Origin of the sequence: Streptomyces paradoxus, assembly GCF_014202475.1 — a bacterium.
GTDB lineage: Bacteria > Actinomycetota > Actinomycetes > Streptomycetales > Streptomycetaceae > Streptomyces > Streptomyces paradoxus.
Window position 1 is genome coordinate 854,577 of sequence record NZ_JACHGV010000003.1, and the last position, 113,172, is coordinate 967,748.

Consider the following 113,172-nt stretch of genomic DNA (forward strand, 5'->3'; position numbering starts at 1 on the left):
GCGTCACGCGGGCGGTCGATGAAGGCGTACGTCCAGCTGATCCTCATGGGCGCGATCGTAGAGGGAGGCGCCACCGCCACCTGCGTGAACCTTGACCAGCCTTTGCCGCACCGTTCCCCGTCCATTGGCCCGCGCTTGTTTGCATTCAGGAATGGACCACATCACGTTCCTCGTGGCGGTCGTCATCGTCACCGCACTGGCCTTCGACTTCACCAACGGATTCCACGACACGGCGAACGCGATGGCCACGTCCATCGCCACCGGCGCGCTCCCTCCCCGTACGGCGGTCCTGATCAGCGGTGTCCTCAACGTCGTCGGTGCCTTTCTGTCCACGGAGGTCGCCAGGACCATCTCCGGCGGCATCGTGGACGACACCCTCGTCTCCCCGGGCATGATCTTCGCGGGGCTGATCGGCGCGATCCTGTGGAATCTGCTGACCTGGCTGGTCGGTCTCCCGTCGAGCTCCTCGCACGCGCTGTTCGGCGGGCTGATCGGGGCCGTCTGGGTCGGGGCGGGCAGTCACGGCGTCAACTTCGGCAAGGTCGTGGAGAAGGTGCTGGTACCGGCGGTGGCCTCGCCGGTCGTGGCCGGAGTCGCCGCGCTGCTCGCGACCTACCTCGCCTACCGGCTCACCGACCGGGCCCGCAAGGACTCCGTCACCCAGGGCTTCCGCATCGGCCAGGTCGCCTCCGCCTCGCTCGTCTCGCTCGCCCACGGCACGAACGACGCGCAGAAGACCATGGGCGTCATCACCCTCACCCTGATCTCGGCCGGCGCGCTCGGCCACGACGCCGGCCCGCCCCTGTGGGTCATCGTGTCCGCGGGCCTCGCCATCGGCCTCGGCACGTATCTCGGGGGCTGGCGGATCATCCGCACGATGGGCAAGGGCCTGACCGAGATCCAGTCGCCGCAGGGGTTCGCCGCCGAGACCGCCTCCACGACCGTCATCCTGACCTCCGCCCACCTCGGATTCGCCCTGTCCACCACGCAGGTGGCCTCCGGCAGCATCCTCGGCGCGGGGCTCGGCCGCCGGCTCGCGGAGGTCCGCTGGGGCGTCGCGGGCCGGATGGCGGTCGCCTGGGTGATCACCCTGCCCGCCGCCGCACTGGTCGGCGGGCTGGCGGCCGCGGTCGTGCAGCACGGCGGGGACCCCGGTACGGCGGTCGTCGCGCTGGTCGGCGCGGCCCTCGCCACGGGCATCGTGGTCGTCTCGCGCCGCAACCCGGTGCACGCACACAACGTCAACGACGCACACGGCGTCAGCATTCGCACCGAGCCGCCGGCCAAGGTCGGCGCGGCCGCCTGAACGACGGGGAACGGACATGCATCTGGACTGGAACGCACTCGGACAGGTCGCCGCGGTGAGCCTCGGCGCGACCGTCGCCGTGGTCGTCGTCTTCGCCCTCGGCGTCCTCGGCCTCGCCCGCCCGGAGGACACCCGCGCCCAGCACGCCCTCGGCCTCACCCAGGCCACCCTGTGCTTCCTCGCCTGCGCGGCCGTGGTGGCGTACGGGATCTACCTGATCGTCCCTCAGTTTCACTAGGCCGACCGGTTCCACCGGCAGCGCGTACGACGAAGGGGCCCGGCCGGTTCTCGGTCGGGCCCCTTCGCCGTGCGAAGGCGATCAGGCCTTCTTGGTCTCCCAGAAGATCTTGTCGATCTGGGCGATGTAGTCCAGCGCCTTCTGGCCGGTGGCCGGGTCGGTCGAGCCCTTGGCGGCCGAGAGGGCCTTCAGAGCGTCGTTGACCAGCTGGTGCAGCTCCGGGTACTTCTCGAAGTGCGGGGGCTTGAAGTAGTCGCTCCAGAGCACCGAGACGTGGTGCTTGGCGAGCTCGGCGCGCTGTTCCTTGATGACGGTGGCGCGCGCCTGGAAGTGCGGGTCGTCGTTGGCGGCCATCTTCTCCTGTACGGCCTTCACCGACTCCGCCTCGATGCGGGCCTGGGCGGGGTCGTACACACCGCAGGGAAGGTCGCAGTGGGCACTGACCTTGACCTTGGGGGCAAACAGGCGGGAAAGCATGGAGCATTCCTTCCTCGTGATCGTCTTCTCACAGGGGACATTACTCCGTGAGGGACGGCTTTTCGCGGGTGCCCCCATGGGCTTAGGACAAAAGTCCGGGGTGAGACTGAGACTGGTGGAGGAAGAACCGGGGAGGTGCCGGGTGATGCCGGAGCTGTCGCAGGAGTCCGAGCGGGGGAGGTCCGCCCCGCCCTTCGGGGTGGCCGAGGTGACCGGGCCCTCCATGGTGCCCACGCTGTACCACGGGGACCGGCTCCTGGTGCACTACGGGGGCCGGGTCAGGCCCGGGGACGTCGTCGTACTGCGGCATCCCTTCCAGCAGGACCTGCTGGTCGTCAAGCGGGTGGTCCAACGGCGCGAGAGCGGCTGGTGGGTGCTCGGGGACAACGCGTACGCCGGGGGCGACAGCACCGACTACGGCGTCGTCCCCGACGAGCTGGTGCTGGGGCGGGTCCGGTTCCGCTACCGGCCGCGCAGGTCCGGCCGGCGCTCGCCCTGGGCGCTGCTCGGCTGGGCGCTGTCGGCCGCGAGGCCGGTCCTCTCCGACCGGTCGGCCTCCAGGCGTTTGCGGGCACGGTAGGCCGCCACGTTGGCGCGGGTCGCACAGCGGTCGGAGCAGTAGCGCCGGGAGCGGTTGGTGGAGGTGTCGAGGTAGGCGTTGCGGCAGGGCGCGGCCTCGCACAGGCCGAGGCGGTCCACGCCGTACTCGGTCAGGTGGAACGCCAGGCCCATCGCCGCGATCGCCGCGTAGCCCGCCGTGGCGTTCGACGGGTGGTCCGCCAGGTGCATGTGCCACAGGGGGCGGCCGTCGTCGTCCCGGAAGTCGTGCCCGGAGACCTGCGGACTCACCGGGAACTCCAGCAGCAGTGAGTTCAGCAGGTCGACGGCGAGCCTCTCCTCGCCCGTGTCGGCCGCCTCGAAGACCGCGCGCAGCCGGGCCCGGACCGAGCGGAACCGGGTCACGTCCGCGTCGGTGGCACGACGGGCCGCCGACCGGCTGGGCCCGAACAGATCGCGGACGGCCTCGACCGACGTCAGGGCGTCCTTGCCCCGGGCCGGTTCCTCGGTGTTGACGAGGCGCACGGCATAGTCCGAGTAATAGGCCAATTCCACTTGTAGTCCTTACGGAGGGGCTTTATGGTCGTGAGCGCGCACTTGTAACAGCTGATGGTGCTTACAGGGTATTACGAGGGAGGGGCTCGATGACGGACGCGGACATCACGACCACCACCGACCGGCAGGCCTGGCAGAGGAGCTGGGACCGGCAGCAGGAGTGGTACCTGCCCGACCGCGAGGAGCGGTTCCGGATCATGCTCGGTGGGGGTCCCCCCATGCCTTTCGGGCTATGGGGGAGGTCGAGGCCGTCGTGGGCACCGCCCCGCGCGTCCTCGACCTCGCCTGCGGCACGGGCACCATCACGACCCGGCTGCTGGCCCGCTTCCCCGACGCCACCAGCACCGGCGTCGACCTCGACCCGGCACTCCTCGCCATCGCCGAGGGCACCTTCGCGGGCGACGACCGGGTCACCCTGGTCACCGCAGACCTGAAGGACCCCGACTGGCCGGCGCGGCTGCCGCACGACTCGTACGACGCCGTCCTGACCGCGACGGCCCTGCACTGGCTGCACCGGGAACCCCTCGCGGACCTCTACGGCCAGGTCGCGGGACTCGTCCGCGCCGGCGGTGTCTTCATGAACGCGGACCACATGATCGACGAGTCGACGCCGCGGATCAACCAGCTCGCCGCCGAGGACCCGGTCCTGGCCGAACCCACGGCCCGGCGCTACGAGATCTACGGCGATCACGCCGACGGTGACATGCCGTCGGTCCAGTGGCACGCGCGCGTGCCGCGCGAGAAGGGCTTCGGCGAGGCCAGGCCGGTGTGTTGCTCGCCCTCCGACACCCTGCTGCTCGCCATGAAGTAGGCCGCGCAACGGACTGCGAAGGGGGCGGTACGGAGATTCCGTACCGCCCCCTCGCCGTGCGTACCGTCAGAGCACCTTGGACAGGAACGCCTTCGTCCGCTCGTGCTGCGGGTTCGTCAGCACCTCGCGCGGGTGGCCGGATTCGACCACCACACCGCCGTCCATGAAGACCAGGCTGTCGCCCACCTCGCGGGCGAAGCCCATCTCGTGGGTGACGACGATCATCGTCATGCCGGACTCGGCCAGGTCGCGCATGACGTCCAGGACGTCACCGACCAGCTCCGGGTCGAGCGCCGAGGTCGGCTCGTCGAACAGCATCAGCTTCGGGTCCATGGCCAGGGCCCGGGCGATGGCGACGCGCTGCTGCTGGCCGCCGGAGAGCTGCGAGGGGTAGTTGCCCGCCTTGTCGGCCAGGCCCACCCGGTCCAGGAGCTCCTGGGCACGCGCCCGGGCCTGGCTCCTGCTCACGCCCTTGACCTGGACCGGCGCCTCCATGACGTTCTCCACGGCCGTCATGTGCGGGAACAGGTTGAAGCGCTGGAAGACCATGCCGATGTCCCGGCGCTTGACCGCGACCTCGCTGTCCTTCAGCTCGTAGAGCTTGTCGCCCTTCTGGCGGTAGCCGACCAGCTCGCCGTCGACGTACAGACGGCCGGCGTTGATCTTCTCCAGGTGGTTGATGCACCTGAGGAAGGTCGACTTGCCGGAGCCGGAGGGGCCGATGAGGCAGAACACCTCGCCGGACTTCACCTCCAGGTCGATGCCCGTGAGGACCTCTACGGGACCGAAGGACTTGTGGACGCCCTCGGCCTTCACCATGGCGGTCATGCCTTGCCTCCCGTCGGCTTGGAGCGGCTGGACAGGGAGAGCACGTTCGCCCTGATCTTCTGGAACGGGGTGGCCGGCAGGGACCGGCTGGAACCACGCGCGTAGTACCGCTCCAGGTAGTACTGGCCGATGCTGAAGATCGACGTCATGAGCAGGTACCAGGCCGCCGCGAGGAACAGCATCTCGGCGGGGGCGCCGGAGGTCTGGCCGATGTCCTGGGCCGCGCGGAGCAGCTCGGGATACTGGACGACCGAGACCAGCGAGGTCGTCTTCAGCATGTTGATGACCTCGTTGCCCGTCGGCGGCACGATCACGCGCATCGCCTGCGGGATGACGATCCGGCGCAGCGTCTTGGAGTGGCTCATGCCCAGCGCGTGCGACGCCTCGGTCTGGCCCTCGTCGACCGAGAGCAGACCGGCGCGGCAGATCTCCGCCATGTACGCGGCCTCGTTGAGGCCGAGGCCCAGCAGCGCCGTCAGGAACGGGGTCATGAAGTCCGACCACTCGTCCTTGTAGAACGGCCCGAGGTTGATGTACTCGAAGACCAGGCCCAGGTTGAACCAGACGATCAGCTGCACCAGGACCGGGGTGCCGCGGAAGAACCAGATGTAGAACCACGCGATCGACGAGGTCACCGGGTTCTTCGACAGGCGCATCACGGCGAGCAGGACGCCGCCGACGATGCCGATCACCATGGACAGCACGGTCAGCAGGAGCGTTTTGCCCACGCCGTCCAGGATGCGGTCGTCGAAGAAGTAGTCCGGGATGGCGTCCCAGTTGATCTTGCCCTGGGAGAACGCGTAGACGACCCCGACCAGCAGGGCGATGGCGACGACGGCGGAGACATACCGCCCGTAGTGCCGGACCGGGATGGCCTTGATGGCCTCCGGTCCGGCCGGGGGCGTGTCAGCCGGCGTCTTGTCGATGTCAACAGTCACGGGTGTTGCCTTTCAGTGCCGCTGCGCTGCGGTCACTTGCCGCCGTTGATCGTGGCTTCGTCGATGGAGCCGTCGGTGACGCCCCACTTCTTCATGATCTTCTCGTACTCGCCGTTCTCGATGACGGCGTCGAGCGCGGCCTTGAGCGCGTCCCGCAGCTGCGTCTGGTTCTTGGCGACCGCGATGCCGTACGGGGCTGCCTCGACCTGCTCGCCGACCAGCTGGAAGTCCTTGCCGCCACCGGACGTCTTCACGGCGTACGCGGCGACCGGGAAGTCGGACGAGCCGGCGTCGGCGCCGCCCGCGCGCAGGCGGGTCTGGGCCTGCTGGTCGTTGTCGAAGGGCTCGATGGCGATCTTCTTGCCGGCCGGGCACTTCTTCGACTCCGCCTTGGCGAGGTCCTCCGAGACCGTGCCGCGCTGCAGCACGATCTTCTTGCCGCACAGGTCGGACCAGGTCTTGATGCCCTGGTCGTCACCCTTCTTGGTGTAGATCGAGACACCGGCGGTGAAGTAGTCCACGAAGTCGACGCCCTCGCCGACCTTCTTGCCGGTGTCGGAGTCGATGCCCTCCTGGCGGTCCTTGGTGTCGGTCATCGCGGACATGGCGATGTCGTACCGCTTGGAGCGCAGACCCGTGATCAGCGTGTCGAACGTGCCGTTCTCGAACTGGAAGTCGACCCCGAGCTGCTTGCCCATGGCAGCGGCGAGGTCCGGGTCGATGCCGACCGTCTTGCCCGAGCTGTCCTTGAACTCGACCGGGGCGTAGGCGATGTCGGAGCCGACCTTGATGACACCCTTGTCGCGGATGGCCTGAGGCAGCTTGTCGGCGAGCGGGGCCGAGGCCGCCGTGTCGCTGGAGCCGGTGTCCTTGGTCTGGTCACCGCAGCCGGTGAGCATCAGCGCGCCTGCGACCGCGATCGCACCGACCGCTGCTAGCCGGGAGTGCGCGGCGGTCGTACGACGGGTGGAGCTTGCGGTCATGGTGGGTTCCTCCGGCGGATGGGTGGAGTTGCCGATGGGGCGGGCCGCTGCCGAGGGGTTCGGCAACGCCGTGGCACGCCGAAGGTTTCGGCTGTGCCGTGGGGTCGACGAGAGCACACCTCTTCGAGTGTCGCGACCTCGTGTGATTACGGCATCTTGCCATTCGGACTGCGCGATTCTGGGGGCCAGCCATGTCAAAATCGGATAACGGGCCACCCCCGAACCGCATCACTCCGGTACATCACGGCCGGACCTTCTATGGGAATCGCCCCTTCCGGCCGGAAGAACTTCGGTATATCCCGGGATTTCGAGACGGGGACTGCGAGCTTCGCCGATGGTTGAGTGGTTATAGCTGCTTTGTCCAGTGCTTGTCCCGATTTTGGACGAAGAGTCAGGGCGCCGTCATGTGACCTTCGCGTTATGGACTCGTCGTCGATGCCGTCCGTCCGGTAAGAAGGGTCTTTACACCCCTCATCCGGGGCTCAGGGCGCGTGTGCGGCGCGCCCGTCGCGTACGCGCCCGTACGGATCACGTACAAGCACGACAGGGGCCTACGCGGTGCCCGCCCACCCCTCACCAGGAGTGGCCACCCTCAAAACAATGAAGATTTAAGGGGTAAAACGAAGTGGCAGCGGAGATCGTCAATCCTCGCAGCGAGAGCAAGACCGGCGATACGGACCACGAGGGCGGTGCGGAGCCCCTCGACTCCTTCGACCCGGCGTTCGCGTTGCACCGCGGCGGCAAGATGGCTGTGCAGGCCACCGTGCCGGTCCGCGACAAGGACGACCTGTCCCTGGCGTACACGCCCGGCGTCGCGAAGGTGTGCAGCGCGATCGCGGAGCAGCCGGAGCTCGTGCACGACTACACGTGGAAGTCGTCGGTCGTGGCCGTCGTGACGGACGGTACGGCCGTGCTGGGGCTCGGTGACATCGGGCCCGAGGCCTCCCTCCCGGTGATGGAGGGCAAGGCGATTCTGTTCAAGCAGTTCGGTGGCGTGGACGCGGTTCCGATCGCCCTGAACTGCACGGACGTCGACGAGATCGTCGAGACCGTGGTGCGGCTCGCGCCGTCGTTCGGCGGGGTCAACCTGGAGGACATCTCGGCACCCCGGTGCTTCGAGGTCGAGCGGAAGCTGCAGGAGCGGCTGGACATTCCGGTCTTCCACGACGACCAGCACGGCACGGCCGTGGTGACGCTGGCGGCCCTGCGGAACGCCGCGCGGCTGAGCGGGCGGGCGCTGGGCGAGCTGCGGGCCGTCATCTCCGGCGCCGGCGCGGCCGGTGTCGCCATCGCGAAGATGCTGGTCGAGGCCGGGATCGGGGATGTCGCGGTGGCCGACCGCAAGGGTGTCGTGTCGGCGGACCGGGACGACCTCACCCCGGTGAAGCAGGACCTGGCCGGGTTCACGAACAAGGCCGGGATCACCGGGTCGCTGGAGGCGGCGCTGGACGGCGCCGACGTGTTCATCGGCGTGTCCGGCGGGACGGTGCCGGAGTCCGCGGTGGCGACGATGGCCGAGGGCGCATTCGTCTTCGCCATGGCCAACCCGAATCCCGAGGTGCACCCCGAGGTCGCGCACAAGTACGCGGCCGTCGTCGCGACCGGGCGGTCGGACTTCCCGAACCAGATCAACAACGTGCTGGCGTTCCCGGGGATCTTCGCGGGGGCGCTTCAGGTGCGGGCCTCCCGGATCACCGAGGGGATGAAGCTGGCCGCCGCGGAGGCGCTGGCCGCTGTGGTCGGGGACGATCTCGCCGCCGACTACGTCATTCCGTCGCCGTTCGACGAGCGGGTCGCTCCGGCGGTCACGGCCGCGGTGGCGGCTGCGGCCCGGGCCGAGGGTGTGGCCCGGCGCTGACGTGACGCCGGCGTTTTGTGTGATGTGGCCCCGCCCGGGATCGGGCGGGGCCAATTCTTTGCGTTCGGGTTGAGCCGTTCGGGTGGTGCGGCGGTGGTGGGGTGCGCGTCTTCGCCTGGCGGTGGGTGGTGGGCCGGGGCCGCGCCGGGGGTGTCGGTCCCCGGTACGGCGCGATGGGGTTGCGTGCCGACTGACTGTCCGTTGACGCGCCAACCGCTGCGGGCGGACACCCCCCCGGCACGGCCCCTTCTCGCCGTGCGCGGGTGCGGGCCGCTCGTACCGGCGGCACCGACCCCCGGGCGTTGGCAAGAGGGTGTGTCTCACAGGGGGCGGTGGTTCCACTCGGCGGGTGGTGGAACCTATCGTCAAGGTCATGTTCGCTGTCTACGCCGCCCGAATCGACCGCGACCAGCCGCTGTCCGGCCTGGAGTTGGGAGAGCGTCCGGCTCCCGAGGCCCGTCCCGGCTGGAGTGCCGTCACGGTCAAGGCCGCCTCCCTCAACCACCACGACCTCTGGTCCCTGCGTGGCGTGGGCCTCGCAGAGGACAAGCTGCCGATGATCCTCGGCTGTGATGCCGCAGGCGTCGACGAGGACGGCAACGAGGTCGTCCTGCACTCCGTCATCGGACAGAGCGGGCACGGGGTCGGCCCGAAGGAGCCCCGTTCCATCCTCACCGAGCGCTACCAGGGCACCTTCGCCGAGCAGGTCGCCGTGCCGACCTGGAACATCCTGCCCAAGCCGAAGGAGCTCTCCTTCGAGGAGGCCGCCTGCCTGCCCACGGCGTGGCTGACCGCCTACCGGATGCTGTTCACCAACGCGGGTGTCCGCCCCGGTGACTCCGTGCTGGTGCAGGGCGCCGGCGGTGGTGTCGCCACCGCCGCCATCGTGCTGGGCAAGGCCGCGGGGCTGCGGGTCTTCGCCACCAGCCGGGACGAGGCCAAGCGGAACCGGGCCCTGGAGCTCGGGGCCGTGGAGGCGCTGGAGGCCGGGGCGCGCCTGCCGCAGCGGGTCGACGCGGTGATCGAGACCGTCGGGGCCGCGACGTGGTCGCACTCGGTGAAGTCGCTGAAGCCCGGCGGCACGCTGGTCATCTCCGGTGCCACCAGTGGCGACCGGCCCTCGCACGCCGAGCTGACCCGGATCTTCTTCCTCGAGCTCAAGGTCGTGGGATCCACGATGGGCACCAAGGACGAGCTGGAGGACCTGCTCGCGTTCTGTGCCGCCACCGGTGTCCGGCCCGTCATCGACGAGGTACTGCCCATGGACCGCGCGCGTGAGGGCTTCGAGCGGCTGGCTTCGGGAGAGCAGTTCGGGAAGGTCGTGCTGACGAATCCCTGAGTCCTCCTGACGGTGCGTCGACGGCCGGTCCCGTGTGGGCCGGCCGTTTTCGTGTGTCAACTGTGGTTGACGCAGGGTCCCTGTCAACGTAGGTTGACGGTATGACCGAAGCAACCGACCTGGCCGAACGGGCCGGTGACCGTGATCCACGGGTCGGCCTGCGGGCCGTCGCCGCGCTGCGCCGGCTGCTGGAGCAGCTGGAAGGCGTACAGGTGCGCAACGCGCGCAATCAGGGCTGGTCGTGGCAGGAGATCGCCACCGAACTCGGTGTGAGCAGGCAGGCCGTGCACAAGAAGTACGGGAGGCATTGATGTTCGAGCGGTTCACGAAGGACGCCCGCGATGTGGTGAAGGGCGCGTACACGCACGTGGACGGGGGTGATGAGGGCGGACGTGTCGTGGAGCCGGAGCATCTGCTGCTGGCGCTGCTCGACCGGGAGGGCAGCCGTGGCTCCTTCGCGCTCGTGGCTCTCGGACTCGGTGAGCGGCGGGAGTCCGTGCGGGAGGCGTTGCGTGAGGCGCGGCGGCGGGCCGGGCTCACGCAGGCCGAGACCGACGCGCTCGCCGGGCTGGGGATCGACGTGGAGGAGATCGTCGCCCGCGTGGAGGAGACTCATGGGGTCGGCGCCCTGGCCGGCGACCGGAAGGACAAGCGGTGGTGGGCGGGGCGTACTTCCTTCGGCCGAGGGGCCAAGGACGTGCTGGAGCGATCCCTGCGGGTCGCCCTCGCCCAGCGGGACCGGCACATCGGGGACGAGCACATCCTGCTGGCCCTGACCCTGCGCCCCGGTGTGCCGGCCGAGGTCCTCGCCGACCACGGGGTGATGTACGAGCACCTGGTGCGGGTGCTGTACGGCGGTGGTGGCGAGGCCAAGGCCGGCTGACGGGATGAGCCCCGGACGCGCTACTTGCTCTGTGTGCGCAGGAGGGCTCCTATATGGGCCGCCGCCGTCGACAGATGGCGGCGGGCGTCGCGCAGCTGGTCGGGGGTGACGCCGTGGTCGCGGGCCGCGTCACGGATGTCGTCCCGGAAGCGGTCGAGCAGGCGGTCCAGGTCGCGGGCCGGGTCGCCCGTGGAGTCCGCGGCGTCCTCGTGGGCCCAGGCCGGTTCGTAGGCGGCGGGGAAGTCCTCCGGGGCCGGCGAGGACATCGGTTCCGTGGCCGGCCTGCCGGTGCCGGGCCAGTCGAATCCGAGGTCCTTGCCGAAGTCCTTGCCGTAGTCCTTTCCGAACTCGCCCACTTCCCTGACCAGCTCGCTCAGGCCCTCGCGCAGACCCGTCGGCCAGTCACCGCGGGCGAAGTGGTCCTGCACCTGCTCCTGGACGCGGCGGGTGATGCGCTGCACCTGCTCCTGGGCCTGGGCCCGGGCCTGTTCCTGGGCCTCCTTCGCCTGGCGGCGGGCGCGCTGGGCGTCCTCGCGGGCACGGCGGCTCTCGTCCTTCGCCCGCCGGGCCTGCTCCTTCCACTCCTGCCGGGCGCGGCGCATCTCCTCCTTGGCGATGCGCCAGGTCTCCTTGTCGCCGTACTGCGAGAAGTCGCCGTAGGGGGCCCCGGCCGTGCCGTCGTCCCTGGTGCCGGTGTCCCGGCGTGCCTCGGTCGCCGCCGCGCGCATCTCCCGCCGCAGGTCGCCGGCGGCTCCGCGCACATCGGCCTGGATCTCCGCGGCCAGTTCCGCGACGGACTCCCGGATCTCCAGTTCCAGGTCGGCCAGCTCGCCGCTGCGGTCGGCCAGTTCGGCGCGGCCTGCGTCGGTGATCGAGTAGACCTTGCGGCCGCCCTCGGTGGTGTGGGTGACCAGGCCCTCGGCCTCCAGCTTGGCCAGGCGCGGGTACACCGTGCCCGCCGACGGCGCGTACAGCCCCTGGAAGCGCTCCTCCAGCAGGCGGATCACCTCGTAGCCGTGTCGGGGGGCCTCGTCCAGCAGCTTCAGCAGGTAGAGGCGGAGGCGGCCGTGGGCGAAGACGGGGGGCATGTCAGAGCACCTTCTTGTCGGTCGTGCCTTCGGCCGGGACGGTGGTGGAGGCGTCGCCCGGGCCGGAGACGGAATTGTCTCCCGAGCCGCCCCCGGGGCCGCTCGCCGGGGCTGCCGCCGCGCTGCCGCTGCCGGGCGGGGTGTCCCACGGCTCGTCGTGCTCGTCCTCTCCGGCCGGCCGGCGCAGCAGGGCGATCGAGCCGGAGACGGTGGTGGCCCGCAGTCTGCCGGTGCCCGCGCCGAGGCGGCCGGTGATCTTGTGGGCGCCCCACTGGCCGTGCACCCGGAGGCCTTCGAAGGCGTTGGAGACGGAGCCGCTCGCGGTGTTCGCCTCGACCTCCGTGTCCGCCGGGTAGGGCAGCCGGATCGCGATCTCGCCCGAGACGCTGGTCAGCCGCACGTCCGTCGGGCCGTCCGGGTCGAGGTCGACGATCATCGAGCCGCTCACCGAATCCGCCCGGACGGAGGGGCCGGAGCCCTCGACCACCGTGAGGTCGCCGGAGACCGAGTTGAACCGGAGGTCGCCGGTCACGTCCTGGGCCTCCAGACTGCCGGAGACCGTGTCGGCGCGGACCGGGCCGGAGAGGCCCACGAGCGTCGTGTCGCCGGTGACGCCCTTCACCACCGACGGGCCCTGGATGCCGGAGATCACGGCTGCCGCGCCGACCACACCCACCTCCACGCGGGTGCCGGCCGGGACGGCCAGGGAGACCACCGCGCTGCGGCGCCAGCCCTTGCGGTCCAGCCACTTGAGGAAGCCCTTCCAGGGCAGGTCCTCGTAGGCCACCGTGAGGACGCCGTCCTGCTGGGTCACCACCAGGGGCGGTCCCTCGATCTCGGAGATCTCCAGGCGGGCGGAACCTTCGTCCGTGCCCACCACGTTCACCGTTCCGTTGACGAGACGCACGTGCAGATCGCTCACGGGCTCGTCGAAGGTGAGCTTCCTCGGTTCCGTGACGGACCACTCGGACATGGTGCAGACCTCCCCGTCCCGACGCGCCATATCGCGTCCTCTCGTATTCACGATATATCGCGGTCGGGGAAAGTCAAGACACCCGTTCTGGGGAGGAGGAGGCGGGCATAAGCGCTCACAAGCTGACAATTCACCCTAGCGTGTGACCATGTCGACGGAAGCCGCCCGGGCGACGGATGGAGCGTGCTCGTCCCCGATGGCCGGCCCTGGCGGGACGGCGCCGAACCCGTCGACCGCGTGGCCACCGGCTGGGCCACGGCTCTCGCCGTGGGCGCTCCCTGGCCCGGCCTGGCCCTGTGGTGGGACACCGACCACGCGGGCTTCACGCTCGCGTCCGGCTTCCGCCGCCCGGTCGGGTTCGTCTGGCTCGCGAGCGGTGTCCCGGCGGGGGAGGACGAGGCGATGCGCACCTTCGCCGCACGCCTGGGCCTCGACCCCGTCCTGGACGTCCAGGATCTCGACCGGCCGGCCGCACCCGATCAGGCGGCCGACGCGCGCACCCGCCTGCGCGGACTGCTCGCCGTCCTCGCGCGCGTGCTCGCCGTCCTCGCGCGCGTGGGCGTCTCCCTGCCCGCCGAACTGGCCCCCGGGAGCCCGCAGGCCGCCTCCGGGAAGCCGCCGCCCGACGGCCGGACAGCCTGCCCGTCGAGTGGCCCGGCCATCGCGAGGCGGGCGCGGCACCGGACACCGTCGACCACACCCGCCTCGGCCCCTGGATGCCCTGGACGGGCGGCCCCAGGGGCCGCGCCCTGGCCCTGGCGCAGATGGCGGCGGGCCTGCCGCTCCTGGTCCGAGGCCTGCGAGGCAAGGGCGGCGGCCGGGCCACGACCGGGGCACTGCTCCTCGCGCACGGCGCGCTGGGCCTGACCTACGACCTCACACGCCCACGCGACTGACGCCCCGGGAGTGGCCGGAGCCGGTTCCTACTCGTCGTCCTCGTCGTCCAGCCGCGCCAGCCACGTCGCCAGCCGCTCCACCGGGACCTCGAAGTCGGGATTGAGATCGACGAACGTCCGCAGCTGCTCGGCGAGCCACTCGAAGGTGACTTCCTCCTCGCCGCGCCGCTTCTCCAGTTCCTCGATGCCACGGTCCGTGAAGTACATGCCCTCAAGGATATGTGCGCGCAAACGGCCGGGCCGCACCCCCCGATCGGGGGATGCGGCCCGGCCACGCACGAGCTGTGCGAAGGCGCTTACGCCTCGAACACCTCACGCACCAGCTGCTCCTGCTCGGCCTGGTGCCGCTTCGCGGAACCCACCGCCGGCGACGAGCCGTGCGGGCGCGAGATGCGCCGCAGCCGCTCGCCGTGCGGGACGTCCGCGCCGACCGCGAGGTCCAGGTGGTCGATCAGGTTGAGCGCGATGAACGGCCAGGCACCCTGGTTCGCCGGCTCCTCCTGGGCCCACAGGTACTTCTCGGCGTTCGGGTACTTCTTGATCTCCGCCTGGAGCTCGGTACCCGCCAGCGGGTACAGGCGCTCGATGCGGATGATCGCCGTGTCCGTGACACCGCGCTTCTGACGCTCGGCCTCCAGGTCGTAGTAGACCTTGCCGGCGCAGAAGACGACCTTCTTGACCGCGGCCGGGTCGACCGAGGAGTCGCCGATGACGGGCTGGAACTGCCCGGTCGTGAACTCGTCCGCCTTCGCCGCCGCCGCCTTCAGGCGCAGCATCGACTTCGGCGTGAAGACCACCAGCGGCTTGTGGTGCGGGTTGTGCACCTGCCACCGCAGGAGGTGGAAGTAGTTCGACGGCGACGTCGGCATGGCGACCGTCATGTTGTTCTGGGCGCAGAGCTGCAGGAACCGCTCCGGGCGGGCCGAGGAGTGGTCCGGGCCCTGGCCCTCGTAGCCGTGCGGCAGGAGCAGGACGACGCCGGACGTCTGGGCCCACTTCTGCTCGGCCGAGGAGATGAACTCGTCCACGACCGTCTGCGCGCCGTTGACGAAGTCGCCGAACTGCGCCTCCCACATCACGAGCGCGTTCGGGCGGGCCAGCGAGTAGCCGTACTCGAAGCCCATCGCCGCGTACTCGGAGAGGAGGGAGTTGTAGACGTTGAGCCGCGCCTGGTCCTCGGAGAGGTACTGCAGCGGCGTGTACTCGTCGCCCGTGGTGCGGTCGATGATGACCGCGTGGCGCTGGCCGAACGTGCCGCGCTGCGAGTCCTGGCCGGCCAGGCGGACCGGGACGCCCTCCAGCAGGAGGGAGCCGATCGCCAGGGTCTCGCCCATGCCCCAGTCGATGGTGCCGTCCTCGACCATCGACGCCCGGCGCTGCAGCTGCGGCAGCAGACGCGGGTGGACGGTGATGTTGTCGGGGATGTTGACCTGGGACTCGGCGATCCGCTTGACGACCTCCGTGGTCACCGCGGTGTTCACGGCGACCGGGAACTCGGCCTGCGGGTCCGAGGGCTCGACCGTCGCCGGCTGGGACGTGGCCTCACGGACCTCCGTGAAGACCTTCTCCAGCTGGCCCTGGTAGTCCTGCAGCGCCTGCTCGGCCTCTTCCAGGGTGATGTCGCCGCGACCGATGAGGGACTCGGTGTACAGCTTGCGCACCGAGCGCTTCTTGTCGATCAGGTCGTACATCAGCGGCTGGGTGAAGGCCGGGTTGTCCGACTCGTTGTGACCGCGGCGGCGGTAGCAGATGAGGTCGATCACCACGTCCTTGTTGAACGCCTGGCGGAACTCGAAGGCGAGCCGCGCGACGCGGACCACGGCCTCCGGGTCGTCGCCGTTCACGTGGAAGATCGGGGCCTCGATCATGCGGGCCACGTCCGTCGCGTACATGGAGGAACGCGAGGACTCGGGGGCCGCGGTGAAGCCGACCTGGTTGTTGATGACGATGTGGACCGTGCCGCCGGTGCGGTAGCCGCGCAGCTGCGACATGTTCAGGGTCTCGGCCACCACGCCCTGGCCCGCGAAGGCCGCGTCGCCGTGGATCGCCACCGGCAGGACGGTGAAGTCCGTGCCGCCCTTGTTGATGATGTCCTGCTTGGCGCGCGAGACGCCCTCCAGGACCGGGTCCACCGCCTCCAGGTGCGAGGGGTTCGCGACCAGGGAGACCGCGATCTGCTCGCCGTCGAGACCGGTGAAGGTGCCTTCGGCGCCCAGGTGGTACTTCACGTCACCGGAGCCGTGCATCGACTTCGGGTCGAGGTTGCCCTCGAACTCGCGGAAGATCTGCGCGTACGACTTGCCGACGATGTTGGCGAGGACGTTCAGGCGGCCGCGGTGGGCCATGCCGATGACGACCTCGTCCAGGCGGGACTCGGCGGCCGAGTCCAGCACCGCGTCCAGCAGCGGGATGACGGACTCGCCGCCCTCCAGGGAGAAGCGCTTCTGGCCGACGTACTTCGTCTGCAGGAAGGTCTCGAAGGCCTCGGCCGCGTTCAGCCGGCGCAGGATGCGCAGCTGCTCCTCGCGCTCCGGCTTGGTGTGCGGGCGCTCGACGCGGTCCTGGATCCACTTGCGCTGCTTGGGGTCCTGGATGTGCATGAACTCGATGCCGGTGGTGCGGCAGTACGAGTCGCGCAGGACACCGAGGATGTCGCGCAGCTTCATCATCGACTTGCCGGCGAAGCCGCCGACGGCGAACTCGCGCTCCAGGTCCCAGAGCGTGAGGCCGTGCTCGGTGATGTCCAGGTCGGGGTGCTTGCGCTGCTGGTACTCCAGCGGGTCGGTGTCGGCCATGACGTGGCCGCGGACCCGGTAGGAGTGGATCAGCTCGAAGACGCGGGCGGCCTTCGTGACGTCGTCGTCGTGGCTGGCGTCGATGTCCTTGAGCCAGCGGACCGGCTCGTAGGGGATGCGCAGCGCCTCGAAGACGTCGTCGTAGAAGCCGTTCTCACCGAGGAGGAGGTTCGCGACGATCCGGAGGAACTCGCCGGAGGCGGCGCCCTGGATGACCCGGTGGTCGTAGGTCGACGTGAGCGTCATGACCTTCGAGATGCCGAGCTTGTTCAGGGTGTCCTGGGAGGTGCCCTGGAACTCCGCCGGGTAGTCCATGGAGCCGACGCCCATGATCACGGACTGGCCGGGCATCAGACGCGGCACGGAGTGCACGGTGCCGAGGCCGCCGGGGTTGGTCAGGGAGACCGTCACGCCGGTGAAGTCGTCCATGCCCAGCTTGCCGTCGCGGGCGCGGCGGACGATGTCCTCGTAGGCCTGCCAGAACTCGAAGAAGTTCAGCGTCTCGGCCTTCTTGATGCCCGCGACCACGAGCTGGCGGTCGCCGTTGGGCTTGACCAGGTCGATGGCGAGGCCGAAGTTGACGTGCTCCGGCTTGACCAGGGTCGGCTTGCCGTCCTTCTCCGCGAAGGAGTAGTTCATCGACGGCATGGCCTTGATGGCCTGCACCATCGCGTAGCCGATCAGGTGCGTGAAGGAGATCTTCCCGCCCCGGGCGCGCTTCAGGTGGTTGTTGATGACGATGCGGTTGTCGAACAGCAGCTTCACCGGGACCGCGCGCACGGACGTGGCCGTGGGCACCTCCAGCGAGGCGTTCATGTTCTTCGCGACCGCGGCGGCGGGGCCGCGCAGCACGACCTGCTCGGGGCCCGAGGGGGCCTCACCGGCGGGCTCGGCCTTCTTCGGGGCCGCGGCCGGCTTGGCGGCGGGCTTCGCGGCCGGGGCGGCCTGCGCCGGGGCCGGAGCCTGCGCGGCGGGCTTCGCCGGAGCCGGAGCCGGAGCCGGGGCGGCGGCGGGCTTCTCTGCGGCCGGGGCGGGGGCCTGCGCGGGAGCGGCCGGAGCGGCCGCGGGTGCGGTGGTGGTCCCCGCGGCCCCCGCGGCCGCGGTACCCGCCGGAGCCGAGGCGGCAGCCGCCCCCGGCTTGTAGTCGGCGAAGAAGTCCCACCAGGCTCGGTCTACGGAATTCGGGTCCTGGAGGTACTGCTGATAGATCTCGTCGACGAGCCACTCGTTGGCACCGAACGACGCGGCAGGGTTCTTCCCCGCTTGGTCGGTGTCGGTCGAGATGCTCGAGTTACTGGGGGACTGTGGCGACACGGCGGCAACCGCCCTCTTCCGCTTCACAAGATGATGGACAGCGGGAATCAAGGCTACGCCCCTCTGACGGGGAAGGTCAGGTCGGGCCGGTGCAACGTCGTGCAAGTCACATCTGGAACCGTGTTTCGGGGCTTGAAATGGCGGGAAACAAGCGTGGTTCCGCTTAACGAGGGAAGGGCTCGCCAGGGCCCAGGGCGCCGATGGCGCGGGCCTGTGCCTGATCACACGTGTCCGTCAGCGCGGACGCCCGTGGATCTTGTGGCTCCGCTTCGAACTTTACGTCAACTTGGCACAGATGACAGTCCCGGAAGAGTGACAAGAATCCGGCAACCCCGCTCGGATTCGGCCACTCCGATCCGGCCCCCGTGCAGGTCCACCGCCCAGCGGGCGATCGCAAGGCCGAGCCCCGTGCCGCCGTCGCTGCCCGGCCCCTGCGGCCGCTTGGCGCTGCCGCGGTTGAACCGCTCGAAGACGCGGTGCCACTCGGACTTGGGGATGCCGGGGCCCTCGTCCAGGACCTCCAGCTCCAGCGACTCCGGCAGGGAGCCGCGTCGCGCCTTGACCGTCACCCGTCCGTGCGGCGGGCTGTGCTTGACCGCGTTGTCGATGAGGTTGGCGACGACCTGGTGGATGCGCTCCGGGTCCGCGTGCGCGGTCAACTCCGGTGGGTGGACGTCGAGATGCAGATGGACGTCCGTACGGGTGTGGCTGCCCGAGCCGGTGGCGATCCCCGCGCGCACCGAGGCGACCATGTTGGCCTCCTTCAGCACGCCCGACAGGTACGGCCACACCTCGAACCGCCGCTGTTTCAGCGGGACGACGCCGTTGTCCAGGCGCGACAGGTCCAGCAGCGTCTCCACCAGCCGGCCGAGGCGCTCGGTCTGCTTCAGCGCCGTGCGCATGGTCTCCGGGTCGGCCTGCGTGACCCCGTCGACGATGTTCTCCAGCACCGCGCGCAGCCCGGCGATGGGGGTGCGCAGCTCGTGCGAGACGTTCGCCACCAGCTCCTTGCGCTGGCTGTCCTGGGCCTCCAGCTCGTCGGCCATGGCGTTGATCGTCACGGCCAGGTCGCCCAGCTCGTCACGGCGGTTCTCGCGTGTACGGCGGGTGTAGTCGCCCTGCGAGATGGAACGGGCGACAGCGGTCATCTCGTCCAGCGGTGCCGTGAGCGAATGGGCCACGAACTGCGTAATGAGAAGCGTGGCGATCATCGAGAAGACCGTGATGAAGCGCAGCTCCGTCTTGGTGTGCACCGCGATCACCGACAGGCCCGTGGTGATCAGCACCGAGATGACGACCAGCGCGCCCAGCTTGGTCTTGATCGAGAACGGGCTCACCCCGCCCCAGGGGCTGTCCCCGGGGTTTCTCCGTGCGGCCGGCCCGCCGCTCATGGCGTCGGGGTCTCCAGGGCGTAACCCACGCCGTGCACCGTGCGGATCCGCTCGGCGCCGATCTTCCGGCGCAGCGCCTTGATGTGGCTGTCGACCGTGCGGGTGCCGGAGGCGTCCGCCCAGTCCCAGACCTCGGCGAGCAGCTGCTCACGGGAGAGCACCGCGCGCGGGGTGTTGGCCAGGCACACCAGCAGATCGAACTCGGTGGGTGTGAGGTGGACGTCCTCGCTGCGCACCCGGACCCGGCGCTGCGCGTGGTCGATCTCCAGCTCGCCGAGGCGCAGGATGCCGGAGCGGGGAGTGGCCGCCGCGATGGCGGCCCGCTCCACGCGCCGCAACAGCACGTGCACACGCGCCGCCAGCTCGCGCATGGAGAACGGCTTGGTCATGTAGTCGTCGGCGCCGACCCCGAGGCCGACCAGCATGTCGGTCTCGTCGTCGCGCGCGGTGAGCATCATCACCGGCACCGGGCGGGCGGCCTGCACGCGCCGGCAGACCTCCAGACCGTCGAAGCCGGGCAGCATGATGTCGAGGATCAGCAGGTCGGGCTGCCACGCCTCGGCCGTGTCGACAGCTGCCGGGCCGTCACCCGCCGTTTGCACGAGGAACCCCTCGGCGCGCAGGCGGGTCGCGATGGCGTCCACGATCGTCGCGTCGTCCTCGACCACCAGGACCCGGCGCTGTGCGCCCGGAGTAGCCGTCGCTGAACCGTTGTGGGAGGTCTGTGTCTGCTCCATCGCCCGCCCCTGGGGTGTGCTTTCCGGAATCAGTGGGGTGATTCCTTCTGACTGGCTATGCCTGCGCATGGTTGCGATTGACGCTTGAATGATCGGCGTCAGGGGAGCAGCGTACGGGGAGTCAGTACGCCTTTGCTATCCAGGGCTGATGGCGAGGTGCACGACGTCCGGAACGCCCCGGGCAACCGGGATCTCTTCGGTACGCACCTGTTGGAACCCGGCATTCCGCAAGGTTTCCTCGAACTCCTCGGACGGCTGGGCGGACCAGACGGCGAGAACCCCGCCTGGTCTCAACACCCTTGCGCAGCTTGCCAGTCCGGCTTCCCGGTAGAGATTTCCGTTGCCGTCCGTGACGGTCCAGCCCGGTCCGTTGTCGATGTCGAGGCACAGGGCGTCGTACGTGTCGGATGTCTCATTGACGTGAGTGACGAGATCGGCCTCGACGATTTCCGTGCGGGGGTCGCTCAGGGCCCGGGCGGAGAGCGCGCAGAGCGGGCCGTCGCGATGCCATTCGACGATCGCGTGCTCGCGTTCCACCACCGTGATCCGTCCCCAGCGCGGGTCCGCCGCCGCATGGGCGAGGGAGAAGCCGACGCCGAGTCCGCCGATCAGGACGTCGGGACGGTCCCGGCCGGCCAGGGCGTCCAGTGCCGCGTCGACCAGCCGCCGCTCCGAGCGGCCGTCGGAGGTGTCCATCAGGAAACAGCCGTTGGCGATGATCTCCAGCCGGTCGCCGTGCCGGCGCAGCACCACCTCACCGTGCGGCCCCTCGCGGCGGTCCAGGACATCGGGAATGTCGTGCGGGGTAGGCATGGGGGCATCCTGGCAGGGGCGTGGGGCGCCGCGCCCGGCATTTCTCCGGGCCGGGCGGGACGCGGGGCGAAGCTTTCGGGTCGCTGTGAATCCGCTTGCGCGTGGCGCGGATCACAGACGGCGGGGTGCCCGGGACGAAGGCTGGGACCTGACGGAAGGAGGCCCGCCGTGGAACGCACCGCGCCGCCCGGCGAGACGGCCGCACCGGCACCGGCGGGCCCGCCCGCCCCCGACGTGTCGGGACTGCTGGACGGGATGCCGCGGCAGCGGGGCCCCAGCGGGACTGCGGGCGCGGGAGTACGGGAGCCCGTCCCGGCGGCCGTGCCCCGGCTGCGGGCGCTCCGCCCCTGGCGGCTGCTGCCCACCCCCGCGGGAACGCCGTTCACCTTCGGATACGCCGCCCTCCTCTGCCTCACCTCGCTGATCGCCGCCCACGCGAACCCGGCCCTGGTGCACGCGCTGCTCCAAGGGTCCAGCACGGACGTGGCGCACCTGGTGCGCTCGCCGGAACCGGTGCTGATCGGCAGCGCCCTGTGGGTGGCGGGCGGGGTGACCTCGCCCTTCGCCATCGCCTTCGTGCTGGTGCTGACCGCGCTGGAACGGCGGATCGGGGGTCTGCGCACGGCTGGTGTCTTCCTGCTCGGGCACGTCCTCGCCACCCTCGCGACCGAGGTGCCCGTGGGGCTCGCGGTGCTGGCCGGGCACCTCCCCGGCAGCTCCCTGCACCGCCTCGACTACGGCGTCAGCTTCGGTGTCGCCGCCGGCATCGGTGCCCTGGCCGGTCTGCTGCCGCTCTGGCTGCGCCTGCCGCTGCTGACCGGCTTCGGCTGGATACTCCTCCAGGACCTGCTCGCCTTCACCGACCCGATGACGAACTGGGGGCACCTCATCGCCCTGGGCATCGGCATCGCGACCTGGCCGGTGGTCCGGCGGTGGTATGCGGCGCGGCTCGCTCCGGCCGGGAGCTGAGCACGAGGCCCTCAGGTCCGGGTGGCGGCCGACGGCTCGTACTTGGCGCTGGTCAGCGGGGCCACGACCGTCCAGCCCAGCGCCTCGTAGAGCCCCCGGCCCGCGGGCGTCCCGGCCAGGACGCCGGTCCGGGCCCCCTGCCGGACCGCGATGTCCTGCAACGTCCGCACGACGAGGCTGCCCATGCCCTTGCGGCGGTGTCGGGGAGCCGTCTCGATCTGGTCGACGACGGCGGTCTCGCCCGTCGGGGTGATCTGCCCGCGCGCCGCCAGGGACCCGTCCGGCGCGGCCACCATCACCCGGGTCACCCCGCCGCGCGACCAGCTGCGCAGCCGGTAACCCTCGGGGGCGGCCGGAGCGATGCCCGCCGCCAGCGGGACCGTCATCAGACAGCCCGGCTCGGGGTCGATCCACCAGTCGTCGCCCAGCCAGCCGGAGACCACCGACGGGTCCCGGAAGGCCTTCAGCCACACGCCGTGCCCGGTCACGGCACCGGCCACCTTGCGCACGGTCGTCTCGTCGAGGCCGTCGCCCGTCGCGCCGAACACGTGCCGCGTGACGTGCTCCCGCATCCCCATGTCGATGGTCCAGCCCCACGGCTCCGGCATGGGCGGAGCGGCCCCGCGGGACACGACCCATCCGGTCACCCACGCCTGTACGGTCTCGTTCACGCCATCCCCCTGTAATGATCGTAAGGCTAGATCGTCTATTACTCACCGGACCTTACGCGCCCTCCCGTTCCCGGCGTCACGGGTGATCGCTGACAGCGAACGGCGAGTGGGGAACATCCGGGCTCGCCCAAGCATTGAGTCGGCATAGCTCAACTTGACTGCCGAAGGGGAGATCATGGCTTCGACGTCCACACCGCTCACCCTGCCCGTGCTGCCACTCGACGGCGAGGTCGTGCTGCCCGGCATGGTGGTCCCGCTGGACCTGAGCGATTCCGAGGTCCGTGCCGCGGTGGAAGCCGCTCAGGCCGCTGCCCGGTCAACACCCGGAAAGCCCCGGGTACTCCTGGTGCCACGCATCGACGGGACCTACGCGAACACCGGTGTCCTCGGCACCGTCGAGCAGGTCGGCCGGCTCGCCGACGGTGACCCGGGCGCCCTGATCCGCGGCCGGAGCCGGGTGCGCATCGGCGCGGGAACGACCGGCCCCGGCGCCGCGCTCTGGGTCGAGGGAACCCGCGTCGACGAGACCGTGCCGGAGCCGCTGCCCGGTCATCTCCTCGAACTGGTCAAGGAGTACAAGGCCCTCGCCACCGCCTGGCTGCGCAAGCGCGGAGCCTGGCAGGTCGTCGACCGGGTGCAGGCCATCGACGACGTCTCGGCGCTCGCCGACAACTCCGGCTACTCGCCGTTCCTGACCACCGAACAGAAGGTCGAACTGCTGGAGACCACCGACCCGGTGGCCCGGCTCAGGCTCGCCACCCAGCAGCTGCGCGACCACCTCGCCGAGCAGGACGTGGCCGAGACCATCGCCAAGGACGTCCAGGAGGGCGTCGACAAGCAGCAGCGCGAGTTCCTGCTGCGGCGTCAGCTGGAAGCCGTCCGCAAGGAGCTGCGCGAGCTGAACGGCGAGCAGGACGGCGAGGAGTCCGACGACTACCGCGCCCGGGTGGAGGCCGCCGACCTGCCCGAGAAGGTCCGCGAGGCCGCCCTCAAGGAGGTCGACAAGCTGGAGCGGTCCTCCGACCAGTCGCCCGAGGGCTCCTGGATCCGCACCTGGCTCGACACGGTCCTGGAGATGCCGTGGAACGAGCGCACCGAGGACGCCTACGACATCCGGGGCGCCCAGGCCGTCCTGGACGCCGAGCACTCGGGTCTTGAGGACGTGAAGGAGCGGATCACCGAGTACCTGGCCGTGCGCAAGCGGCGTGACGACCGGGGCCTCGGTGTGGTCGGCGGGCGGCGCGGCGGCGCCGTGCTCGCACTGGTCGGGCCGCCCGGCGTCGGCAAGACCAGCCTGGGCGAGTCCGTCGCCCACGCCATGGGCCGCAAGTTCGTGCGCGTCGCCCTCGGCGGTGTGCGCGACGAGGCCGAGATCCGAGGCCACCGGCGCACCTACGTCGGCGCGCTGCCGGGCCGGGTCGTGCGGGCCATCAAGGAGGCCGGGTCGATGAACCCGGTCGTGCTCCTCGACGAGATCGACAAGGTCGGCTCGGACTTCCGGGGCGACCCGGCCGCCGCCCTGCTGGAGGTCCTCGACCCGGCGCAGAACCACACCTTCCGGGACCACTACCTGGAGGTCGAGCTGGACCTGTCGGACGTCGTCTTCCTCGCGACCGCCAACGTGCTGGAGGCGATCCCGGAGGCGCTGGCCGACCGGATGGAGATCGTCCGCCTGGACGGCTACACCGAGGACGAGAAGGTCGTCATCGCCCGAGACCACCTGCTCCCGCGCCAGCTGGAGCGGGCCGGGCTCGACAAGGACGAGGTGACCATCGACGAGAGCGCCCTGCGCAAGCTCGCCGGTGAGTACACGCGCGAGGCGGGCGTGCGCACCCTGGAGCGGTCCGTGGCACGGCTGCTGCGCAAGGTCGCCGCCCAGCACGAACTGGGCGAGCGGAAGCTGCCGTTCACCGTCCGGGACGAGGACCTGCGCGACCTGATCGGCCGGCCGCACCACGTGCCCGAGTCCGCCCAGGACCCGGCCGAGCGGCGGACGTCCGTGCCGGGCGTGGCGACCGGGCTCGCGGTGACCGGAGCGGGGGGTGACGTGCTGTTCGTCGAGGCGTCGCTGGCCGACCCGGAGACGGGAGCGGCCGGACTGACCCTGACCGGTCAGCTGGGCGACGTGATGAAGGAGTCCGCGCAGATCGCGCTGAGCTTCCTGCGCTCCCACGGCGCCGAGCTCGAACTGCCGGTGGCCGACCTGAAGGACCGGGGCGTGCACATCCACTTCCCGGCGGGCGCGGTCCCCAAGGACGGCCCGAGCGCCGGCATCACCATGACGACGGCCCTCGCGTCCCTGCTGTCCGGCCGGCTGGTCCGCACCGACGTGGCGATGACCGGCGAGGTCTCGCTGACCGGGCGGGTCCTGCCGATCGGCGGTGTGAAGCAGAAGCTGCTCGCGGCGCACCGGGCCGGAGTCACCACGGTGATCATCCCCAAGCGCAACGAGCCCGACCTGGACGACGTCCCGGCGGAGGTGCTGGACAAGCTCGACGTCCACGCCGTCACCGACGTCCGCCAGGTCCTGGAGCTGGCGCTCGCGCCCGCCACCGCGGGTGCCGCGCCGGAGGTTCCGGTGGCCGCGTGACGGAGGTCATCGGATGAGGGAGGCCCGGGTTCTCGTGAGGGAGGCCCGGGCCTTCACCCTGTGGTGAGCCTGTGTACGCGTATGCCGTTGACCTGCGGAATACTTGCCGGACTGCGGCGAGGGCGGCAGGTGGCGGAAAATTCCAGTACCGGACTCCCAGAGCCGGGCGACGACCGAGGCAGGGGCTGACGTGCGCGAGGAAGGCAACGACGGACACCGCGACGCCGGTGTGGCCGCGAGCGGTGTGGACCAGCCCGCCTTCCTGGCACTGGAACGCGAGCTGACCGTGTTGCTGCGGCGCGCCCGGGCCAGCCAGGGCGAGATGGCCCGCGAGGTCCACCCCGACCTGGAGTCCTCCGCGTACGGCCTGCTGGTCCGGCTGGACGAGTGCGGGAAGCAGCGGGCCACCGAGCTCGCCGCCTACATCGGGGTCGGCAAGGCGACGATGTCCCGCCAGCTGCGCGCCCTGGAGGAACTCGGACTGGTCGCGCGCGAGCCCGACCCCGCCGACGGACGCGCGTGGCTGGTCGCCCTCACCCAGGAGGGCCACGACCGCGTCCGCCGGGTCCGGGAAGCCCGCCGCGCCCGGTACGCGGGCCGCCTGGCCGACTGGGACTCCCGCGAGGTCACGGAACTGGCCCGGCTGCTGAACCAGCTCAACCGGGGCATGGAGAAGTAGGCCGGGGCAGCCGCTCAGAACTGGACGTAGACCGCCGTCGCGTCGTCGTGCCGCTTGCTCCGGCCCAGGGACGTCGCGGCGGTGTCCGACCGCTCCAGCGTCCGGACGCGGTCCACCAGGGCCTGCGGGCCCTCCTTGCGGATCAGCCGGAAGCAGTCCGTCCAGTCGCCCTCCCCGAACCGATCCACCCAGCGGGAGGCGCCGTCCGTCAGCGCGGCCAGGGCGCGGACCCCGTCCCGGGGCACGGTTCCGGTCACCGCCCGGGCCGCCACCGAGGGGTCGGCCGCCGCCGTGAAGAAGCCGCCCTCCCGGTTGCGGAGCGTGGAGTCCACCAGCGCGTCCGTCGCCAGCGCCGAGCGGGGGAGCAGGGCCAGCCGGTCGTCGAGGACCGGTGTCACCACGCCGTCCGGGGACTCCAGGAGAAGGGCCGAGTCGGACAGGACCAGGTACTCCACGGTGTCCGGATTCCATCGGGTCACGACCACCGTGGCCTGAGGGGTTCGAGGGTGAGAAAGGTCACAGGTTGCTGCGTGCGCCTCGGAGGTACGCGCGATGGCGCGGGACAGGGCGTCGACGAGGGGAACATCCGGGAGTGAAACGGTCAGTTCGGTCAGTGCGCCGCCGAGGCGCGCCGTGAACCAGGGGACGGAATGCAGACAGCCCGTCCCGGTCCTCGGCGGCGTGACCCCGTCCAGGACGACGACCGAACCGCCTTGTCCCGAGGCCGGTAGCCCGACGCCGGCGAAGTCCTCGTTGGGGCGGTCGGCGTCTCCCGGCTCCGAGGCGAGTTCAGTACGCATCCAGCCAGTCTGCACGAGCCCTTCACAAGGTCCGCGAAAGGCCGCCAATGGTCGCCGTATCGGCGCAGCCGCGCAGGTCAGACGCCGGGTTTGGGCTGGAATGATTTGTTCCGGGAAGGCGTGGTGGCGAATACTGCCACCGGCCGTCGCCGTCGTCCAACCGGCGTGCCGCGCAAGGTCGCTGCATGGGCCTGCGGAACTTGCCCCTCAACTCCGGTCCGAGGTTCACTCCTTCGGGTGGCGGGTCAGGTGATGCGCGTGCGCTGCCCACCGGCGCTGGGAGGGTCGGGAAGTGTACCGGGAAGTACGCACCAGTTGACGGAGCGTCATCCGGGCCCAAGGGTTCACGAGTCAGGAATGCGAGCACCGGTGCAGAAGACGCGGCCTCGTCGCACAGGCAAGCAGACGGCCCCCGTTCAGGGCGCTGAGCCGACGACCCCCACCGGCAAGGGACGCCCCACCCACGTACGCAACCGGCTGATCGTGGCCGTGGCCGTGGTCGCCGCGGCCATCGCCGGGGCCGGCGCGCCCTCCGTCCTCGCCGCCTCCGGGCAACTCCACGACTCCCAGGAGCTGGTGACGCTCGCGGAGCAGACGCAGGACGCCCTCGCCCTCGCGCACTCCCTCGCCGACGAGCGGGACGACGTCACCTCCTACATCGCCGCCGGGCGCCCCAAGTCCAAGGCTCCCACCGAGCAGCACAGCGCCCGGGTGGACCGGCAGGTCGAGGAGCTGCGCTCCGACACCGACACGCCCGCCTCGCTGCGCTCCGACCTCGACGACATAGCGGCCGTGCGCAGGGCGGCGCTCACCGGCAAGAGCAGCGCCCTCGAAGCGCACCAGGCGTACTCCGCCGCCATCACCGAACTCCACCGGCTCGCCGAGCAGCTGGCGCAGCAGACACCGCCGCGCGCCGGCTCCGGCTCCTACGCGCTGGCCGAGCTGGACTCCGCCGTCCAGCAGGCCGCCTCGGCCCGCGGGCTGCTGCTCGCCGCGCTGAGCGTGCCGCGCAGCACCGAGACGGTCATCGACCCCGTCACCGGCCTGCCGACCGAGACCTCCGCCTCCTCGGACGAGGACACCCGCCAGCGCGACGCCCTGAGCGCCGCCGCCCAGCAGGCCCGGCTGCGCTCCGACGCCGCCCTGGCCGATTTCCGCGGCACCGCGCCCAAGCCGGCCCGCGCCTCCTTCGACTCCACGGTCACCGGCACCGAGGTCAACTCCGCCGACAAGTACCTCGCCACCCTGACCGACCAGCCGACGCTCTCCCGCAGCGACCTCGTCACCAGCACCAAGAGGCTGGACGCGGCCCTTTCCGCCCGCGTCGACCTGATGCGGGGAGTCGAGTCGGCCCTCTACGACCGCCGCACCAAGGACCTCGAGGCGCTGCGCGACGACGACGTCACCGCGCTGGAGATCCGCGTCGCCGTCCTCGGTGCCCTCATGCTGCTCGCCGTGGGCGTCGCCACGGGCATGGCCCGCAGCCTCACCCGGCCGCTCGCGGTCCTGCGCCTGGGGTCGAAGCGCCTCGCCGAGGCCGAGGACCCGGCGGCCGAGGAGCCGGTGAAGTTCACCGGCCGCAACGACGAGTTCGCCCAGGCCGTCCGCTCCGTCAACGCCCTGCACGCGCACGCCGCCGCCCTCACCGAGCGGATCACCACGCTGGAGTCCGACCGCAAGCACCTGGTCGGCCAGCGCCAGAAGATGGCCGACGCGCGCGAGGAACTGCGCGGCGAACTCGCCGAGTCCGCCGCCCAGCTGGAGCGGCTGCGCACGGCCATCGGCGGCACGTTCGTCAACCTCGCACTGCGCACCCTCGGACTGGTCGAGCGGCAACTGGCCGTCATCGAGAACCTGGAGGAGCGCGAGCAGGACCCGGACCGGCTCGCCACGCTGTTCAAGCTCGACCACTTCGCCACGGTCATGCGTCGGCACAGCGAGAACCTGCTGGTCCTCGCCGGTACCGAGCACGTCCAGCACGCCGCCGGGCCCGTGCCGCTGGTGGACGTCGTCCGCGCCGCGGTCAGCGAGATCGAGCGGTACGAGCGGGTCAGGATCGCCGCGCTGCCGCCGCACGCGCACATCGCCGGGTTCGCCGCGGACGACCTCTCCCACCTGCTGGCCGAACTCATGGAGAACGCCACCTCGTTCTCCCCGCCCGACCTGCCCGTCGAGATCTCCGGCTGGCTGCTGGAGAACGGCGAGGTCATGCTCTCCGTCCAGGACGAGGGCATCGGCATGGCCGAGGACCGGCTGGAGCGCCTCAACTCCCGCCTCACCGACTTCGACCCCGAGGCGCCCTACGACCAGGAGGGCGAGGACGGCCTCGGCCTCGGCCTGTACGTCGTGGCCCGCCTCGCCCACCGCCACGGCGTGCGCGTCCAGTTGCGGGAGCAGAAGCAGGGCGGTGTCGCGGCCGTCGTCGTCCTGCCGCGCACGCTCCTCGCCGCCGCCCCGGCCGTGGCCGTCCCGGCCTCCGGCCCCCTCTCCGGCACGGCGCACTCCGTCTCCTTCCCGGGCGCCGATGCCGAGGCCAACTCCAACGTCCTGCCCGGCCGCACGGCCGGCGACGACCCGCTGGTGGCCTTGGCGGAGAAGGCGGTACGCCAGGACGAAGCCGCGGAGTCCGTGGCGACGCCCGACTCGGAACCGACCGCGGCGACGGGGGCGACGGGGGCAGCCGAGGCGGCACCCGCCGACCCGGCCGCGCCGGCCGAACCGGCGACCTCCGTCGACCCGTCCGCGCACGACAGCCTGGCCGCCCCCGCGGACCCGGCGGCGCCAACTGACGCGGTCGCGGCCCCGATCGACCCCGCCGAACGGCCGGCGTCCGCCGAGCTGCCCGCCGAACCGGCGACGCCGACCAGGCCGTCGGCCCCCACCGACCTGGCTGCGCCCGCCGAGCCGGAGTCGCCCGCCGAACCGCCCGTGCCCGCCAAATCGGCCGTACACGCCGACCCGCCCACGCCCGCCGACCCGCCGGTATCCGCCGAGCCGGACGGCATCGCGGCGGCACCCGTGGAATCCCCCGCGGAGACCACGATGGAGCTGCTGATCCCCGTGCAGCCGGGGGAGTCGGACCCGGTCGGGCGGGAACCCGTGGCCGGTGACGGCGAGTCCCGCCCGCACGGGCCGCCCGTGCCCGACGCGGACGACAGCCCCGAGCACGAACGCGCGCCCGACGAGGAGGAGGACCGCGTCACCGACAAGGGCCTCCCCAAGCGCACCCCGAAGATCACCGCACAGACCACCGCCCCGCGCCAGCGCAGCGGCTCCGTCGACGCCGACGCCCTGCGCCGCCGTCTCGGCGGGTTCCGCCAGGGCGCCCAGGCCGGCTACCGCGAGGTGGAGGCGGAGATCGCCGAGCGGACGGCCTCGCACCAGAGGCCGGCCACCGGCGCTGCAGGACCAGCTGGATCCGGAGAATCCACGGGGGGCACAGTCGAGGAGGCAAGCAGTTGACCGCGCCCAGTACCTTCGGACTGATCGGACTGAGCAGTGAGGCCCGCAACCTGCACTGGCTGCTCACCAACCTCGTCGAGGAGGTACCCGGCATCCTCTCCGTCGCGGTCGTCTCCTCCGACGGACTACTCCTGCTCTCCTCCGACGACCACCGCAACAAGGAGGCGAGGGAGGCCCTGCAGGCCCGCGGGACCAAGCGGACCGGCCCACGCGGCTCCGCCGCCGACCTGGCCACCATCGTCTCCGGCATCGGCAGCCTCACCATCGGCGCCGCCCGGCTGATGGACTTCGGCGGGGTCCGGCACACGATGGTCGCGATGGACGAGGGCAGCCTGTTCGTGATGTCGATCAGCGACGGCTCGCTGCTCGGCGTCCACGGCTCCGCGGACTGCGACATGAGCGTCGTGGCGTACCACATGGCCCTGTTCGTCGGCCGCGCCGGCCACGTGCTGACGCCCGAACTCCGCAGCGAGCTCCGTAAATCCCTGGAGGATTCCCAGACGGCGGGGAGTGCCCGATGAGCAGTAAACCGAAGCAGCACCTGCCCGTCCGCGGCGGCGACCGCAAACCCGCCCGGGTCCGCCCCTACTCGCTCACCGGCGGCCGCACCCGCTTCGGCCACGTCCTCCTCGTGGAGACGTTCGTGGCGAGCACGGCCGCGCTCGACGCCCCCGAGGAGCGCAAGGAACTGACGAACGGCCACCTCTCCACCCGCGTGATGCCGGAGCTGCGGGCCATCGTCGAACTGTGCCGCCGGATGCGTACGGTGGCCGAGATCGCCGCGCTGCTGAAGATGCCGCTCGGCGTGGTCCGCGTGCTCCTCAGCGACCTCGCGGACCAGGGAAAGATCCGTGTGTACGGAACGGGCACCGGCCACGGCACGGGCCGCCCGGACCGGGCTCTGCTGGAAAGGGTGCTGAGTGGACTCCGTCGTCTCTGACGCCGCTCACGGCGTCGCTGGTTCATCTCAGTTCGTCCAGCCGGACGACAGCATGCACGCCTGGGAGACGGACCGCACCCGTGCCCCCATAGCCACGAAGATCGTGGTGGCGGGCGGCTTCGGCGTGGGCAAGACCACGCTGGTCACCGCCGTCTCGGAGATCACGCCCCTGCAGACCGAGGCGCTGATGACAGAGGCGAGCGAGGCGACCGACGACCTCACCGCCACCCCGGGCAAGACCACCACCACCGTCGCCATGGACTTCGGGCGCATCACGCTCGACGACGACCTGGTGCTCTACCTGTTCGGCACGCCGGGCCAGCAGCGGTTCTGGTTCATGTGGGACGACATCGTGCGCGGCGCGATCGGCGCCGTCGTGCTGGCCGACACCCGCCGCCTGAAGGACTGCTTCCCGGTCCTGGACTACTTCGAGAGCTCCGGGCTGCCGTACGTGGTCGCGGTCAACCACTTCGACGGCAGCGAGCTGTTCGAGCCGGAGGACGTGCGGGAGGCCCTGACCATCCCGCGGCACATACCTGTCATGATCATGGACGCGCGTCGCCGGATCTCCGTGATCGAGACCCTCCTGGCCCTCGTGGGCCACGCGCTCGACGAAACCCCCGAGTAGAGGAAAGCCCGCATGCGGAAGATACTCGTCGTCGGAGCCGGTCAGTCCGGGCTCCAGATCGCCCTCGGCCTCCAGTCACAGGGGTACGAGGTCACCCTGATGTCCAACCGGACGGCGGACGAGATCCGCACCGGCCGGGTCATGTCGACGCAGTGCATGTTCCACACGGCCCTGCAGCACGAGCGCGACCTCCAGCTGAACTTCTGGGAGTCCCAGGCCCCGAAGATCGAAGGACTCGGCGTCTCGGTCGCCGCCCCCGGCTCCTGGGCCGAAGGCCCCTCCGCCCGCGCCATCGACTGGCTGGGCAGGCTCGACGGCTTCGCCCAGTCCGTCGACCAGCGCGTGAAGATGGCCGGCTGGATGGAGACGTTCGCCCAGCGCGGCGGCCAGCTCGTCATCCACGGCGCGGCCGTCGGCGACCTCGACTACTTCTCCCGCACCTACGACCTGGTACTCGTCGCGGCCGGCAAGGGCGAGCTGGTCCAGATGTTCGGCCGCGACGCGGAGCGCTCCCCGTACGCCGAGCCGCAGCGCGCGCTGGCCGTGTCGTACGTCCACGGCCTCGGCCCGCGCCCCGAGCACCCGGACACCGAAGCGGTCCGCTGCAACCTCGTGCCGGGCGTCGGCGAACTGTTCGTCATGCCCACCCTGACCACCTCCGGCCGCGCCGACATCCTGTTCTGGGAGGGCATACCCGGCGGCCCGCTCGACGCCTTCAACGGCGTCAAGGACCCCGCGGAGCACCTCTCCCTGACCCTGGAACTCATGGAGCGGTACGTCCCCTGGGAGTACGCGCGGGCCACCAAGGTCGAACTGACCGACGCCGGCGGCACCCTGGCCGGGCGCTACGCCCCCACCGTCCGCAACCCGATCGGCCGCCTCCCCGGCGGCGGGCTCGTGCTGGGCGTGGCGGACGTCGTCGTGGCGAACGACCCGATCACCGGGCAGGGCTCCAACTCGGCGTCCAAGTGCGCCGCCGCCTACCTCGCCTCGATCACCGAGCACGGCGACAAGCCGTTCGACGAGGAGTGGATGCGCGCCACCTTCGACCGCTACTGGAACACCGCCCAGCACGTCACCAAGTGGACCAACGCGATGCTCGCGCCGCCGCCGGAGCACATCCTGAACCTCATCGGCGCCGCCGGTGAGCTCCAGCCGGTAGCCGACCGCTTCGCCAACGGTTTCGACACCCCGGCCGACTTCGAGAACTTCTTCTACGACCCGGCCAAGACCGGGGCCTACCTGGCCGAGGTGTCCGGCGCGGGCGCCGCGTAACCCTCGTAGCCCTCGTCCGACCCGTCCGTGGCACCCTCGGGGAGCTCCGGCGGCACGTACCGCCGCAGGGGCTTCCCGTCCGGGTCCGGGCGTACGGCGCCCAGAACGGGGTTGGCCGCGATCGGTGAGACCTTCACCTTCGCGCCCGGACGGGGCGCCTGCACCACCCTGCCGTCCCCGAGGTACAGCGCCGTGTGCGTGGCCTTCTCGAAGTACACGACCAGGTCGCCGGGGCGCAGCTCGTGCAGCGGGATCCGCTCCAGCCGCTTCCACTGTTCCTGGCTGGTCCGGGGGATGGGCACCCCGGCCTCGGCCCAGGCCCGTGAGGTCAGCCCCGAGCAGTCGTACGTCCTCGGGCCCTCCGCGCCCCACTCGTACGGCTTGCCGAGCTGGCGCACGGCGTAGCGCACGGCCCTGCGGCCCTCGGCCGACGGGGCACGGACGCCGCCGCTGCTCCGCCTGCTCCCGCGGTTCTTGCCGTCGCCGCCGCTGTCGTCGCCGTCGTCACCGTTGCGTTCGCTGCTCAGCGCGCCGGACGCCATGAACTCCTTCTGCGCCTTGGCGATGCCGTTCCGCTCGAACTCGGCGAGGTCGGTGAGCTGGTCGCGGCTGAGGGAGGCGAGCAGCTTCTCGACGTCGTGCAGCCGGGCGCGGACCTCGTCCCGCTCCTTCTTGCGCCGCTCGGTGAGGGCGAGCTGCCGGTCGAGGGCCGTGCGGGACTTGCGGGCCAGCTCGCGGGCCGTGCGCTCGCTGGTGGTCAGCCGGCCGACGGTGCCGGCCCGCTCCCGGGCGAGCCGGCCGATCACATGACCCTGCTCGATCGCGTGCTGGGGGTCGCGGGCCAGGAGCAGGCGCACGTAGGGGGAGATGTCGGTGCTGCTCTGGTACTGCTGCCGGGCCAGCCGGCCGGCCGCGCCCCGGCTGTCGTGCAGGGAGAGCCGGGCGCGGGCGAGGGCGCGGTCCAGGCGGTCGGTCTCGGCCCGCTGCTTCTTCAGCTTCTCCTCGGTGGCGTTGTAGGCCTCGGTGGCCTCCTCGGCCTTCCTGTACAGCCCCTGAAGATCCGTCAGGAGCTCGGCGATCTCGTGCTGTTCCGTGTCCGGCCCGGGAGCGGCCGTGGCCGGGACGGGGGCCAGGACGGTTCCGGCCGCCGTCGCCGCGACGCAGACCAGCCGCAGGAGCTTTCCTGACATGCCATCACCTCCGGTGCGAGGGCGGCGTGGTGCCGCCGGACATCGTGAGGATCAGGCGTGTGCGGGCGGTGCGCGCGGCGGGTGTGCGCGGTTCGGCGCAACGGGGTCACCCGTCGGCGTCGTCCGGCTTGCCGCGCGGCGTGGCGTCTGGCTTCGACCACGGCCAGTTGAGCCGGCGGGGCGGGACGCCCTGCGGGGCGTACTCGTACTTCCAGCGGTTGGACAGGCCGACCCGGCCCGGCCCCCGGGGGACGCGGCGGTAGACGAGCACGGTGTCCGGCCCGCCGTCCGGGTCCGGGACGGGGATGCGGTACGTCTTGGGCGGGTGGCCGGTGATCCCGAGGAGGACGGGCAGGACCCTGCCGTCCATCGGGCCGCCCTCGAAGGGGGTCTCTTCGCTCTTCACGGGATCAGTGTCAGACATCCTCGGCGAGCGCCCGGACCAGGGCGTCGGTCTGCGGGTCGCGGCGGGCGGTCACGGTCAGCATCGCCACGAACTGCTCGACGAGCCAGTCGCGGAGCTCCTCGGCGGGGGGCTGCTTGTCCTCGTCGAGCCAGATCAGCGACGACGCCTCCACCGCGGTGATCCACATGCGGATGGTCATGCGCAGGCTGGGCCCGGGGCCGGTGACGCCCAGGTGGCTGAGGATGTGCTCGGCGGCGACGCGGCGGACGCCGTCGACGATGGCGGTGGTGCGGGAGGTCTCGACGACGCTGCCGCCCTGGAGGAGGGCGCTGAAGCCGGTGTCGTGCTCGTCGACGAAGGTGAGGTAGCGGTCGAGGGCGCGGGACAGGCGGGGGAGGAGGGGACCTTCGCGGGGTTCGTCGAAACAGTGCTGGAGCTCGTCGGCGGCGGACCGCAGGGCGGCCTCGTAGAGCTGCTGCTTGCCGCCCGGGAAGTACCGGTACACCAGGGGCCGCGAGACCCCGGCCGCCTCCGCCACGTCGTCGAGGGACACCTCCTCCGGGGCGCGGTGGGCGAAGAGGTCCAGCGCGGAGGTGAGCAGCTGACTGCGGCGTTCCTCGACGCTGAGTCGCCGGTAGGCGGGGGTGGGGGCGGCTGGTGTCATGCCTCGCAGCGTAATCGGGGGGCCGGGGTGTGCGCCCCTACGCCAGCAGCCCCGACGACTTCCACAGCCGTCGTCCGACCCCCCGCAGCACCCCGATGTCGTCGAGGAAGTCGGTCAGCCGCCTGGAGCCGTTCTGCATGACCTCCCGGCGGTGGCCGCTCGCGCGGACCTGGGCGAGGGCCTCCCGCTTGTCCAGGCCCACGTTCGTGTAGACGTCGGGGTTCACGAACGCCACCGAGAAGACGCGGGCGAACTCGCCGGAGGTGATGCGGGTGAACTCCTGGGACCACTTGGGCGCGGTCACCATCTGGCGGCGGAGTTCCTCACGGGCATAGCGGACGTGGCGGGCCTCCTCCACGACGTGGATGCGGGTGACGCCGCGGACCAGGGTCTGGACGCGCTCGTCGGGGAACGTCAGCCGCTGCATCCAGTCCAGGACCTCCTCGCCGAGCAGGGTCGCCGTGAAGGAACCGGGGGTGGTGGAGATGGTCTTGAACAGGCGGCCGAGCTGCTGGTGCGCGCGGCTGACCGGGTACCAGGGCGTGTCGCCCTGGGCGATCAGCCGGGCGAACATCTTGGAGTGCCGGCACTCGTCCTCGATCTCGGTGAGTGCGTAGCGGACGTGCGCGCTCGTGGCCGCCTTGTCGTAGATGTGCCGCACCAGCAGCTGCATGAGGATGATCTCGAACCAGATGCCGAGCGAGGCCAGGGCCGCCGCCTCGTGCTGGGAGAGCAGGATCCGCTGCTCCTCGCCCATCCGCTTCCACAGCGGAGTGTCGTAGAGCGACACCAGCTCCGGCGGCCAGAACCACTTGCCCTCCTCGAAGGGCGCGTCCCAGTCCAGTTCCTTGTCCGGGTCGAAGGAATGCTTGGCGGAGGAGTCGAGCAGCCGCTGGGCCACCTGCTCCCGGTCCTTCAGCAGGCCGAGGGCATCGCGCAGGCCGTCGAGCGCATCGGCTTCCGTCAGGGTCGTCATGGCTGCCCACCTCGTTGTGCACACGTCACTGATGCACTTATGAGACTGCTTGTCAGCAAGCCAGTCAATCCCCTGCGCGCCACTTGTTGACCCGGTGTCTACCTCGGGTGCGCCCGCGCACTCGTCAGAGCGCGCAGCCCAGCCCCTCCGGCACCTCGCCGATCAGCGGTTCGGCCCCCTGGGGCGGGAACTGCGTCCGCAGGGTGAAGGCATACGGCGTCGGGCCGTGGGTGCGGATGTGCAGGAGGCGGGATTCCGCCTCGGCCACGGTCGGGCGGTGGCCGGCCGGCACCCACCACAGGGTCACCATGGCCTCCTCCACCCGCTCGAACCACTCGCGGCGTCGGGCGAGCATCTCCCGGTGCCTGCCCTGGTACATGTACGCCGTCAGCGAGTCGGCGTCGCGCCACACCGACATGTTGAGGATCAGCCAGGAATCGCCGAAGACGGGCACGTCCGTGGCGTTGCCGCTGTCGCTCTGCAGGCGCCACACGAAACCGTCGGCCGCGTCGGCGTCGGCGTTCACCGGGTCCAGGGCGTCGACGAAGTCCTTCAACTGCGGTGAGTCCAGCGGGGCCTTCAGGCGGGCGATGTTGACCTCGGCGAGTTCGTACGCGGTAGTGGGCTCAGTCATGTACCGAACGTTAGGTAGGGAACTTCCCGGCCGGTAGCCCCGTCTCACCAACCGGGCAGCCGTCAGGGCGACTTGAGCACCGCCCTCATCACCGCCCGCGCGATCGGCGCCGCGTCACCGCCCCCGCTGATGTCCCCGCGCCTCGCCTCCGCGTCCTCCACGACGACCGCGACCGCCACCCGGGCCGCCAGGTCGCGGTCGCCCTGCGCCCAGGAGACGAACCAGGCGTACGGCGTCCCGGAGTTGCCGAGGCCGTGCTGGGCGGTGCCGGTCTTGCCGCCGACCTTGGCGCCGCGGATGGCGGCATTGCGTCCGCCGCCGTTCTCGACCACGTCCCGCATCATCGCCCGCAGCCGGACGGCGGTGGACGGGTACATCGCCTGGCGGACCGCCCGCGAGCCGGCCGCCGCGAGGGTGCCGCCGCCCGGCCGGGTCGTGCGCTCCACCAGATACGGGTCCCGCACCTGGCCGCCGTTCGCCACGGCCGCCGCGACCATCGCCATCTGCAGCGGCGTGGCGCGGGTGTTGTACTGGCCGATCGACGACAGGGCCAGCTGGGCCTTGTCCAGGGTGGTGTCGAAAGTGGACCGGGCCACCGGGAAGGGGATCCGCAGCCCCCCGTTGCCGAACCCGAGGGCGTACGCCGTGGCCGTCATGTCCGGCACGCCCACCTCCACACCGAGCTTGGCGAACACCGTGTTGCAGGAGAGCGTGAAGGCCTCGCGCAAGGAGGCGTCCGCGCAGCCCTTCGACGCGTTGGTCAGGCGCGTCCGCGTCCCGGGCAGCCGGTAGGGGTCGGGGGAGTCGGTCGGCGCTTCGAGGTCCGTGACCACACCGGTGTCCAGCGCGGCGGCCGCGGTGACGACCTTGAAGGTCGAACCCGGCGGGTACGTCTGCCGCACCGCCCGGTTGAGCATCGGGCGGTCCTTGTCCGCGTTGAGTCGCGCCCAGGCCCGGGCCGCGGCCGAGCCGTTGCCGGACAGCGGCTGGGGGTCGTAGGACGGGGCGGACACCAGGGCCAGGATCCGGCCGGTCGACGGCTCCAGCGCCGCCACCGCGCCCTTGCGGCCCGCGAGCCCCTTGAAGGCGGCCTCCTGCGCGGCTGGGTGGAGGGTCGTGACGACGTCTCCGCCGGCGTTGCGCGCCCGCGTGAAGTCGTTCCACAGCGGGAACGGCGCCAGCATCGGATCCGCGCCGGACAGCACGCCGTCCTCGGTGCTCTCCAGCAGCGTCGTTCCGTAGAGCTGGGAGGCGAAGCCGGTGACCGGGGCGTACAGCGGGCCGTCGGTGTAGGTCCGTTCGTAGCGCAGGTGCTCGCGGGTGTCCCTGGAGCCGGTGACGCGCCGCCCGCCGACCAGGATGTCCCCGCGCGGCTGCTCGTAGCGGGTGATGTCGGGGCGCCGGTTGCCCGGGTTGCGGTCGTAGGAGGGTGCCTGGACGACCTGGACGCGGGCCGCGTTCAGCAGCAGCGCCACCAGCAGCAGGACGCAGAAGTACCCGGCGTGCCGGATGTGCCGGGTCACCGGGCGTCCTGCCCGTCGCAGCCGCGCCGGGCCGAGTCGCTCACCCGGACCAGCAGCGCCACGATCGCCCAGTTGGTGACCACCGACGAGCCGCCCTGCGCCAGAAACGGCATCGCCATCCCGGTCAGCGGGATCAGCCCGGTCACCCCGCCCGCGATCACGAACACCTGGAGTGCCACCAGCGAGGCGAGGCCGACCGCGAGCAGCCGGCCGAAGGGCTCGCGCTGGGCGAGGCCCGCACGGAAGCCGCGCTCCACCAGCAGGCCGTAGAGGAGGAAGACGGCGCCGATGCCGGCCAGGCCGAGCTCCTCGCCCGCGGTGGCCAGGATGAAGTCCGACTTCACGGCGAAGCCGATGAGGTACGAGTGGCCGAGTCCGAGGCCCGCGCCGAGCAGGCCGCCCTCCGCGAAGGCGAACAGCGACTGGGCGAGCTGGTTCGCGCCCTCGCCCGCCTCGATGGAGGCGAAGGGGTGCAGCCAGGTCTCGATCCTGCTGTGCACGTGCGGCTCCAGTCGGCCCACGGCGACCGCGCCCAGCGCCGCCAGCAGCAGGCCGACCGCGATCCAGCCGGTGCGGCCGGTGGCGACGTAGAGGAGCACCACGAACAGGCCGAAGAACAGCAGCGAGGTGCCGAGGTCGCGCTCCAGGATCAGCACGCCCACGCTCACCAGCCAGACGGCGACGATCGGGCCGAGGACGCGGCCGGTGGGGAGCTGGAGCTTCCAGACGCGGCGGCCGGTGTAGGCGAGCGCGTTGCGGTTCGCCGCCAGGTACGCGGCGAAGAACACCACCAGCAGCACCTTCGCGAACTCGCCCGGCTGGATGGAGAACCCGGCGATCCGGATCCAGATGCGGGCCCCGTTCACCGCCGGGAACAGGATCGGCAGCGTGAGCAGGACCAGGGCCGCGACCACGCAGACGTACGTGTACCGCTGGAGCACCCGGTGGTCGCGCAGCAGCAGCACGACCAGGATGAACAGCGCCACGCCCAGCGTCGACCACACCAGCTGGGCGGGTGCCGCCCGGTCGCCCGGGGTCTCCAGGTCGAGCCGGTAGATCAGCACCAGGCCCAGTCCGTTGAGCAGCACCCCGATGGGCAGGAGCAGCGGGTCGGCGTACGGGGCCCGCAGGCGTACCGCCAGATGGGCCAGCAGCGCCAGGACGCCGAGCCCGGCGCCGTAGCCGGCGGCGCCGGGCGGGAGCGTTCCGTGCCGGGCGAGGCCCACGGCGCAGTAGCCGTACACCGACAGCAGGACGGCCAGCACGATGAGGGCGAGTTCGATGCCCCGGCGCCGGGGGAGGCGGCTGACGGCGGGCGTGGGCGGGTCCGCTGTCGCCACGGTGCTTCCGGCCTTGCTCATGTCCGGAACCTACCCAAACAGTGCTTCTTGTGTGCCTTTGGGTGACCGAGTGTCAGCACCAGCGTGGCGCGGGGCCGATGTTGTCGATGTACCGGGCCGCGCCCCAGGCCCAAGTGCCGTCCGTCAGCAGGTACCAGAGCGGATTGCCCTGCACGGTCTCGCCGCCCGTCTTGCAGAAGATGCTGACGACGTCGCCCCGGTGGGCGAACCGGATGATCTGCGAACCGCGGTTCGGGGCGCTGCGCAGCGCCAGCGTGTCCGCCGTGACGACGCCCTCGTAGAGGCGCTGGTCGGGGTGGCCGTTGCCGCCGTTCCCGCCGCTGCCGTCCCCCAAGCCGCCGTTCCCGCCACTGGGGTCTTGCTGGCTGCTGCCGTTGCCGCCGCTCGGGTCCCAGTCGTCGTGCGCGGCGGCGGGCGTGACGGCGGCCGCGGCGGCGAGGAGCCCGGCGGCGGTGGCTATGGAGAGACGGGTGCGCAGGGACATGGGGGTTACCTCCATGCGGGGGCGAGGGTGCCGAAGCTGACTTATCGCCACATTAGGAGCGCCCAGAAGGTGTCGCCCCTCACGCTGGGCCATAGGAGAACGCGCCCGGGGCCCTCACTCCGCCGCCAGCTTCAGGGTGGCCACGGCCCCGCCCTCGGGCGCGTTCGCGAACTCCAGCCGCGCCCCCAGCACCTCGGCCTGCCCCCGCGCGATGGTCAGCCCCAGCCCGTGCCCCCGCGTACCGCCCTCCGTGCGGAACCGCTGGGGCCCGTGGGCCACCAGGTACTCCGGGAACCCGTCCCCGTGGTCGCGCACGGTCACCACCGGGCCGTCCACGGTCAGCACCACCGGCGCCCGCCCGTGCTTGTGAGCGTTCGCCACGAGGTTTCCCAGCACCCGCTCCAGCCGCCGCCGGTCCGTCTCCACGGACACGTCCCGCACGACCCTGACCTCGGTGCCGTTCCCCGCCGCCCGCACCGCCCGCTCGGCCAGCGGACCCAGCCGCTCGGTGTCCAGCTCCACCCGCTCCCGGCCGGTGTCCAGCCGGGAGATCTCCAGCAGATCCTCGGTGAGCGTGCGCAGCGCCGCGACCCGGTCGCGGACCAGTTCCGTCGGGCGGCCCGGCGGCAGCAGTTCGGCCGCGGCGTGCAGCCCGGTCAGCGGCGTGCGCAGCTCATGCGCGACATCCGCCGTGAACCGCTGCTCGGCGAGCAGCTTGCCCTGGAGCGAGGCCGCCATGGAGTCCAGGGCGGCGGCGACCGCGGCCACCTCGTCCTGCGGGCCGGCCTTCGCGCGCGGGCCCGTGCGCGAGCCTGTACGGCGGCCTGTACGGGGGCCTATACCGGGACCTGTGCGGGGGTCGTTCACGCGCGCGTCCAGGTCGCCCGCGCTGATCCGCCGCGCGACCAGCGCCGTGGTGTGCAGCCGCCGCGTCACCCGCGTCACCGCGAACGCCCCGACCAGCAGCGTCGCCCCGATCGCCAGGCCCGAGGACCACAGGATCGCCCGGTCCAGGCCCTCGATCGTGCGGGCCTGCTGCGAGTAGTCGACCGCGACGGCCAGCGCGCGCTCGCCGTCTACGGGACCCGCCGCCCACATCGTGGGGCGTCCCTCGCGCTCGGCGACCATCGTGCCGCGGTCCCCGGCCACCGCCAGCTCCCGCAGCTCCCCGGGCAGCTCCGGCGGATCCACCCCGGCGCCCCGCCACAGCGTGTCCCCGGCCTCGTACCGCTCCGTCGCCTGCGTCAGCCGCTGCAGCGCCTGGTCGCGGGCCTGGCCGACGGTCTGGTTCGTCACCTGCACGTGCACCAGGACGCCGAGCAGGGCCGCCAGAGCGCAGCACATGACCGTGATGAAGGCGGCGGCCTTCGCGGCGAGGGTCCCGGACCACGGGGGCAGCACGGACCTCATCCGCCGCTCACCGAGACGGAGGCGGACGGAGAGAGGGACGGGGCGGCGGTGGGGGAGGCCGACGGCTGCCGGGAGTGCTTGCGCGGGCCCGTGCGCAGCATCTCGTCGTGGGTGAGCAGCATGGCCTGCTGGTCCCGGTCCCAGGTCCACTGCAGGCGGTACTCGTAACCCGCGACCTCCGACGGCGAGCGGATCACCAGGGAGCGCCCGGCCAGCTCGACGCCGCTGAGCGCGTCCTCCCACGCCATCACCTGCACCAGCCGGTGCTTCTCCACGGTGTAGACGCGGACCGCGGTCGTCTTGCCGGGCAGTAGCGGAAAGCCCAGCGTCAGGTCGTCGCGCCCGTCGCCGGTCAGATCCCGGTAGTACGGCCTGAGCACCGGGCACCTCCCGTGCCCCGGGCCGTTCGCGCAATCGGCCATCCTGCGCTTGGTGTCGCGGTAGGGCGCCTTGCCACCGTCGTAGTCCCCGGGGTGCCGGGCGATCTCGGCCCGGACGATGCCGACCGGGTCCACCCGGCGGATGTCGTCGCCGGGGACCTCCACCCCCTTGACCACCTCGGTGTTCACCTCGCCGATCTCGAAGGCCGGGCTGGACGCCGGGGTCAGCTCAGGCCAGAGCCGGGCCGGTCCCCGCGCCGTCGGGGTCGACCCCGCGCCCTCCAGCCCCCCGGCGTCCCCGCAGCCCACGGCGGCGGCCAGCAGCAGGGCGAAGACGGCGAGACGGCGGGCGGCCTGTCCGGGGCGGCTGAGGGGCACTGCACTCCTGGCGTTCGTGGGCGATGACACGGGCGGACGCGACCGTCGGCCGCGTACACCTTATTCGTAGGGAAGTCCCATTTGCGCGAGAGGGCGGCCTGAGGTGTGCGGTCGCGGGCGGGAAGCCGTACGGGTGCCGGGCTACTCGGTGAGCTCCTCCAGCAGCCGGGCCGTGGCCAGCCCGGCCCGCAGGTACTCGACGAACAGGTCGTTGTGCAGCGCCCAGGGCGAGCGCCGGTCCCGGATCAGCCGGATCGCCGCCTCGGCGGAGCTGCCCTGGCGCATCAGCGCGTGCGCCACGACCAGACCGGAGCGGTTGTACCCGTGGTAACAGCGGACGAGGACCCTGCGGCCCTCGCCCATCGCCTCGCACGCCGCCTCGGCCAGCCGGATCACCCCGGCGAGCTGCGTCCCGTCCAGCGGCCCGTCGGGGATGGGCCACACATGGTGCCGGACACCGGGATCGGGCCCGTGCCCCGGCAGCCGCAGCAGCGTCTGCACGAGATCGAACTCGTTCCGTACGACGGCGAACTCCAGGTGCCCCAAGGCCCCGGTGTACTCGTGACCGCCCATCCAGAGCCCGGGGACGACCTCGCTCCACGGTCTCTCCGGCGCGGGCACGTCGGGTTTACTGCGGGTACGCAACGGCGCCTCCCCACGCTCACCGCCCGGGGGTTCGCGGGCAGGCCCAACTCCTCTCCAAGGTAACCGGGTTCTTGCCCCAGCAGCACCCCGCCTGTTCCCATGGACTGGGGTGATGGTGCATGAACGGACTGCGCGTCATACCGACCTGGCGGCACGGCCGGGAACGGCTGTACGTCTGCCTCCCGGACGGCAGGAACATCGCCTGGTACGACCGTGAGGCCGCCCGGGTGAACCTGCTCGCGCAGGACCGCGAGGACGACGTCCTGCGGGCCCTCGGCCCCTTCATCACCGGCTCCGTGACCGTGGGGCCGCCTCCGGTGCCGACCCCCGCCGACCTGGTCCGCCTCGCCCTCCACCCCGACGACGACCTGGCCCCCAACCGCCCCGGCGAGGCCCTCATCGTCGCCCTCGACCGCGACCCCGGCCCCACCCACCGGCTGCGCCCCGACCCGCGCCGCCGGGCCCTGGCCGCCGAGCAGACGGTCGGCGACGCCCTGGACCGCCTCGACGGCGCCGGCTGGCACGCCCTGCACTCCGTGCCACTCCCCGGCGGCGACCGCATCCACCACCTGCTGATCGGCCCTGGCGGCCTCTACGCAGTCCACACCCTGAACGCCCGCAAGCAGCGCGTCCGCATCGCCGACCCCATGATCACCCTGGGCCGCCGCGACCCCGACCCGCTCCTGCGCCGCCTGCGCACCGACGCCGACCGCGCGTCCTACGCCCTGACGGCGGAGGTCCGCCCGGTCCTCGCCCTGGTGGACCCGGCGTCGGTGTCGATCCCGGCCGCCCCCCGGGAGGTCCACGTCCTGACGGCCCCGGAGGTGGAGGGCCTGTCCCAGCGGGGCGGGGTCCTGAAACCGGCGGACGTGGAGGCCCTGCACGCGATGGCCCGCGACCGGAACACGTGGGCGCGGGTGTGAGGGACGCGACCGGAACACGTGGGCGCGGGTGTGAGCGAGGCGACCGGAACACGTGGGCGCGGGTGTGAGCGAAGCGACCGGAACGCATGGGCGCGGGTGTGAGGGACGCGACCGAGGGAGGCCGGGCGGGACACGGCGTCTGACCACGGCGAGGCCCGCCGGGGGCCGGCAGGCGTCCGGCTACGGGAGCGTCCCGGCCGTGTCCGTGTCCAGCAGGGGAGCCAGCAGGTCGCCGTAGTCCTGGACCCGCGGGGCGATGTCGACCGCACGGAAGTCCAGCCGGCCCGGCGCGCGGCACTCCTCGACCTCCTCCCAGGTCACCGGGGCCGAGACGGCCGGCTCGGGACGGGCCCGGAGGGTGTAGGGGGTCGCCGTCGTCTTGCGGGCGGCGTTCTGGCTCCAGTCGACGAAGACCTTCCCCGGACGCAGGCTCCTGGTCATCCGGTGCAGCGCGAGGCGGGGCATGGCCTTCTCGGCCTCGACGGCGAGTGCCTTGGCGTACTCGGAGACGCGCTCGGAGGACGCCCCCCGCACGGCGGCCAGCAGATGCAGCCCCTTCGAGCCGGAGGTCTTGGCGTAGGCCTCGATGCCGTCGCGTGCGAGCCGCTCCCGCAGCCACAGCGCGACCTCGCAGCACTGCACGATGCTCGCCGGCGCCCCCGGGTCGAGGTCGAACACGATCCGGTCGGCCTCGTCCGGCGTGCCGACGAGCCACTGGTGGGTGTGGAACTCGGCCACGAGGTTCGCCGACCACATCAGGCTCGGCAGATCCTGCACCAGGACCATCCGCGAGGGCCCCTCGACCCGTGGCACCTCGGCGGTGGTGACCCACTCGGGCGTACCCGGCGGCACGTTCTTGGTGAAGAACACCTGCCCGTCCGGCCCGTCCGGATACCGCAGGAAGGACACCGCCCGGTCCCGCAGATGGGGGAGCAGGACCTCGGCGACGGTCGCGTAGTAGTGCAGCACCTCGCCCTTGGTGAAGCCGGAGGCGGGATACAGCACCTTCTCCAGGTTGCTGAGAGCGAGCCGTCGCCCCTCCACCACTGTGATAGGCGCCATACGATAAGAATCCCATGCAAACCGTGACGAACACTCCCGAGCGTGACCGGAAGGGTGCAGCACGTGAGATCCATATGGAACGGCGCCATCTCGTTCGGCCTGGTCAGCATTCCGATCAAGCTGGTGAACGCCACCGAGAGCCACTCGATCTCCTTCCGCCAGATCCACACCGAGGACGGCGGCCGCATCCGCTACCGCAAATTCTGCGAACTGGAGGACCGCGAGGTCACCCAGGGGGAGATCGGCAAGGGCTACGAGGACGCGGACGGCACGATCATCCCGATCACCGAGGAGGACCTCTCCAGCTTGCCCCTCCCGACGGCGAAGACGATCGAGATCGTCGCCTTCGTCCCGGCGGACCGGATCGACCCCCTTCAGATGGACGCCGCCTACTACCTCCAGGCGAGCGGCGCCCCGGCGGCGAAGCCGTACACACTGCTGCGCGAGGCACTGAAGCGCAGCAACAAGGTGGCGATCGCCAAGTTCGCCCTGCGTGGGCGCGAGCGTCTGGGCATGCTCAGGGTCGTCGGCGAGGCCATCGCCATGCACGGCCTGCTCTGGCCGGACGAGGTCCGCGCGCCCGAGGGCCTGGCCCCCGACACCAACGTCACCGTCCGTGACCAGGAACTGGACCTGGCCGACGCGCTGATGGACACCCTGGGCGAGGTCGACCTGGAGGACCTGCACGACGAGTACCGAGAGGCCGTGGAGGAGGTCATCGCCGCGAAGGCCGCCGGCGAGGCCCCGCCCCAGGCCCCGGAACCGGCCGCGGGCGGCAAGGTCCTGGACCTGATGGCGGCCCTGGAGAGCAGCGTCCGCGCGGCCCGCGAGTCCCGGGGCGAGGACGCCGAGCACGCCGAGGTCAAGCCGCTCCCGCAGCGCAAGACGGCCCGCGCGGCCCCCAAGCAGACCGGCGGCAAGAAGTCGACGTCCACCGCGAAGAAGACGGCGGCCAAGAAGACCACGGCGGCGAAGAAGTCGACGGCCAAGTCGGGCCAGGGGACGGCCAAGAAGACGGCGTCGAAGAGCACCGCCAAGAAGACGACGGCGAAGAAGTCGACCCCCCGCAAGCGCTCGGCCTGACCGACGCGACGGTGCCGACCCTCACCGCACCGCACGGGGCCCGCCGTCTTCGGGGCGGTGCGGTGCGCCGCACGGCGGAGCCGCGGACGTGGAAGGCGCTCACTGCCGACGCGAGGGCGTCGAGGTCACCTGCGCAGCCCGGCCGGGCTGCGCAGGCGGCGGCCGCCGGTGACGGGAAGCATGCTCCCGGGGGGCGTGGGGCGGCCGCGGAGGTCTGCTGACCCTGGGACGTCGGGCCCTCAGGCCACCCGCCTCTCCTGCTGCCCGGACTCCTCGTCCTCCTGCTCGTCCGGCAGATGGACGTCGCCGACGGCGATGTTGACCTCCACGACCTCAAGACCGGTCATCCGCTCGATGGCGTTGATGACGTTGGTCCGGATGTCCGCCGCGGTGTCGACGATGGCGGCGCCGTACTCGACGACGACATCGAGATCGACGGCAGCCTGGCGCTCGCCCACCTCGACCTTCACCCCCTGGGTGACCCCGCCGCCCCCGCCCGGCACCCGCTGACGCACAGCCCCGAAGGCCCTGGTCATCCCGCCACCGAGGTTGTACACCTCCGGAATCTCCCGGGCCGCCATGCCCGCGATCTTCGCGACGACCGTGTCCGCGATGGTGGTGCTTCCGCGGGTGCCGGGAGCACCCTTGCCGTCCTGCGACGCGCCCTGTGACGCGTTCCTGCGCTGAGTGGTCTCCGTCATGACCGTCACCTCGATGATCGGTGAGGGGATGAGCAGCATCGTTCCTCTCTACGGTAGAACAATGGTGCGTATGGGGCGAAAGTGCTGAACTGATCTCCGCCCTCGCCTCACCCTTCCCGGGTGAGGCCGCCGCGTCCTGCCGCGTGCACGCTGAGAACGGCACGATCTTGGCGACATGGGAACGAGGTAGCCGGCATGACCACCACGCACCCGGACAACGCCCGTACGTCGATGCGGGAATGGGCCACCGGCGTGACCGTCTTCGCGGCCATCATGCTCATGATCGGCGGCATTCTCGACATCATGCGCGGCATCGCGGAGATCGCCGAGGACGACGTCTTCGTCTCGACGCGGAACTACGTCTTCGCGTTCGACCTCACGGCCTGGGGCTGGATCCACCTCACCCTGGGCGTGGTCGCCTTCGTCGTCAGCTTCGGCCTGTTCATGGGGTCGACATGGGCGCGCGTCCTCGGCGTCGGCATCGCCGGCCTGGTCATCATCGCCCACTTCCTGTCGCTGCCGTACTACCCGGTCTGGTCGGCCATCATGATCACCGTCTCGGGCTTCATCATCTGGGCCTTGTGCGCGATGAGGAAGGACGACGCGTTCGTCCCGTTCGAGAGCCCGCCGCGCATGTGACCCCACAACGAAAGAGGCGGGAGCCAGTGAACTGACTCCCGCCCTCTTCATGTCGGCATCCGCCCTCATCCCGTACCAGATCTGACGGTTGATTCGGCGAGTGCCCCGGCAGGATTCGAACCTGCGCATATGGCTCCGGAGGCCCAATGCGTCTCATGCATTAGGCCTGCTCAGCGGCCTGCGCATGGCCTGGAAAGCGCAGGCCGTCCACGGATGGTCCACAGCTTCGCGTAGCGGTCATTCAAGAAGGTTCTCTTCCGGGCGCCCATTTGTGACCGTGACTTCTCGCCCAGTCACTATGTGTTCGACGCAGTCTTCGAGGTCTCAGCCGTCGTCGTCTCGTGCCTTGGTTCTAAGCTGCTGGGCCAAAGCAATACCGATGATAAGGACGATCGGGGCATTGCTCTGCCGTGCGCTGGGATCGGCAACTCCTAGGCCAGAGTTTCGACCGCGTAGCCCCCGGCAGGCTGGCGCTGGTGAGGTCGTTGAGCGACGCAAGCCTCCGCCGCCTCGGGCTTCTCGGAGTGATCCGCTCGAAACCGAGGGCTCGGGGCAGCTCCGCGAAGACCAGCCTGTCTGGGACGGTCGTACTGGACAGCACCTCACGGACGGTAGACGTGGCGGCACCGAGCCGCCGTGGGCAAGGGAAGCAGCAACCTTCTAACGGTCCTCACAGCTAAGGTTGCAGGATGTAGCTCCTCCTGGTCCCACTCGGTCTCCGGGGCGAGGGGATGACGCACGCCAGGAAGGACGAACTACCGGATGCCACGCTTGACTCTGCCGCAGCTGGAGCGGCACCTCTTCGCCGCTGCCGACGTGCTGCGCGGCTCCATGGAGGCCTCGGCCTACAAGGAGTACATCTTCGGGATGCTGTTCCTGAAGTATGCGTCCGACCAGTTCGAGGCCGAGCGGTGTCAGGTCATCTCGGAGCAGCGGGCACGGGGCCGCTCTCAAGCCGAGGCTGAGCAGCGGGCCGAGTCTCCCTCGTTTTACCGGACGTTCTACGTTCCGCAGCGGGCCCGCTGGGACCAGGTCCGCGATCATCTACATAAGTCGGTTGGCAGTGGCCTGAACAAGGCCCTGGAGGAGTTGGAACACAGCAACCGTTCGCTCGATGGGGTGCTTCAGCACATCGACTTCAACCGCAAGATCGGTCAGTCGTCGATGTCCGACAAGAAGCTGCGCGAGCTGATCATGCACTTCAACAAAGTGCCGCTTCGGCAGCAGGACTTTGAATTCCCCGACCTCCTCGGCGCCGCCTACGAGTATCTGATCCGGGACTTCGCCGACTCGGCAGGCAAGAAAGGCGGCGAGTTCTACACACCGCGTGACGTCGTCCGCCTCATGGTGCAGATCGCCGACCCGCGCCCCGGCATGAGCGTCTACGACCCGTGCACGGGATCTGGCGGCATGCTGATCCTCTCCAAGGAGTATGTCGAGGAGTCGGGCGGCGACGGCCGCAACCTCGCCCTCGCCGGCCAGGAGAAGGACGGCAGCGTCTGGGCCATCTCTAAGATGAACATGCTGCTCCACGGCATTCCGGATGCGGATCTTCGGAACAACGACGACGGGACGCTCGAAGACCCAGCGCACATCACGGGCGGGGAGCTGCAGCGCTTCGACCGAGTGATCACCAACCCGCCGTTCTCGATGAACTACTCAGCCGACGCCATTCCGTTCCCCGAGCGCTTCCGCTACGGATACACGCCCGAGAAGGGTAAGAAGGCCGACCTGATGTTCGTCCAGCACATGCTGGCAGTTACTCGGCCTGGCGGGCTCGTCACGACGGTGATGCCGCACGGCGTGTTGTTCCGGGGTGGCGACGAGGCAAAGATTCGCAGAGGCTTTCTGAACGACGACCTCGTTGAGGCGGTCATCGGTCTCGGTCCCCAGCTCTTCTACGGCACGGGCATCCCGGCATGCATTCTCGTGCTGCGGCCCCTCGGCTCGAAGCCGAAGGATCGCGCGGGCAAGGTGCTCTTCATCAATGCTGACCGGGACTTCCGCGAGGGCCGAGCGCAGAACTACCTGGAGCCCGAACACATTGAGAAGATCGTCTCGGCCTACCGCTCGTTCGAGGACATTCCCGGCTTCGCGCGCGTCGTCTCCCGCGGCGAGTTGGCTGAGGACGACGATAACCTCAATATCCGCCGGTACGTCGACACCACACCGCCTCCCGAGCCGCAGGACGTGCGGGCGCATTTGCACGGTGGTATCCCGAAGACCGAGGTCAGCGCCAAGGCAGATCTCTTTGCCGCCCATGGTCTGACACCAGAGCACCTCTTGGCCTCGAAGAGTAACGACTACCTGCATTTCACCGACGTCGTGACCGAGCGACGCGACCTCCGTGGCCTGATCGAGGCTGACTGCGGAGTGGTCGCCGCAGAGAGCGCCGTACTCGACGCCATCCGGGTTTGGTGGGAGGCGCAGCAAGCGAGCTTCGACAGGCTGGAGTCGCCTGGTGATCTCATCGATCTACGCAAGGAGCTGATCGAGACCTTCCGAAACACGCTCGTCTCTACGCCGCTGCTCGACCCGTTTGCGATCCGAGGCATCGTGGCTTCTTGGTGGGGCGAGAGTCTGCCAGACCTCAAGGCGCTCGCTACCCATGGTTATCGCGGACTCATCGAGGCCTGGGTTGCTACGGTGCTGGACGCACTCGCGGAAGAGAAGGCGAAGGTCGACCCACTCGACCACAAGGTGGCTCGGGCGCTGCTACCCGAGTATCTCGACCGGCTGGCTGCCCTGGAAGCCGAGACGGCCGAGCTGGACAGCACGATCAAGGCTGCTAATGCCCTGAACGAAGAGGAGGACGCGGAGCCCAGCGAGGAAACGCTGTCACCGGCCGAACTGAAGAGACTGAAGACGAAGCTGACCGCCACGAAGAAGCAGCTGAAGGCTGAGAAGGCAGCGTTCGCCGACCGTCTCGCGGCGGCCAGTAGTTCTCTCGACGATGCGTTCGCACGTCAGGTCGTGCTCGATGCTATGGAGCGTGACCTGGTGGCCGATGCCAACGACCGAATTGTCCGCCATCGCCGGGCGGTGATCGCGGCCTTCGAGAGCTGGTGGGATAAATATCAGACGCCGCTCGCAAAACTAGAGGCAGAGCGAGATGCTGCCGCTACGACGCTGGCCGGGTTCCTTAAGGAGCTGGGTTATGAGTAGTGTTCGGATTGGCGATGTCGTCCGTTTTCAGCGAGGCGTGAGCTGGTCTGCTGATCAGGAGCACCGCCACCCCGGGGCTGGAAGAGTTCCCGTGCTAAGGATTCCAAATATTCAAGAAAACCTGACAACTAGCGACCTAGTGTATCTGTCGGGTATCCCTGATAGTGTGCGGGAGCGTACGGCTGCATCCAAAGGTTGGATTTTGGCTGTTGGCTCGAACGGTAATCCCGATCGAATCGGAAATGCGATCATCATCGAAGATGAAAGTGATTTCCTCTTTGCTTCCTTTCTTGTGGGGATCAAATGCGACCAGCGTCGCGTGCTCGGTCGATATCTGCTCAGGCTATTGAACTCTGACGACATTCGGTCGTATCTGAGGGTGACCATGCGTGGCAGCACGGGGCTTCAGAACATCAATCTGCCTGCCTTGAGTGATTTTCGTATCAAGCTGCCACCATTGCCCGCACAGCAGCGCATCGTGGAGATCCTGGACGCGCTAGACGCTCAGATTTCTCTAGCCGAGCGGACTGTAGAGAAGCTTAAGCTTGTCAGGGAGGGTTTGGTAAAAGATCTCCTCTCCTGTGGAGTCAACGGCGATGGTCGCCTACGTGATCCGCACAAGGAGTCAAGCGAATTTAGGGATACTGTACTTGGTCTAATTCCGCGTGGGTGGCGAATTGCTACGTGTGGCGCTCTGTCCCGAGAAATCGTCGTCGGCATCGTAATTCGACCAACACAGTACTACCGTTCATCAGGTGTCCCAGTTCTGCGCTCCGCGAATGTTCGCGCGAGTGGCTTGGATGTCAGTGATGTAGTTTATATGTCTCTTGCTGATCATGCGGCGATGGGTAAAAGTGCGGTTAAACCGGGTGATCTGGTAACCGTTCGAACTGGCTATCCTGGCACAACGGCTGTTATTCCTCAATCGCTTCCGTCTGCCAATTGCGTAGACATTATCATCACCCGCCCAGGCTCGGAAGTGTGCCCCGATTATCTTTCTCTGTGGGTAAATTCCGATCTAGGTAAAGGGCAAGTGTTGCGTGCGCAAGGCGGATTGGCGCAACAGCACTTCAATGTGTCGGAAATGAAGTCGCTCCTTGTTGCTGTTCCGCCGCTGGCAGAACAAGCGGTCATTGCCAGTCGGGCTGCAGCTGCCGATCGACGTCTCGCGGACGAGGTTAGAGAGCTGATGAAGCTCACTACACTTAGAAAGGGTCTGATCGCCGATCTCCTTACCGGACGAGTCCACGTGCCTGTGGAGGCTGCGTCATGAGCAAGGGCCCGGAGTACACCGAGGTTGAGAAGCCGCTACTTGGCCAGCTGGAAGGTCTCGGCTGGCAGGTAGTCGAGGGGTCGAAGTCCGACCCGTCAGTCACGGGGCGCGACTCCTTTCGCGGCTCGATCCTTGAGCAGAGGCTCCGCACCGCGTTGCTTAAGATCAATCCTGGGCCGGACGGGTTGCCGTGGTTGGACGATGCGCGCCTCGCTGAGGTGGTGTCGTCACTGACGCGAGCTGAAGTTGGCAAGCTCATTGAGCTCAATGAGAGGATGACCGGACGCCTCCTTGAGGGCGTGTCCGTGGCGGGCCTGCCGGACTGGGATCAGGGTCGCTCTCAGCGCGTCAGATTCATCGACTTCGACCACCCGGAGCGCAACGAATTCTTGGCGATCAGCCAGTTCCGGGTGGATGAGCCCGGCGGCCAGGCCAAGAAGTTCGTCGCTCCCGACGTCGTGTTGTTTGTCAACGGCATCCCCCTGGTGGTTATCGAGTGTAAGAGCCCGTACATCACCGATCCCATGGCCGAGGGCATTACGCAGCTACGTCGCTACGCCAATCAGCGTCACCTCGGCCTCCCCGAAGGTAACGAGCAGTTGTTCTGGACGAACCAGTTTGTGGTCTCGACCTACGGCGATAAGGCACGCGTCGCCACCTTCACTGCGGGGCCGGAGCACTACTTGGAGTGGAAGGACGCTTTCCCTCTTACCCGTGACGAGCTGGCGATGTGGCTTGGCAAGCCCGCGGCGGAGCTGACGGGTCAAGAGTTGCTCACTGCCGGGATGCTGGCACCGCCCAACCTGCTCGACCTCATCCGGCACTTCACCCTGTTTACAGAGGTCAACGGCCGGCGGATCAAAATCGTCGCCCGTTACCAGCAGTACCGCGCCGTCGGGCAGGCGCTCAAGCGTCTCCGGACTGGCAAGACGCGAGCTCACGATGGCGAGAGCGATCGCCGTGGCGGTCTGATCTGGCACACTCAGGGATCAGGCAAGTCTCTGACCATGGTGTTTTTGGTTCGGGCGATGCGCTCGGATCCATTACTGCGCGCCTTCAAGGTCGTGGTCATCACTGACCGCACCGACCTCGAAAAGCAGCTCTCTGAGACCGCCAAGCTCTCCGGTGAGGGCGTCGTCCGGGCGCGGCGCACGGCTCAGCTGCGGACCATCCTGGCTGAGAAGGGCCCTGCGCTGGTCTTCGCCATGATCCAGAAATACCGGGACACAGATGCCGCCGGCGCCGGTGAGAGCCACATGGCCGCGGACGAGAAGAACGAGGCACTCGGGGTCCTCAATACCGACGAGACCATCGTGATTCTCGTCGACGAGGCGCACCGCTCCCAGACCTCGACGCTGCACGCCAACCTCATGGCGGCGCTGCCGAACGCAGCCAAGATCGGCTTCACCGGCACCCCGATCATGCGGGAAGGGAAGAAGCGCACCGACGCCATCTTCGGGTCGTTCATCGACAAGTACACCATCCGACAGGCCGAGCACGACGGCGCCGTCGTTCCCATCTTCTACGAGGGACGCACCGCCAAGGGGGCGGTGGTCGGCGGTAGCGACCTGGACGAACTGTTCGAGGACATGTTCGCCGAGCACTCCGACGAGGAGATCGAGAAACTCAAGGCGCGCTACGCCACGACCGGCGCCGTGCTGGAAGCCCCGAAACTCATCGCTGCCAAGGCGAAGTCGATTCTCTGGCACTACGTGTCGACAGTGCTTCCCGGCGGCTTTAAGGCGCAGCTGTCCGCTACCAGCCGCCTTGCGACGGTGCGGTACCGCGAGGCGCTCCTCAGCGCCCGGGATGACCTCGTTGCGCAGATCGAGCGTTTGCCGGAGTCCCTAGTGCGCGGGGCCGAGGACGGCAGCCTGGACATCGACGGGCTCGATCGCCGCAAGCAGGTCCTGGTCCGCGCCCAGCCGCACCTTGAGCTCATCCGGATTTTGGACTTCGTTCCGGTGATCTCGGGCAGCAACAACGATGCCCCGACCTGGCTGCAATGGACCGACAAGGGCCGCCAGGAAGCGGTCATCGCCGAGTTTAAGAAGCCGCTGGGCCCCCCGGGTGAGCAGGCGAGTCCGGCCGCCTTCCTGTTGGTACGCACTATGCTGCTGACCGGCTTCGATGCCCCGGTCGAGCAGGTGCTTTACCTCGACCGCTTTATCCAGGACGCCGAACTGCTCCAAGCCATTGCCCGTGTCAACCGGACCTGCCCGGGTAAGGCCGCCGGCCTGTTGGTCGACTACTTCGGCGTTGGCGCCCATTTGCAAAAGGCGCTCCAAGCCTACGCGCCCGAGGACGCCGAGGATGCCATCGGGGCGCTGGCCTCGATTGCGGACGAGGTGCCGAAGCTGCGTGACCGGCACGCCCGAGTGCTGGCGCTTTTCGCCCAGGCGGGTATCGAGACGTTTGAGTTGGATGAGGACATCGAGGCCTGCGTCGACCTGCTCTCAGACGATGCTCTCAGGGCCCGCTTTGGCGCGCTGCTCAAGCACTTCCTCACCACGCTCGACATCATCCTGCCCCGTCCCGAGGCGCTACCCTTCGTGGCTGACGCCAAGAGGCTCGGTCTGATCCAAAAGGTCGCCCGGCGACGTTACCGGGACGACGGCCTCGGAGACTTCAACGCCTCGCTGTACGGCGAGAAGGTGCGTGCCCTGATCGACGAACACGTTACGGCGCTCGATATCGCGACAAAGATCGCGCCCGTCTCGGTCACCGACCCAGACTTCCTCGCGAAGGTTAAGGGTCTTAGTTCCGACAAGGCGAAGGCCTCGGAAATGGAACATGCCCTGCGGTTCCACATTCGGACGAACTTAGACGAGGACCCCGCTCGCTACACCAAGCTCTCCGAGCGCCTCGACGAGATACTGAAGTCGCTTACCGGCAAATGGGACCAGCTTAGCTTCGCGCTTGAGGTACTGCTCGGCGACATGACCGGCGAGTCCAGCTCGTCGCGCGTCCACGAAAACCCGCTCGTTTCCCGCTTCCACGGCCTTCTGGAGAGTGAGGTCGCCACCAGTACCACCCTGCCAGACGAGGTGCGGGCGGACGTCCTGAACCTGGCCGAAGATATCGTCGGTGAGGTGCTACGGCACGCCAGCATAGTGCGATTTTGGCAAAACGCGCACGCTCAGGACGAGCTGCGTAAAACCATCGTCCATAAGCTGGATGACTGCGACCTGTTTCCGTTCGCCGAGCAGGCGGCCATTGCTGACCGCCTCATGGAGCTGGCGCGCTCGAATCAGTCTTTGATCAGGGAGCAACTTCGTACCTGGCGGCGCTCATGACCAGTGTCCTCCAGCTTGACGATATGCGCGTACCTGTTGAGATCGGCGGCAGCAGCCGTATGGCTCGGCTCACCATCGAGGTCGACGGATCCTTGCGTCTGAAGGCCGCCGCTGACGTGGCGACCGAGGAGCTGCAGCAATTCTTGGCGTCGAAACGCGAGTGGGTCTACCGCAAGCTAGTCGAGAAGGAAGTTCTGCGTTACGAGCCCATCACCAAGGAGCTCGTCGACGGTGAGGGCTTCCTGTACTTGGGGCGCAGCCATCGACTGAAGATCGATGAAGTGGACGGCGCTGTCCGCCTGGAGCGAGGCCGACTTGTCCTGCCGCGACAGCTACTCGGTGTGGGAGAGGCAAGCCTGATCGCCTGGTACCAGCGCTGCGGCGAGGCCTGGCTACGACCCCGCTCTCGGACGTGGGCAGCGCGACTACGAGTTGATGCGGGGCCTATCGAAGTGGCGGACCTCGGCCACAAGTGGGGAAGTGCGACGGCCGGACGACGGGTGCGCATCCACTGGGCGACGCTCCAGCTGTCCCCATCACTCGTTGATTATGTTCTGGCGCACGAACTTGCGCATCTACGCGAGCCTCACCATGGCCCCGCATTCTGGCAGTTGCTCGCCCGTGTCATGCCGGACTACGACGAGCGTAAGCAGGAACTGGCGAAGCGCGGCGCATGCCTCTGGTTTGGGGGCATATTGTAGTGGCGCCGCCCTGTCCCAGCGCATCGTGAGTTGGGCCCTGATAGGCAAGTGACCGGCGCACTAGGTTGGCGTAGCGACTTTGGCCAGGAGCTGCTTTGGCGCGAGTGATCATGGCCCCGTAAGCTTCCGGCGCGTCGGGCAGTCTGTGGACCTGCCCGTTGAAGCACGACGTTGGGGCCATGATCTTCGAGGCTCGCGCCAAAGTGGCTGGCTAAAGTCGCGGAGCCGACCGCCCCAGCCACGACGGGGTTTCTCCCCTGCGTCATGGCCGCGTCCCCCGTCCGGCCGGTGGCCTGGTGCGGGATCAGCGGGCCGTATGAACGCCCGCGTATCTGGCAGCGTCGGCCCGCATGCCGCCGTCACCGCGATCCAGCCTCTTGCGGTAACACAAAGCGTCTTTGACCTGCCCGTTGGGGGTCATCGTTCGTTCCCCGTGCCCGTGTTGGAATGTGGTCGCTGCGGGCGGCGACGGGCGGGCGGCGACGTGCGCCGGTGGCGAAGACATGGAGGCGGCGCGGCGGCGACCGGCCGGCGCCGCCGCGCTTGGCGCGGCCCTCGGTTTGATCCGACCTACTGGTGTAGGCAACCGGGTGGAAAGGGCGGCGACGTGGCCCCTGAAACGGGGGCGTTGGTGTCGAGCTGCTGTTGCGTCTTTCCTATCCTGAGGCCGGATCGTGGTGGCGGTGGTGTGTGGGCCGGTGCGGCCGTTGATGCGCTGGGGCGGAGTGTGCGGCGGTCGGGTTGGCGATGATCGACATGCGCCGTCGGCCGCCAGACGAGCGAGCGCAGCGAGCCTTGAACCCGTGAAGAAGGTTGTTACTCAGTAGCGGCTGTGATGCGCCACAAGGGAGCGTCGTACTGCTTCGGACGGCTGTTGATGAGCAGTTGGCGCAGGTCCTCGCGCAAGGAGCCGTTGAGGTTCAGGGCCTCAGTGATGCGGCGGAACGTTGTGTAGGTGACTCCGCGGCTGCGGGCCTCGGCTTCGAACTGGTCGAGCTGAGACAGTACGGCTTCGGGGTCGAGCGGCACCGGTGGCTGAGCCTTGAGCCATGCCGCCTTGTTGCGCTCGTAGTCGATCTCCGAGTAGCCGCAGATTTCGCGGCTGTGTGCCTCGACCTCGTCCAGGGTGGCGGTGGTCAGGATGGCTCGGGCCAACTGGTTGCGGGTGAGTGCCTCGTCCAAGTCGACCTCATGGACCGTCGGTCCCTCGTCGGTGAGGGGGACCGGGAGGCCGGCGTCTCGCATTTCGCAGGTGCCGCGTACGCCTCGGGCTGTCGCCGCGAGCATCCCGGTCGCCTCGGAGGGATGCCACTCCAGGACCGAGCTGATCGGTTCGACGTCCTTCGCTGTGAGGGTGTGGATTAGCGGACCGAGCATGCCGCGCAGTTCGTCGAGAGGGAGTTCGCCATCGAGGCCGGGGCCCGTCACCAGGAGGCGGACGGGTGCATTCACCTGGCAGCACGCGGCGAGTGTGACGGCGTCGGCGAGGGGGCTCTTCAGCGTCGGTTCATCGCCGCGGGCGAGGATGTCGCCGCCTACGTCAAGGAGATCGATCGAGACCGGTGACAAGTGGTCCACCAGCTCTTCGAGTTGGCGGGTGACACCCTCGACCCCGTGGCGTGCGTCGATCAGCGCGAACGTGTGCCGGAGCTCTGCTGCGAGTCGGGGGAGAGTCGAACCCGCCGGAGCGATGGGGCGGGCCTCGGCCGGCACCGCCCAGACTGCTGGTGTGAGGGGTTGGAGGCCGGTGAAGTTGTCTAGCCCTCGGGGACCCGGAACCGGGTCGATCAGGAGGCGGTCCCACGCGTACGTGAGGATCACCGCCTGGTCCTCGTCGCCGTAGAGGGCGGCGTGAATCATTGCGGCGGCGACTGCGTCGCCCCCTCCTCCTGCTGCGACGATCAACCGCGTCATGCGTCTCAGCCTACGGGGTGGGGGGTTGACCACTCACCCTATAGTGGCTAGAGGCCATAGCCACTTGTATCGAGAAGCAGGCCTCAGCTCGGTAGCGGGGTGCCCGACTACTCGCCTGGGGCTCGCCTTGGGTGAGGAGGACTGATGCCGCAGATCGAGGAGGCTCAGCCGAAGTATCTCCAGATCGCGCACTACATCCGTGATCAGATTCTTCGGGGTGACCTGCGACCAGGTGATGAGGTGCCGTCAGAACGGCAGTTGGCGGCGGACTGGAAGGTTTCCCGGCCCACGGCCGCGCGGTCGTTGGAGGCGCTGAGTCATCAAGGGCTTGTCGAGAAGCGTCAGGGGTCGGGCACGTACGTGCGGAGCCTCGAAGTCAACCGGCGGGCTCGTGAGTTGTACGGGCGCGCTCGGCAGACCGGGAAGATCTACACGCCTGGTGAGTACGCCGTGATCACCTCTGCCGGTTGGCTGGAGGCGCCGGATCACGTCGCTGAGGCGCTGGGCCTGGTCAAGGATCGTCGGGCGGTGCACCGGCGGCGGGTTACCAACAACCAGGACGGGCCGATCACGCTCTCCACCTCGTGGTTCGCTCCGGATGTCGGTCAACGTGCGCCGAAGCTTCTGGAGCCGGAGCGGATCCAAGAGGGGACGCTGCTGTACGTCGAGAACCTGACCGGACGGCAGGGGAGTTACGCGGAAGATCGCATGTGTGCGCGTGCGGCGACTGAGGAAGAGGCCGAGGACCTTCAACTTGCTGCCGGCTCCGCCGTGCTGATCGTGCACCACGTCGTCTTCGACCTCCAGGACCGGCCGTTGGAGTTCGCTGAGGCCACCTACCCGCCGCATCGCTGGGCGTTCGAGCAGGGCTACCCCCTCACCTGAGGGGGCCAGTTGCAGTGAATCGCTTGCGTCGGCCAAGTGGCTAATGCCACTATCCAGAAAGTGGCTAAGGCCACTTCACTGGGAGGAGGCGCGGTGTGACGAGTCAGCGGCCGGATCAGGGCACGCACTTACCTTGCCGGGGTTGCCGGGGGCGCGGCTGGAAGCGTGTCGGCTCACGAACGACCCTGGCGCTTGCCACCGCCGCCGATCGCACCCGTGCCACATCAAAGCGGCGCTGCCTCGACTGCGACGGCAGCGGCAGGAAGTGAGCACCTGATGGCCTATGTGATCGACCGCTACCCGTCTGAGGAATCACCGCGTCTCGGTGCGATGACCTTGCACCCTGTCGCTGAGTCTGTGCCGCGGGCTCGGCGCTGGTTCCGCAAGTTCATCGCCCCGTACAACCCGGCCTGCTCCGTCGACGACTGTGCGCTGATGATCTCAGAGCTGGTGACCAACGCCATCGCTTACGGCCGGTCGGACGATCCTTGGCTGGTCCGGGTTGAGTGGTTCCGTGAGGGGACCTCGCTTCGGGTCGACGTGCACAACCCCGGCTTTCCGGCGAACGTGCGGCTGAGGCATCCCGACGCCAACGACTCCCACGGGCGCGGACTGCTCCTGGTCGATTCGCTGGCCGAGTCGTGGCACGCCGCACCGAGCCGCTTCGGCGGAACCGTTGTCTCCTTCGTGGTGGCCGATGCCTGGCCCGGAAGGTAAGAGTTCGCTCCGCTTCTACATTGACAATCGAAGATTCGCTAGTCTGGTTGACCAGTTGACTTGGCCAATCCCGACAGGCGGCGTTCATGGCGTATGAAGTGGAGCCACCGAAGTACGTGCGCCTCGCACAGACGATCCAGCGTCGCATCGAGGACGGCACGTACCCGCCTGGCACTCGGGTGCCCAGCGAGAACCAGTTGGTGCAGTCCTTCGGGATGTCCCGCCCCACCGTCGTGCGGGCGCTGGAGCTGCTGAAGCGTGATGGCTGGCTGGAGTCCCGACAGGGGTTCGGCACGATCGTGCGAGGCCGCCCGGCTGTCGTCGAGCAGAAGGACCGCCGGGGGAGTGAGACGCTCACGCGCGATGAGTCGCAAGCGGCCGGCCGGTTGGTCGAAGTCGGTTACGTCCCCGCTCCGGCGCGAGTCGCATCCGTCCTCGGGCTGCCCAAGCGGGCCAAGATTCTCATGCGCCGGTTCCTGGCGGAGGAGGATGGCGAACCGGTGGAGCTGGTGTCGTCCTACTTCCCCGCCGGCCTGGTCGAAGGTACGGAACTGGAGAGCGCCGACGCGCTGGCAGGTGGCACCCGCGCACACCTGGAGACGCGCAAGAAGGTCCGCTTCGACCATGTGACGGAACGGGTTTCGGCACGTCTGCCGGAGCCCTCCGAAGCGGAGCTTCTGGATCTCCCTGAGGGGGTTCCGGTCCTCAGGGTCCTGGTCGTCGCGTGTGACGCTTCCGGGCAGGCGCTGCAAGTCTCCGACGTGCTGCTTCCCGCCGACCGGCAGGAACTGGAAGACACCTACCGTCTGAACTGAGCCCGATTGGCGGCCCGTTCGCCGCCTACTCCACCTCGATTCGCACTTGACAAGTCAACTTGGCATCCCTAGCTCCGAACTTGCTAAGTCAACTTGTCGGGCAGGTTGATCGACTCAAGAGGAGAAATCTGTGCGTGTGATCCGTATTGACGCCTCGGCCGCCACGATCCTGCTCACCGAAGCGCCGGCGCCGAAGGTGCGCGACCGGCAGACCGGTGAGATTGCCAAGGACGCCGTGAGTGGTGAGGCGCTGATGACGGTCGGCGTCGTCTTCATCGACGAGGGTGAGTCGTCGCTGATCCAGGTCACCGTCCCCGAGAGCGGTGTGACGGACGGCCTGACCGTCGGGGCCCCGGTCTCGCTGCCGGGGCTCATCGCCCGGCCGTGGGAGAGCGTGTTCAACGGGCAGCAGCGGCATGGCATCGCCTACCGGGCGACCGCCGTTGCTCCCGGCGCCTTCCCGATGGAGCAGGCGGGCTGATCGTCGTGACCGACCTGGTGACGTGGGCCGAGGTGGGCGGGTCGCTCGCTGCGATAGGCGGCGCGGCCTACGCCCGGCATGCTCATCCGGCGGCGTACTGGTCCATGGTCGGGCTGTCCGTTTCGGTGGCCCGGTTGCTGGCCTCGTACACCTCCACCATGGACGCGTGCGGTCTGACGGTCGAGCCGCCCCGGTGGCGGGCCCTGGCTGTCAAGGCCACGACTCGACGTGAGGTCCGGCCGGTGCCTCCTCGTCGGGGCATGATCCGGCCCACCTCGACCGGTCTGCGGCTCCGGCTGCGGCTGGCTCCGGGCCAGGAACCGGCGGACGTGGCGGCCTCGGCCGAACGACTGCGGCACGCCTGGGGTGTTCACGCCGTGTACGTGCGGGACGTCAAGCCCGGTGTCGTGGAACTGCGGCTCGTCGGCTTCGACGTCCTGCGGAAGGTGCAGATGCCTCGCCGGACCGACGCCGGTCCACTCCGCGTGCCGGTGGCTCTCCGGGAGGACGCAACCGCCTTCGTCCGGGACTACCGGGCCGTACCCCACGAACTCGTGCTCGGCGCCACGCTGTCCGGCAAGTCCATGTTCCTGCGGGACCTGCTTGTCGGTCTGGCCGCTCAGCCGGTGGCGCTGGTCGGGATCGACTGCAAGCGCGGGGTGGAGCTGGCGCCATTCGCTCCCCGGCTCTCCGCGCTGGCGACCGACCCGGAGCAGGCTGCCGAACTGCTGCCCGTGCTCGTCAAGGAAATGGAGGACCGATACGACCTGATCAAAGCGCGGCAGGGCATCGCCCCCGGCACCCCGGACGAGCTGATCACCTCGGACGTCTGGGGTCTGCCGGAGGACGAACGCCCGGCTCCTATCGTGCTGTTCGTCGACGAAGTGGCAGAACTCTTCCTCGTCGCCACGAGGAAGGAGGAAGAGCGACGGGACGAGATGGTCACCCAGCTCATCCGACTTGCCCAGCTCGGCCGCGCGGCCGGCATCTATCTGGAGGTGTGCGGGCAGCGTTTCGGTGCTGAGCTGGGCAAGGGAGCGACCATGCTCCGGGCTCAGCTCACCGGCCGGGTCTGCCACCGGGTGAACGACGAAGCCTCCGCGAAGATGGCGCTCGGTGACATCGCCCCTGAGGCTGTCCTGGCCTCCTGCGCCATCGCGGCCGAGTTGCCCGGCCTCGCCGTCGTCGGCGACACGTCCGGAGGCTGGTCCCGCATCCGCACGCCTCACCTGTCCCTCGCCGATGCTGCGGCCACCTGCCGCGAGACGGCACACCTCGCTCCGGACGTTCCGACGCTCGCGCCGTTCCGGCCTCACGTTCCACCCGCGCCGGTGAAGGAGTGCGGCCCCTTGGCCACTCCTCGGCCCATCACCGAGTAACCGACCCGCTCCCACGGTCGGCGCGGCCGTCCCGCGCCAAGTCCCTACCCCACCCATGCCCGGAACTGGAAGGAGTGGCCGTGCGTGCCCTGCCCGTCCGTGTGGACGCCGTGCTCGTTCAAGCGTTGATCGCCGCCGCGCTGTCCTTCGCTCACCTGCATGACCTGGCGCTGGCTGCCGGACAGGACGGCTGGAAGGCGTGGGCCTATCCGGTCTCCGTCGACCTGCTGTTGGTCGCGGCCTGGCGGCGCCTGCGCTCCGGTGAGGCGAAGACGGCCGGGTGGTGCTGGTTCCTCGTCGCGCTGACGGCGTCCCTCGGAGCCAACGTCGCCACCGCCGGTCTGCTCGACCTGGAGGACGTGCCGGCCTGGCTCCGCATCCTCGTCGCGGGCTGGCCCGCGGTCGCCTTCCTCGGTGGGACGCTGCTCGCTCACGGAGCAGCGCATCCCAGCGCGGACCCGGCGACGGCACCGGAACCGCCTTCGACGGCACAGGCGCCGGGACCGACCGCCGCAGACGTCGAGCCGCCCACGGCTACGCCCGAACTGCCGAACACCACATCGGAGTCGACTCCGCCGTCTCCGTCCTCGGTGCCGCCCGCGCTCGTCACCCTCGCCCGCAAGGTCGCTGACGAACACCGCGCCCGGACCGGGACCGACATCGACACGTCGACCCTTCGCGCCCGGCTCGGTGTGCCCATGCCGCTCGCCGAAGCCATCACCACCCAACTCACCTGACCCGGAGGACTTTCCCCCTTGCGCCCGTCCACGCTCCGCGCGCTGAAGCGCGCCGCCGAGCTGACCCGACAGAACCGCCTCACCGAAGCCGTGCTGATCGCCGAACCGGTGATCCTCGCCGCCGACAGTTACGAGAGCGACGAGATCTTGCGCTGGCTGGCCGACCACGTCACCGACTTCACCGGCGAGTCCGACAAGGAGATGCCCTGATGTCCGCCAACCGCCGTTTCCGCCGCGTCGTCCGCATCGGCCCCGTCCAGGTCGGCACCTACTACGACGGCCGGGGCCGCGAGAAGCACACCGCCGCCTGCACGGCTCCGCGGTGCGGCTTCTCCACCGACTACGACAGTCGCGCCGCCGCCGAGCTGGCCGCGCGCACTCACCACTGCCGCGTTCGCTGAGGAGCTCCCGTGACCGTCTCGCTGCCGCTCGTCTTCGTCCTGGGCGTCATCGCCTGGGCCGCGATCAAGTTCCTCGGCATCCGCCTGTGGGTCGCCGTCGTGATCGCGCTGTTCGGCTTCTGGCTCTCGCACACCATCCTCGCCCCGGCCGTCGAGTCCGGCACCCGCTCCGGGGTCGACGTCGTCAACGGCACCCACGAATGACACCGCAACCGACAAGGAGTCCCGCGATGTTCCGTCCCAAGCTGCCCGATACCCCGCACGTCCCGAGCATCACCACCCACATCCCGCAGGACCATGCCCCTGCTCCTTCCGCCGGTCGCTCGGTCGCCCCGTTCGTCGGGGTCGGCGCCGGTGCGGCGGCGGCCGTGGTCGTCGTCGGTGTCGTCCTCACCGCGCTCCTGGCGGCGGTCGCCGTCTCGGCCGTGTCCGTGACTATCGCCGCCGTGGTCCTGCGCTCCCTCGTCACCGGCGCCAACAGGCGCTGACCGGCCGCCGGGGCGGCAAACGCCGCCAAGCATCCCGCCGCCCCGGGGCCGTCCCTCCCAACCGCCGAACAGCCGAAAGGAAGACCCATCATCACCCGGCAGACTCCGCCCCCGCTGGCGGAACTCTCCATGCTGGCCTCCCTCGGCACCATGCCCGAGCTGGCCCGCCAACTCTCCGGCCTGGGCGGCTGCACGAACCCCGTGCGCCTCGACGGCCACCGCACGGAGTACGCGGTCGACCGGACGACCGGAGAGATCGGGCGCGTCCTCCACCACCTCGACTCGTCCTCCCTGGCCGCCGGAAGTCTCCTCGTCCGCTGCAACAACCGCCGTGCCACCCGCTGCGCGGCCTGCGCGGAGGTCTACCGCCGAGACACCTTCCACCTGATCACCGCCGGACTCCACGGCGGCAAGGGCACTGCCGAACAGGTCGGCACGCATCCGCGCGTCTTCGCCACCCTCACCGCACCGAGCTTCGGCCCGGTCCACAACCGCCCCTCCAACGGGCGGCCCTGCCGCTGCGGTGCGCGGCACGACGACACAGACCCGGCCCTCGGTACGCCCCTCGACCCGGACGCATACGACTACGAAGCGGCCGTCCTCTGGAACGCCTACGCAGGCGCCCTCTGGCGGCGCTTCTCGATCTACCTGCGTCGCGAGATCGCCAAGCGCGCCGGACTCACCCAACGGGCCTTCCGCGAGCACGCGCGCGTCTCTTTCGCCAAGGTCGCCGAATACCAGAAGCGGGGCGCCGTCCACTTCCACGCGGTCATCCGCCTCGACGGCCCGGAGGGCGGCGACACGGCACCTCCGGCCTGGGCGTCCGCCGAGCTGCTGACCGACGCCATCCATGCCGCCGTCACCGCCACACGCGTCAACGGACCGGACGTCGACGGCCGCGCCCACACCTTCACCTTCGGGCGCCAGCTCGACGTGCGCACCATCCGCTCCGCCGACTTCGACGGCGGCCAGGAGCTCACCGAACGGGCTGTAGCGGCGTACATCGCCAAGTACGCCACCAAAGGCGCCGAGACAGCGACCGGCACCCTGGACCGGCCGATCCGCTTCCTCGCCGAACTGGCACAGGCCCGGCTCAACGACCACGCCCGCCGCATGATCCGAACGGCCTGGACCCTCGGCGCCCGCCAGGACCTCGAACACCTCCGCTTACGCGCCTGGGCCCACATGCTCGGCTTCCGCGGCCACTTCTCCACCAAGTCCCGCCGCTACTCCACCACCCTCGGCGCCCTCCGCGACGCCCGCGCCGAATGGCGCCGAGCCCAAGCCGCCACGGCCGCTCCCCAGAACGGCGAAACCACGCTCGTCCTCGCCCACTGGGTCTTCGCCGGAACCGGCCTGAGTAACGGAGAGGCCTGGCTCGCTGCGTCCCTCGAACCCGCCCCCGGAACGGAAGGAGAACCGACATGGAAGCCCGTCGCGACGAGCTGATGACCGTTCGGCAAGTCCTGGATGAGCTGGGCGGTGTCTCCCGTCGGACGTTCTACCGCTGGCGCGAACTGGGGTACGGGCCGGCCGCATTCAAGCTTCCCAACGGAGAGCTGCGGGTTTGGCGGAGTGACTTCAACACATGGCTGCGACAGCTGGAGGAGGCCGCGTGAAGTCTCTCGATGTGAAGGTCTGGGGAGTCCGCAAGCGGGACACCAAAACGCCCTCGTACGGTGTCCGCTGGTCCGTCGCAGGCAATGTGTTCTCGGAGTCCTTCCGTACCAAGGCACTTGCCGACCACTACCGCACGAAGCTCATGCGTGCCATGCGCGACGGCGAGGAGTTCGACACGGAGTCGGGACTTCCGGCCTCGATGGAAGAGAAAAAGTCGGCCGTGTCGTGGTACACCTTCGCGCTCAAGTACCTCGCCATGAAATGGCCTCATGCCGCCCCCAACACACGGGACGGCATCAACGAATCACTCACCAGCGTGACGCTGGAACTGCTCGACGAGCGCGCCGGACGACCATCCGACGAGGAAATCCGCAGAGCACTGCGCAACTGGGCTTTCGTGCTGCCGGGGCCCGATGACCGGGAAGTCCCGGACGACGTGCGGAACGTTCTCCACTGGGTGTCCAAGGCATCCCGGCCGCTCGCCGATCTCGCTGAAGCGGCCACGGCTCGCACGGTCCTCGACTCGCTGAAGCTCAAGCTCGACGGCACGGCAGCAGCGGCGGAGACCGTGCGGCGTAAGCGGCGGACACTCGTCAACGCCGCGAACTACGCCGTCGACCTGGGGGAGCTGCGGGAGAACCCCATCACGGCTGTCCGCTGGCAGAAGCCGAAGGTGTCCAACCAGGTCGACCCGCGGGTTGTCGCCAATCCGGAGCAGGCACGGAACCTCCTGGCGGCGGTTTCCTACGTGGGCGGGTACCGGCGTGCTCATGGTCGTCGCCTCGTGGGTCTGTTCGCCGCCATGTACTTCGGTGGCCTGCGGCCGGCGGAAGCGGTCGGCATCGTCGAGACGGACCTTAAGCTGCCCGAGCAGGGCTGGGGCTCGGCGCTGCTCCACCGGACCCGTCCGTCCGTCGGCAAGCAGTGGACCGACTCGGGGGAGACCCATGACGACCGCGGGCTGAAGAACCGGCCGACCGAGGACGTCAGGCGGGTGCCCATTCCGCCTCACCTCGTAGCCGTGCTCCGCGAGCACCTGGCCACCTTCGGCACGGCGGACGACGGGCGGCTGTTCTTCAGTGAGAAGGGCTCGGTCGTCCCGTCGTCGACCTACTACCGCGTGTGGCAGGAAGCTCGGCTCCTCGCGCTTCCGCCGGCCGTCGCGGCCTCGCCGCTCGCGAGTCGGCCGTACGACCTCCGGCACTCGGCGCTGTCGACGTGGCTCAACGCCGGTGTCGACCCCACCGAGGTGGCCGAGCGCGCCGGCAACAGCGTGGAGGTCCTGCTGACCCGCTACGCCAAGTGCCTCGACGGACGGCAAGACGTCGCCAACCGGCGTATTGAGGATCTGTTGCGCGAGTAGGAGTGATCGCAGACGACGGTAGCCCCGATGCCCCCGGACTTGTTCCGGGGGCATCGGCATGCCTTGGCCGAGAGGGGCGTTCCTGTCCTCAGGAATTCCGCGCCGGTGGCTCCGGGGTGTATGTCGGGCCGGGCCATGAAGTAGGGCCGGCTTCCATCACTCGTTCAGAGGCGCCTCTCATGCGCATTACGCGCATGATGCCCAGAGTTGACCACGACTAGTTGCGTCTACTTACAGGGGTAAAGGATCATGCCGACGTTTGTTGCGCTGCTGAACTGGACCGACCAGGGAGTCCGCGGCTACAAGGACACCCCGCAACGCGCCGAAGCCTTCACGGCAGCGGCTCAGAAGCTCGGGGTGAAGGTCCTGAACCTCTTCTGGACCGTCGGCCCGTACGACATCGTGGCTGTCGTGGAGGCGCCCGACGACGAGACTGCCACCGCAGTGCTCCTACAGGTCGGCGCGTTGGGCAACGTCCGTAGCACGACCCTGCGAGCCTTCGGCCGGGAGGAGATGGACCGCATCATCGCCAAAGCCACCGGCTGACGGACTTCCCCGTCGAGGTTCTGTTGGTACGAGTGACACGCTCAAGGCGGTACCCCCCAAGGCCCCTGGACCTGTCCGGGGCCTATGGGGGTACAGGGCATGACCTGCGCTTACGTCCCAAGATCCCGTCCACGCCTCGTCCACAGACCCCGACATACGGCCGCTCCGGGCCGCACACGCCTGCACATACGCGAAGACCCCGCACTCAGCGTTTCCGCTGATGACGGGGTCTTTGGGCACCTAATCCAAGGTGCCCCCGGCAGGATTCGAACCTGCGCACACGGCTCCGGAGGCCGTTGCTCTATCCCCTGAGCTACGGGGGCGTGTCCGGCGCGATTGCTCGCGGCGACGGGTAGAACACTACCAGCTCCCTCGGGGTGGTCATGAACGGGTTTTCGCTGCCGGGGGCATGGGTGTCGGGTGCTCGTGCGGGGTGGAAGTGGGGAAAACCCGGACGCGGTGGCCGGGGCCGACCTACTCTCGAGTTGTGCCAGGCGCGTCGGGTCGGGTGCTTGTTGTGGACGACAACAAGGTCATCCGGCAGTTGATCAGGGTCAACCTCGAGCTGGAGGGGCTGGAGGTCGTGACCGCGGCCGATGGTGCCGAGTGTCTTGATGTCGTTCATCAGGTGCGGCCCGATGTCGTGACCCTCGATGTCGTCATGCCCCGGCTGGACGGGATCCGGACCGCCGCACGTCTGCGGGCCGATCCGCGGACCCGCGACCTGCCCCTCGCCATCGTCAGTGCCTGCGGTCACCACGAGGTCGAGGCCGGACTCGAAGCGGGCGTCGACGCCTTCCTCGCCAAGCCCTTCGAGCCCGCCGAACTGGTCCGCATGGTGCGGCAGTTGGTCGAGCGAGCCCGGAGTGAGGGCCGGCAGCGCGGCGGCGCCCGGGCGAAGGATCACGCGACGGAACACGCGACGCAACGCGCGCGGGAAGCCGACGGACAGGCCAAGGAAGTGGATCTGCCCGCCGTGCCGTAGACGAGTGACTCGTGCGCGGCCCTGAACAGGCGCCGCGTCCACATCCCGGACCGTACGGAAACCGGCTCGCATACCCACCCCCTTCCTCCCATACGCTTGTCCCGTGACCCCCGCCGAGCTCTCCCGCACCGTGCTGCACGCCGTGCGTCGCGCTGTCGACGAGGGTGAGCTCAGCGTGACCGTGCCGGAGCGGGCCGTGGTCGCGCCGCCGGGGGCCGGGGGCTGCGGCGACTACGCCACCAGCATCGCCCTCCAGCTGGCCCGCCCGGCAGGGCGGCCACCGCGCGACGTGGCCGAGATCCTGCGCACACGGCTGCTCGGCGAGCCGCGGTTCACCGACGTCGTCGTCACCGGGCCCGGCTTCCTCAACCTCAGCCTGCGCGGCACCGCCTCCGCCGGTCTCGTCGAGGAGATCCTGCGTCGCGGGCCGCGCTACGGGCACGCGACCGGGTTCAGCGGCACCGCCGTCCGCCTCTCGTGCCCGGCCGAGGTGCGTGCCGTCGTCGTCGCGGACACGGTGGCCCGCGTACTGCGCAGCCAGGGCGACTTCGTCCGCGTCGAGTGCGAGGGGCGGCCCGCCCCGGAGTGGGAGTCCGTCCTCGGAGCCGATGTCACCACCCGGGGGCCGAGCATCGCCGACCGGTACGTCACCGTCCGCCCCGTCCCCGCCCCGGCCGACCCGCTGCCCCTCGGCCGGGACGCCGGGCGCTGGGCGCTGCTGCACCCCGCCGCCCACGACCGGCCGCGGATCCCCGGTGACCACCTCGTCCAGCGGGAGAGCAACCCGCTCTTCCGCGTCCGGTACGCCCACGCCCGCACCCGGGCCCTCCTGCGCAACGCCGCCGACCTCGGCTTCCACCCCGAGCCCGGTCCCGTGAGCGAAGCGGAAGCGCTGGTCGCCGCACTCGGCGACCACCCCCGCGTCCTCGCCGCCACCGCCACGCATCACACCCCCGACCGCCTGGCCCGGCACCTCCTCGCCGTCGCCGATGCCGCGATGCCCCTGCTCCCCGCCGTGCTGCCCCTCGGTGAGGAGAAACCCTCGGCCGCCCACCGTGCCCGGCTCGCGCTCGCCGAAGCCGCCGGGACGGTGCTGGCCGGCGGCCTGTCCCTGCTCGGCATCGACGCTCCCGACCATCTCTGAGAGACACGTACAGATCATGAGCCGTTCCGCACACCCCGCCGGGCCCCGTCACGCCGATGTCCTCCCCGAGGGCCACTACTCCGCCCCGCCCGCCGACCTCAACGCGCTGGACCCCAAGGTGTGGGCCCAGACCGTCACGCGTGACGAGGACGGGGTCGTGACCGTCGGAGGCATCCCCGTCACCCGGCTCGCCGAGGAGTTCGGCACCCCCGCCTACGTCCTCGACGAGGCCGACTTCCGGGCCCGCGCGCGTGCCTGGCGCACCGCCTTCGGGGCCGAGGCCGACGTCTTCTACGCCGGCAAGGCGTTCCTCTCCCGCGCCGTGGTGCGCTGGCTCGACGAGGAGGGTCTGAACCTCGACGTCTGCTCCGGCGGCGAGCTGGCCACCGCCCTGTCCGCCAGCATGCCCGCCGACCGCATCGCCTTCCACGGCAACAACAAGTCCGTCGAGGAGATCACCCGGGCCGTCGAGGCGGGCGTCGGGCACATCGTCCTCGACTCCTTCCAGGAGATCGTCCGCGTCGCGCACGTCGCGCAGAGCCTCGGGAAGCGGCAGAAGGCCCTCATCCGCATCACCGTCGGCGTCGAGGCCCACACCCACGAGTTCATCGCCACCGCCCACGAGGACCAGAAGTTCGGCATCCCGCTGGCCGGCGGGCAGGCCGCCGAGGCCGTACGCCGGGCCCTGCAGCTCGACGGTCTTGAGCTGGTCGGCATCCACAGCCACATCGGGTCGCAGATCTTCGACATGTCCGGCTTCGAGGTCGCGGCCCACCGGGTGGTCGGGCTGCTGAAGGCCGTCCGCGACGAGCACGGCGTCGAGCTGCCGGAGATCGACCTCGGCGGCGGCCTCGGTATCGCGTACACCAGCGACGACGACCCCCGCGAGCCGCACGAGATCGCCAAGGCCCTCACCGAGATCGTCACCAGGGAGTGCGAGGCCGCGAAGCTGCGCACGCCGCGCATCTCCGTCGAGCCGGGGCGCGCCATCGTCGGCCCGACCGCCTTCACGCTCTACGAGGTCGGCACCATCAAGCCCCTCGACGGGCTGCGGACGTACGTCTCCGTCGACGGCGGCATGTCGGACAACATCCGCACCGCGCTGTACGACGCCGAGTACAGCGTCGCGCTGGTCTCGCGCACCTCCGACGCCGAGCCGATGCTCGCCCGCGTCGTCGGCAAGCACTGCGAGAGCGGGGACATCGTGGTCAAGGACGCGTTCCTGCCGTCCGACCTGGCGCCGGGTGACCTCGTCGCCGTACCGGCCACCGGCGCGTACTGCCGGTCCATGGCCAGCAACTACAACCATGTGCTCCGCCCGCCGGTCGTCGCGGTCGACGGCGGTGCTGCGCGGGTGATCGTCCGCCGCGAGACCGAGGAGGACCTGCTGCGTCTCGACGTCGGCTGATAAAGAAGCGAGAGGGCGGAGCGCGGCGGACGGCGGAAGATCTCCTGTCTGCCGCCCCCGCGCCCATGAAATAGACATCTCACGATCCGGACCGGGGGCAGAAACGCCCGTCCGGTGAGTGAGACTGGTTCCACCGTAGACGGTAAAGAGGAAACGAGGTCGGATGATGCGTACGCGTCCGCTGAAGGTGGCGCTGCTGGGCTGTGGAGTGGTCGGCTCAGAGGTGGCGCGCATCATGACGACGCACGCCGACGACCTCGCGGCCCGGATCGGGGCCCCGGTGGAGCTCGCGGGCGTGGCCGTGCGGCGGCCCGACCGGGTGCGTGAGGGCATCGCCCCCGAGCTGGTCACCACCGACGCCACCGCCCTGGTCAAACGCGGCGACATCGACGTCGTGGTCGAGGTCATCGGCGGCATCGAGCCCGCGCGCGGCCTCATCACCACCGCCTTCGAGCACGGCGCCTCCGTCGTCTCCGCCAACAAGGCGCTGCTCGCCCAGGACGGGGCGGCCCTGCACGCCGTCGCCGAGCAGCACGGCAAGGACCTCTATTACGAGGCCGCCGTCGCCGGTGCCATCCCGCTGCTGCGGCCGCTGCGCGAGTCCCTCGCCGGCGACAAGATCAACCGGGTGATGGGCATCGTCAACGGCACGACGAACTTCATCCTCGACAAGATGGACTCCACCGGCGCCGGCTACCAGGAGGCCCTGGACGAGGCCACCGCCCTGGGGTACGCGGAGGCCGACCCGACCGCCGATGTCGAGGGCTTCGACGCCGCCGCCAAGGCCGCGATCCTCGCCGGCATCGCCTTCCACACGCGCGTGCGCCTCGACGACGTCTACCGCGAGGGCATGACCGAGGTGACCGCGGCCGACTTCGCCTCCGCGAAGGAGATGGGCTGCACCATCAAACTGCTCGCCATCTGCGAGCGGGCCGAGGACGGGGCGTCCGTCACCGCACGCGTGCACCCGGCCATGATCCCGCTGAGTCACCCGCTGGCCTCCGTCCGCGGCGCCTACAACGCCGTGTTCGTCGAGTCCGACGCCGCCGGGCAGCTCATGTTCTACGGCCCGGGAGCGGGCGGTTCCCCCACCGCCTCGGCCGTGCTCGGCGACCTCGTCGCCGTCTGCCGCAACCGGATCGGCGGCGCGACCGGACCAGGCGATTCCGCCTACGCCGCGCTGCCGGTGTCCCCGATGGGCGACGTCGTCACGCGGTACCACATCAGCCTCGACGTGGCTGACAAACCGGGTGTTCTCGCCCAGGTCGCGACCGTCTTCGCCGAGCACGGAGTCTCGATCGATACGGTTCGCCAGTCGGGGAAGGACGGCGAGGCCTCCCTCGTCGTCGTCACGCACCGTGCGTCCGACGCCGCCCTCACCGGGACCGTCGAGGCGTTGCGCAAGCTCGACACCGTGCGTGGTGTCGCCAGCATCATGCGGGTTGAAGGAGAGTAACCAGCAATGACCCACCAGTGGCGCGGAATCATCGAGGAGTACCGGGACCGGCTGCCGGTATCGGACAGCACGCCGGTCGTGACGCTCCGTGAGGGCGGCACGCCCCTCGTGCCCGCGCAGGTGCTCTCCGAGCGCACGGGCTGCGAGGTCCACCTCAAGGTGGAGGGCGCGAACCCGACCGGTTCCTTCAAGGACCGCGGCATGACCATGGCCATCACCCGGGCCAAGGAGGAGGGCGCGCAGGCCGTCATCTGCGCCTCCACCGGCAACACGTCGGCCTCCGCCGCCGCCTACGCGGTGCGGGCCGGGATGGTCTGCGCCGTGCTCGTGCCGACGGGCAAGATCGCGCTCGGCAAGATGGGCCAGGCCCTCGTGCACGGCGCGAAGATCCTCCAGGTCGACGGCAACTTCGACGACTGCCTCACCCTCGCGCGCGGCCTGAGCGACAACTACCCCGTCGCCCTGGTCAATTCGGTGAACCCGGTACGTATCGAGGGTCAGAAGACGGCCGCCTTCGAGATCGTGGACATGCTCGGCGACGCGCCCGACGTCCACGTGCTGCCCGTCGGCAACGCGGGCAACATCACGGCCTATTGGAAGGGTTACACGGAGTACGCCGCCGACGGTGTCGCCACGAAGACCCCGCGCATGTGGGGATTCCAGGCCTCCGGTTCCGCGCCCATCGTGCGCGGCGAGGTCGTCAAGGACCCCTCGACCATCGCCACGGCCATCCGCATCGGCAATCCGGCCTCCTGGCAGTACGCGCTCACGGCGCGGGACGAGTCCGGCGGCTTCATCGACGAGGTGACGGACCGTGAGATCCTGCGCGCCTACCGGCTGTTGGCGTCCCAGGAGGGTGTCTTCGTCGAGCCGGCGTCCGCCGCGTCCGTCGCCGGTCTGCTGAAGGCCGCCGAGCAGGGCAAGGTCGACCCGGGGCAGCGGATCGTCTGCACCGTCACCGGCAACGGGCTGAAGGACCCCGACTGGGCCGTCGCCGGCGCCCCGCAGCCGGTCACCGTGCCCGTCGACGCGGCGGCCGCGGCGGAGCGCCTGGGTCTCGCCTGACGGCGCTCGAACGGGCCTGACGTGCGCCGATGCACCGAGCGCCGGTGTTACGCCCGGCACGTTCCGGCGTAAGACGGCGTCGGCCGGGGGAGATTCCCTACGGGGGGTGCACAGGGGGCTTACGACACGCATCGTGCGCCTCCTGTGCGCCCTATGTCGCCACAGAACCTTCCTTCGATAGGCTGTACTGAACCCGCCCGCCGCATATGCCTCCGCACGGAGCACGGTGCCGCGCCGTCTCCGCGGCCGGGACAGCCGCCGGCCAGCCCGGTCGGCAGCGGCCCCCAGGGTTCTCGTACGCCATCGAATGTCCATCGAACGTCATTCGACAATCACGCAGCTCAAGGAGAGTCATCGAGCGATGGCCGGTCCAGCGTTCCGCGCCGCCGCCGTCCGGGTGCGCGTCCCCGCCACCAGCGCCAACCTCGGCCCGGGCTTCGACGCCCTCGGCCTCGCGCTGGGCTTGTACGACGACGTCGTCGTCCGGGTGGCCGACTCCGGGCTGCACATCGACATCGCGGGTGAGGGAAGCGAGACGCTCCCGCGCGACGAGCAGCACCTTCTCGTACGGTCCCTGCGCACCGCCTTCGACCTGCTCGGCGGACAGCCGCGCGGTCTGGAGATCGTCTGCGCCAACCGCATTCCGCACGGCCGGGGTCTCGGCTCCTCCTCGGCGGCCATCTGCGCGGGGATCGTCGCCGCCCGCGCCGTGACCATAGGGGCCGACGCGAAGCTCGACGACACCGCGCTGCTCGAACTCGCCACCGAGATCGAGGGCCATCCCGACAATGTCGCGGCGTGCCTGCTGGGCGGCTTCACGCTGTCCTGGATGGAGGGGGGCGCGGCCCGCGCGATCAGGATGGAGCCCGCGGATTCCATCGTTCCGGTGGTTTTCGTGCCGGGGAAGCCGGTCCTCACGGAAACCGCGCGCGGTCTGCTCCCGCGCTCCGTGCCGCACGTCGACGCGGCCACCAACGCCGGCCGCGCCGCGCTGCTCGTCGAGGCCCTGACGCGCCGCCCCGAACTGCTGCTGCCCGCCACCGAGGACCGCCTGCACCAGGAGTACCGCGCGCCGGCCATGCCCGAGAGCGCGGCACTGGTGGAGCGGCTGCGGGGCGACGGCATCCCCGCGGTCATCTCCGGGGCCGGACCGACGGTCATGGCGCTGGCCGACGAGGAGACCGCCGGCAAGGTCGAGGCCCTGGCGGGCGCGGACTGGGCGGCGAACCGGCTGGACCTCGATCAGCAGGGCGCGAGCGTGCTGCCGCTCGCCGCCTCCGGTGACATCTGAAACCGCGCGGTTGCCGGATTTCGAGAGGGGGAATGTTTGTTGGATCCGGTAGTGTTAACCTCAAGTCTGCACCCGACCCCACCATGGCGAGGTGCCTCGTGTCCCCGTCCGGGACAGACATTCTTCCGGGAGCCCCCCAAGCCGCACTGTGTTCCGTACGTCGGACCGTACGCCGTACAAGGACACTGAGCGGGGCGCAGGGCACGCTCCGGAACCGGTGCGACCACGCCGCGTGACACTGACACTGGGTGCCACGGCTCAAGGAAGCGCCATCACCAGATTCCTCCGCCGCTTAGGCGGACCACCGCCCCGGCACGGTTCACACCAAACGGACCGAAGTCGGACAGCACAACCGGTCGCCGAGCCAGACAGGCCGACGTCCGCTCCAGGGAAGGACCCTTCGTGAGCGACACCACCGATCTGATGGGCGCACGTGTCGAGGAGACCGCTGCCGCGCCCGCCACGGACGCCTCCGCGCCTGCCAGCGGTGCCGGCTCCCGGCGGCGCCGCGGTACCGGCCTCGAGGGCATGGTGCTGGCCGAGCTGCAGCAGGTCGCATCCGGCCTCGGCATCAGGGGCACCGCGCGTATGCGCAAGAGCCAGCTGATCGAGGTCATCAAGGAGGCGCAGGCGTCCGGCGGCGCCGCTCCGGCCGCGAAGGCCGACGCCTCCGCCGAGACCAAGCCCAAGCGCCGCGCCACCTCGCGGACCCGTACGGGCGACAACGCCGAGAAGGTGGAGAAGAAGGCGGACGCGAAGGAGGCCAAGGCCCCCGCGGACAAGGCCGAGAAGGCCGTGGCCCAGCAGCAGATCGAGATCCCCGGCCAGCCCGCCGGAGGCGCCTCCCGGTCGAGCGAGAACGAGCGCGCGGGGGACGACGCGCCCGAGCGCCGTCGTCGCCGGGCCACCGCCGAGGCCGGAGCCCCGGCTTCCGCGGGGGAGACCATCGTCGCCGAGGCGAAGGCCGACACCAAGGTCGAGGCGCAGTCGCAGCAGCAGTCCCAGAACAACGAGGCCAAGTCCGACGCCGGTGACGGCGAGGGCCGTCGCCGCGACCGCCGTGACCGTGACCGCGACCGCGGGCGTGACCGCGGCGACCGCCGCGGCGGCAAGGGCGACGACCAGCAGGGCGGCGGCCGCCAGGACCGCGGCCAGCAGCAGAACCAGCAGGGCGGCGGCCGCCAGGACCGCGGCCAGCAGCAGCGGGCCGATGAGGACGGGGACGACTTCGACGGTGGCCGTCGTGGCCGTCGCGGGCGCTACCGCGACCGCCGTGGCCGTCGCGGCCGTGACGACGTCCAGGAGCCGCAGATCACCGAGGACGACGTTCTGATCCCCGTCGCGGGCATCCTGGACATCCTCGACAACTACGCGTTCATCCGCACCTCCGGCTACCTGCCCGGCCCGAACGACGTGTACGTCTCCCTCGCCCAGGTCCGCAAGAACGGCCTGCGCAAGGGTGACCACATCACCGGTGCGGTCCGTCAGCCCAAGGAGGGCGAGCGCCGCGAGAAGTTCAACGCGCTGGTCCGCCTGGACTCCGTCAACGGCATGGCCCCCGAACACGGCCGTGGCCGCCCGGAGTTCAACAAGCTCACCCCGCTGTACCCGCAGGACCGCCTCCGTCTGGAGACGGACCCGGGCGTGCTCACCACCCGCATCATCGACCTGGTCTCGCCCATCGGTAAGGGCCAGCGCGGTCTGATCGTGGCCCCGCCGAAGACCGGTAAGACCATGATCATGCAGGCGATCGCCAACGCGATCACGCACAACAACCCCGAGTGCCACCTGATGGTCGTCCTCGTCGACGAGCGTCCGGAAGAGGTCACCGACATGCAGCGGTCGGTGAAGGGCGAGGTCATCTCCTCGACCTTCGACCGCCCGGCCGAGGACCACACCACGGTCGCGGAGCTCGCCATCGAGCGCGCCAAGCGCCTGGTGGAGCTGGGTCACGACGTGGTCGTGCTGCTCGACTCGATCACCCGTCTGGGCCGTGCGTACAACCTCGCCGCCCCGGCATCCGGCCGCATCCTGTCCGGTGGTGTCGACTCGACCGCCCTGTACCCGCCGAAGCGCTTCTTCGGTGCGGCCCGCAACATCGAGGACGGCGGTTCGCTGACCATCCTCGCCACCGCGCTGGTGGACACCGGGTCCCGCATGGACGAGGTGATCTTCGAGGAGTTCAAGGGCACCGGCAACGCCGAGCTCAAGCTCGACCGGAAGCTCGCCGACAAGCGCATCTTCCCGGCGGTGGACGTCGACGCGTCCGGCACCCGTAAGGAAGAGATCCTGCTGGCCCCCGACGAGCTCGCCATCGTCTGGAAGCTGCGCCGGGTGCTGCACGCCCTCGACCAGCAGCAGGCGGTCGAGCTGCTGCTCGACAAGATGAAGCAGACGAAGTCGAACGCCGAGTTCCTGATGCAGATCCAGAAGACCACCCCGACGCCGGGCAACGGCGACTGAGGCCGTCGGCTGAGGTAAGGACTGCACAAGAGGGCCGCTCCCCGAACGGGGGCGGCCCTTTGTGCTGTTCGTGTGCGGGTAGGATCACGCTCTCTTCGAACTTGTGATCCCGAGGGGGGACATACGTGGGTACACCCATGCCCGGGGGCGGTCGTCACAGACGCCGGATACGCCTCGCACTGCCCGTCGCCGCGGCGGGTGTCGCCGCCGCCGTCGCCGGCGCGCTGCTGACGACGTCCGCCGACGCGGCCACCCCGCTGCCGCAGCCGACGGTCAAGCCGGCCGTCAGCTCGCCGTCGCTCGCCGAGCTGGAGAAGCGCGTCGCGGGCGCCATGGCCGGTGACGACGTCGCCGGCAAGACGAGCAAGGCCGCGCTCACCGCGGGCACCGTCGCCGGCAGCATCGACCCCAAGATCATCGGTGGCAACGAGACCACCATCAGCACGGCCCCGTGGATGGCGCAGCTCCACTACTACGACGACCGTGGCACCGCCGGCACCAGCGACGACATCGGCTTCTTCTGCGGCGGCGCCGTCGTCGCGCCGACGAAGATCCTGACCGCCGCGCACTGCGTCAAGGGCTACAACTGGAACGCCAACGGCGCCGTCGTCACCGGCACCTCACAGCTGCCCTCGGCCGACGGCACCGACCTGCACGGCGGCACCGTCACCGGCGTGTGGCGGCAGTGGAACCACCCGTCGTACAACGCGACGACCATCGACAACGACATCGCGGTGCTGACCCTGCCCGTCCCGGTCAAGGCCACCCCGATCCGTATGACGACCTCCGGCGACACCGCGTCGTACGCGGCCGGCACCAGTGCCAAGGTCTACGGCTGGGGCCGCACCAGCTCCACCAGCGACGACATCTCCGAGACGCTGAAGACGGCCACGCTGCCCATGCAGTCCGACACGACGTGCGCCGGCGCGTACGGCGCGGACTTCGTCAAGGGCCACATGGTCTGCGCGGGCAAGCCCGCCACCGGCAGCGACACCGGCACCGTCTCCGCCTGCAACGGCGACTCCGGCGGCCCCCTGGTCGTCAACAACCGCATCGTCGGTGTCGTGTCCTGGGGTGTGACCGACTGCGTCGCCAAGGGCGCCTACAGCGTCTTCGCCAAGGTCAGCTCCTACGTCGGTGCCGCCTACCCGCGCCTGGACGACACCAACATCAGCGGCGACCACAAGGCCGACCTCTGGGTGCGCAACGCCTCCACCAAGACCGGCTACTCCAAGGACTCCAACGGCACGTCCTTCGCCGCCCGCGAGTCCTGGGGCAACTGGGACGGCGTGAACGTCGTCCTGCAGACGGACCTCGACCGCGACGGCTACCAGGACCTGGTCTACCGGCGAAGCAGCGACGGCGACGTCTTCTGGACGCACTACGTCATCTCCAGCGGCACCTGGTCCACCAAGCAGATCGCCGACAACTGGAAGACCCGCACCCGGATCATCACCCCCGGTGACGTCACCGGCGACTACCTGCCCGACCTGCTCTCGGTCGACTCCGCGGGCGTCCTGTGGATCTACCCGGGCAACGGCAACGGGACCTTCGCGCCCCGCGTGAAGGTCGGCTCCGGCTGGAACCAGTACAACTCCGTGCGCGGCAAGGGCGACTTCAACGGGGACGGCAAGACCGACCTGCTCGCCCGCAGCACGTCCGGCAGCGCGATCTACCTCTACAAGGGCACGGGCAAGGCCGGCTCGGCCGCCTTCTCGGCCCGGGTCAAGGTGCGCACCTGGGCCGACTACAACGCCTTCGACGCGCCCGGTGACGTCACCGGCGACGGCAAGGCCGACTTCCTGGCCCGCACCCCCGGCGGCACGCTCTACCTGTACGCCGGCACCGGTAAGGGGACAAGCGAGATCTTTGCCACAAGGAAGTCCGTGGGCACCGATTTCAAGCAGTACGACATCTTCGGCTGAAACCGCAGGTGAGGGTATTCCACCCGGCTTGTGACGAACACGCGCTGTGCCCACCGCCGTACGCGGTGGGCACAGTCCGTTGTGCAACCCTTTCCCGAGTTTCTCCGTCTGACCAGGTGGGGCGACGATAGTGCGAGGAAGGGTCTTCTCCGGCCACGCCTGGCACTGACCGCAGGGGGTAACCGACCGTAGAAGAGCTGAGGAGTACATGTCCGCCGAGAGCACGCCTGATCCGGGTATACCGGGCGATACCGGCACCAGTGGAGCGCGCCACCGAAGCAAGGGCCGGCGCCGTAAGCCCCCGAAGCGTCACAAGGGCTTGATGATCATGGCCTGGACGGCCGCGGGCATCGTCGTGCTGGGCGGCGCCGGAGCCGGGTACATGTACTTCAAGCTCAACGGCAACCTCAAGAGCGTCGACATCGACCAGGCCCTCGGCACCGACCGGCCCAAGAAGGCCGACAACGGCTCCGAGAACATCCTGGTCCTCGGCTCGGACACCCGCGCCGGCGGCAACAAGAAGCTCGGCGGCGGCACCGACGACGGCAGCGCCCGCTCCGACACGGCGATGATCGTGCACATCTACAAGGGCCACAAGAAGGCCAGCGTGGTCTCGATCCCGCGCGACACCCTCATCGACCGGCCCGCCTGCACGGACACCCAGGGCAACGAGCACCCCGCCGCGCAGAACGCGATGTTCAACTCCGCGTACTCCACCGGCGGCGCCGCCTGCGCCGTCAAGACCGTCGAGTCGATCACCGACCTGCGCATGGACCACTACCTGGAGGTCGACTTCGCCGGCTTCCAGAAGCTCATCGACGACCTCGGCGGCGTCGAGATCACCACCACCAAGAGCATCGACGACCCCGACAGCCACCTGAACCTGAAGGCCGGCACCCACACGCTCGACGGCGAGCAGGCCCTCGGCCTGGTCCGCACCAGACACGGCGTGGGTGACGGCTCCGACCTGGGCCGCATCCAGCTCCAGCAGGCCTTCATCAAGGCCCTGGTCAACCAGATCAAGGACGTCGGCGTCTTCTCGAACCCGAAGAAGCTGCTCGACCTCGCGGAGACCGCGACCAAGACGGTGACGACCGACTCCGACCTCGGCTCGGTCAACAAGCTCGCCTCCTTCGCGAGCGGCCTGAAGGGCATCAGCCCGTCCAACATGCACATGGTCACGATGCCGGTGGCCTACGACCCGGCCGACCCCAACCGCGTCCTCCTCCAGAAGAAGAAGGCCGACCAGATCTGGAAGGCCCTGGAGGACGACAAGCCGATCCCGAAGAGCGCGACGGAAGGCTCCGCGACGGGTGAAGCGAAGGGTGTGGTGAGCAGCTCTTAGGGGCGCGGGGCTGAATCGATTTGCGGCTCCGCCGCGGGGCGCGGGCAACCACGGACGGCCCGCAGGGAACAAACAACGGCAACCCCCGGTTTTGGGGGATGGCCCCAGTCCTGGCAGACTGGTACGTCGGCTCCGGTTCACGCTCCCGCACCCCGCGGCAGCGACCCGGCGCCCTCCCGAACCTAGGAGACACCTTGAAGCGCGACATCCACCCCGAGTACGTCGAGACGCAGGTCAGCTGCACCTGTGGCGCGTCGTTCACCACCCGCAGCACCATCGAGTCCGGCACCATCCGCGCCGATGTCTGCTCCGAGTGCCACCCGTTCTACACGGGCAAGCAGAAGATCCTCGACACCGGTGGCCGTGTGGCCCGCTTCGAGGCCCGCTTCGGCAAGGCCGCCGGCTCCAAGAAGTAGCGAGCCCCATTCCGCCGGTCCATGGAAGCGCCCCCTCACCGGGCGCTCCGGGACCGGCGTTTTTGGTCGCCCGCCCTTCACCCCCGTCCCGCACAGGAGCCCAAGATGTTCGAGGCCGTCGAGGAACTCGTCGCCGAGCACGCCGACCTGGAGAAGAAGCTCGCCGACCCGTCGGTCCACTCCGACCAGGCCAACGCGCGCAAGCTGAACAAGCGTTACGCCGAGCTCACCCCCATCGTCGCCACGTACCGGTCCTGGACGCAGACGGGCGACGACATCGAGACCGCGCGTGAACTGGGCGCCGACGACCCGGAGTTCGCCGCCGAGGTCAAGGAGCTGGAGAAGGCGCGCGAGGAGCTCACGGAGAAGCTGCGCCTCCTGCTCGTCCCGCGCGACCCCAGCGACGACAAGGACGTCATCCTGGAGATCAAGGCGGGCGCGGGCGGCGACGAGTCGGCCCTGTTCGCCGGCGACCTGCTGCGCATGTACCTGCGCTACGCCGAGCGCGTCGGCTGGAAGACCGAGATCATCGACGCCACCGAGTCGGAGCTGGGCGGCTACAAGGACGTCCAGGTCGCCGTGAAGACCAAGGGCGGCCAGGGCGCCACCGAGCCGGGCCAGGGCGTCTGGGCGCGGATGAAGTACGAGGGCGGCGTGCACCGCGTGCAGCGCGTGCCCGCCACGGAGTCCCAGGGCCGGATCCACACCTCCGCGGCCGGTGTGCTCGTCACGCCCGAGGCCGAGGAGGTTGAGGTCGAGATCAACCCCAACGACCTCCGCATCGACGTCTACCGGTCCTCCGGGCCCGGCGGACAGTCCGTCAACACCACCGACTCTGCCGTGCGCATCACGCACATCCCGACCGGAGTCGTCGCCTCCTGCCAGAACGAGAAGAGCCAGCTGCAGAACAAGGAGCAGGCACTGCGTATCCTGCGCTCCAGGCTGCTCGCGGCGGCGCAGGAGGAAGCGGAGAGGGAGGCGGCCGACGCCCGCCGCAGCCAGGTCCGCACCGTCGACCGCTCCGAGAAGATCCGCACCTACAACTTCCCGGAGAACCGCATCTCCGACCACCGCGTCGGCTTCAAGGCGTACAACCTGGACCAGGTCCTGGACGGCGACCTCGACGCGGTGATCCAGGCCTGCGTCGACGCGGACTCGGCGGCGAAGCTGGCGGCTGCGTAAGGCAGGCACGAGCACGTACGAGTGATCACGTACGAGTAATACGGAGGACTTGCGTGAACCTGCTGCTCGCGGAGGTGGCCCAGGCCACCCAGCGGCTCGCCGACGCCGGCGTGCCCTCGCCGCGTACCGACGCGGAGGAACTCGCCGCGTTCGTGCACGGCGTCAAGCGCGGCGAGCTGCACTCCGTCAAGGACTCCGACTTCGACGCCCGCTACTGGGAGGTCATCGCCCGCCGCGAGGCCCGCGAACCGCTCCAGCACATCACCGGGCGCGCCTACTTCCGCTACCTGGAACTCCAGGTCGGCCCCGGGGTGTTCGTGCCGCGGCCCGAGACGGAGTCCGTCGTCGGCTGGGCCATAGACGCCGTACGGGCCATGGACGTCGTCGAGCCGTGCATCGTCGACCTGTGCACCGGCTCCGGCGCCATCGCGCTCGCCCTCGCCCAGGAGGTGCCGCGCTCGCGCGTGCACGCCGTGGAGCTGTCCGAGGACGCCCTCAAGTGGACCCGCAAGAACGTCGAGGGATCCAGGGTCGACCTGCGGCAGGGCAACGCGCTGACGGCCTTCCCGGACCTCGACGGCCTGGTCGACCTGGTCATCACCAACCCGCCCTACATCCCGCTCACCGAGTGGGAGTACGTCGCCCCCGAGGCGCGGGACTACGACCCCGACCTGGCCCTCTTCTCGGGCGAGGACGGCCTGGACCTCATCCGCGGCCTGGAACGCACCGCGCACCGGCTGCTGCGGCCGGGCGGCGTGGTCGTCGTCGAGCACGCCGACACCCAGGGCGGCCAGGTGCCGTGGATCTTCGCCGAGGACCGCGGCTGGACCGACGCGGCCGACCACCCGGACCTCAACAACCGCCCGCGCTTCGCCACGGCCCGCAAGGCACTGCCGTGACCACCCCGGGCACCCCGCGCTCTTCGCGGACTTCATCCCAGCAGCACGTGTACGAGGAGGCCAGCTAAAGATGGCACGGCGATACGACACCAACGACGCGACCGACCGTGTGACCGGTCTGCGCGAGGCAGCGTCCGCCGTCCGCCGTGGCGAGCTCGTGGTGCTGCCGACGGACACGGTGTACGGCATCGGCGCCGACGCGTTCTCCTCGGAGGCGGTCGCCGACCTGCTGGAGGCGAAGGGCCGGGGGCGCAACATGCCCACTCCCGTCCTCATCGGCTCCCCGAACACGCTGCACGGCCTCGTCACGGACTTCTCCGAGCTGGCCTGGGAGCTGGTCGACGCGTTCTGGCCGGGCGCCCTGACGCTCGTCGCCCGGCACCAGCCGTCCCTCCAGTGGGACCTCGGGGACACCCGGGGCACGGTCGCCGTGCGCATGCCCCTGCACCCTGTCGCCATCGAACTGCTGACCGAGGTCGGCCCCATGGCCGTCTCCTCCGCCAACCTGACCGGCCACCCGGCGCCGGAGGACTGCGACGCCGCGCAGGAGATGCTCGGCGACTCCGTCTCCGTCTACCTCGACGGCGGCCCGACCCCCGGCATCGTGCCGTCGTCGATCGTCGACGTGACCCGTGAGGTGCCGCTGCTGCTGCGCGCGGGCGCCATCTCGGCGGACGAGCTGCGAAAGGTCGTACCCGACCTCGAGGTGGCGAATTGACGGCCCCTGGATCGGGGCGTGGCATAGGCAACGGGGAAAGCGCGGCGGAGATCACGACGACCTTCGTGGGACTTCCGCGCGACAGCTTCCGCATCCTCCACGTCAGCACCGGCAACGTGTGCCGCTCGCCCATCACCGAGCGGCTGACCCGCCATGCGGTGCGGGAGCGGCTCGGCATCCTGGGCGGCGGGCTGATCGTGGAGAGCGCGGGCACCTGGGGCCACGAGGGCGCGCCCATGGAGTCCCACGCGGAGACCGTCCTGGCCGACTTCGGCGCGGACGCCTCCGGCTTCACCGGGCGCGAGCTCCTCGACGAGCACGTGATCCGCGCCGACCTGGTGCTGACCGCCACCAGGGACCACCGGGCGCAAGTCATCTCCATGGGCCACTCCGCGGGCCTGCGGACGTTCACGCTCAAGGAGTTCACCCGCCTGGTCAAGGCCATCGACCCGGCGACCCTGCCTCCCTTGGAGGAGGGCGTGGTCGTCCGCGCGCGTGCGCTGGTCCGGGCCGCGGCCGCTCTACGCGGGTGGCTGCTGGCGCCGACCGCCGAGGCGGACGAGGTCTACGACCCGTACGGGGCGCCCCTGACGTTCTTCCGGTCCATCGGCGACGAGATACACCAGGCACTCGATCCGGTCGTCACCGCTCTGACGGGCGTCCCCGCAAAGATGTAGCAGCCGAGCGCCCCCGGGGCCCCGGGCCTACATTGGACGTACGTCACCGTCGACGCCGCCGGAGCCCATCATGACGGTCACCCCTGCCATCGAGGCCGACGTCCTGCGCCGCCAGGACCCCGAGCTCGCCGACCTCCTGCTCGGCGAGCGGGATCGGCAGTCGACCACGCTCCAGCTGATCGCCGCCGAGAACTTCACCTCCCGGGCCGTGCTGGCCGCCCTCGGCTCACCGCTCGCCAACAAGTACGCCGAGGGCTATCCGGGGGCGCGGCACCACGGCGGCTGCGAGATCGCCGACGTCGCCGAGCGCCTCGCCGTGGAGCGGGCGAAGGCCCTGTTCGGCGCCGACCACGCCAACGTCCAGGCCCACTCGGGCTCTTCGGCGGTGCTCGCCGCCTACGCCGCCCTGCTCCGCCCCGGCGACACCGTCCTCGCGCTCGGCCTGCCCTACGGCGGGCACCTCACCCACGGCTCGCCCGCGAACTTCTCCGGCCGCTGGTTCGACTTCGTCGGGTACGGCGTGGACGCCGAGTCGGGGCTCATGGACCACGAGCAGGTGCGCACCCTGGCCCGCACGCGCCGGCCCAAGGCGATCGTGTGCGGCTCGATCGCCTACCCCCGGCACCTCGACTACGCGTTCTTCCGCGAGGTCGCCGACGAGGTGGGCGCCTACCTCATCGCGGACGCCGCGCACCCCCTCGGGCTCGTCGCCGGGGGAGCGGCCCCGAACCCGGTGCCGTACGCGGACATCGTCTGCGGGACCACCCACAAGGTGCTGCGGGGCCCGCGCGGCGGTCTGATCCTGTGCCGGGCGGAGCTGGCCGAGCGCGTCGACCGGGCGGTGTTCCCTTTCACACAGGGCGGTGCGCAGATGCACACCATCGCCGCCAAGGCGGTCGCGTTCGGGGAGGCGGCAACACCGGCGTTCGCCGCGTACGCCCATCAGGTGGTGGCGAATGCGCGGGTTCTGGCGGCCCGGCTGGCCGCGGCGGGCCTGGTCGTCACCACCGGCGGCACGGACACCCACCTGATCACCGCCGACCCGGCGCCCCTCGGCGTCGACGGGCGCACGGCCCGGGGCCGTCTTGCCGCGTCCGGCCTGGTCATGGACTGCTGCGCCCTGCCGCACGGCGATGCCCGGGGGCTGCGGCTCGGCACGGCCGCGGTCACCACGCAGGGCATGGGCGAGGCGGAGATGGCCCGGATCGCCGGGCTGCTCGCCGGGGTGCTCGGGGGCGTGACGGATCCCTCAAGAGCCCGTGAAGATGTGCGGGAGCTGGCCGGTGGATTTCCGCCGTATCCGGCGTGAGCCGGGGTAAGCGCATCAGGGTGCACAGCCACCCGTGCAACCATCGTCGCTACCCGGAAGTCCCCACTCATATGCGCGCATCGCTAGGGTGTGGGGCTGTGATGGCCAGCGAGACCTGTGGGGAAGCCCGTGCGTGAATACCTCCTGACGCTCTGCGTCACGGCCGCGGTGACGTATCTGCTGACAGGGCCGGTACGGAAGTTCGCGATCGTGGCCGGAGCGATGCCGGAGATCCGGGCACGTGACGTGCACCGGGAGCCCACTCCGCGCCTCGGCGGTATCGCGATGTTCTTCGGCCTGTGCGCGGGCCTGCTGGTCGCCGACCACCTGACCAACCTCAACCAGGTCTTCGAGACGTCGAACGAACCCCGGGCGCTGCTGTCCGGGGCTGCGCTGATCTGGCTGATCGGCGTGCTGGACGACAAGTTCGAGATCGACGCCCTGATCAAGCTGGGCGGCCAGATGATCGCCGCGGGTGTGATGGTCGTGCAGGGTCTGACGATCCTGTGGCTGCCGATCCCGGGTGTGGGCTCGGTCGCGCTCACCCAGTGGCAGGGCACCCTGCTCACGGTCGCCCTGGTCGTCATCACGATCAACGCGGTCAACTTCGTCGACGGCCTGGACGGCCTCGCGGCCGGCATGGTCTGCATCGCGGCCACGGCGTTCTTCCTGTACGCCTACCGCATCTGGTACTCGTACGGCATCGAGGCCGCCGCCCCGGCCACCCTCTTCTCGGCGATCCTGATGGGCATGTGCCTGGGCTTCCTGCCGCACAACATGCACCCGGCGCGGATCTTCATGGGCGACTCGGGCTCCATGCTGATCGGTCTGGTCCTGGCCGCTGGCGCGATCTCCGTCACGGGGCAGGTCGACCCGGACGCGCTCAACCTGTACGTGGGGTCCGAGAAGGAGGCCGTGCACCAGACGGTCCCCGTCTACATCCCGCTGCTGCTGCCGCTGACGATCATCGCGGTGCCGGCCGCCGACCTGATCCTGGCGATCGTGCGGCGCACCTGGCGCGGCCAGTCCCCGTTCGCCGCCGACCGCGGCCACCTGCACCACCGGCTGCTGGAGATCGGCCACTCGCACAGCCGCGCGGTGCTCATCATGTACTTCTGGTCCGCGCTGATCGCCTTCGGCGCCCTCGCCTACTCGGTCAACTCGGCGTCCATGTGGATCGTCCTGGGTGTGGTCTTCCTCAGCGCGATCGGGCTCCTGCTGCTTCTGCTGCCGCGCTTCACGCCGCGGGCGCCGCGCTGGATGGAGCGCTTCGTCCCGCCGCGCTACCGGCGCAGCGGCTCGGTCGCGGCCCTCGCACCGGAGGCGTCCACCCCCGCGTCCGCGGCGGAGCAGCATGCCGCCGCCGGGGCCGAGAACCGCACCCCTGTGGTGTCCGGGGTCGCCGGTGTCAACGGGGCGACCGCCATCGGCCCCCGTTCGCGCCTGGCCGACCGGCGCAAGGCGGGGACAAGGTAAGAATCTGACTAGAGCATTGCCAAGTCGTGGGGTTGCGATGGGGGTGCGAAGCGCCCCAATACCAGACATCTCGGCACTGTTCCCGCTCAGACGCGCAAGTTCACTCTCATGTGTGACAGTCCGCACACCTCCAGGTAAAGACTGCATCAAATAGTTTGTGATACGGTTCACGAGAACCCCCCGGATAGAGCCGAAGGACCCCAGTGCGACGGTCCATTGGCGTGAGGTCTCCACTCAGCCCGGGACTACGCTCGTCCATGACGACACCCCTGCCCCCTGCGAAAGCGGAGTTGCCGCCATGCCGTCCAATGACGCCCGGAACCTCGTGCAATGCGCTGTACCCACAGCCGCTGCCGGTGTGGTCGCGGTCGCCGTCAGTGGCGTGGTGGCCGGCGGCAAGGGAGCCATCGGAGCGGCCGTCGGGACCGTCCTGGCCATCCTCTTCATGGGGGTCGGTCTGTACGTTCTCCAGTGGACGGCAAAAACGCTCCCGCAGTTGTTCCAGGCCATGGGGCTGATGCTCTATGTCGCCCAGTTGCTGCTTCTCCTGATCTTCGTCGCCCTCTTCAAGGACACCTCTCTCTTCAACGCGAAGACGTTCGCCCTCGGGCTCGTCATCGCCACCGTCGTGTGGATGGCCGCGCAGGCCCGTGCGCATATGAAGGCCAAGATCTTCTACATCGACCCGGACTCCGAGAAGAGTGAGAAGCCCGAGAAGACCGGACCGTCGTCGTGACGAGTAGGGGCGCGATAAAGGGCAGTAGGAACTCCTGCTATCGTCCGGTGCCAACTGCGGCATCGCGGGCGCGGGCATCTGAGCTGACGCCTGCTCGAACGCGAGGCTCGATGCCCCCCAGCCGCCCTCACATCCGTAACACCAGTCCGGTGCCGATCCGCGGCTGCGCGCCGCGCCGACACAACGAGGTTGCCGTACCTATGCGTCACGCCGAAGGAGCCCGCGGTGAGTGCTGACCAGACCCAGCTCGCCTTTGACTGGAGCTGTCGGATCATGTCCGACGGGTGTGGTTTTCCGGCACCGGGCCTGCACTCGTTCCTCTTCAAGCCGATTGCCACGGTTGGAGGGTACGAGTTCAACAAGGTGATGCTGCTCGCCATCATCACCACCATCCTCGTCATCGGCTTCTTCTGGGCTGCCTTCGGCAAGGCCAAGGTGGTGCCCGGCAAGCTGCAGATGGTCGGTGAGGCCGGATACGACTTCGTCCGCCGCGGCATCGTCTACGAGACCCTCGGAAAGAAGGAGGGCGAGAAGTACGTCCCACTGATGGTCTCGCTGTTCTTCTTCATCTGGATCATGAACATCTGGTCCGTGATCCCGCTGGCGCAGTTCCCGGTGTCGTCGGTCATCGCCTACCCGGCGGTCCTCGCCGCGGTCGTCTACGTGACCTGGGTCTCGCTGACCTTCAAGCGGCACGGCTTCGTCGGGTTCTTCAAGAACATCACCGGCTACGACAAGTCGCTCGGCCCGGTGCTGCCGCTCGTGATGATCATCGAGTTCTTCTCGAACCTGCTCGTCCGGCCGTTCACGCACGCCGTCCGACTGTTCGCGAACATGTTCGCCGGTCACCTGATGCTGGTCATGTTCACCGTCGCCTCCTGGTACCTGCTGAACAGCTGGATGATCCCGGCGGCCGGTATCTCCTTCGTGATGACCATGGCCATGATCGTCTTCGAGCTTTTCGTGCAGGCCGTCCAGGCGTACGTCTTCGTACTCCTCGCCTGCACGTACATCCAGGGCGCTCTGGCCGAGCACCACTGAGCCCCTCACCCCCGCAAGATCCCAAGAACGTCCGGTGGCCAACCCCCGCCGGTCCGTGAAAGAGAAGGAAGAAACAGCATGGCTGCCACTGAGACCCTCGCCGCTGTCTCCGGTTCGCTCGGCTCCATCGGCTACGGCCTCTCCGCCATCGGCCCCGGCATCGGCGTCGGCATCATCTTCGGTAACGGCACCCAGGCCCTGGCCCGCCAGCCCGAGGCCGCCGGCCTGATCCGCGCCAACCAGATCCTGGGCTTCGCCTTCTGTGAGGCGCTCGCCCTCATCGGCATCGTTATGCCGTTCGTGTTCGGTCAGTAATTACCTGCTCACCGACACGTTTCGACGAAAGGCACTGATGTGATCGCCAACCTGGTGCAGCTGGCGGCCGAGGAAGAGCAGAACCCGCTCGTTCCTCCGGGCCCCGAGCTGCTCGTCGGCACCATCGCCTTCGCCATCGTGTTCTTCTTCTTCTGGAAGAAGCTGCTTCCGAACATCAACAAGGTTCTGGAGGAGCGCCGCGCGGCGATCGAAGGCGGTATCGAAGAGGCCGAGACCATGAAGGTCGAGGCCCAGAGCGTCCTTGAGCAGTACAAGGCACAGCTCGCCGAGGCCCGGCACGAGGCCGCGCGCCTGCGCCAGGAGGCGCAGGAGCAGGGTGCCACGCTCATCGCCGAGATGCGGGCCGAGGGCCAGCGTCAGCGCGAGGAGATCGTCGCCGCCGGTCACTCCCAGATCGAGGCCGACCGCAAGGCCGCCGCTTCGGCGCTGCGCCAGGACGTCGGCAAGCTCGCCACCGACCTGGCCGGCAAGCTCGTCGGGGAGTCCCTCGAGGACCACGCCCGCCAGAGCCGCGTGATCGACCGGTTCCTCGACGAGCTCGAGGAGAAGGCCGAGGCCGGACGATGAACGGAGCGAGCCGCGAGGCCCTGGCAGCCGCACGTGAGCGTCTCGACGCGCTGACGGACTCCACGTCCGTGAACGCGGGCTCGCTCGCCGACGAGCTGGCCGCCGTCACCGCGCTGCTCGACCGCGAGGTGTCGCTGCGTCGGGTCCTCACCGACCCGGCGCAGGCCGCAGAGGCCAAGGCAGAGCTGGCCCAGCGCCTGCTCGCCACCCAGGTCAGCGGCCCCGCCGCCGACCTGGTGGCCGGCATGGTGCGCTCCCGCTGGTCGCAGTCCCGCGACCTGGTGGACGCGCTGGAGGTGCTGGCCAACACCGCCGACCTCACGGCCGCCCAGCAGGCCGGCAAGCTCGACGACGTCGAGGACGAGCTGTTCCGGTTCGGCCGGATCGTCTCCGGCAGCACCGAGCTGCGCGCCGCGCTGACCGACCGCAAGGCCACCACCTCGGCCAAGGGCGAGCTGCTGCGCAGCCTGCTCGGCGGCCGGGCGCAGTCGACCACCGAGCGTCTGGTCACGCGCCTTGTGACCGCGCCGCGGGGACGTAGCCTGGAGTCGGGACTCGAGTCCCTGTCCAAGCTCGCCGCCGAGCGTCGGGACCGCATGGTGGCCATCGTCACCTCGGCGGTGCCGCTGAGCGACCCGCAGAAGCAGCGCCTGGGCGCCGCCCTCGCGAAGCTCTACGGCCGCCGGATGCACCTCAATCTGGACGTGGACCCCGAGGTCCTCGGCGGTATCCGGGTGCAGGTCGGCGACGAGGTCATCAACGGCGCCCTGGTGGACCGCATCGAGGACGCCAGCCGCCGGCTCGCCGGCTGAGCAGCAACTCAATAGGCACAACGTACTTACGACGGCCCTGGTTGGGCCGTGCAGAAGAATCCTGGGGGTCGCCCCCAGACCCCCAAAGTGAAACTTCGGGCCCAACAAGGAGAGCAGGGAACCCAGATGGCGGAGCTCACGATCCGGCCGGAGGAGATCCGGGACGCGCTGGAGAACTTCGTCCAGGCGTACAAGCCGGACGCGGCCTCGCGCGAGGAGGTCGGTACGGTCACCTTCGCCGGCGACGGCATCGCGAAGGTCGAGGGCCTGCCCTCGGTCATGGCCAACGAGCTGCTGAAGTTCGAGGACGGCAGCCTCGGTCTCGCCCTCAACCTCGAGGAGCGCGAGATCGGCTGTGTCGTCCTCGGCGAGTTCAGCGGCATCGAGGAGGGTCAGCCGGTCTCCCGTACCGGTGAGGTTCTCTCCGTCGCGGTGGGCGAGGGCTACCTCGGCCGCGTGGTGGACCCCCTCGGCAACCCGATCGACGGCCTCGGCGAGATCGAGACCGAGGACCGCCGCGCCCTGGAGCTGCAGGCCCCGGGCGTCATGGTCCGCAAGTCGGTGCACGAGCCGATGGAGACGGGCTACAAGGCCGTCGACGCGATGACCCCGATCGGCCGTGGCCAGCGTCAGCTGATCATCGGTGACCGCCAGACCGGCAAGACCGCCCTGGCCGTCGACACGATCATCAACCAGCGCGACAACTGGCGCTCGGGCGACCCGAACAAGCAGGTCCGCTGCATCTACGTCGCCATCGGCCAGAAGGGCTCCACGATCGCCGGTGTGCGCGGCGCTCTGGAGGAGGCCGGCGCGCTGGAGTACACGACCATCGTCGCCGCCCCGGCGTCCGACCCGGCCGGCTTCAAGTACCTGGCGCCGTACACCGGTTCGGCCATCGGCCAGCACTGGATGTACCAGGGCAAGCACGTCCTGATCATCTTCGACGACCTGTCGAAGCAGGCCGACGCCTACCGCGCCGTGTCGCTGCTGCTGCGCCGCCCGCCGGGCCGTGAGGCCTACCCGGGTGACGTCTTCTACCTGCACTCCCGTCTGCTGGAGCGCTGCGCGAAGCTCTCCGACGAGATGGGTGCCGGTTCGATGACCGGTCTGCCGATCGTCGAGACGAAGGCCAACGACGTCTCGGCGTTCATCCCGACCAACGTCATCTCCATCACCGACGGCCAGTGCTTCCTGGAGTCGGACCTGTTCAACGCCGGTCAGCGCCCCGCGCTGAACGTCGGTATCTCCGTCTCCCGAGTCGGTGGTTCCGCGCAGCACAAGGCGATGAAGCAGGTCTCCGGCCGTCTGCGCGTGGACCTCGCCCAGTTCCGTGAGCTGGAGGCGTTCGCCGCCTTCGGTTCCGACCTGGACGCCGCGTCCAAGGCGCAGCTGGAGCGTGGTCAGCGCATGGTCGAGCTGCTGAAGCAGGCGCAGTACCAGCCGATGGCCACCGAGGACCAGGTCGTCTCCGTCTGGGCCGGCACCACCGGCAAGATGGACGACGTCCCCGTCGCCGACATCCGCCGCTTCGAGAAGGAGCTGCTGGAGTACCTGCACCGCAAGGAGCAGGGCCTCATGACCTCCATCCGCGAGGGCGGCAAGATGTCCGACGACACCCTCCAGGCCATCGCCGAGGCCATCGTGGAGTTCAAGAAGCAGTTCGAGACCTCCGACGGCAAGCTGCTCGGCGAGGACACCCCGGCTGCCGGTAAGTGACGACGGAAGGGACCTGACTCATGGGAGCCCAGCTCCGGGTCTACAAGCGTCGCATCCGATCCGTCACCGCGACCAAGAAGATCACCAAGGCGATGGAGATGATCGCCGCCTCGCGCGTCGTCAAGGCGCAGCGCAAGGTGGCGGCCTCCACCCCGTACGCGACCGAGCTCACCCGGGCGGTCACGGCGGTCGCCGGCGGATCCAACACCAAGCACCCGCTCACGACTGAGCCGGAGAACCCGACCCGCGCCGCGGTCCTGCTCCTCACGAGCGACCGCGGGCTGGCCGGCGCCTTCAACTCCAACGCCATCAAGGCCGCGGAGAAGCTCACGGCGAAGCTGGAGGCCGAGGGCAAGGAGGTCGTCAGCTACATCGTCGGCCGCCGCGGTGTCGCCCACTACAACTTCCGCGAGCGCAAGATCGCGGAGTCGTTCACGGGCTTCACCGACGAGCCCTCGTACGCGGACGCCAAGAAGGTCGCGGCCCCGCTGATCGAGGCGATCGAGACGGAGACGGCCGAGGGCGGCGTGGACGAGCTCCACATCGTCTACACCGAGTTCGTGTCGATGATGACGCAGACGGCGATCGAGGCGCGGCTGCTGCCGCTCAGCCTCGAAGAGGTCGAGCAGGAGGCGAAGCCCAAGGGCGAGATCCTCCCGCTGTTCGACTTCGAGCCCTCGGCGGAGGACGTCCTCGACGCCCTGCTGCCGCGCTACGTCGAGAGCCGCATCTACAACGCGCTGCTCCAGTCGGCCGCCTCCAAGCACGCCGCCACGCGGCGCGCGATGAAGTCGGCCACCGACAACGCCGGAGAGCTCATCGAGACGCTCACCCGGCTTGCCAACCAGGCCCGCCAGGCCGAAATCACCCAGGAAATCAGCGAGATCGTCGGTGGCGCCAGTGCCCTGGCCGACGCGACCGCGGGGAGTGACCGATAAATGACCACCACTGTTGAGACGGCCACGGCGACGGGCCGCGTCGCGCGGGTCATCGGCCCGGTCGTCGACGTGGAGTTCCCCGTCGACGCGATGCCCGAGATCTACAACGCCCTTCACGTCGAGGTCGCCGACCCGGCGCTCGCGGGCGAGAAGAAGACGCTGACCCTGGAGGTCGCCCAGCACCTGGGTGACGGCCTGGTCCGCGCCATCTCCATGCAGCCCACCGACGGTCTGGTCCGCCAGGCCCCGGTGACCGACACCGGCGCGGGCATCACCGTCCCCGTCGGCGACTTCACCAAGGGCAAGGTGTTCAACACCCTCGGTGAGGTGCTGAACAGCGACGAGACCCACGAGGGCGAGCGCTGGTCCATCCACCGCAAGGCCCCCGCGTTCGACCAGCTCGAGTCGAAGACCGAGATGTTCGAGACGGGCCTGAAGGTCGTCGACCTGCTCACCCCGTACGTCAAGGGCGGCAAGATCGGTCTGTTCGGTGGTGCCGGTGTCGGCAAGACCGTGCTGATCCAGGAAATGATCATGCGTGTCGCCAACCTCCACGAGGGCGTCTCCGTCTTCGCGGGCGTCGGCGAGCGCACCCGTGAGGGCAACGACCTCATCGCGGAGATGGAAGAGTCCGGCGTTCTGGACAAGACCGCCCTGGTCTTCGGCCAGATGGACGAGCCCCCGGGCACCCGTCTGCGCGTGGCCCTGGCCGGCCTGACGATGGCGGAGTACTTCCGTGACGTCCAGAAGCAGGACGTGCTGTTCTTCATCGACAACATCTTCCGCTTCACCCAGGCCGGTTCCGAGGTGTCGACCCTGCTCGGCCGTATGCCCTCCGCGGTGGGCTACCAGCCGAACCTGGCCGACGAGATGGGCACCCTCCAGGAGCGCATCACCTCGACCCGTGGTCACTCGATCACCTCGATGCAGGCGATCTACGTCCCCGCGGACGACCTGACCGACCCGGCCCCGGCCACCACCTTCGCCCACCTCGACGCGACGACGGTGCTCTCCCGTCCGATCTCCGAGAAGGGCATCTACCCGGCCGTGGACCCGCTGGACTCGACGTCCCGCATCCTCGACCCGCGGTACATCTCGGCGGAGCACTACAACGCCGCGATGCGCGTGAAGAACATCCTGCAGAAGTACAAGGACCTGCAGGACATCATCGCGATCCTCGGTATCGACGAGCTCGGCGAGGAGGACAAGCTCGTCGTCCACCGTGCCCGTCGCGTGGAGCGCTTCCTGTCCCAGAACACCCACGCCGCCAAGCAGTTCACCGGCGTGGACGGTTCGGACGTGCCGCTGGACGAGTCGATCGCCGCGTTCAACGCGATCTGCGACGGCGAGTACGACCACTTCCCGGAGCAGGCGTTCTTCATGTGCGGTGGTCTCGAGGACCTGAAGAACAACGCCAAGGAGCTCGGCGTCTCCTGAGCCCCGTGCTCGTCGGAGGGGGCGGGGTTCGTCCCGCCCCCTCTGTCACGCCTACTAGACTTGTAACCAACACCCGGCACTCCCGCCGGGTGGTGACCCGAGGAGCCACCCTTGGCTGCTGAGCTGCACGTCGCGTTGGTCGCGGCCGACCGTGAGGTCTGGTCCGGCCAGGCCACCCTGGTCGTCGCGCGCACCACGTCCGGCGACATCGGCGTCATGCCCGGTCACCAGCCGCTGCTCGGTGTGCTGGAGTCGGGCCCGGTGACCATCCGTACGAGCGACGGCGGGACGGTCGTCGCCGCGGTCCACGGCGGATTCATCTCGTTCGCGGACGACAAGCTCTCGCTGCTGGCGGAGGTCGCCGAGCTGTCGGACGAGATCGATGTCCAGCGCGCGGAGCAGGAGCTCGAGCGCGCGAAGGCGGAGGACGACGCGGAGGCCCAGCGCCGCGCGGACGTCCGTCTGCGGGCTGCCACGGCGGCGCGCTGACTCCGTCCGCCGTGTGATGACGTCACTCAGCCGCGGCTGGGTACCGGAGAGATCCGGACCCAGCCGCGGCTGAGGCGGATGTGGGTGATTTTTACGTTCCGTTACCTAGGAGACGAGGAGGTCGGTGTCGATGGTCCTCGCTCTGACTGTGTGCGGAATCGTGGTGGCCCTCGTGGTGGTGGGCCTGTTCGTCTTCGGCCTGCGCCGCCGGCTGATCCAGCGGTCGGGCGGCACGTTCGACGCCAGCCTGCGCTGGGACGCCCCTGCCGAGGGTGACACCAACGGCAAGGGCTGGGCGTACGGGGTGGCCCGCTACAACGGCGACCGCGTCGAGTGGTACCGCGTCTTCTCGTACTCGCCGCGCCCGCGCCGGACCCTGGAGCGGTCCGCCATCGAGGTGGCCGGCCGCCGGGTGCCGGAGGGTGAGGAGGAGCTGGCGCTCCTCTCCGACCATGTGATCCTGGCCTGTCTGCACCGGGGAACGCGTCTCGAACTCGCGATGAGCGAAGACGCGCTGACCGGTTTCCTCGCGTGGCTCGAGGCAGCCCCGCCCGGTCAGCGCGTCAACGTGGCGTAACTCGCCGAACTTCTTTACGACAGCCCGTTGTCGATCGCTGTCACCAGCTCACCGTTGCCGGTGTCTCCGCTGAACTCCCAGAAGAACGCGCCGCCCAGACCCTGGTTCTTGGCCCAGCTCATCTTCCCCGCGATGGTCGCCGGAGTGTCGTACGACCACCAGTTGCTGCCGCAGTGCGCGTACGCCGTGCCGGCGATGGTGCCGGTGGCCGGGCAGGAGTTCTTCAGGACCTTGTAGTCCTCGATGCCCGCCTCGTACGTGCCCGGAGCCGCGCCGGTCGCCGATCCGCCCGGGGCGGACTGGGTGACGCCGGTCCAGCCGCGGCCGTAGAAGCCGATGCCGAGCAGGAGCTTCTTGGACGGGACGCCCTTGGCCTTCAGCTTGGCGATCGCGTCGGCCGAGTTGAAGCCCGCCTGCGGGATCCCCGGGTAGGACGTGAGCGGGGAGTGCGGGGCGGTCGGGCCGTCCTTGTCGAAGGCGCCGAAGTAGTCGTACGTCATCACGTTGTACCAGTCGAGGTACTGGGCAGCGCCGCCGTAGTCGGCCGCGTCGATCTTGCCGCCGGAGGAGCCGTCGGCCGTAATGGCCGCGGTGACCAGGTAGTCCGGGCCGAACTCCTTCCGCAGGGCCTGGGAGAGGTTTCTGAAGGCCGCCGGGCCTGACGTGTCGCAGGTCAGGCCGCAGGCGTTCGGGTACTCCCAGTCGATGTCGATGCCGTCGAAGACGTCGGCCCAGCGCGGGTCCTCCACGACGGCCTTGCAGGACTTGGCGAAGGCGGCCGCGTTCTGTGCCGCCTGGCCGAAGCCGCCGGAGTAGGTCCAGCCGCCGAACGAGTACAGCACCTTGATGTGCGGGTACTTGGCCTTCAGCTGGCGCAGCTGGTTGAAGTTGCCGCGCAGCGGCTGGTCCCAGGTGTCGGCGGTGCCGCTGACGGACTGATCGGCGGTGTACGCCTTGTCGTAGGCGGCATAGGTGTCGTCGACGGTGCACTGGCCGTTCTTGACGTTGCCGAAGGCGTAGTTGATGTGGGTGATCTTCGACGCCGAGCCCGAGGTCACCAGGTTCTTGACGTGGTAGTTGCGGCCGTAGACGCCCCACTCGGTGAAGTAGCCGAGCTTGACCTTGTCGCCGGTGGGCGGGGGCTCGGTGGTGCCGCCGGTGGTGCGGACCCGGACGGCGCCGCTGACCGGGCCGGTCTGGTCGGCGGTGTCACGGGCCTGGACGGAGTAGGAGTAGTCCGTGCCCTTGGTCAGGCCGGTGTCCGTGTACGAGGTCGCCGTCACGGTGGCGACCTTGGAGCCGTCGCGCAGGACGTCGTAGTTCTTGACGCCCTTGTCGTCGGTGGCGGCGGACCAGGTCAGCTTCACCGAGGTGTCGGTGATGCCGGAGGCGGTCGGGGTGCCGGGGGCGCCCGGCGCGCTGTCGCCGGGTTCCGTGGTGCCGCCGTCGCAGCTGCCGCCGTTGAGCTTGCAGTTCGCCGGGGAGCCCGAGCCGCTGCCGTTGAAGCCGAAGGAGACGGAGGCGCCGGGGGCCAGGGTGCCGTTCCAGGACTTGTTCTTCGCGGTCCAGTGGGTGCCGGAGGAGGTGACGTCGGCGTCCCAGGAGGAGGTGACGGAGGTACCGGAGGGGAAGTCCCACTCGACGGTCCAGGAACTGAGGGTCGCGGTGCCGGTGTTCTTCACCGTCCACTTGCCCTCGAAGCCGGAGCCCCAGTCCTGGGTCTTGGCGTAGGTCGCGGTGGCGGACGTGGCTGCCTGGGCCGGGCTCGCCAGGCCGACGAGGCCGGCGAAGGGGAGCAACAGGGTCGCGAACCCTGCCGCGGCTCTGTGTCTGAAGCGCATGCTGCGCCTCCTTGATGGAGTTGTCGGGGCGTGACTGAGCCTCACGCCCACTCATGGTGCGGTGAGAATAGAAAGGTCTGGACCACCGGTCAATAGGTCTGGACCACCAGCACCGAACGCGGTTCAGACACCCAACTCCTGGGCCAGCACGGCCGCTTGTACCCGGCTGCGCAGCTCCAGCTTCCCCAGCAGCCTGCTGACATGGGTCTTCACGGTCGCCTCGGCCATGTCGAGCCGCTCCGCGATGCCCGCATTGGACAAGCCCTGGCCCAGACAGGACAGCACCTCGCGCTCCCGCCGGGTCAGCTGTTCGAGCACCGCCGGATCGGCCGCGGGCTCCCGGGCGGGCTTCGCGGCGAACTCCGCGATCAGCCGCCGCGTGACCGCCGGGGCGATCAGCCCCTCCCCGCGCGCGACCGTCCGCACGGCCTCCAGCAGCTCCGTCGCCTCGGTGTTCTTCAGCAGGAACCCGGACGCGCCGGCCCGCAGCGCCCCGAAGACGTACTCGTCGAGGTCGAAGGTGGTCAGCACCAGCACGTCGGCGAGCCCCTCCGCGACGACCTGACGGGTCGCCGACACCCCGTCCAGACGCGGCATCTGGACGTCCATCAGCACCAGGTCCGGCCGCAGCTCGCGGGCCAGCGCCACCGCCTGTTCGCCGTCCGCCGCCTCGCCGACCACCTCGATGTCGGGCGCGCTGCGCAGGATGAGGACGAGCCCTGCGCGGACGGCGGACTGGTCCTCGGCGACCAGGACGCGGATCATGCGGTGTCTCCTTCGACGCTGTGGCTGACGGGGAGGGTGGCGCGTACCACCCAGATCTTGCCCTCGGGCGAGTCCTCGGGGGCGGCTTCGAACGTGCCGTCCAGCAGGGCCACGCGCTCTCTCATGCCGACCAGGCCCGCGCCGGAGCCGGGGGCGCGCGGGGCGTCCCGGTCCCCGTACGGGCTGGTCACGCTGACGACGAGGGAGCCGTCCCGCCGGGCGAGGGACACGGTGACCCGGCCCGGGGCGGCGTGCTTGAGCGCGTTGGTCAGCGACTCCTGCACGATGCGGTAGGCGGCGAGTTCGACGGGCGCGGGCACCTCGCTCCGCTCGGCGTCGAGGATGACGTCGAGACCGTTGGTGCGGGCGCCGTCCACCAGTGAGCCGAGACCGTCGAGCGTGGGAGCGGCGGACGGTTCCACGTCGCCGCTGCTGTCGCGCAGGATCCCGATCAGCCGCCGCATCTCGGCGAGCCCCTCCACGCTGTTCTCACGGATGACCACGAGGGCGTCCTGAGAGGTCTTCGGATCGTCGAGGGACAGCGCCGCGGTGGAGTGAATGGCGATCGCGGACAGGTGGTTGGCGACCATGTCGTGCAGCTCGCGGGCCATCCGGGCACGCTCGGCGGTGACCGCCTGGGTGCGGTCCATCTCGGCGAGCAGCGCGGTCTGTTCGGCGCGCAGCCGGGCCGCCTCGGCCGCGTCACGGTGGTTGCGGACGATCAGACCCGTGGCGGCGGGGCCGAAGGACACGAGCCCGGTGACCACACCGATCAGCAACGCCTCGGGCTCGCGCCAGACTGCGAACGGCACCACCGCCCCGGCCACCGAGAGCAGCCCGGTGATCCGCGGGATGCGGTGGGCCGACGCGGGCGGGCCGTACAGGACGGCCGCGTACATCAGGTCGGTGTACATCAGGATCGTGACCAGGTTGCCCTGGGTGACGGTGTCCAGGACGATCGCCGGCGTGCCGATCAGCAGGGCGGTACGCGGGGCGGCCCGGCGCAGCAGCTCGCAGCCCGCCATGACGAAGAGCGGCAGCAGCACCGGCCAGCGGCCCGGCAGCAGCACGTACGCCTCGGTGTGCGGCCGGGTGGCCAGGCCGACGCCCCACAGCAGCAGCCCGCCGAGCAGGCCGCCCAGCGCGACGTGGACGTCGAAACGGCGGTGACGGGGGAGACGTACGGCCATGCCACCATCCAACACGGCCGTCGCGCCCCGCGCGTGAGCCCCGCGGAGGGTCCCCGGCTGCATCCTTCGATGTACCGCGGGTTCGTCAGTCGCGACGACGATTCCGGGCGCGCCGCACGGGAGCCTGAAGAGGTGACCGAGAGGAGCGAACCGTGATCGTCGCATTGATCGCAGCCTGCGAGATCGGCTTCTGGGTGCTGCTGGCGGCCGGCCTGGGCGCCCGCTACCTGCTGCGCATGCCACGGCTGGGACTGGGCCTGCTGCTGTGCGAGCCGCTGCTGGAGGTCGTCCTGCTGGTCGCCACCGCGCTGGACCTGAAGAACGGTGCCGAGCCGAACTGGACGCACGGCCTGGCCGCGCTGTACATCGGCTATACCGTCGGGCACGGCCACCGCACGGTGAAGTGGCTGGACGGCCACGCCGCCCACCGGCTGGGCGGGGCCCCGAAGCCGATCGGCCCGCCGCGCTACGGCATGGCCCGGGCGCGCCACGAGGGCACGGTGTGGCTGGGAACCCTCACGGCGGCCGTCGTCGCGACCGTGCTGCTCCAGCTGGCCATCTGGTACGTCGACGACCCGAGCCGCGTCACCTCGCTGGAGAGCTGGCGCTACGTGGCCTGGCGTGCGGCGGGGATCCACGGCCTGATCGCGCTCAGCTATCTGATCTGGCCGCGGAAGGCTCCCGCGGGGGAGGCCGAGGGGCAGATCGACAAGGAGAGGGTGCGACGGTAGGCCGGTTCCTCGGCTGCCGGTGCGTCGTGGCTTGTCGCGCAGTTCCCCGCGCCCCTTGTCGGGGCGCTTCAGCGCTCCCCACCCGGCACCCACAACACGTCTCCGACCTGCTTGTTCGCCGTCCTCGCGAGGATGAACAGCAGGTCGGAGAGGCGGTTGAGGTAGGTCGCCGTGAGGGGGTTCATCACCTCGGCGTGGACCTCCAGCGCCGCCCACGTCGAGCGTTCCGCCCGGCGTACGACCGTGCAGGCCTGGTGGAGCAGGGCCGCGCCCGGGGTGCCGCCGGGGAGGATGAAGGAGCGGAGCTTCTCCAGCTGTTCGTTGAAGCGGTCGCAGTCCGCCTCCAGCTTGTCGATGTAGAACTGCTCGACCCGCAGGGGCGGGAACTCCGGGTTCTCCACCACCGGCGTCGACAGGTCCGCACCCACGTCGAACAGGTCGTTCTGGACGCGGGTGAGGACCTTGACGACCTCCTCGTCCAGACCGCCCAGCGCGATCGCCGTGCCGATCACCGCGTTCGCCTCGTTGGCGTCGGCGTACGCGGAGATCCGCAGATCGGTCTTGGCGACCCGGCTCATGTCGCCGAGGGCGGTCGTGCCCTGGTCACCGGTCCTGGTGTAGATGCGCGTCAGATTGACCATGTGGCCAGCGTAGTTAGGCTCAGGCGGTTCGGAACACACGTGTGCCCACTGTCACGGACAGCGCCGTGAGACCGGCGGCCACCAGCACGCCGTAGAGCATGTGGGGTGTCGTGTAGCGGCCGACGTACGCGTCCCGCACCGCGTCCACCAGGTAGCGGAACGGCATGAGGTGCGAGAGGGCGTTCAGCCAGGCCGGGCCCAGGGTCATCGGCAGCATCAGGCCCGACAGCAGCATGGACGGCATGGTCAGCGCGTTGACCGCCGGGCCGAAGCTCTGCGGGGTGTCCATCCTCATCGCCAGCGCGTACGACAGGGCCGCCAGCGACACCGTGAGCAGGGCGACGAAGGCGAAGCCGATCAGCACGCCGGCCAGCGGTGCCCGCAGGCCCATCACCACCGCCGCCAGCACCAGCAGCACGGCCTGGAAGACGAAGACCGTGGCGTCCCGCAGCACCCGGCCGAGCAGCAGGGCCAGCCGGCTGACCGGGGTGACACGCATGCGCTCGACCACCCCGTGCCCCTTCTCGATGATGATCGAGAAGCCCGCGAAGGACGCCCCGAACAGACCGAGTTGCAGCAGCAGCCCGGGGACGAGCACCTGCCAGGAGCTGCCCCCTCCGCCGAGCGGCAGGTCCGTGAGCAGGGGGCCGAAGAACAGCAGGTACAGCAGCGGCATGAGCACGCCGAAGAGCAGCGCGAAGCGGGAGCGCAGGGACTGGCGGAGGTAACGCCCGTAGACGAGTGCGGTGTCGTGCAGCAGCATCAGGATTCCTCTGTCTCTCATACGGCGACGGGGGTCTGGTCGGCCGGCCCGGCGCTGCGGCCGGTGATGGCGAGGAACGTGTCCTGGAGGGACGCGTCGATCGAGCCGCCGTACTCCAGCTTCAGCGCGCCCGGAGTGCCCTCGGCGACGACCACGCCCCGGTCGACGACGACCAGCCGGTCGGAGAGGGCGTCGGCCTCGTCGAGGTAGTGCGTGGTCAGGAAGACGGTCGTGCCGTGCTCGTCGCGCAGCCGGCGCACCAGGTCCCACAGGTCGGCCCGGCTGCCGGGGTCGAGCCCCGTGGTCGGCTCGTCCAGGAACAGCACCTTCGGGTGGTGGGTGAGCGCCATCGCGATGTCCAGCCGCCGTCGCTGCCCGCCGGAGAGCGCGCCGCACTTGCGGTCGAGCAGCTCGGTGAGGTCCAGCTCGCGGGCCAGCTCCTCGGCGCGCTCGGCCGCCCGCGCCCTGGTCAGCCGGTACAGCCGCCCCTGGGTGACCAGTTCCTCGCGCACGCTGATCTGCGGGTCGACCCCGCCGGACTGGGCCACGTAACCGCAGACCCGCCGTACTCCGGCCGGGTCGGCGGCCAGGTCGTGGCCCGCGACGGTGGCGGCGCCGCCGGTCGGTTCCAGCAGGGTCGTCAGCATCCGCAGGGTCGTCGTCTTGCCGGCGCCGTTCGGGCCGAGGAAGCCGAGGATCTCGCCCTCACGGACGGTCAGGTCGACGGAGCGCACGGCCTGGACGGGCCCGCTCCTGGTCAAGAAGGTACGGGCCAGACCGGCCGTACTGATGATTGCCATGCCCCCAGAAAAACAGAGTCTCTTAAAGTTTGCAATGACTCCAAGTTTTCAGATCCCCCACGGAAGCTAGGATTCGGACATGGCAGAGGGGCTCAGGGAACGGAAGAAGCGCGAGACCCGGCAGCGCATCTCGGACATCGCCACCGGGCTCTTCCTGGAGCACGGCTTCGTGACGGTGACGATCGCGGAGGTGGCGGAGGCCGCCGACGTCTCCGTGAACACCGTCTACAACTACTTCCCGGCCAAGGAGGACCTCTTCTTCGACCGCTCCCAGGGCGTCGTCGACCGGCTCTCCCGCTGGGTGCGCGGCCGGGACGAAGGGGAGTCGGCCGCCCGGGCGGTGCTGCGCGAACTGCGCGCCGAGATCGAGGCCGTCTCGCCCCGGATGGGCCTCATCGAGGGCTACGACCGTTTCATGCGCTGCATCGACGAGGCGCCGCCGCTGCGCTCCCGGCTGTGGAGCATTCAGCAGGAGGTCCAGGACAACCTGGAGGCGACCCTCCGGGAGGAGACGGGGGCCGAGGGCGGCGACCCGATGCCGAGGCTGATCTCCGGTCAGATCTGCTGGGTCCACGGCACCGTCTTCGTCGCGATCGGCCGTGAGATGGCCAAGGGGCGCAACCCGGACGAAGTGTCCCGGGAGATGCTCGTCCTCCTCGACGACATCGAGGAGCTGTTGGGCGAGAAAGTGCTCAACTACGCCGTCCGAGGCGCCCCGTGACCCCTGTCGGTGTGATGTCCGTCATGTGAGACGTGACGCGCATTACTTACTGGTCACACAGCCCCTCACGAGCGCTAGTGTCCGCCGGAGAGGCAGACATAAGCAGCGCGTCAGGGGAGTCGCACAGTGGCAGGGAAGCTCGCCGTCATCGGGGCCGGCCTCATGGGAGCCGGTATCGCCCAGGTCTCCGCTCAGGCGGGCTGGGAGGTGGTCCTGCGTGACGTCACCGACGAGGCGCTGACCCGGGGCACCGACGGCATCAAGGCGTCGTACGACAAGTTCGTCGCCAAGGGCAAGCTGGAGGCGCACGACGCCGACGCCGCCCTGGCCCGCATCACCGCGACCACCGACCTGGACGCCGCGGCCGACGCGGACGTGGTCGTCGAGGCGGTGTTCGAGAAGCTCGAGGTCAAGCACGAGATCTTCCGTGCGCTCGACAAGATCGTGAAGGACGAGGCGATCCTCGCCTCCAACACCTCCGCCATCCCGATCACCAAGATCGCGGCGGCCACGGAGCGCCCGGAGCGGGTCGTCGGCACGCACTTCTTCTCGCCGGTGCCCATGATGCAGCTGTGCGAACTCGTCCGCGGCTACAAGACCAGCGACGAAACCCTCGCCACGGCCCGGCAGTTCGCCGAGTCGGTCGGCAAGACCTGCATCGTCGTCAACCGCGACGTCGCGGGCTTCGTGACGACCCGTCTCATCTGCGCCCTGGTCGTCGAGGCCGCGAAGCTGCAGGAGTCGGGCGTGGCCAGCGCCGAGGACATCGACCTGGCCTGCAAGCTGGGCTTCGGCCACGCCATGGGCCCGCTGGCGACGGCGGACCTGACCGGCGTCGACATCCTGCTGCACGCCACGAACAACATCTACACCGAGTCGCAGGACGAGAAGTTCGCGGCCCCGGAGTCGATGCGCCGGATGGTTGACGCCGGTGACATCGGACGCAAGAGCGGGCAGGGCTTCTACAAGCACTGAAACCGCACATGCCCCGGGGCCCATCACTCCCCAGGGTGAATTCGGTATCGGTTCGCTTACAAGAAGCAACCTCTGACTCCTCCACACAGTCAGAGGTTGCATCACCCACATCCAGAACGCGGAGCACGATTCGCACGCACGGGGAGCGCATATGCACATCAGGGGCGACCACGCCGAGCTGGTCGTCGGGGGCCGCCTCGACGTCCGGAGCGCGGCGGACGCCCGAACGGTCCTGCACTCGGCCGTCGACGACGGAGTCGGCGACCTGGTGCTGGACCTGTCCGAACTGGACTCCTGGGACGCCACCGGACTGGGCGTGATCATGGGGGCCCACCGACGGGCCGGCCGCTGCGGCCGGCGCCTGGTGCTGCGCGGCGTACCGCCGCAGATGCAGCGCCTGCTGGTGGCCACCCGCCTGCACCGGATCCTGGCGATCGAGGGGGGCATCGGGGTGGAGACGCTTCCCCGGGTGTGACGCCCCGTACGGGTGTGAGCCGGGCGACCGGGGAGACCCGGACGCACGTCGTCGAATCGTGCGACGCGCACAATCCTCACGAGACCGTGACGTTACGGACGGCGCGGTACCCCGGACTGTCGTAGATACTGTGCGAAGGTTTAGGGTTCGGCTGCCCGCTGCCTTGACACCCTTCGGCGGGACCGGACCAGAAGCGACAGCGCGGTGTGCAGCAAGGCCGGGAGGGGCTTTTCCGAGCACACACACGCTTTTGGGGGGCTTGACCTATGGATCCTGACAACCAGGGACCCGAGGAGTACGGCCACGACGGTGACGGCCCTGCGCCGCGCCAGCGCCCTCCCAGGGAATCCCTCACACCGGACTTCGCGCAGCACGCGCCGGCGCTCGCCCGCACGGTGCAGCTCGTCTCCGGCGACTTCCTGCTGACCGTCAACCCCGTCGACGGCAGCGAGATAGAGGCGTGCCCGCCCGCCGAACGACCCGCCCGGCCCGTGAAGCTCACCGCGGCCGAGCGCGCCGAGGCCGAGCGCGCGGCCCGTCCGCCCGTCCCGCCGGGCCCCGCGCTGCCCGCCCTGCCGCTGCTGGCCCGCCAGGAGGAACGCGAGCGCCTGGTGCGCCTGCTCGCCCGCGGCCGCTCCACCCGCCTCACCGGCGCGGCCGGCTCCGGCCGGACCCGCCTCCTCGACCTCGTCGCCGAGGACTGCTCCGACCTCGCCCCCGACGGCGTCGTCCGCCTCAACGGCTTCGGGCGCACCTCGGGCGACCTGCTGTACGACCTGTTCCACGCGGTGTACAGCGCGCCCCTGCACCGCCCGAACCGGGACGAACTGCTCACCTACGTCCGTGAGATCGGCGCGGTCGTCGTCCTCGACGACCTGGAGTTCGGCGGCGCCGCGCTCGACGAGCTGCTGGAGGCGACCCCCGAGTGCGCCTTCCTGCTCGGCGCCACCCCGGACGTGCCCGCCCCCTCCGCCGGTGCCGGCGTCGAGGAGGTCCTCCTCGGGGGACTGGAGCGCGCGGCCGGGCTCGACCTGCTGGAACACGCCGTCGGCCGGACCCTCACCGAGGACGAGTCGAACTGGGCGGGCGACCTCTGGTTCGAGTCCGAGGGCCTGCCGCTGCGCTTCGTCCAGGCCGGCGCCCTGCTGCGGCAACGCGACCGGCTGCGCGCCGGCACCAGCGCCGTCGACGAGTTCGGCGTCTTCGAGGACGTGCCCCCGGCCGATCCCGCCGACGCCTACGACCTCGGTGACGACGTGCCGCTGCCCGCGCTCGGCGAGGCCGCCGCGCCCGCGCCGCTGCTCGCCTCCCGGCTGAGCGCCTCCGCCCGCGCCACCCTGCGGTTCGCCGTCGCCCTGGGCGGCGAGGTCCCGCACCAGGCGCATCTGCCCGCCCTGGTCGGCGACACCCACGCGGACGCCGCGCTCGGCGAACTGGCCGCCTGCGGCCTGGTCTCCCCGGTCGGCTCCCGCTACCGCCTCGCGGCCGGCGTGCCGGCCCAGCTGGAGGCCGCCGGGTACGCCGACGAGACCGAGGCCGGTGCCCGCAGCGCCGCCCAGCACTACTCCTGGTGGGCCGGGCACCCCTCGGTCACCCCGGAGCGCGTGTGCGCCGAGGCCGACGCGGTCCTCGCCGCCCTGGCCGTCCTCGGACCGGCCACCCGCCCGCCCGCCGAGGACGAGGAGAGCGCGGCCGTCCACCTGGCCCGCACCGCCGCCCCCGCGTTCGCCGCCGGACTGCACTGGAGCGCCTGGGAGCGGGCCCTGCGGGCCGGCGCCGAGGCCGCCCGGCTCGCCGGTGACGTCGGCGAGGAGGCCTACTTCCACCACGAGCTCGGTGTCCTCGCCCTGTGCGAGGGACAGCTCGACCGGGCCCGCGCCGAACTGGAGGCCTCCATCGGCCTGCGCGGCGCCCTCGCCGACAAGCGCGGGACAGTCGCCGGCCGCCGCGCCCTGGCCCTGGTCGCCGACCGCTCGGGTACACCGATCGGGCTCGGGCCGACCGCGGGGGAGGAAGTGCCCGACGCCCGTGGCGAGGAGTCGGCGTCCCCGCCCGGCGGGGTTCCGGCCGCCTTCCCGACGCTTCAGCCGCCGTCCTCCCCGGCGCTGGTCACCCACCGCAGCTCGTCCGCGCCCTCGCGCAAGGCGCGCGGCGGACTCAAGGGCCTGGCCCGGCGTAACCTCGTGGCCTCCGGTGCCGGTGCCCTGCTCGTCGCGGTCCTGGGCACGGTGGTGACGCTCGGCGCCACCTCCGACAAGGACCGGAACCCGCCGTCCGACCAGGTCGGCGTCAACCCCTCCGCCAGCCAGGGCATCAACGACGGCAGCCTCGGCGCCGACCGGCCCGCGAACGACGGCGGTGGCGGCCCCGGCGATGCGGCCGCCCGCCCGACGGACCCGGGCCCCGACGGCACACTCGGCACGTCGGACGACCCGACCCCGACGGACTCGCCGAGCGGTTCGCAGGACCCGAGCGACGCCGCGTCGCCGTCGAAGCCGCCGTCGTCCTCGACCAAGCCGCCGTCCTCCCCGAAGCCGAGTTCGCCCAAGCCGCCGTCGTCCTCGACCAAGCCGCCGACGGGCACGTCGACACCGACCTCGCCGACGCCCACGCCGACGGACACCGGGCAGCCCACGCCGACGACCACCCCGCCGACCACCAGCCCGTCCACCTCCGACTCGGCCAGCGGTCCGGCGCCGAGCGCCCCCACGAGCACCACCGCGAGCGCGTCGCAGAGCACCACGGGCACGCCGAGCGGCTCGGAGACGGTGATCTGACACCCGTGCACACGACAGGGCCGGGTCCGTTCCGCGGACCCGGCCCTGTTCGCCGTCGTACGGGGTGTCAGAACAGCCGCAGTTTGTCGTCCTCGATCCCCCGCAGGGCGTCGTAGTCGAGAACCTGGCAGCCGATGCCGCGGTCGGTGGCGAGGACGCGGGCCTGCGGCTTGATCTCCTGGGCCGCGAAGACACCGCGCACCGGGGCGAGATGGGGATCGCGGTTCAGCAGCTCCAGATAGCGCGTGAGCTGCTCCACGCCGTCGATCTCACCGCGCCGCTTGATCTCCACCGCGACGGTCCTGCCGTCGGCGTCCCGGCACAGGATGTCGACCGGCCCGATGGCCGTCGGGTACTCGCGGCGGATCAGCGTGTAGCCCTCGCCGAGTGTCTCGATGCGGTCGGCGAGCAGCTCCTGGAGGTGCGCTTCCACGCCGTCCTTGATCAGGCCGGGATCGACGCCCAGTTCGTGCGAGGAGTCGTGGAGGACTTCCTCCATCGTGATGATGAGCTTCTCGCCCGCCTTGTTGACGACGGTCCAGACGCCCTCCTCCTCGCCGGTGCCCTCCTTCAGGGTGCACGGCGGCGACATCCAGTTCAGGGGCTTGTAGGCCCGGTCGTCGGCGTGGATCGAGACGCTGCCGTCCGCCTTCACCAGAATCAGGCGCGGGGCCGAGGGAAGGTGGGCGGTGAGCCGCCCGGCGTAGTCCACGGAGCAGCGGGCAATGACGAGACGCATGGTCGGCAACGCTACTCGACGGGCGCCTGTCGACGCGATTCGCCCTGGAAAACACGCGTTCGGTAATGGCCGATTGTGTGCACGGTGTGCTCAGCGGGAGTGTCTCATCTGCCCATTTTCCTGGTGTCGTCACCGTACGTTGCTTACCGTATGAACGGGAGGTCGCGAGGCGTGTACGCAGCGTGTCCGGTATCGCGAACTCCCCCTATCTGTCCGGCAACCCCTGCTCATCGGGGGTGCGAGAGGAGAACTCATGTCGCTCGACGTCTCACCGGCCCTACTCGAACAGGCCGAGCGAGGCGAGGTCGACGAAGCGGAATTCGTCGACTGCGTCCGGACCTCCCTGCCTTACGCGTGGGAGATGATCAGCTCACTGGTGGCCCAGCTGAAGGTGGACGGCGGCGCGTTCGCCGACAACCAGACGCCCCCGCCGGACGAGCAGGCACGCGGCCAGCTGCTGCGTGCGCTTGCGAGTGACGCGATACGCGGCGCGCTGCAACGGCACTTCGGTGTGCGGCTGGCTTTCCAGAACTGCCACCGGGTGGCCGTGTTCCCGCTTGACTCCTCGGTCGACGAGAAACTGGACCGCTTCACCTCGGTCCGCAGTCAGGTGCTGAACCAGTCACCCGAGTTCCGGGACTGCTGACGCGGCGCCGCTTGCTTGCCGCTCCGTACGCGGGAGGTGCAGTTCTGTACCGGAGCGGCAAGCCCCCAGGAACCCACCGGGCTCTCAGACGAGTTGGGGGAGCACCTCGGCGCCCAGCCGCCGCACGTTCTCCTCGGTCGCCGCCAGGTCCCCGGAACCCTCGACGAGCAGCGCGAAGCGCGAGATGCCCGTCCGCTCGCTCGTCGCCGCCAGCCGGTCCGCGCACAGCCGCGGGGTGCCCACCGGGTGCAGCCCGCAGAGCAGTTCGGTGTACGCGAGGGGGTCGCGCATCCGGCGTGTGCGCCCGTCGACCGTGACATGGGCCTCCAGGCCCTGCTTCAGCCAGCCCGGCATCGCCTTCATCAGCGTCTCCGCCGCGTCGACCCGCCGGTCCGCGATCTGGCAGACGCCGGCCGACACATGGGACGCGCCCAGGATCTCCTCCGGCGACCGGCCGCAGGCCCGCGCATGCTGCCGCCACAGCGCGACCATCTCGGCCTTCTCCTCGTCCCCCACGTGCATCCCGAGCAGCATCGAAAGACCCCGCTCGGCCGCCAGCCGCACACTCGACGGCGAGGTGCAGGCGACGACCAGCTCGGGCCCTGCGGCCTCCGTCAGCGCCTCCGACGGCCGGGGCACCACCGGGACTTCACGGAAGCGGAAGCGCTCTCCGTCGGCCGCCACGGACGACTCGCGCAGCCACCGCACCAGAAGCTCCAGGGACTCCGGGAAGCCCTTCTCGTACGCCTCCAGACCCGCGCCGAACACCTCCAGGTCGACCCACGGTCCGCCGCGCCCGACACCGAGCGTGAAACGGCCGCCGCTCGTGTGGTGCAGCAGCGCCGCCTGTTCGCCGAGCGCCACGGGGTGGACGGTCGGCAGGACGCTGACCGCCGTGCCGACCCCGATGCGGCGGGTGCGGCCCAGCAGTAGGGCGGCCAGGGTGATGGCCGACGGACACGTGCCGTACGGCACGAAGTGGTGCTCGGCCAGCCAGACCGCGTCGAGCCCGGCCTCCTCGGCCACCTCGGCCGAGCGGACCGCGCGGTGCAGCGCCTCTCCCTCGCCCTGACCGGGGAACTGGGCCGCCAACACGAAACTTCCAACGCGCATTGCTTTCCTGCTTCCTTGGCTCCGACACGGAGCTCCCCCACAGCGCATAACCGTCTGACACGTGCCGAGGACACGGCCGGGCGGAGTATTTTGCGGATTGTCTGCAGAATGGGGCGTTCCGCCGGGGGCCCGGGGGAGAGCACACAGGGCGGACCCGCCGCGCCCGCGAGGGACTTATGGCGATTGGCGCCGTACGCGTACCCCTGTGCGCGCCGCGTAGGCTGGACGCGGCCCGTGCTTCCTGTATAGCCCCGAGAGGTGTCCCGTGTCCCCGCGTCGCAACCGACCCAACGGCGCCGCTTCGTCCGGACGGAGCGCCGAGGACGACCGCCCCGGCCGCTACGGCGGCTGGCAGTCCTCGGACAATTGGCAGGGCGAGAACTGGAGCGTGCGGCACGTGGCCGGCGCGAGCGCGCAGGGCAAGTCCTACCGCTGCCCCGGCTGCGACCAGATGATCCCGGACGGGGTGCCGCACGTGGTGGCCTGGGCCGAGCACACGGGCGTCGACGACCGCAGACACTGGCACAAGGCCTGCTGGAACGCGCGGGACCGCCGCACCCCGGGGGTGCAGCGGTCCCGTAACGCGCCGAAGTTCTGAGCGGACTCAGACGTCCCGCTTCTCCAGCAGCGCGAAGGCGCCGGCGAACGCCGCGGCCGTGACGCCGAGGATGATCCACAGCGGGTCCCAGCCGGACGGGCCGGACTGGCTCGCCGTGTTGAGGGAGTTGGCGTAGAAGACGCTCAGCTGGCTCGGGATCGAGTACTCGAACAGGGCGTCGCGCACGCCCTGCAGCGACTCCGAGAACATGAACAGCGCGATCACCAGCGGGGCCAGCACGGCGCCGATCATGATGGTGATGGCGCCGGCCGAGTGCCGGATGATCGAGCCGACCAGGAGCGAGAGCAGGCCCAGCAGGGCGATGTAGAGCGAAATGCCGACCGTGCCCTTCAGCCACTCGCCGCCCGAGGGTGCCTTGGCGCCGTTGCCGTCCAGCATGGCCACGTGCAGGAAGGCGACGAGGGAGGCGGCCACCAGCGTCACCACGAACGCGACCAGGAAGAACACGATGGCCTTCGCCGCCAGCACGCGTCCGCGGCTCGGGCAGGCGACCATCGTGGTGCGGATCATGCCGGTGCCGTACTCCGAGGCCGTGGTCAGCACGCCGAGCGTGATGACACACATGCTGCCGAGCAGCAGCCCGAAGAAGCCGAGGGACAGCGCGTTCTCGCCGGACAGGTCCGAGGAGGAGCTCGACACCACGATGCCCGTCAGCAGACCGATGCCGACGACGAGCAGGACGAACACGCCGAGCGTCCACATCGTGGAGCGCACCGACCTGATCTTCGTCCACTCCGAGGCGATGGCGTTGCCGAGGTGCGTGCGCACGATGGGGATCGGCGAGGTGTAGCCGGGGCTGCCGGCGTACGGGGCGGAACCGGGCGCCGCCTGCCAGGCGGGCGCGGCCTGCGGCGTCTGGGACTGGGGGCTGCTCATCGGGCGTCCTCGGGCTTGGTCAGGTCGGAGGTCGGGGCGGCGGCGGGCGTCGGCGGGGCGGGCTGCGCGGGGGCCGAGGCGGCCGGCTGGGCGGCGGGGGCCGCGGGGGCCTGCGGTGCGGGCTGTGCGGTGCCCTGGGGCGCCTGGGGCGCGGGCTGGGCGTACGGGTTGGGCGTTCCCGCGCCGGGGGCGCCAGGGGCGCTCGGAGCGACGCCGGGTGCCCCCGGGGCGCCGTACGGGCCCGCCGGAGCCTGGCCGGGCGTGCCCTGCGGCGAAGCCGGGAACGGCTGGCCGCCCTGCTGGGGCGGCGGCGGGGCGTACCAGCCCGGCTGGCCCTGCCCGGGCACGGGCATCGGCGGCTGCGCGCCGGGCGGCAGCGGCTGCTGGAGCCCTTCCTTCTGGTCGATCGTCGAGCGGTAGTCGACGGCGCCCTGCGTCATCCGCATGTAGGCCTCCTCCAGGGAGGCCTGGTGCGGCGACAGTTCCCACAGCCGTACGTCGTGGTCGTGCGCGATATCGCTGATGCGCGGCAGGGCCAGCCCCGTCACGCGCAGCGCGCCGTCCTGCTCGGGCAGCACGTGCCCGCCCGACTCGGTCAGCGCGGCCGACAGCTTCTCGCGCTGCTGCGGCTCGGTGTCGGGCGTGCGCACCCGCGCGAAGTCCGCGGAGTTCGCCGAGATGAAGTCGGTCACGCTCATGTCGGCGAGCAGCTGGCCGCGCCCGATGACGATGAGGTGGTCGGCGGTCAGCGCCATCTCGCTCATCAGGTGGGAGGAGACGAAGACCGTACGGCCCTCCGCCGCCAGCGCCTTCATCAGGTTGCGCACCCAGAGGATGCCCTCCGGGTCGAGGCCGTTGACCGGCTCGTCGAACAGCAGCACCTGCGGGTCGCCGAGCAGCGCGGCGGCGATGCCGAGCCGCTGCCCCATGCCGAGGGAGAAGCCCTTGGACCGCTTCTTGGCCACGTCCTGCAGACCGACGACCCCGAGCACCTCGTCCACCCGCCGGGCCGGGATGCCCGACAGCTGGGCCAGGGACAGCAGGTGGTTGCGGGCGGACCGGCCGCCGTGCACCGCCTTGGCGTCCAGCAGGGCACCGACCTGGCGGGCGGCGTTGGGCAGCCTGCGGTACGGATAGCCGCCGATCGTCACCTGCCCGGCCGTCGGATTGTCCAGGCCGAGGATCATCCGCATCGTCGTCGACTTGCCCGAGCCGTTCGGCCCGAGGAAGCCGGTGACGGCTCCGGGCCGCACCTGGAAGGAAAGGTTGTACACAGCGGTCTTGTCGCCGTAGCGCTTCGTCAGGCCGACTGCTTCGATCATGCTCCGCACCCATCGCAAGGTTCAGGACAGCGGGGCACACGCCCCCGTAAGGGTTAGGAGGATATCGAGGCGCTGACGGTTCCACCCAAGAGGAGGTAAAGGGTCAGGCGAAGTCCGTCCCGCTACGCATCGCGCTTCTTCAGCAGCACATAACCGCCGACGAGCGCCGCGAGCACCCACAGCCCCATGATCCCCAGTCCGCCCCACGGCCCGTACGGGGTGTCGTCGTCGATCGGCGTGACCACCTGCATGATCTTGCTGCCGGCCTGGTCGGGGAGGAACCGGCCGACCTTCTTCGTCGCGTCGACGTTGCCCAGGATGTTGGAGATCAGGAAGAAGAACGGCATCAGGATGCCCAGCGACAGCATCGGCGAGCGCAGCATCGCGGCGACGCCCATGGAGAACATCGCGATCAGCGCCATGTAGAGGCCCCCGCCGAGGACCGCCCGCAGCACCCCCGGGTCGCCGATCTCCGCCCGGTGCTCGCCCAGCATCGCCTGCCCCAGGAAGAACGCGGCGAAGCTGGTGACGAGACCGACCAGCAGGGCGAGCCCGCCGGCGACCCCGATCTTGCTGAACAGGAAGGAGCCACGCTGCGGCACCGCGGCCAGCGAGGTGCGGATCATGCCGGTGCTGTACTCGTTCGACACGACCAGCACCCCGAAGACGATCATCGCGAGCTGACCGAGGCTCATCCCCGCGAAACTGATGAACGTCGGGTCGAAATCGGCCCGG

At 70.0% G+C, this 113,172-nt stretch carries 109 protein-coding genes, 1 tRNA gene and 2 pseudogenes (2 of these 112 running past the window's edge); 71 read left to right on the forward strand and 41 right to left on the reverse strand.

The genetic code is table 11. The features are described 5' to 3' along the window. Nucleotides 1–47, reverse strand: partial view of a VOC family protein gene (locus HNR57_RS13660; protein WP_184560086.1) — the start only. It extends 712 nt beyond the left edge of the window; 47 of the gene's 759 nt are visible here — the first part of the coding sequence; the start codon lies at nt 45–47; the stop codon falls past the left edge of the window. 104 nt (nt 48–151) lie between these two features. On the opposite strand from HNR57_RS13660, the gene HNR57_RS13665 reads away from it, so the two are divergent. Together HNR57_RS13665 and HNR57_RS13670 are read left to right on the forward strand one after the other, a co-directional pair. Next, nucleotides 152–1,306 (forward strand): inorganic phosphate transporter, encoded by a 1,155-nt coding sequence (locus HNR57_RS13665; protein ID WP_184560088.1) that lies wholly within the window; start codon nt 152–154, stop codon nt 1,304–1,306. Nucleotides 1,307–1,322: 16 nt separating this feature from the next. Continuing rightward, nucleotides 1,323–1,544, forward strand: a complete 222-nt coding sequence (locus HNR57_RS13670; RefSeq protein WP_184560090.1) for a hypothetical protein — start codon at nt 1,323–1,325, stop codon at nt 1,542–1,544. An 81-nt stretch (nt 1,545–1,625) separates the two neighbouring features. Here the strand turns inward: HNR57_RS13670 and sodN are convergent, their stop codons facing one another. Beyond that, on the reverse strand, nt 1,626–2,021 hold the full coding sequence (gene sodN / locus HNR57_RS13675; RefSeq protein ID WP_007491258.1) for a superoxide dismutase, Ni: 396 nt from the start codon (nt 2,019–2,021) through the stop codon (nt 1,626–1,628). A gap of 145 nt (nt 2,022–2,166) precedes the next feature. On the opposite strand from sodN, the gene sodX reads away from it, so the two are divergent. Beyond that, nucleotides 2,167–2,601 carry a nickel-type superoxide dismutase maturation protease gene (gene sodX / locus HNR57_RS13680; RefSeq protein ID WP_184560092.1) on the forward strand — a complete coding sequence of 145 codons (435 nt, stop codon included), beginning with the start codon at nt 2,167–2,169 and terminating at the stop codon, nt 2,599–2,601. On the opposite strand, the gene HNR57_RS13685 is transcribed toward sodX, so the two are convergent. Beyond that, a complete protein-coding gene (locus HNR57_RS13685) occupies nt 2,484–3,134 on the reverse strand; it encodes a CGNR zinc finger domain-containing protein (protein ID WP_184560094.1) in 651 nt (216 codons plus the stop codon). The two genes, sodX and HNR57_RS13685, sit on opposite strands and share 118 nt — an antisense overlap. An 89-nt stretch (nt 3,135–3,223) precedes the next feature. Between HNR57_RS13685 and HNR57_RS13690 the strand changes: the two are divergent. Then, nucleotides 3,224–3,945 (forward strand): annotated as a pseudogene (locus HNR57_RS13690) (class I SAM-dependent methyltransferase). Nucleotides 3,946–4,011: 66 nt separating this feature from the next. On the opposite strand, the gene HNR57_RS13695 reads toward HNR57_RS13690, so the two are convergent. From HNR57_RS13695 to HNR57_RS13705, 3 genes are read right to left on the reverse strand one after another with little or no spacing between them, the layout of a single operon-like run. Continuing rightward, complete coding sequence (locus HNR57_RS13695) at nt 4,012–4,773, reverse strand: amino acid ABC transporter ATP-binding protein (RefSeq protein ID WP_281403881.1); 762 nt, start codon at nt 4,771–4,773, stop codon at nt 4,012–4,014. Further along, complete coding sequence (locus tag HNR57_RS13700) at nt 4,770–5,711, reverse strand: amino acid ABC transporter permease (RefSeq protein WP_184560096.1); 942 nt, start codon at nt 5,709–5,711, stop codon at nt 4,770–4,772. Before HNR57_RS13700 ends, HNR57_RS13695 begins: the two co-directional genes overlap by 4 nt. Before the next feature lie 32 nt (nt 5,712–5,743). Beyond that, complete coding sequence (locus HNR57_RS13705; RefSeq protein WP_184560098.1) at nt 5,744–6,694, reverse strand: ABC transporter substrate-binding protein; 951 nt, start codon at nt 6,692–6,694, stop codon at nt 5,744–5,746. 625 nt (nt 6,695–7,319) lie between these two features. Between HNR57_RS13705 and HNR57_RS40260 the strand changes: the two genes are divergently transcribed. The 4 genes from HNR57_RS40260 to HNR57_RS13725 all read left to right on the forward strand — a co-directional run bounded on the left by HNR57_RS40260 (nt 7,320) and on the right by HNR57_RS13725 (nt 10,774). Next, nucleotides 7,320–8,552 carry an NAD(P)-dependent malic enzyme gene (locus HNR57_RS40260; protein ID WP_184560099.1) on the forward strand — a complete coding sequence of 411 codons (1,233 nt, stop codon included), beginning with the start codon at nt 7,320–7,322 and terminating at the stop codon, nt 8,550–8,552. A gap of 373 nt (nt 8,553–8,925) precedes the next feature. After that, nucleotides 8,926–9,891, forward strand: coding sequence for a zinc-binding dehydrogenase (locus HNR57_RS13715; protein ID WP_184560101.1), 966 nt, complete (start codon nt 8,926–8,928; stop codon nt 9,889–9,891). A gap of 101 nt (nt 9,892–9,992) precedes the next feature. Continuing rightward, nucleotides 9,993–10,202, forward strand: a complete 210-nt coding sequence (locus HNR57_RS13720; RefSeq protein ID WP_184560102.1) for an HTH domain-containing protein — start codon at nt 9,993–9,995, stop codon at nt 10,200–10,202. After that, nucleotides 10,202–10,774, forward strand: a complete 573-nt coding sequence (locus tag HNR57_RS13725; protein ID WP_184560103.1) for a Clp protease N-terminal domain-containing protein — start codon at nt 10,202–10,204, stop codon at nt 10,772–10,774. The genes HNR57_RS13720 and HNR57_RS13725 overlap by 1 nt, the downstream gene beginning before the upstream one ends. A 20-nt stretch (nt 10,775–10,794) precedes the next feature. On the opposite strand, the gene HNR57_RS13730 is transcribed toward HNR57_RS13725, so the two are convergent. Continuing rightward, complete coding sequence (locus HNR57_RS13730; protein ID WP_184560104.1) at nt 10,795–11,862, reverse strand: PadR family transcriptional regulator; 1,068 nt, start codon at nt 11,860–11,862, stop codon at nt 10,795–10,797. A gap of 1 nt (nt 11,863) precedes the next feature. After that, nucleotides 11,864–12,835: a DUF4097 family beta strand repeat-containing protein gene (locus tag HNR57_RS13735; protein ID WP_184560105.1), complete on the reverse strand. Its 972-nt coding sequence runs from the start codon at nt 12,833–12,835 to the stop codon at nt 11,864–11,866. Between the two features lie 162 nt (nt 12,836–12,997). Between HNR57_RS13735 and HNR57_RS13740 the strand changes: the two are divergent. Continuing rightward, nucleotides 12,998–13,731 (forward strand): annotated as a pseudogene (locus HNR57_RS13740) (hypothetical protein); the annotation flags it as partial. A 27-nt stretch (nt 13,732–13,758) separates the two neighbouring features. Here HNR57_RS13740 and HNR57_RS13745 read toward each other — a convergent pair. The 5 genes from HNR57_RS13745 to HNR57_RS13765 all read right to left on the reverse strand — a co-directional run bounded on the left by HNR57_RS13745 (nt 13,759) and on the right by HNR57_RS13765 (nt 20,781). After that, nucleotides 13,759–13,938, reverse strand: a complete 180-nt coding sequence (locus HNR57_RS13745) for a DUF6104 family protein (RefSeq protein ID WP_003992906.1) — start codon at nt 13,936–13,938, stop codon at nt 13,759–13,761. A gap of 89 nt (nt 13,939–14,027) precedes the next feature. Next, the gene (locus HNR57_RS13750) at nt 14,028–17,840 is read right to left on the reverse strand and encodes a multifunctional oxoglutarate decarboxylase/oxoglutarate dehydrogenase thiamine pyrophosphate-binding subunit/dihydrolipoyllysine-residue succinyltransferase subunit (RefSeq protein WP_184560106.1); all 3,813 of its coding nucleotides are present in this window, start codon (nt 17,838–17,840) and stop codon (nt 14,028–14,030) included. Nucleotides 17,841–18,121: 281 nt separating this feature from the next. Then, nucleotides 18,122–19,231 (reverse strand): HAMP domain-containing sensor histidine kinase, encoded by a 1,110-nt coding sequence (locus HNR57_RS13755; protein ID WP_184560107.1) that lies wholly within the window; start codon nt 19,229–19,231, stop codon nt 18,122–18,124. Continuing rightward, nucleotides 19,228–19,968, reverse strand: coding sequence for a response regulator transcription factor (locus HNR57_RS13760; RefSeq protein WP_030851757.1), 741 nt, complete (start codon nt 19,966–19,968; stop codon nt 19,228–19,230). Before HNR57_RS13760 ends, HNR57_RS13755 begins: the two co-directional genes overlap by 4 nt. 135 nt (nt 19,969–20,103) lie before the next feature. Continuing rightward, entirely contained in the window at nt 20,104–20,781 is a 678-nt protein-coding gene (locus HNR57_RS13765; RefSeq protein ID WP_184560108.1) for a spermine/spermidine synthase domain-containing protein, read from the reverse strand. 168 nt (nt 20,782–20,949) lie between these two features. Between HNR57_RS13765 and HNR57_RS13770 the strand changes: the two genes are divergently transcribed. Next, the gene (locus HNR57_RS13770) at nt 20,950–21,750 is read left to right on the forward strand and encodes a rhomboid-like protein (RefSeq protein ID WP_184560110.1); all 801 of its coding nucleotides are present in this window, start codon (nt 20,950–20,952) and stop codon (nt 21,748–21,750) included. Between the two features lie 11 nt (nt 21,751–21,761). Here the strand turns inward: HNR57_RS13770 and HNR57_RS13775 are convergent, their stop codons facing one another. Then, entirely contained in the window at nt 21,762–22,421 is a 660-nt protein-coding gene (locus tag HNR57_RS13775; protein WP_184560112.1) for a GNAT family N-acetyltransferase, read from the reverse strand. 175 nt (nt 22,422–22,596) lie between these two features. Here HNR57_RS13775 and lon point away from each other — a divergent pair, with 175 nt between their 5' ends. Both lon and HNR57_RS13785 read left to right on the forward strand, forming a co-directional pair. Next, nucleotides 22,597–25,011 carry an endopeptidase La gene (lon, locus tag HNR57_RS13780; RefSeq protein WP_184560114.1) on the forward strand — a complete coding sequence of 805 codons (2,415 nt, stop codon included), beginning with the start codon at nt 22,597–22,599 and terminating at the stop codon, nt 25,009–25,011. A gap of 190 nt (nt 25,012–25,201) precedes the next feature. Next, on the forward strand, nt 25,202–25,690 hold the full coding sequence (locus HNR57_RS13785; protein ID WP_184560116.1) for a MarR family winged helix-turn-helix transcriptional regulator: 489 nt from the start codon (nt 25,202–25,204) through the stop codon (nt 25,688–25,690). Nucleotides 25,691–25,704: 14 nt separating this feature from the next. Here the strand turns inward: HNR57_RS13785 and HNR57_RS13790 are convergent, their stop codons facing one another. Then, on the reverse strand, nt 25,705–26,490 hold the full coding sequence (locus HNR57_RS13790) for a protein phosphatase 2C domain-containing protein (RefSeq protein WP_184560118.1): 786 nt from the start codon (nt 26,488–26,490) through the stop codon (nt 25,705–25,707). A 369-nt stretch (nt 26,491–26,859) separates the two neighbouring features. Between HNR57_RS13790 and HNR57_RS13795 the strand changes: the two genes are divergently transcribed. From HNR57_RS13795 to HNR57_RS13815, 5 genes are read left to right on the forward strand one after another with little or no spacing between them, the layout of a single operon-like run. Beyond that, nucleotides 26,860–29,952, forward strand: a complete 3,093-nt coding sequence (locus tag HNR57_RS13795; protein ID WP_184560120.1) for a sensor histidine kinase — start codon at nt 26,860–26,862, stop codon at nt 29,950–29,952. After that, on the forward strand, nt 29,949–30,473 hold the full coding sequence (locus HNR57_RS13800; protein WP_184560122.1) for a roadblock/LC7 domain-containing protein: 525 nt from the start codon (nt 29,949–29,951) through the stop codon (nt 30,471–30,473). Before HNR57_RS13795 ends, HNR57_RS13800 begins: the two co-directional genes overlap by 4 nt. After that, a complete protein-coding gene (locus HNR57_RS13805) occupies nt 30,470–30,892 on the forward strand; it encodes a DUF742 domain-containing protein (RefSeq protein ID WP_184560124.1) in 423 nt (140 codons plus the stop codon). The genes HNR57_RS13800 and HNR57_RS13805 overlap by 4 nt, the downstream gene beginning before the upstream one ends. After that, on the forward strand, nt 30,873–31,520 hold the full coding sequence (locus HNR57_RS13810; protein ID WP_184560125.1) for a GTP-binding protein: 648 nt from the start codon (nt 30,873–30,875) through the stop codon (nt 31,518–31,520). The genes HNR57_RS13805 and HNR57_RS13810 overlap by 20 nt, the downstream gene beginning before the upstream one ends. Nucleotides 31,521–31,532: 12 nt before the next feature. Beyond that, nucleotides 31,533–32,795 (forward strand): styrene monooxygenase/indole monooxygenase family protein, encoded by a 1,263-nt coding sequence (locus tag HNR57_RS13815; protein ID WP_184560127.1) that lies wholly within the window; start codon nt 31,533–31,535, stop codon nt 32,793–32,795. Here HNR57_RS13815 and HNR57_RS13820 read toward each other — a convergent pair. The 11 genes from HNR57_RS13820 to HNR57_RS13870 form a co-directional block, all read right to left on the reverse strand. Then, nucleotides 32,759–33,985, reverse strand: a complete 1,227-nt coding sequence (locus HNR57_RS13820) for a C40 family peptidase (RefSeq protein WP_184560128.1) — start codon at nt 33,983–33,985, stop codon at nt 32,759–32,761. The two genes, HNR57_RS13815 and HNR57_RS13820, sit on opposite strands and share 37 nt — an antisense overlap. Before the next feature lie 106 nt (nt 33,986–34,091). After that, nucleotides 34,092–34,391: a DUF8847 domain-containing protein gene (locus HNR57_RS13825; protein ID WP_184560129.1), complete on the reverse strand. Its 300-nt coding sequence runs from the start codon at nt 34,389–34,391 to the stop codon at nt 34,092–34,094. 10 nt (nt 34,392–34,401) lie between these two features. Then, a complete protein-coding gene (locus HNR57_RS13830; RefSeq protein WP_184560131.1) occupies nt 34,402–35,055 on the reverse strand; it encodes a TetR/AcrR family transcriptional regulator in 654 nt (217 codons plus the stop codon). Nucleotides 35,056–35,092: 37 nt separating this feature from the next. Continuing rightward, on the reverse strand, nt 35,093–36,031 hold the full coding sequence (locus HNR57_RS13835) for an AurF N-oxygenase family protein (RefSeq protein WP_184560133.1): 939 nt from the start codon (nt 36,029–36,031) through the stop codon (nt 35,093–35,095). A gap of 124 nt (nt 36,032–36,155) precedes the next feature. Continuing rightward, nucleotides 36,156–36,665 carry a DUF3291 domain-containing protein gene (locus HNR57_RS13840; RefSeq protein WP_184560134.1) on the reverse strand — a complete coding sequence of 170 codons (510 nt, stop codon included), beginning with the start codon at nt 36,663–36,665 and terminating at the stop codon, nt 36,156–36,158. A gap of 62 nt (nt 36,666–36,727) precedes the next feature. Further along, nucleotides 36,728–38,188 carry a penicillin-binding transpeptidase domain-containing protein gene (locus HNR57_RS13845; RefSeq protein WP_184560135.1) on the reverse strand — a complete coding sequence of 487 codons (1,461 nt, stop codon included), beginning with the start codon at nt 38,186–38,188 and terminating at the stop codon, nt 36,728–36,730. Continuing rightward, on the reverse strand, nt 38,185–39,549 hold the full coding sequence (locus tag HNR57_RS13850) for an FtsW/RodA/SpoVE family cell cycle protein (protein ID WP_184560136.1): 1,365 nt from the start codon (nt 39,547–39,549) through the stop codon (nt 38,185–38,187). Before HNR57_RS13850 ends, HNR57_RS13845 begins: the two co-directional genes overlap by 4 nt. Before the next feature lie 52 nt (nt 39,550–39,601). Then, on the reverse strand, nt 39,602–40,033 hold the full coding sequence (locus HNR57_RS13855) for an SH3 domain-containing protein (RefSeq protein ID WP_184560137.1): 432 nt from the start codon (nt 40,031–40,033) through the stop codon (nt 39,602–39,604). Nucleotides 40,034–40,147: 114 nt separating this feature from the next. After that, nucleotides 40,148–41,443: an ATP-binding protein gene (locus HNR57_RS13860; protein WP_184560138.1), complete on the reverse strand. Its 1,296-nt coding sequence runs from the start codon at nt 41,441–41,443 to the stop codon at nt 40,148–40,150. Continuing rightward, nucleotides 41,440–42,201, reverse strand: coding sequence for a hypothetical protein (locus tag HNR57_RS13865; RefSeq protein WP_184560139.1), 762 nt, complete (start codon nt 42,199–42,201; stop codon nt 41,440–41,442). The genes HNR57_RS13860 and HNR57_RS13865 overlap by 4 nt, the downstream gene beginning before the upstream one ends. Nucleotides 42,202–42,342: 141 nt before the next feature. Then, complete coding sequence (locus tag HNR57_RS13870) at nt 42,343–42,846, reverse strand: protein-tyrosine phosphatase family protein (protein ID WP_221342384.1); 504 nt, start codon at nt 42,844–42,846, stop codon at nt 42,343–42,345. A gap of 119 nt (nt 42,847–42,965) precedes the next feature. Between HNR57_RS13870 and HNR57_RS13875 the strand changes: the two genes are divergently transcribed. After that, nucleotides 42,966–43,769: a nuclease-related domain-containing protein gene (locus HNR57_RS13875; RefSeq protein WP_184560140.1), complete on the forward strand. Its 804-nt coding sequence runs from the start codon at nt 42,966–42,968 to the stop codon at nt 43,767–43,769. Nucleotides 43,770–43,949: 180 nt separating this feature from the next. Here HNR57_RS13875 and ligD read toward each other — a convergent pair whose 3' ends face one another. Then, on the reverse strand, nt 43,950–44,831 hold the full coding sequence (gene ligD / locus HNR57_RS13880) for a non-homologous end-joining DNA ligase (RefSeq protein WP_184560141.1): 882 nt from the start codon (nt 44,829–44,831) through the stop codon (nt 43,950–43,952). A 63-nt stretch (nt 44,832–44,894) separates the two neighbouring features. Between ligD and ku the strand changes: the two genes are divergently transcribed. Then, the gene (gene ku, locus HNR57_RS13885) at nt 44,895–45,914 is read left to right on the forward strand and encodes a non-homologous end joining protein Ku (RefSeq protein ID WP_446696901.1); all 1,020 of its coding nucleotides are present in this window, start codon (nt 44,895–44,897) and stop codon (nt 45,912–45,914) included. 239 nt (nt 45,915–46,153) lie between these two features. Here the strand turns inward: ku and HNR57_RS13890 are convergent, their stop codons facing one another. After that, on the reverse strand, nt 46,154–46,615 hold the full coding sequence (locus tag HNR57_RS13890) for an Asp23/Gls24 family envelope stress response protein (protein ID WP_184560143.1): 462 nt from the start codon (nt 46,613–46,615) through the stop codon (nt 46,154–46,156). Nucleotides 46,616–46,810: 195 nt separating this feature from the next. On the opposite strand from HNR57_RS13890, the gene HNR57_RS13895 reads away from it, so the two are divergent. From HNR57_RS13895 to HNR57_RS13915, 5 genes are all read left to right on the forward strand, one after another. Next, the gene (locus HNR57_RS13895) at nt 46,811–47,254 is read left to right on the forward strand and encodes a DUF7144 family membrane protein (protein WP_184560145.1); all 444 of its coding nucleotides are present in this window, start codon (nt 46,811–46,813) and stop codon (nt 47,252–47,254) included. Between the two features lie 762 nt (nt 47,255–48,016). Continuing rightward, a complete protein-coding gene (locus tag HNR57_RS13900; RefSeq protein WP_184560147.1) occupies nt 48,017–50,419 on the forward strand; it encodes a type I restriction-modification system subunit M in 2,403 nt (800 codons plus the stop codon). Further along, complete coding sequence (locus HNR57_RS13905) at nt 50,412–51,692, forward strand: restriction endonuclease subunit S (protein ID WP_184560149.1); 1,281 nt, start codon at nt 50,412–50,414, stop codon at nt 51,690–51,692. The genes HNR57_RS13900 and HNR57_RS13905 overlap by 8 nt, the downstream gene beginning before the upstream one ends. After that, on the forward strand, nt 51,689–54,988 hold the full coding sequence (locus tag HNR57_RS13910) for a type I restriction endonuclease subunit R (RefSeq protein WP_184560151.1): 3,300 nt from the start codon (nt 51,689–51,691) through the stop codon (nt 54,986–54,988). The genes HNR57_RS13905 and HNR57_RS13910 overlap by 4 nt, the downstream gene beginning before the upstream one ends. After that, nucleotides 54,985–55,689, forward strand: a complete 705-nt coding sequence (locus tag HNR57_RS13915) for a YgjP family zinc-dependent metalloprotease (protein WP_184560154.1) — start codon at nt 54,985–54,987, stop codon at nt 55,687–55,689. Before HNR57_RS13910 ends, HNR57_RS13915 begins: the two co-directional genes overlap by 4 nt. Before the next feature lie 816 nt (nt 55,690–56,505). Here the strand turns inward: HNR57_RS13915 and HNR57_RS13920 are convergent. After that, nucleotides 56,506–57,603: a DUF1152 domain-containing protein gene (locus tag HNR57_RS13920; protein ID WP_184560156.1), complete on the reverse strand. Its 1,098-nt coding sequence runs from the start codon at nt 57,601–57,603 to the stop codon at nt 56,506–56,508. Nucleotides 57,604–57,747: 144 nt separating this feature from the next. Here HNR57_RS13920 and HNR57_RS13925 point away from each other — a divergent pair, with 144 nt between their 5' ends. The 14 genes from HNR57_RS13925 to HNR57_RS13990 all read left to right on the forward strand — a co-directional run bounded on the left by HNR57_RS13925 (nt 57,748) and on the right by HNR57_RS13990 (nt 67,035). Next, nucleotides 57,748–58,488 (forward strand): GntR family transcriptional regulator, encoded by a 741-nt coding sequence (locus tag HNR57_RS13925; RefSeq protein ID WP_101278023.1) that lies wholly within the window; start codon nt 57,748–57,750, stop codon nt 58,486–58,488. Nucleotides 58,489–58,764: 276 nt separating this feature from the next. Next, entirely contained in the window at nt 58,765–59,205 is a 441-nt protein-coding gene (locus HNR57_RS13930; protein ID WP_184560158.1) for an ATP-binding protein, read from the forward strand. A gap of 86 nt (nt 59,206–59,291) precedes the next feature. Further along, complete coding sequence (locus tag HNR57_RS13935) at nt 59,292–60,020, forward strand: GntR family transcriptional regulator (protein WP_184560160.1); 729 nt, start codon at nt 59,292–59,294, stop codon at nt 60,018–60,020. Nucleotides 60,021–60,150: 130 nt separating this feature from the next. Then, complete coding sequence (locus HNR57_RS13940; protein WP_184560162.1) at nt 60,151–60,501, forward strand: SCO3933 family regulatory protein; 351 nt, start codon at nt 60,151–60,153, stop codon at nt 60,499–60,501. A gap of 5 nt (nt 60,502–60,506) precedes the next feature. After that, nucleotides 60,507–61,880, forward strand: a complete 1,374-nt coding sequence (locus HNR57_RS13945) for an FtsK/SpoIIIE domain-containing protein (protein WP_184560164.1) — start codon at nt 60,507–60,509, stop codon at nt 61,878–61,880. Between the two features lie 80 nt (nt 61,881–61,960). Next, nucleotides 61,961–62,617 (forward strand): DUF2637 domain-containing protein, encoded by a 657-nt coding sequence (locus HNR57_RS13950; RefSeq protein WP_184560166.1) that lies wholly within the window; start codon nt 61,961–61,963, stop codon nt 62,615–62,617. 18 nt (nt 62,618–62,635) lie between these two features. After that, nucleotides 62,636–62,827 carry an RING finger protein gene (locus HNR57_RS13955; RefSeq protein WP_184560168.1) on the forward strand — a complete coding sequence of 64 codons (192 nt, stop codon included), beginning with the start codon at nt 62,636–62,638 and terminating at the stop codon, nt 62,825–62,827. Continuing rightward, the gene (locus tag HNR57_RS13960) at nt 62,827–63,018 is read left to right on the forward strand and encodes a mobile element transfer protein (RefSeq protein WP_184560170.1); all 192 of its coding nucleotides are present in this window, start codon (nt 62,827–62,829) and stop codon (nt 63,016–63,018) included. Before HNR57_RS13955 ends, HNR57_RS13960 begins: the two co-directional genes overlap by 1 nt. Before the next feature lie 9 nt (nt 63,019–63,027). Continuing rightward, nucleotides 63,028–63,222 (forward strand): hypothetical protein, encoded by a 195-nt coding sequence (locus HNR57_RS13965; RefSeq protein WP_184560172.1) that lies wholly within the window; start codon nt 63,028–63,030, stop codon nt 63,220–63,222. Nucleotides 63,223–63,248: 26 nt separating this feature from the next. Then, the gene (locus HNR57_RS13970) at nt 63,249–63,506 is read left to right on the forward strand and encodes a SpdD protein (protein ID WP_184560174.1); all 258 of its coding nucleotides are present in this window, start codon (nt 63,249–63,251) and stop codon (nt 63,504–63,506) included. 129 nt (nt 63,507–63,635) lie between these two features. Continuing rightward, nucleotides 63,636–64,955, forward strand: a complete 1,320-nt coding sequence (locus HNR57_RS13975) for a replication initiator (protein WP_184560176.1) — start codon at nt 63,636–63,638, stop codon at nt 64,953–64,955. Next, nucleotides 64,931–65,125 carry a helix-turn-helix transcriptional regulator gene (locus HNR57_RS13980; protein ID WP_184560178.1) on the forward strand — a complete coding sequence of 65 codons (195 nt, stop codon included), beginning with the start codon at nt 64,931–64,933 and terminating at the stop codon, nt 65,123–65,125. Before HNR57_RS13975 ends, HNR57_RS13980 begins: the two co-directional genes overlap by 25 nt. Next, entirely contained in the window at nt 65,122–66,489 is a 1,368-nt protein-coding gene (locus HNR57_RS13985) for a tyrosine-type recombinase/integrase (RefSeq protein ID WP_184560180.1), read from the forward strand. The genes HNR57_RS13980 and HNR57_RS13985 overlap by 4 nt, the downstream gene beginning before the upstream one ends. Nucleotides 66,490–66,738: 249 nt before the next feature. Continuing rightward, nucleotides 66,739–67,035 carry a GYD domain-containing protein gene (locus HNR57_RS13990; RefSeq protein ID WP_031077045.1) on the forward strand — a complete coding sequence of 99 codons (297 nt, stop codon included), beginning with the start codon at nt 66,739–66,741 and terminating at the stop codon, nt 67,033–67,035. Nucleotides 67,036–67,286: 251 nt separating this feature from the next. On the opposite strand, the gene HNR57_RS13995 is transcribed toward HNR57_RS13990, so the two are convergent. Beyond that, nucleotides 67,287–67,358, reverse strand: a tRNA-Arg gene (locus HNR57_RS13995). 86 nt (nt 67,359–67,444) lie between these two features. Here HNR57_RS13995 and HNR57_RS14000 point away from each other — a divergent pair. The 26 genes from HNR57_RS14000 to HNR57_RS14125 all read left to right on the forward strand — a co-directional run bounded on the left by HNR57_RS14000 (nt 67,445) and on the right by HNR57_RS14125 (nt 95,443). After that, nucleotides 67,445–68,020: a response regulator gene (locus HNR57_RS14000; RefSeq protein ID WP_184560182.1), complete on the forward strand. Its 576-nt coding sequence runs from the start codon at nt 67,445–67,447 to the stop codon at nt 68,018–68,020. A 103-nt stretch (nt 68,021–68,123) separates the two neighbouring features. After that, nucleotides 68,124–69,164: an ArgS-related anticodon-binding protein NrtL gene (nrtL, locus tag HNR57_RS14005; protein ID WP_184560184.1), complete on the forward strand. Its 1,041-nt coding sequence runs from the start codon at nt 68,124–68,126 to the stop codon at nt 69,162–69,164. A gap of 16 nt (nt 69,165–69,180) precedes the next feature. Further along, complete coding sequence (gene lysA / locus HNR57_RS14010; protein WP_184560186.1) at nt 69,181–70,572, forward strand: diaminopimelate decarboxylase; 1,392 nt, start codon at nt 69,181–69,183, stop codon at nt 70,570–70,572. Nucleotides 70,573–70,735: 163 nt separating this feature from the next. Next, nucleotides 70,736–72,028 carry a homoserine dehydrogenase gene (locus tag HNR57_RS14015; protein WP_184560188.1) on the forward strand — a complete coding sequence of 431 codons (1,293 nt, stop codon included), beginning with the start codon at nt 70,736–70,738 and terminating at the stop codon, nt 72,026–72,028. Between the two features lie 6 nt (nt 72,029–72,034). Continuing rightward, a complete protein-coding gene (thrC, locus tag HNR57_RS14020) occupies nt 72,035–73,093 on the forward strand; it encodes a threonine synthase (protein ID WP_184560190.1) in 1,059 nt (352 codons plus the stop codon). 361 nt (nt 73,094–73,454) lie between these two features. Next, nucleotides 73,455–74,384, forward strand: a complete 930-nt coding sequence (gene thrB / locus HNR57_RS14025) for a homoserine kinase (protein WP_184560191.1) — start codon at nt 73,455–73,457, stop codon at nt 74,382–74,384. Nucleotides 74,385–74,786: 402 nt separating this feature from the next. Continuing rightward, nucleotides 74,787–76,847: a transcription termination factor Rho gene (gene rho / locus HNR57_RS14030; protein ID WP_184560193.1), complete on the forward strand. Its 2,061-nt coding sequence runs from the start codon at nt 74,787–74,789 to the stop codon at nt 76,845–76,847. Nucleotides 76,848–76,984: 137 nt separating this feature from the next. Beyond that, nucleotides 76,985–78,772: a trypsin-like serine protease gene (locus tag HNR57_RS14035; RefSeq protein WP_184560427.1), complete on the forward strand. Its 1,788-nt coding sequence runs from the start codon at nt 76,985–76,987 to the stop codon at nt 78,770–78,772. A gap of 208 nt (nt 78,773–78,980) precedes the next feature. Continuing rightward, the gene (locus HNR57_RS14040) at nt 78,981–80,117 is read left to right on the forward strand and encodes an LCP family protein (protein WP_184560195.1); all 1,137 of its coding nucleotides are present in this window, start codon (nt 78,981–78,983) and stop codon (nt 80,115–80,117) included. Nucleotides 80,118–80,311: 194 nt separating this feature from the next. Continuing rightward, nucleotides 80,312–80,533: a 50S ribosomal protein L31 gene (rpmE, locus tag HNR57_RS14045; protein WP_003992975.1), complete on the forward strand. Its 222-nt coding sequence runs from the start codon at nt 80,312–80,314 to the stop codon at nt 80,531–80,533. 105 nt (nt 80,534–80,638) lie between these two features. After that, nucleotides 80,639–81,715: a peptide chain release factor 1 gene (gene prfA, locus HNR57_RS14050; protein WP_184560197.1), complete on the forward strand. Its 1,077-nt coding sequence runs from the start codon at nt 80,639–80,641 to the stop codon at nt 81,713–81,715. 53 nt (nt 81,716–81,768) lie between these two features. Further along, complete coding sequence (prmC, locus tag HNR57_RS14055) at nt 81,769–82,614, forward strand: peptide chain release factor N(5)-glutamine methyltransferase (protein ID WP_184560199.1); 846 nt, start codon at nt 81,769–81,771, stop codon at nt 82,612–82,614. Nucleotides 82,615–82,684: 70 nt separating this feature from the next. Further along, complete coding sequence (locus tag HNR57_RS14060) at nt 82,685–83,332, forward strand: L-threonylcarbamoyladenylate synthase (protein ID WP_062929085.1); 648 nt, start codon at nt 82,685–82,687, stop codon at nt 83,330–83,332. Next, nucleotides 83,329–84,009, forward strand: coding sequence for an arsenate reductase/protein-tyrosine-phosphatase family protein (locus HNR57_RS14065; protein ID WP_184560201.1), 681 nt, complete (start codon nt 83,329–83,331; stop codon nt 84,007–84,009). The genes HNR57_RS14060 and HNR57_RS14065 overlap by 4 nt, the downstream gene beginning before the upstream one ends. 70 nt (nt 84,010–84,079) lie before the next feature. Further along, nucleotides 84,080–85,318: a serine hydroxymethyltransferase gene (gene glyA, locus HNR57_RS14070; RefSeq protein WP_184560203.1), complete on the forward strand. Its 1,239-nt coding sequence runs from the start codon at nt 84,080–84,082 to the stop codon at nt 85,316–85,318. A 129-nt stretch (nt 85,319–85,447) separates the two neighbouring features. Beyond that, nucleotides 85,448–86,794 (forward strand): MraY family glycosyltransferase, encoded by a 1,347-nt coding sequence (locus tag HNR57_RS14075; protein ID WP_184560205.1) that lies wholly within the window; start codon nt 85,448–85,450, stop codon nt 86,792–86,794. A 298-nt stretch (nt 86,795–87,092) separates the two neighbouring features. Beyond that, on the forward strand, nt 87,093–87,530 hold the full coding sequence (locus HNR57_RS14080; protein WP_184560207.1) for a Cg1360 family ATP-synthase-associated protein: 438 nt from the start codon (nt 87,093–87,095) through the stop codon (nt 87,528–87,530). A gap of 225 nt (nt 87,531–87,755) precedes the next feature. Beyond that, nucleotides 87,756–88,571 (forward strand): F0F1 ATP synthase subunit A, encoded by an 816-nt coding sequence (atpB, locus tag HNR57_RS14085; RefSeq protein ID WP_481713600.1) that lies wholly within the window; start codon nt 87,756–87,758, stop codon nt 88,569–88,571. 78 nt (nt 88,572–88,649) lie between these two features. Further along, nucleotides 88,650–88,886 (forward strand): ATP synthase subunit C-like protein, encoded by a 237-nt coding sequence (locus tag HNR57_RS14090; RefSeq protein WP_010040161.1) that lies wholly within the window; start codon nt 88,650–88,652, stop codon nt 88,884–88,886. 39 nt (nt 88,887–88,925) lie between these two features. Beyond that, on the forward strand, nt 88,926–89,474 hold the full coding sequence (locus HNR57_RS14095) for a F0F1 ATP synthase subunit B (RefSeq protein ID WP_142159450.1): 549 nt from the start codon (nt 88,926–88,928) through the stop codon (nt 89,472–89,474). Beyond that, entirely contained in the window at nt 89,471–90,286 is an 816-nt protein-coding gene (locus HNR57_RS14100; protein ID WP_184560209.1) for a F0F1 ATP synthase subunit delta, read from the forward strand. The genes HNR57_RS14095 and HNR57_RS14100 overlap by 4 nt, the downstream gene beginning before the upstream one ends. Before the next feature lie 126 nt (nt 90,287–90,412). Then, entirely contained in the window at nt 90,413–92,002 is a 1,590-nt protein-coding gene (atpA, locus tag HNR57_RS14105; protein WP_184560211.1) for a F0F1 ATP synthase subunit alpha, read from the forward strand. A gap of 20 nt (nt 92,003–92,022) precedes the next feature. After that, complete coding sequence (locus HNR57_RS14110; RefSeq protein WP_062929094.1) at nt 92,023–92,940, forward strand: F0F1 ATP synthase subunit gamma; 918 nt, start codon at nt 92,023–92,025, stop codon at nt 92,938–92,940. Beyond that, nucleotides 92,941–94,377 carry a F0F1 ATP synthase subunit beta gene (gene atpD / locus HNR57_RS14115; protein ID WP_161368777.1) on the forward strand — a complete coding sequence of 479 codons (1,437 nt, stop codon included), beginning with the start codon at nt 92,941–92,943 and terminating at the stop codon, nt 94,375–94,377. Between the two features lie 111 nt (nt 94,378–94,488). Beyond that, entirely contained in the window at nt 94,489–94,866 is a 378-nt protein-coding gene (locus HNR57_RS14120; protein WP_053670581.1) for a F0F1 ATP synthase subunit epsilon, read from the forward strand. Between the two features lie 130 nt (nt 94,867–94,996). After that, nucleotides 94,997–95,443 carry a DUF2550 domain-containing protein gene (locus tag HNR57_RS14125; RefSeq protein ID WP_030854234.1) on the forward strand — a complete coding sequence of 149 codons (447 nt, stop codon included), beginning with the start codon at nt 94,997–94,999 and terminating at the stop codon, nt 95,441–95,443. Between the two features lie 14 nt (nt 95,444–95,457). Here HNR57_RS14125 and HNR57_RS14130 read toward each other — a convergent pair whose 3' ends face one another. From HNR57_RS14130 to HNR57_RS14140, 3 genes are all read right to left on the reverse strand, one after another. Further along, a complete protein-coding gene (locus tag HNR57_RS14130; protein WP_184560213.1) occupies nt 95,458–97,284 on the reverse strand; it encodes a glycoside hydrolase family 18 chitinase in 1,827 nt (608 codons plus the stop codon). Between the two features lie 123 nt (nt 97,285–97,407). Then, nucleotides 97,408–98,049, reverse strand: coding sequence for a response regulator (locus HNR57_RS14135; protein WP_184560215.1), 642 nt, complete (start codon nt 98,047–98,049; stop codon nt 97,408–97,410). Then, on the reverse strand, nt 98,046–99,239 hold the full coding sequence (locus HNR57_RS14140) for a sensor histidine kinase (protein WP_184560218.1): 1,194 nt from the start codon (nt 99,237–99,239) through the stop codon (nt 98,046–98,048). The genes HNR57_RS14135 and HNR57_RS14140 overlap by 4 nt, the downstream gene beginning before the upstream one ends. A 152-nt stretch (nt 99,240–99,391) precedes the next feature. Between HNR57_RS14140 and HNR57_RS14145 the strand changes: the two genes are divergently transcribed. After that, nucleotides 99,392–99,970, forward strand: coding sequence for a hypothetical protein (locus HNR57_RS14145; protein WP_184560220.1), 579 nt, complete (start codon nt 99,392–99,394; stop codon nt 99,968–99,970). Between the two features lie 68 nt (nt 99,971–100,038). Here the strand turns inward: HNR57_RS14145 and HNR57_RS14150 are convergent, their stop codons facing one another. From HNR57_RS14150 to HNR57_RS14160, 3 genes are read right to left on the reverse strand one after another with little or no spacing between them, the layout of a single operon-like run. Continuing rightward, nucleotides 100,039–100,611, reverse strand: coding sequence for a cob(I)yrinic acid a,c-diamide adenosyltransferase (locus HNR57_RS14150; protein ID WP_161368771.1), 573 nt, complete (start codon nt 100,609–100,611; stop codon nt 100,039–100,041). Between the two features lie 19 nt (nt 100,612–100,630). Further along, nucleotides 100,631–101,374: an ABC transporter permease gene (locus HNR57_RS14155; RefSeq protein ID WP_184560429.1), complete on the reverse strand. Its 744-nt coding sequence runs from the start codon at nt 101,372–101,374 to the stop codon at nt 100,631–100,633. Between the two features lie 17 nt (nt 101,375–101,391). Next, nucleotides 101,392–102,174, reverse strand: coding sequence for an ATP-binding cassette domain-containing protein (locus HNR57_RS14160; protein ID WP_184560223.1), 783 nt, complete (start codon nt 102,172–102,174; stop codon nt 101,392–101,394). Between the two features lie 79 nt (nt 102,175–102,253). Between HNR57_RS14160 and HNR57_RS14165 the strand changes: the two genes are divergently transcribed. From HNR57_RS14165 to HNR57_RS14180, 4 genes are all read left to right on the forward strand, one after another. Beyond that, nucleotides 102,254–102,895, forward strand: coding sequence for a TetR/AcrR family transcriptional regulator (locus HNR57_RS14165; protein WP_184560225.1), 642 nt, complete (start codon nt 102,254–102,256; stop codon nt 102,893–102,895). 126 nt (nt 102,896–103,021) lie between these two features. Then, nucleotides 103,022–103,870, forward strand: coding sequence for a 3-hydroxyacyl-CoA dehydrogenase family protein (locus HNR57_RS14170; protein ID WP_184560227.1), 849 nt, complete (start codon nt 103,022–103,024; stop codon nt 103,868–103,870). A 151-nt stretch (nt 103,871–104,021) separates the two neighbouring features. Then, the gene (locus tag HNR57_RS14175; RefSeq protein ID WP_003993003.1) at nt 104,022–104,345 is read left to right on the forward strand and encodes an STAS domain-containing protein; all 324 of its coding nucleotides are present in this window, start codon (nt 104,022–104,024) and stop codon (nt 104,343–104,345) included. Nucleotides 104,346–104,611: 266 nt separating this feature from the next. Then, nucleotides 104,612–107,122, forward strand: a complete 2,511-nt coding sequence (locus HNR57_RS14180) for an ATP-binding protein (RefSeq protein WP_184560229.1) — start codon at nt 104,612–104,614, stop codon at nt 107,120–107,122. A gap of 67 nt (nt 107,123–107,189) precedes the next feature. On the opposite strand, the gene nucS is transcribed toward HNR57_RS14180, so the two are convergent. Then, on the reverse strand, nt 107,190–107,861 hold the full coding sequence (gene nucS, locus HNR57_RS14185; protein ID WP_184560231.1) for an endonuclease NucS: 672 nt from the start codon (nt 107,859–107,861) through the stop codon (nt 107,190–107,192). Nucleotides 107,862–108,114: 253 nt separating this feature from the next. On the opposite strand from nucS, the gene HNR57_RS14190 reads away from it, so the two are divergent. Beyond that, on the forward strand, nt 108,115–108,507 hold the full coding sequence (locus tag HNR57_RS14190) for an SCO5389 family protein (protein WP_003993005.1): 393 nt from the start codon (nt 108,115–108,117) through the stop codon (nt 108,505–108,507). 84 nt (nt 108,508–108,591) lie between these two features. Here HNR57_RS14190 and HNR57_RS14195 read toward each other — a convergent pair whose 3' ends face one another. After that, complete coding sequence (locus HNR57_RS14195; RefSeq protein WP_184560233.1) at nt 108,592–109,620, reverse strand: LLM class flavin-dependent oxidoreductase; 1,029 nt, start codon at nt 109,618–109,620, stop codon at nt 108,592–108,594. A gap of 265 nt (nt 109,621–109,885) precedes the next feature. Here HNR57_RS14195 and HNR57_RS14200 point away from each other — a divergent pair, with 265 nt between their 5' ends. Next, complete coding sequence (locus HNR57_RS14200; protein WP_184560236.1) at nt 109,886–110,218, forward strand: Rv1322 family protein; 333 nt, start codon at nt 109,886–109,888, stop codon at nt 110,216–110,218. 6 nt (nt 110,219–110,224) lie between these two features. On the opposite strand, the gene HNR57_RS14205 is transcribed toward HNR57_RS14200, so the two are convergent. The 3 genes from HNR57_RS14205 to HNR57_RS14215 all read right to left on the reverse strand — a co-directional run. Next, nucleotides 110,225–111,115 (reverse strand): ABC transporter permease, encoded by an 891-nt coding sequence (locus HNR57_RS14205; RefSeq protein WP_184560237.1) that lies wholly within the window; start codon nt 111,113–111,115, stop codon nt 110,225–110,227. Next, nucleotides 111,112–112,437 carry an ABC transporter ATP-binding protein gene (locus HNR57_RS14210; protein ID WP_184560239.1) on the reverse strand — a complete coding sequence of 442 codons (1,326 nt, stop codon included), beginning with the start codon at nt 112,435–112,437 and terminating at the stop codon, nt 111,112–111,114. Before HNR57_RS14210 ends, HNR57_RS14205 begins: the two co-directional genes overlap by 4 nt. A gap of 122 nt (nt 112,438–112,559) precedes the next feature. Then, a protein-coding gene (locus HNR57_RS14215) for an ABC transporter permease (protein ID WP_184560241.1) crosses the window boundary here: on the reverse strand, nt 112,560–113,172 show its 3' portion. The gene runs 158 nt beyond the window's last position; only the last 613 of its 771 coding nucleotides appear in the window; its start codon lies off the right edge, out of view; it ends in the stop codon at nt 112,560–112,562.

Excerpts from the sequence above, each read along its gene's own strand:
- HNR57_RS14000 (WP_184560182.1), top strand. The coding sequence starts at position 67,445 with ATGGGTGTCGGGTGCTCGTGCGGGGTGGAAGTGGGGAAAACCCGGACG.
- HNR57_RS13665 (WP_184560088.1), top strand. The coding sequence starts at position 152 with ATGGACCACATCACGTTCCTCGTGGCGGTCGTCATCGTCACCGCACTG.
- HNR57_RS14015 (WP_184560188.1), top strand. The coding sequence starts at position 70,736 with ATGATGCGTACGCGTCCGCTGAAGGTGGCGCTGCTGGGCTGTGGAGTG.
- HNR57_RS13895 (WP_184560145.1), top strand. The coding sequence starts at position 46,811 with ATGACCACCACGCACCCGGACAACGCCCGTACGTCGATGCGGGAATGG.
- HNR57_RS13790 (WP_184560118.1), bottom strand. The coding sequence starts at position 26,490 with ATGCGTACTGAACTCGCCTCGGAGCCGGGAGACGCCGACCGCCCCAAC.
- atpD (WP_161368777.1), top strand. The coding sequence starts at position 92,941 with ATGACCACCACTGTTGAGACGGCCACGGCGACGGGCCGCGTCGCGCGG.
- HNR57_RS14190 (WP_003993005.1), top strand. The coding sequence starts at position 108,115 with ATGTCGCTCGACGTCTCACCGGCCCTACTCGAACAGGCCGAGCGAGGC.
- HNR57_RS13725 (WP_184560103.1), top strand. The coding sequence starts at position 10,202 with ATGTTCGAGCGGTTCACGAAGGACGCCCGCGATGTGGTGAAGGGCGCG.
- glyA (WP_184560203.1), top strand. The coding sequence starts at position 84,080 with ATGACGGTCACCCCTGCCATCGAGGCCGACGTCCTGCGCCGCCAGGAC.
- sodX (WP_184560092.1), top strand. The coding sequence starts at position 2,167 with ATGCCGGAGCTGTCGCAGGAGTCCGAGCGGGGGAGGTCCGCCCCGCCC.
- HNR57_RS13715 (WP_184560101.1), top strand. The coding sequence starts at position 8,926 with ATGTTCGCTGTCTACGCCGCCCGAATCGACCGCGACCAGCCGCTGTCC.
- HNR57_RS14155 (WP_184560429.1), bottom strand. The coding sequence starts at position 101,374 with ATGCTGCTGCACGACACCGCACTCGTCTACGGGCGTTACCTCCGCCAG.
- HNR57_RS14210 (WP_184560239.1), bottom strand. The coding sequence starts at position 112,437 with ATGATCGAAGCAGTCGGCCTGACGAAGCGCTACGGCGACAAGACCGCT.
- HNR57_RS13720 (WP_184560102.1), top strand. The coding sequence starts at position 9,993 with ATGACCGAAGCAACCGACCTGGCCGAACGGGCCGGTGACCGTGATCCA.
- HNR57_RS13815 (WP_184560127.1), top strand. The coding sequence starts at position 31,533 with ATGCGGAAGATACTCGTCGTCGGAGCCGGTCAGTCCGGGCTCCAGATC.
- HNR57_RS13835 (WP_184560133.1), bottom strand. The coding sequence starts at position 36,031 with ATGACGACCCTGACGGAAGCCGATGCGCTCGACGGCCTGCGCGATGCC.
- HNR57_RS14205 (WP_184560237.1), bottom strand. The coding sequence starts at position 111,115 with ATGAGCAGCCCCCAGTCCCAGACGCCGCAGGCCGCGCCCGCCTGGCAG.
- HNR57_RS13960 (WP_184560170.1), top strand. The coding sequence starts at position 62,827 with ATGTCCGCCAACCGCCGTTTCCGCCGCGTCGTCCGCATCGGCCCCGTC.
- HNR57_RS13755 (WP_184560107.1), bottom strand. The coding sequence starts at position 19,231 with ATGAGCGGCGGGCCGGCCGCACGGAGAAACCCCGGGGACAGCCCCTGG.
- HNR57_RS13820 (WP_184560128.1), bottom strand. The coding sequence starts at position 33,985 with ATGTCAGGAAAGCTCCTGCGGCTGGTCTGCGTCGCGGCGACGGCGGCC.
- thrB (WP_184560191.1), top strand. The coding sequence starts at position 73,455 with ATGGCCGGTCCAGCGTTCCGCGCCGCCGCCGTCCGGGTGCGCGTCCCC.
- HNR57_RS14040 (WP_184560195.1), top strand. The coding sequence starts at position 78,981 with ATGTCCGCCGAGAGCACGCCTGATCCGGGTATACCGGGCGATACCGGC.
- HNR57_RS13855 (WP_184560137.1), bottom strand. The coding sequence starts at position 40,033 with ATGTCCCTGCGCACCCGTCTCTCCATAGCCACCGCCGCCGGGCTCCTC.
- HNR57_RS13975 (WP_184560176.1), top strand. The coding sequence starts at position 63,636 with ATGCTGGCCTCCCTCGGCACCATGCCCGAGCTGGCCCGCCAACTCTCC.
- HNR57_RS13925 (WP_101278023.1), top strand. The coding sequence starts at position 57,748 with ATGCCGCAGATCGAGGAGGCTCAGCCGAAGTATCTCCAGATCGCGCAC.
- HNR57_RS14160 (WP_184560223.1), bottom strand. The coding sequence starts at position 102,174 with ATGGCAATCATCAGTACGGCCGGTCTGGCCCGTACCTTCTTGACCAGG.
- HNR57_RS14080 (WP_184560207.1), top strand. The coding sequence starts at position 87,093 with ATGCCGTCCAATGACGCCCGGAACCTCGTGCAATGCGCTGTACCCACA.
- HNR57_RS14035 (WP_184560427.1), top strand. The coding sequence starts at position 76,985 with ATGCCCGGGGGCGGTCGTCACAGACGCCGGATACGCCTCGCACTGCCC.
- HNR57_RS14180 (WP_184560229.1), top strand. The coding sequence starts at position 104,612 with ATGGATCCTGACAACCAGGGACCCGAGGAGTACGGCCACGACGGTGAC.
- HNR57_RS14110 (WP_062929094.1), top strand. The coding sequence starts at position 92,023 with ATGGGAGCCCAGCTCCGGGTCTACAAGCGTCGCATCCGATCCGTCACC.
- HNR57_RS14175 (WP_003993003.1), top strand. The coding sequence starts at position 104,022 with ATGCACATCAGGGGCGACCACGCCGAGCTGGTCGTCGGGGGCCGCCTC.
- HNR57_RS13930 (WP_184560158.1), top strand. The coding sequence starts at position 58,765 with ATGGCCTATGTGATCGACCGCTACCCGTCTGAGGAATCACCGCGTCTC.
- HNR57_RS13980 (WP_184560178.1), top strand. The coding sequence starts at position 64,931 with ATGGAAGCCCGTCGCGACGAGCTGATGACCGTTCGGCAAGTCCTGGAT.
- HNR57_RS14150 (WP_161368771.1), bottom strand. The coding sequence starts at position 100,611 with ATGGTCAATCTGACGCGCATCTACACCAGGACCGGTGACCAGGGCACG.
- HNR57_RS14195 (WP_184560233.1), bottom strand. The coding sequence starts at position 109,620 with ATGCGCGTTGGAAGTTTCGTGTTGGCGGCCCAGTTCCCCGGTCAGGGC.
- HNR57_RS13920 (WP_184560156.1), bottom strand. The coding sequence starts at position 57,603 with ATGACGCGGTTGATCGTCGCAGCAGGAGGAGGGGGCGACGCAGTCGCC.
- HNR57_RS14125 (WP_030854234.1), top strand. The coding sequence starts at position 94,997 with ATGGTCCTCGCTCTGACTGTGTGCGGAATCGTGGTGGCCCTCGTGGTG.
- HNR57_RS14140 (WP_184560218.1), bottom strand. The coding sequence starts at position 99,239 with ATGGCCGTACGTCTCCCCCGTCACCGCCGTTTCGACGTCCACGTCGCG.
- HNR57_RS14100 (WP_184560209.1), top strand. The coding sequence starts at position 89,471 with ATGAACGGAGCGAGCCGCGAGGCCCTGGCAGCCGCACGTGAGCGTCTC.
- HNR57_RS13875 (WP_184560140.1), top strand. The coding sequence starts at position 42,966 with ATGAACGGACTGCGCGTCATACCGACCTGGCGGCACGGCCGGGAACGG.
- HNR57_RS13890 (WP_184560143.1), bottom strand. The coding sequence starts at position 46,615 with ATGACGGAGACCACTCAGCGCAGGAACGCGTCACAGGGCGCGTCGCAG.
- HNR57_RS13730 (WP_184560104.1), bottom strand. The coding sequence starts at position 11,862 with ATGCCCCCCGTCTTCGCCCACGGCCGCCTCCGCCTCTACCTGCTGAAG.
- HNR57_RS13860 (WP_184560138.1), bottom strand. The coding sequence starts at position 41,443 with ATGAGGTCCGTGCTGCCCCCGTGGTCCGGGACCCTCGCCGCGAAGGCC.
- HNR57_RS13900 (WP_184560147.1), top strand. The coding sequence starts at position 48,017 with ATGCCACGCTTGACTCTGCCGCAGCTGGAGCGGCACCTCTTCGCCGCT.
- sodN (WP_007491258.1), bottom strand. The coding sequence starts at position 2,021 with ATGCTTTCCCGCCTGTTTGCCCCCAAGGTCAAGGTCAGTGCCCACTGC.
- HNR57_RS14090 (WP_010040161.1), top strand. The coding sequence starts at position 88,650 with ATGGCTGCCACTGAGACCCTCGCCGCTGTCTCCGGTTCGCTCGGCTCC.
- lon (WP_184560114.1), top strand. The coding sequence starts at position 22,597 with ATGGCTTCGACGTCCACACCGCTCACCCTGCCCGTGCTGCCACTCGAC.
- nucS (WP_184560231.1), bottom strand. The coding sequence starts at position 107,861 with ATGCGTCTCGTCATTGCCCGCTGCTCCGTGGACTACGCCGGGCGGCTC.
- HNR57_RS13705 (WP_184560098.1), bottom strand. The coding sequence starts at position 6,694 with ATGACCGCAAGCTCCACCCGTCGTACGACCGCCGCGCACTCCCGGCTA.
- HNR57_RS13745 (WP_003992906.1), bottom strand. The coding sequence starts at position 13,938 with ATGTACTTCACGGACCGTGGCATCGAGGAACTGGAGAAGCGGCGCGGC.
- HNR57_RS13990 (WP_031077045.1), top strand. The coding sequence starts at position 66,739 with ATGCCGACGTTTGTTGCGCTGCTGAACTGGACCGACCAGGGAGTCCGC.
- HNR57_RS13735 (WP_184560105.1), bottom strand. The coding sequence starts at position 12,835 with ATGTCCGAGTGGTCCGTCACGGAACCGAGGAAGCTCACCTTCGACGAG.
- HNR57_RS13840 (WP_184560134.1), bottom strand. The coding sequence starts at position 36,665 with ATGACTGAGCCCACTACCGCGTACGAACTCGCCGAGGTCAACATCGCC.
- HNR57_RS13905 (WP_184560149.1), top strand. The coding sequence starts at position 50,412 with ATGAGTAGTGTTCGGATTGGCGATGTCGTCCGTTTTCAGCGAGGCGTG.
- HNR57_RS13830 (WP_184560131.1), bottom strand. The coding sequence starts at position 35,055 with ATGACACCAGCCGCCCCCACCCCCGCCTACCGGCGACTCAGCGTCGAG.
- HNR57_RS13935 (WP_184560160.1), top strand. The coding sequence starts at position 59,292 with ATGGCGTATGAAGTGGAGCCACCGAAGTACGTGCGCCTCGCACAGACG.
- HNR57_RS13850 (WP_184560136.1), bottom strand. The coding sequence starts at position 39,549 with ATGAGCAAGGCCGGAAGCACCGTGGCGACAGCGGACCCGCCCACGCCC.
- HNR57_RS14135 (WP_184560215.1), bottom strand. The coding sequence starts at position 98,049 with ATGATCCGCGTCCTGGTCGCCGAGGACCAGTCCGCCGTCCGCGCAGGG.
- atpA (WP_184560211.1), top strand. The coding sequence starts at position 90,413 with ATGGCGGAGCTCACGATCCGGCCGGAGGAGATCCGGGACGCGCTGGAG.
- HNR57_RS13670 (WP_184560090.1), top strand. The coding sequence starts at position 1,323 with ATGCATCTGGACTGGAACGCACTCGGACAGGTCGCCGCGGTGAGCCTC.
- prfA (WP_184560197.1), top strand. The coding sequence starts at position 80,639 with ATGTTCGAGGCCGTCGAGGAACTCGTCGCCGAGCACGCCGACCTGGAG.
- HNR57_RS14060 (WP_062929085.1), top strand. The coding sequence starts at position 82,685 with ATGGCACGGCGATACGACACCAACGACGCGACCGACCGTGTGACCGGT.
- HNR57_RS13910 (WP_184560151.1), top strand. The coding sequence starts at position 51,689 with ATGAGCAAGGGCCCGGAGTACACCGAGGTTGAGAAGCCGCTACTTGGC.
- thrC (WP_184560190.1), top strand. The coding sequence starts at position 72,035 with ATGACCCACCAGTGGCGCGGAATCATCGAGGAGTACCGGGACCGGCTG.
- HNR57_RS14130 (WP_184560213.1), bottom strand. The coding sequence starts at position 97,284 with ATGCGCTTCAGACACAGAGCCGCGGCAGGGTTCGCGACCCTGTTGCTC.
- HNR57_RS13760 (WP_030851757.1), bottom strand. The coding sequence starts at position 19,968 with ATGGAGCAGACACAGACCTCCCACAACGGTTCAGCGACGGCTACTCCG.
- ligD (WP_184560141.1), bottom strand. The coding sequence starts at position 44,831 with ATGGCGCCTATCACAGTGGTGGAGGGGCGACGGCTCGCTCTCAGCAAC.
- HNR57_RS13970 (WP_184560174.1), top strand. The coding sequence starts at position 63,249 with ATGTTCCGTCCCAAGCTGCCCGATACCCCGCACGTCCCGAGCATCACC.
- HNR57_RS13805 (WP_184560124.1), top strand. The coding sequence starts at position 30,470 with ATGAGCAGTAAACCGAAGCAGCACCTGCCCGTCCGCGGCGGCGACCGC.
- HNR57_RS14165 (WP_184560225.1), top strand. The coding sequence starts at position 102,254 with ATGGCAGAGGGGCTCAGGGAACGGAAGAAGCGCGAGACCCGGCAGCGC.
- HNR57_RS13695 (WP_281403881.1), bottom strand. The coding sequence starts at position 4,773 with ATGACCGCCATGGTGAAGGCCGAGGGCGTCCACAAGTCCTTCGGTCCC.
- lysA (WP_184560186.1), top strand. The coding sequence starts at position 69,181 with ATGAGCCGTTCCGCACACCCCGCCGGGCCCCGTCACGCCGATGTCCTC.
- HNR57_RS13765 (WP_184560108.1), bottom strand. The coding sequence starts at position 20,781 with ATGCCTACCCCGCACGACATTCCCGATGTCCTGGACCGCCGCGAGGGG.
- HNR57_RS13915 (WP_184560154.1), top strand. The coding sequence starts at position 54,985 with ATGACCAGTGTCCTCCAGCTTGACGATATGCGCGTACCTGTTGAGATC.